This is a genomic window from Streptomyces sp. NPDC004721, assembly GCF_053601495.1.
This window is the reverse complement of sequence record NZ_JBSGBZ010000005.1, coordinates 1-113886: the sequence shown is the minus strand read 5'-3', so window position 1 is coordinate 113886 and position 113886 is coordinate 1. Positions and strand designations below refer to the sequence as shown.

Sequence of the window (113886 nt, the reverse complement as noted above, 5' to 3'; positions counted from 1 at the left end):
AGGAGGCGGGGGTGGCGGCGCTGTCGTCGGCGTGCTGCTGCCGGTCCTGCCCGGCGTCGGGGGCGGGCCGCTGGGCGGGTACGGAGGCGCGGGAGCCACCGCCCTGCTGATGGCCGCCGCCCTGCGCGTGGTCGCCCCCGCCCTGGGCGTGGTCGCCGGTCTTGGCGTAGTCGTGGATCTGCTGCCGCACCTGCTCGGAGACGCCCGGCGCGCCGTCGGGCATCTCGACGAGTTCGCCGCCGTGCGCGTCCGCGGGCATCTCCATGATCCAGCCGGGCCGGATGAGGCTGGCCTCGGACAGCCGGGAGCCGTCGGGCTGGACCCGGTCCTTGTTGAGTTGGTGGATCTCCTTGTACCGGCGCCCGTCGCCGAGGTGCCGCTGGGCGATCTCCCAGAGCGAGTCGTGGTGGCGCCCCTCGGGCGGCTGGATCCGGTAGTACTTCGTGTCGCCCTGCTTGGCCTCCGCCTTCGCGGCAGCGGTCGCGGCCTGCTCGGCGACGGCCGCCGCGGTGTTCGCGGCCTGCTCCCGCTGCTGTCCGAACAGCCCGCCCGGCGTCTGCTGCGCGGCGGCGACGGTCCCCTTCTGGTTCCCCTCCAGGCCGTGCCCGAGCTGCGACAGCCCCGGCGTGAAGCTGGCGGCCGTGGCCCCGACGAGCAGCAGCGCGGCGACGAGTTGCCGCGCGAGCAGCTGGCTGGGGCCGGCTCCGGGCACCCGCCCCGGCACCCCGACGCCAGAAAGCGCGGCCTTCATCTCCACGAGCACACAGGCGGTGAACTGCGCCCAGGCGAGCCAGACGACGACCGTCAGGATGCTCAGGAAGGTCTGGACGGTGATCTCCTGCTGGAGCCAGTCCAGGCTCGGCACGCCGTGCGGCAGCGGCCATCCGATCTGCGTGGCCAGCGCCAGCGGCACGCCGACGAGCAGGACGAGCAGGGCCAGGAAGGCGAGGAACGCCTTCACGAAGTCCCCGGCCGTACGCCGCCGCACCCGCACCGGCTGCGGCGTCCGGTTCCTCGGGGCCGTCGAGCCTCCCGTCGGGCTTCCCGTCGAGCTTGAACTACGGCGTCGCGGCATGGCGGGTGTCCTGATGGTGTGTGAAGTGGGTGCGGTAAATGGGGCGTACTGAGCCTACAGAGATCCTATTGACGGGGGCGACACAGCTTCCGCCCGTCAACTTCGGACGCCCCCACGCCGTTCACAACAGCCACGCCATACCTCTCGACTTCCCCCACAATCCCCCGCCGAGCACCCAAATCCCCTCCTGTCGCCCCTGATAGCTTCGTTGTCCGCTGCACACGTCGTCGTCCTCCGGGGGAGATCCACCGTGGCCCGCCGCGCCCTACCCGCAACCGCCACCGCACTTACCGCACTCACCGCCATCGCGACCCTCACGCTGACCGCGTGCGGCGGGGGCGGGGGCGCCAAGTCCGATGACATCAAGGGGGCGGACACGGGGACGGCTACGCCTACGGTTTCGGCGTCCGCCGGTTCCGGCCAACCCGACCTGAGCCTGCCGAGCGATTTGCAGGTCCAGTTCGACGTCACGCGGTTGTCCGACACCCGTCATGCGGCAGCCCTCGACAGCGCGAAGAACTACATCCTGGCCCTGAACCACGGCATCACGGCCCAGGACCCCGAAGATCCGGCTTATCAGTTCTACTCGCTCGGCATCGCCACCAAGTACGCCCGAAACCAGATCCAGGCATGGGTGAAGGACGAGTGGACTGCCACTGGGACTGACAGCTACTACAAGGCCAGGACCGACGACGTCGGCACGTCCCGTGGCGTGCTCGTCACGATGTGCCGGGACCAGAGCAAGTTCTATGGCAAGAACGTCAAGACGCAGAAGATCAGATACACGAAGGAGAGCCTCAACTCCTATCAGGAGTTCCGTCTCTTCATGAAGCCCCCGCAGGGGTCCGAGAAGGTCTGGAAGGTTCTGCAGATCGAAGTGCAGGGCCGTGTCAAGGAGTGTCAGCGATGACGCTCCTCGTACGTGCTCTGCGCTGGTCCGCCGTTCTGGCAACCGCAGCCGTACTCGGGTCCGGGAGCAACGCGTACGCTGACGGCCCCGAGGGCAACACCACCGTACCGTCGGCCGATCAGCCGAGCGGCAGCACTGATGGCAAGGGAGGCCTTAAGGCCTCCGTCTCCCATATCCGGATCACTTACGTGAGTGGCGGAAACGGCGGGGGCAAGCGGGGCAACCTCGGTACGGTCGACCCCAACTGGAAGCCGCCAGCCTGCTGGTACGAGCCGGCCTTCACCCCGGCCGGGCTCAAGAAGTTCGTGGACTCGGACGGTGGCGGAGACGTCGGCATCCACGAGTCCTGGTTCGGCAAGGAACTGTGGACGGACCACTACCGCGACGGCAAACCTGCCGACAACTTCGATGCGCACAAACCCATCAACAGTTCCGCCGAAGGCTACAAGAACTACAACCTCGGCCAGAGCGGCTACTTCTGGCGCGGCGTCGCCCCCAACGCCGCCGACCCGAATTCCTGGGACTGCGGTCGCATCATGTTCTGGGTCGACGCGGGCAACCTCCCGAACGACCCGAACTCCCCCACCCCCAAAACCCTTGCCGAGTACGCCTACGACAAGATCAAGGTCCCCGACACCGAGATCAAGGTGAAGCCCGACGCCAAGTCCACCGTCAACCTCCCGACCTGGATCTGGCTGGACAAGGGCAGGTTCAAGGAGGTCAAGGTCCGCGCCGAACTGCCCAACACGGGCCTCTGGGCCGAGACCACGGCCAAGCCGGTAGCCCTCCACCTGACCCCGGGAACCGAGGACGCCGAGACCTACCCAGCCTCCGGCAACTGCACCATCAACGGCGACGGCTCGATCGGCACCCCGTACGAGAAGGGCAACGCGGACAAGACCCCGCCGTGCGGCATCAGGTACCTCCGTGCCACGAACGGGCAGCCGTACCGCCTCAAGGCATCCATCACCTGGCAGATCACCTGGCAAGGCACCGGCGGCGCCAAGGGCGACCTTCCCGACGGCACCTTCGAGACGACCCAGGACATGAACGTCCAGGAAATCCAGTCGATCAACCGCTGAGATGTGCCGGCGCCCCAGAAGAGAAACCCCTAGCAATGATCCTACGGAAGTACTTCGAGGAGCTGATGAGGGACGGCTCTCAGAACGTGCAGTTGCACACCTTGATCAACCCTTGGCCCAGCAAGTACCAGTTGGCGGCCTACGCCTACGTTGCCGAACAGTACGGCTACCGCCACATGGGGCTGGTCCCCTACTCCTCATCCGGGAGAAGCTTCCCCATCTTTGGTTTCCGCCGCCTGCCCGACGCCGAGGAACGTGCTGCACGTACTCAAGCCCAGTACCCAAGCCCCCTTCGAACGGGCCGTTCCCGGGGATGCTGCAAGGGGGCGACGGCCTCACACCTCGCGCCGAGGTCCGGCCGGAAGTGGACCTTTTGCACGCGCGCATCCAAGTAGATCTCCTCGGCGGAATCGGCAAGAAGCGGCTCTGGCGAGTGGCTCTCGCTGTCCCCCTCGGGCTCCTCCTGGCCTTGCTCATCAGAGGGATCACTCCTACCTCGGCGCTGGTTGCCGCTGGCATATCGGCTGCTTACGCCCTCTGCTTGTGCGTGGTACGCATTGCCATGCGTCACAAACTGGCCAGGTATCAGGGGATACTTCAGGCGGCGGGTATCGACTGGCCTCCTCCCAACATCTGATCTCGAAGGGGTGCGTAGAAGCGGCGTCACTCGTGCCCACACGTTCGCGTGACTTCATCCACAGACTGGCGAAGGAGCTGTGAGGCACACCATGACCACGCCCGCACCTGGCAGAAGTCGTCGTTCTCCGGCGGGGGTGACGGCAACACCTGCGTGGAGATAGCGGACCTGCACACCCGCATAGCTGTCCGCGACTCGTACCTTGCCGAGCAGTACGGCTACCGCTACGACGGCCTGGATCCGGACCTGCGAGCATCCGGCACGCCCTTCTTCGTCTTCCGGCGCCTGCCGGACGAGCCTGAGCGGGCCGCGCGTACAAGGGAACGGTTTCCCGATGCCACCGACGGCGGTCGGCTGCCCGGGATGCGTTCCTGGCCTGTGCCGGTGCTGACGCTGCCGGAGGCGCGGCGCGAGGTGAAACTGCTGCACGCCAGGATCGCCGTCGACTACTACGGTGCGATACGGCGGCAGCCCTTGCGGCCGTGGCTCATCGGCATCCCGCTCGTGGTTCTTCTCGTTCTGCTGGTGAACGGTGAGCTGCACGCCGCGGGACTGCGTGTCGCGGCCGGTACGGTCGCGGCTCTGCTGCTCGCGCTCGGAGCCTCCAGGGTCTTCATGCGTCGGCGTATCGGGGCGTACCGGCGGTTGCTGTCAGAGTGAGAGCGTCTTCGCGATGTTGTCGGCCATCTGCTCGGCCGGCTCGTCCAGGATCGGTTCCGTCCAGGAGACCAGCATCGTGAGGGCCGTCTCCATGCCGTCCGGGCGGACGCCGTAGAACACGGTGTGGACCACCGGGCGTGGGCCGAAGAAGCCCTTCTTCTCGCCGATGAGGTTCTGGCGGATGCGGACGGCGTCGCCGAGGGGCAGCCGTACTTGGCGGACGTCCGGTTCGCCGAAGTCGTGGCCGGTCATGTGCTCCGCCAGCAGGTCGAGGGTGACCTCGGGGAACGTCTCGTCGGGGTGGATGGCGTCGAGTTCCATGATGGCCGCCACCGTCTCGTGGCCGCTCACGTACCAGCCGAAGGAGGCCAGTGTGTCGCGGGTGTAGCAGTCGGCGACCGTGCGCTTGAGATCCCGGGCCAGGCGGCGGGCGTCGCCCTGGGCACCGTCCTGCGCGTATCGCTCGGCGAGTTCCGCGCCCTGTTGCTTGGCCCAGGAGTCCAGGTCCACGCTCCCGGCGGCGGGGAAGGGCACCCAGTCCTCCGAGAACTCCAGCCCGAGGTTCGAGAGGTCGTCGGTCATGGTGTCGGTCACTCCGTCCAGGTCAGCGAGTCGGCGATCGCGCCGAAGAGTTCGGCCATCGCGTCCGCGATCGCCTCGAGCGGTGTGGAGAAGGTCAGCAGCAGGAACGCGGTGGTGCCGGGGATCGGGAGGTGGTACTCCACCGTGAGCGAGTTGTGCGGGGGCTCGGTGCCCTCCTCGTCACTGCTCTGCGGCATCAGCCTGCGGACCCGGACGGCGGGGCCCGAGCGCAGTTCCTCGATGGTCACCGAGCCCTCGCCATCGTCGGCGAACCGCTGCGCCAGGGCTTCGAGCGGCAGCGGCTCGGGATGCCGCAGTGGTGCCAGGGTGACCAGCAGCGATGCGGGAATGGTGAAGGGACCGACCTCCTGGAGGCTGAGGTACAGCTCGATGCCACCGCTACGGTGCGCCTTGGCCCCGCGGCGCCGCAGGTCCCTGCGGAGTTCCTCCTTCAGGTGCGGCGCGTTGTCGATGCCGTGGAACTGGCGCTCCACGAGCGCGTCGATCGCCTTGTCCCGCTGCTCGGGCTCCAGGAGGATCCGGAACCACCCGTCGGGAAGCAGCAGCCGGTAGTCGCCCGGAGGAGCGGTCTCCTCGGTCTCACCGGTCTCCTCGGTCTGGTTCATGCGGGTTGCTCCGTGGGTGTCTGATTCGGTGCCGGTCGTTCCAGCCAGAGCCGACTGCGTAGCTGGTGTGCGGCGTAGGGCACCGCCTGAAGGACGAGGCCTACTGCACCTGCGAGGATCGCCGCCAATGCCGCCTGGGGGTGTACGTCCTCGATCCACAGGCCCTGGCCGATGGAGAAGTACGATCCGAACGCCATGAGGGCCGTGGACGACAGGCCGACGATGGTGCTGGGAAAGCGGGACAGCTTGCGTGCCGTCCCTGCGGAGTCGGGCAGCAGGTCGGTGCCGAGCGCCCCCAGCGCCTTGGGCCATGGGGCCTTCCCGGCCAGCTTGCGCTCCGAGGCGGTCAGCCCGGCGGTCCGACGCAGCCTGGACCAGCCGTCGGCGCCACCCCTACCACCGAACCAGAGCCGCCACAGAAGTACGGCTCGAACCTGGTCGTGCGGGCCGCGCAGTTCGACGCCGAGCGGCTGCCCCGTCCGGTCGCGCACGAGCACCAGGGAGGTCAGGGCGTGCGGACCGGTGAGCGGAAGCCAGTATTCCCGCCCGCCGAGAACGCGCAGGACGAGATCGCGGTCCTGCACTCGCAACTCCGTGTCCCGGCAGAACCTGACGGTCGTTCCCATCCCCTCCACGGGCGCCGGCCGGATCCGTTCCCGTACGACAGGGACGCACTCCCGCAGACGCAGCCGGGTCCACGCCCGCACGACAAGCCGCGCCACCGGGCCGACGAGGGCGGTGGCGGCGAGCAGCAGGACGACCCAGGGTTCTGTCGTCTCGAAGAACAGGATCAACGTGAACAGGGCGAACCAGACGACGAAGGCGACGGCCCGAAGGCTCCAGTACCACCGGGGGAACTCACCCCCCGGAGAAAGGGACTTGGCTCCGCGCGGCCGTGACCCGGACGCCAGCAGCGGGTCGTTTCGATCAGTCACCACGTGCACGGGGATGCCCGCGGCCTTGAACAGGGCGGCCACCCCCGTACGGTCGAGCAGTTGCTCGCCCTTCACCCATCGCTTCGGGATCGCGGGCGACTCCGGCAACCAGTCCTCCGTGTTGAAGGAGCCGATCAGCGCACCGTCGTGGTCCTGTAGCTGGACCTCCCCCCACGAGCCCTCGATCGTAGGCCCCATACGTTCCTTGTCGTCACCGGGGACGTCGAGGAAAACCGCGCGTGTGATCCCGCCGTCTCCGGTCGGAAAGCGCCGTGTGCGCGTGCGGATCCGCAGTACGAGGTCGCCGTCGTCCAGGTAGAGCCGTGACCGGTGGCACAGTTCGAGGCCTGGGCCACGCGAGGCAGCGGGCCTGAGCGCGGGCTCGGGGATCATCGGGTGACCTTGTCGTAGAGGTCCGTCACCGTTCCGTACGCCCCCTCGGCTCCCGCGACCACTCCGGTGGCGGTCGCGCCCGCCCAGACGTTGGTCTGTCCGGAGAAGTTGCTCAGCGCATGGCCGACGTCCGGCATCTTCAGGGCGTTCGGTGCGATGCCCTTGAGACCGGCCGCGGCCTTGGCGAGGTCGGGGTCCAATGTGCCCAGTGAACGGGGTCCGGCCAGACCGCGGGCCCCGTCACGCCAGGCCTGCTTGGAGAACGCGCCGCCGATCGCTTTCACACCGTCGACGGTATCCCGGTACATGGAGACCGGACTGAACCCCTCCCTGAGGTTGCTCCACGACGGCAGCTTCCCCTTCGGCATGCCCGCCAGGGCCTTGGCCGCGGCCTTTCCGCGGATCGCTCCCTGGGCGCCGCGGTTGGCCAGGTTCCACGCCCTGTTCGACTTCAAGCCCGAGGCGATGGCGTTCTTGAACAGGTTGCTGCGCGCCAGGGCCTTGGTCCCGGCGGCCGCTCCCCTGGCGCCCGCCATCGCCGCCCGTCCGATGCCGAAGGTCGCCAGGCCCACGGCGTCGAGGAACACCGACTTCCAGCTTCCCTCGCCGCCCAGCGCGAGCACCAAGTCGGTGGCGAGCGCGACGACGCTGGCCAGCAGGGCCACCGCGTTGGCCACCGCGGCGATGACCTGTCCGATGACGGGGATCCATCCGAGGGCGAGCGCCGCCACACCCGCCCACAGGGCGATGCGCCCCGCCCATTTCGAGACTTCCGTGAGCCAGCCGGCGTTCTCGTGGACCCAGTTCTTGAACTTGTCCTTCCAGCCGTCCTTCAGCCCGTCGCCCTCGATGACGTCGTATATCGCCTCGGCGGCCGCCTTCGCGGCGTTGTCGCGGATCCCCTTCGCGGTCTGGAGGGCTTCCTTCGCCGCCTTCAGGCTGGAAGAGGCGTGCTCCTTCTGTCGGTTGTACTTCTTGGTGTCCGGATCGTCCTTCGGAGTGTCGTCCGGCTGCCCGTCGAGGGAGCGCTCCGCCGAGGAGAGGTCGCCGTGGGCCTGCTCCGCGTCACCCAGGGCCTGGTCGGCCATCTGCTGGGCGCGATGCAGTTCGGAGGCGTACTCCTTGCTGCACACGTTCTCGCGCACCTGGGTGCCGAGGGCGGTGGCTGCCTCGTCGTAGCGCTTGAAGGCCTTGCGCAGCTTGTCGCCCGCGCCTTTCGCCGAATCCTGGAACTCGGTGGCGGCCTTGCCCTTCCAGTTCTCGACGGAGGCCAGCGCCTTGATCTCGCGGGCCTCCTTCTCGATGGCCTCGGCGGTCTTACGCAACTGCCGGCCGAGCCTCGCGACCTCGTAGGGGTCACCGGGTATCGGGTCGGACGTCTCGTCCAGCACCGACCAGCGGTGAGCGGCGGGCCGACCTGTCACTTCTTCGCCCCTTTCTGCCCGTCCTTGTCCGAGTTCCGCAATGCTTCGGCGAGTTCGTGGTCGATCTGCTCGTACGACTCCGCCGCGGTCTTGGTGATGGCGTGCAACGACTCCAGCTCCTCGGCGAGCTTTCGCCGGTGGATCTTCCAGTTGCTGTCGAACTTCGAGAAGGCGTCGAGGATCCGCTGCGAGCCGATCTCCCCGACGCCGAACCCCTCAGCCGGGTTGCCCCGTTCGGCGAAGGTGTCACGGATGCGCTTCAGCGCCCTTGAGCATTCCTTGATCCGGTCTATGTCCGCTTGCTGATCGCTCATGTCGGCGTCACCCCACCTCGTTCTTGGCCACGGCCCGACCGTGGACGACCACGCTGCCGCCGTAGAACATGCCGGTGAAGACGGGCGAGTACGTCAGCTGGATCTCGACCTGTACCTGGTCGGCGTCGGCTGCCACACAGTGGCTCGCGGCGATGTCTGCGCCCGCCATGCTCATCTCCCGGGCGAAAGCCTTCACGCGGGCGTCGCAGTTCCCGTAGTTGATCGGCGCCGGGCCGCCCTCGTCGTTGTAGAGGGCCTCGCGGTCGATGTCCTGGGCGGCGTAGCGGGCCGCCTGTTCGGCTATGTCCGCGGCCCGTTCGCGCTTGGAGATGGACAGGCCGCCGTCGATGACGAAGGCGGACAGGGCGAGGAAGACCAGCGCGAAGATGATGACCGCGCCGGCGCCCGAGCCGCGGTCGGACATCCGGGAGCGACGGGCCTGCCACCAGGTCAGTCGGGCATGCCTCACGCCGACCTCCGGAAGGGATCGAGGGGAGAGCTAAAGCTCGCGGACAGCCTCGTCGGGATGTTCAGGCCCAGCGACGCCAGGCCGCGTACCTGGCAGCTGACCTCGACCGTGAACAGGGTGTCGGGGGCGAAGCCCGCGCTCGTCTGCACCACCGAGACCGGTCCCGAGCAGACATCCGCCAGGTCCGCCTCCGCCGCCTTGCGCGCCTCGGCCATGGCCGTCGCGTGGTCCTTCTGGATCGAGCCCGCGCGTGCCGCGTCACGTGCCGCACCGTCGACCGCGCCGCGGCCCTCGACGAGTTGGCCGAAGGCCACCAGCACCAGGATGAACAGGATCATCACCGGAGCGAGGATCACGACCTCCACGGTGGACAGGCCACTGTCGTCATGGGCGGACGAAACAGGCCTCCAGGAAGGGCGGTTCATCTAGTTCCCGCCCTCCCGCACGAACCTCTCCACCGGGCCGGACGACTGCGCGTGCACCGTCAGGTCCAGGCCCGGGAACACCGTCGGGATCCGCGCCGAGATCTCCACGCCCACGGTGTTCTGCTCCGGTTGCAGCATCTTCACGTCCGGCGACAGCACCAGTTGCGGGCCCAGTTGGCGGATGTAGGCGTCGACGACGTTCCGTGCCTCGCCCCGCCAGGCGCCGGGCTGCTCGTCGGCCGTGGCACGGGCCTTGCGGGCGCCGGCCTGGGCCGCCGCCTGGGCGACGTGGTCGGCGAAGAAGTACAGCGCGAACTGCACCGTAGCGAAGATCATGAAGAACAGTACGGGGGTGAGCAGCACGAACTCGATCGCGGTCATCCCGCGGTCGCCGCCGGTGGCCGCCGCCTCACGCGCGGCCCGCACCCTGCGGCGTACCACGCGTCGCACCCGTCCGCCCACGTCCGCCAGCATCCCCGTCCACCCCGTTGCGCTTCCTCGTCGTACGCGCGTCGTACGTGCGCACGTCCTACGTACGCCCGCCGCACGTGCACTTCGCCGCACGTGCACTCGCCGCACGCGCGATCGCCGTACGCGCGGTCAGCAGGTCTTGCCCGCGTCCGCGCCCTTGATGCAGTTGCCCACCTTGTTGGCGCCCTCGCTCAGCGCGGAGTTGATGATGGCGGCCACCACGCCGACGATCGCCACGACGACCGCGGAGATGATGACCCACTCGACCGCGGAGGCGCCACGGTCCAGTTCGCCGGAGCGGGCGCGCTGCACACGGCCGCCCAGAAAGGCGACCAGGAAGTCCACGGCCGGGATCCCGGTGTGGAAGTCTCGTCCGTTCATGACAGTCGTTTCCTCTCGAATTCAGGGCAGTTGGCAGGGGCGGCGGCTCATACCTGGAACACCCGCATGGCCGCCGGGAAGATCAGGAACACCAGGAAACCCGCGCACAGCAGCAGCTGGGCCACGAGCATCGACTGGGACTTCTCGCCCGCGCTGCCCTCGATCTCGGCCAGTTCGCGGTGGCGCATGGTCTCGGCGCGCGAGGCGAGCGACTCGCGCACCTTCGCGCCGTCGTCCGCGACCAGGGCCAGGGAGGCCGAAAGGTCCTTCAGCTCCTCCACGCCCAGTTCCTCGCCGAGCTGCCCGAGCGCCTGCCACTGGCTGATGCCGGTGATCCGGGCGTCGGCGAGGGCGTTGCGGATCCGCTGGTTCGCCCAGCCGTCGGACACCTCGGCCGCCGCCATCAGTGCCTCCGGCAGACCGCGGCCGCCGGCCAGGCTCATGGACACCAGGTCCAGATACGCGCCGATGACGCGGCGCAGGTCACGGCGCTTGTCGGCCGCGTCCCGCCGGATCTCCAGATCGGGCAGGAAGAAGAACAGCGCCGCGCACAGCAACGCCAGCCAGACCGGGATGACCGGGCTGCGGCCGAAGCCCAGCGTGTAGACCACGGCGAACAGCAGCGGACCGAAGAACAGTCCCGCGACCGACAGCAGCACCTTCGTCGCCAGGAACCTCTCCCAGCTGCGCTCCAGCACCGCGAGATCGGCGCGCAACGAGCGCTGCTCCCAGCCGTGCTGAAGGTAGAACTCGGCGACGCGCGCGCCGACCTGGGCGCGGAACGCGCCGAAGCGGCCCGTCTCCTCCCGGGCCTGGTGCCGCGTCTCGTACGCCGCGCCCCGCGCCCGCATCGCGTCGATCCGCGCGACCTGCGCGACCGCGCTGCGCCGGGACGGCATCAGGGCGCGTACGAGGGCGTAGACGCCGAGGCCGAGGACCGCTCCGACCACGACGGGCATCGTCAGGTTCACCGGCGTACCCCTTCCTCCTGCTGGGCGGGCGTGCGCGGACGTACGAACTGCACCGCCGCCTCGTCCCGCACCAGGAAGCGTTCGGGCGTCTCGATCGTGGACAGCTTGCGCAGCCACCAGAAGCCGAGCGCGAACAGACCGCAGACGACCGCGAGGACCAGCTGGCCGACCGGGGTGCCGTACGGCGACACGAAGTCGCGGTTGAAGACGGACAGTCCGAGCACGAAGGCGACGGAGACGGCGACGACGATCTGCACCGAGCGCCGGGTCGAGGCCCGCTGGGCCATCACGCGCTGGCGCATGTCGACCTCCTCGCGCGCCGACTTGGCCAGGGCACCGAGGACCTGGCGCAGACCGGGGCCGCGCAGCCTGGCGTTGAGGATGAGCGCGGCGACGATGATGTCGGCGGAGGCGTCGTCGATCTCGTCGGCGAGCAGTTGCAACGCGTCGGGCAGCGGAGTGCGGGCACGCAACCGGTCGACCAGGGCGTCCAGATGGGGGCGCAGGATCGGGGCGGCGGCGCGCGCCGAGGCCGGGATGGCCTGCTCCAGGCCGACCGCGCCGGCGATCGTGTCGCGCAGCGACTCCGTCCAGGAGGCCAGGGCCTCCACTCGGCGCATCGCGGCCCGCTCCTCCGCCGCACCGCCGAAGAGGCGGTCCCAGAAGAAGACGAGGACACCGGCCGCGATGCCGGCGACCGCCCACCGGGTGAGCAGCAGGACGGCGAGGCCGACGAGAGCGGCGACGGAGCCGCGCTGCCCGGCGAAGCGGATCAGTTCGCTCGCGCGCCGGCTCGCCCGCTGCTTCTCGTGCTCGGGCTTGGCGGGCAGTCCGCGTACGGCGACGACCAGCAGGGCGAGACCGCCACCGACGGCGACGCCGGAACCGATCGAGTACAGGACGGTGGTGGAGAACAGGCCCCCCATGGAGCCGAGCGGGGCCAGTGCGGCAGACGTCATGGTCACCCCCAGGTTCCGTGGGGCTGGTAACCGTGCGCCATGAGGTCCTCCAGGCAGGCTATGGGCGCGTGCGGCACGACTCGGCCGTCGGGCGTCTCGGCGAACACCTCGCTGGACAGCACGCGGCCGTCGACGCCGTTGACCTCGCGGACCGAGGTCACCATGCGCTGAAGCCGGCCGCCGGTCTGGAAGTTGTTGCGCCGCTGGATGAAGACGACGAAGTTCACCGCGCCCGCGATCAGCATCTGGCTGGCCTCGATGGGCAGCCGCTCCGTCGCCTGCAGCGCGTAGGTGGAGATGCGGTTGAAGACCTCGCTGGAACTGTTGGCGTGGATCGTGGACAGCGAGCCGTCGTTGCCCTGGGACATCGCGTTCAGCATGGTCACGATCTCGTCGCCGAGCACCTCGCCGACGATGACGCGGGAGGGGTTCATACGGAGGGATCGGCGCACCAGCTCGGCCATGGAAATGGTGCCCTGCCCCTCGGAGTTGGGCAGTCGTTCCTCGAACGCCACCGCGTTGGGGTGCAGTTCGGGGAAGGTGTCGAGGCCGAGCTCCAGCGCCCGCTCGACCGTGATGAGCCGCTCGTGCGGCGGGATCTCGTTGGCGAGGGCGCGCAGCAGCGTCGTCTTTCCGGCGTTCGTCGCGCCCGCGATCATGATGTTCTTGCGGGCGCGGACCGCGCAGGCCAGGAAGTGCCCGAGCTCCGGTGCGAGCGTGCCGTTGCCGACCAGGTCGGAGATGAACACCTTGCCCATCCGGGCCCGGCGGATGGACAGCGCGGGACGGCGGGTCACGTCCATGACGGCCGACAGACGCGAACCGTCCGGCAGCCGCAGGTCGAGCTGCGGGTTGGCGGAGTCGAAGGGGCGGGACGACAGACCCGAGTAGGCGCCGAGCACCTGGATGAGCTCGATCAGCTCCTCGTCGGTCTCGGCGACCGGCTCGCCCTTGACCTCGCGCCCGTCGGCATACCCGACGAACACCTGGTCGCAGCCGTTGATGTCGATGTTCTCGACCTGCGGGTCGTCGAGCAGCGGCTGGAGCCGGCCGACACCGAACAGCGCCGCGTGCACGGCGGCGGCGTACTGCTCCTCGGTCTCGGCGTCCAGCGGCGTACGGCCCGCGTTGATCTCGGCGCGGGCGTACTCCTCCAGGATCTGGGCTATGACCGCCCGGGCATACTGCCGCTCGTCCTCGCTGGACATCGGCGTGACGCCGTTGACCTGGTCGAGGCGGCGCTGCTCGGCGATACGGTCACCGGCGTCCTGCCGGAACCGCTTGACCAGCTGGTGGTCGACAGCGGTCATCGCCCGGCCCCCGCCTGACCGTTCGTCCGGCCCTGGTGGGGCTGATGGGACTGGGGCTGGTGGGGCTGATGGTTCTGAGGAGCGTGCTGACCTTGGTACGCCTGCTGAGCTTGGTGCGCTTGCTGGCCCTGGGGGGCCTGCTGACCCTGGTTGACCTGCTGAGCCTGATGGGCCTGCTGCGCCTGGTGGGCCTGCTGCGCCTGTGCGGATACGGCCCAGGCGGCACCGTACTGCTGGTACAGGTCGGCCGTGACCTTGCGGGCCGAGCGGATCAGCAAGGACTTGTCCAGGCGTCCGCGCCTGCGCCCGGCCAACTGGTCGGCGCCCGCCGGGTCGTCGGCGATGGTGCCGACGACGCGGGCACCGGTCTGTGCATGCACCAGCATGTCGTTGACCTGGCCGGAGACCTTGCCCGCGGTGTTCGGGTCGGCGACCAGGACGACACCGACCACCGGGGTCGCCAGACTCGCGGCACCGCGCGGGCCACCGTGCAGCTTCGTGGACAGCGCGGCGGCGCGGTCACGGACGCGGGCGATGGCCTCCGGCTCGGTGCGTGAGATCAGCAGGACGAGGGAGGCGTGCGGGAACAGTTCCACGGCGGGGGTGTCCCCGCTGATCCGGCCGCAGTCGGCGATGACGTCGGCGGGCGCGTTCGGGGAGTCGGCGAGCGAGGCGAAGGCGTGGCCCAGGGTGGGCCACAGCCCGGCGAGACCGGCGGCCTGCTCGGCGATGCCGAGCCCGACGAGAACCTCCAGGCCGCCGCTCAACGGCTGCACGTGATCCCAGAGTTGGTCGGGCACGAGTCCGCGGCGCGCGGTCGCTGCGATGGACAGCATGCCGACGTTCGGGTTGAGCGGCCCGCCGTGCGCGGCGGCGCTGCGGTAGACGAGGTCGCCGCCGGCCGGGTCCGTCTCGGCGAGCAGCACGCGCCGCGGCCAGACGGCGGCCAGCGCGACGGCGGCGGTGGTGACGCCGGGCGAACCCTTGTCGGCGGCCAGTGCGATGAGGGCCATGGGTGCGCTGCCGCCCTCAGTTGCCGGGAACGACGACGACGGCGACGGAGCCCGCGGACGCGGCCTGGGCCACGGCGGCGGCGTCGGACTGGTCGACGAGGAGCGTCAGCGACAGGTTGCCGGTGCTCACGGCGGCGTCGCTGTTGTCACTCCTGGAGTTGACGCGCGCCTTGTCGACGATGAGGTTGCCGCCGGCGGACGAGCCCGTGGAGCCGCTGCTCCCACTGGAACCGGAGCTGGAGGAGTTGTCGCCGACGCGGTAGACGGCGACGATGTCGCCGCTCTTGATGCCCGACGGGTACTGCCCCTCCTTGAGGGCGACACCGACGGAGGCCTTGCCGGCCGGCAGGCTGCTCTTCGCGCCGAACATCTGACCCACCACGACCGTGCCCGCGTAGATGGTGGACTTGGCCTTGAGGGTCTTGAGGGCGCCCAGCTGCGACCACTGGACGTAGTCGATGGAGCCGTCGGCGGCCACCATCACCGAGGTCACGTCATCGGAGGTGACGGACTCTCCGGCCTGGATGTCCTTCGTCACCTTGACGACCTCGATCCGGTCCCCGGCCTGGAGCACGAGCATCGTGGCGCCCAGCGCGCCCACCAGGATGAGCAGCACCGCCAGGGCCGCGAGGGCCGGTTTGCGCTCGCGAGGCGCCGTGGGAAGCCGGTCACCGACCGACGGCTGAGCCGGAGCCGCGGAACGTCCCGCGCCCGCCCCCGTACGCTCCTGGATCTTCACGCAACCGCTCCCCGTACACCCAAGATGTCGTCTGCCACGTTCTGACAAGCTCTTTGCATAGGCTGCAAACCCGGACACTTCACCAGCGATCCGGGCGCTGTCGCGACTATCCGGCGCGGGGGCGAGTGTCAAGCCATCGCACGGTATCAGCCGCACATAAGCCCCTCAAGGCGAGTCAGGCCCCATGGGACACAGCCGACTTGCCGTTACCGGTCTGCAACGCCCAGGCGGAACTGTCCGGTTGGACATGGGCGAATCATCCCCTCCCGTGTGCGCGGCAGCAAATCTCTCACCGCCCCGGCAGTGGGCACTCCGAAGGCCGCCGACCCCTCGGCCATCAGGCGCCCACGACCCCTGCACGAATTGCTCACGAAGCCGCAGATCGGCCATGCCGCGCTCGCGGCAACGGGTCACCGGGAGCGTCACGGCAGCACGGCGGTCAGCGGTCCCCGAGGAGCGCGAACGCGAAGGCGAGCCGACGGTCGACCCAACCGTCCCGCACCGTCACCTTGTCACTGCCCTCCGAGACCATGACGACCTTGTTCTCGGCACGCCACTCGAGGGACCGCGGCCTGGAAGGCCGGTCGCCGCCCTCCACTCCCCCGGAGAGGACACTGTCGACGACCTCTTCGAAGACCTTTCCGGCAAATCGCCCCGCGATCTCCTTGGCGTCGCCGCTCGCCCACTCGTTGCGGCCCACGATCTCCGGGCGCCCCGGCTGCTCGATGCGCCAGGTGTGCTTGAACGGCCGGCGCTTGCGAGGAACGCGGACGACGGTTCCGATGCACTCACCCCGGCCGTCCCGTACGTCGTGCCGTAGCTCCCCGGCACTGTCCACCGCCGGTTCCACGTAGCACAGCAGACCCCGCGATCCGGCCTCGTACAGGGTGTGGTCGGGCCGGGAGGGCAGGCCCGGCTGCTGCGTATCGGCGGTTCCGAGAAACGCGCACGGGGCGAGGATCCGGAGGTCCCGCGCTCCCCTGGCCACGCGTACCGCGGGCTTCCCCCACACGGCACGCTTGCGCTTGACGGTTGCCGGGCGCTCCACGGAGGACACGACGAACGTCTGGACATCGACCCAGCCCACGGTCTCCATCGGCGGTTCCTCCACCCGCCGTCTGCCGAACGCCACTTGCGCCTCCCACCCCGGGCTTGGAAAACCGACCGCTCGACCCTACCCGCGTGCGAGAACGGCCGGTGGGGTCGGCGGTGGGCCGTGGGTCGGCGTTGGGCCGTGGCAAGCGCGTCCGGCCGTGTGCGAGAGCGTCCGACCGCGCGTCAGCGGTCACGCACGAGCGCGTACGCGAAGACCAGCCTCCGGTCGAGCCAGGACGCCCGGACCAGGAACCGGTCGCACCCGTCGGACGCCAGCACCGGCTCGCCGTCGGACGTCCACTGAAGGACGCGGGACGCCTCGCCCGCCTGATCGCCGCCGTCCGCACCCGAGGTCGGCGGCTCCCTGGAAGATGCCCTGCACCAACTTGCCGGCGCCCCGCTGGAGCATCTCCTTCGGCCCGCCCTTCGCCCACTCCCCGCTACTGACGATCTCCACGTGTCCTGGCTGGTCGATGCGCCAGACCGGCGTCAGGGCGTGCTTGAGCGGAGCGATGCGCCGGATGGTGCCGATGACCTGCCCCTGACCGTCACGCACGGCGTAGTGGCGTTCGCCTCCCGCCTTCACGGGTTGGTCGACGGAGCAGAGAAGCGTACGGCCGTCCGTGTCCTCGTACAGACACAGTTCAGGGCTCGCCGGCGACGACGACTGCGGGGGAAGGAAGGCACAGGGCGCGTTGACGCACTGCTCGCCCCGGCGCTGCGGGACCCGGAAGGCGCGTGGCCCGAGCACGGGACGCCTTCGCCGCCCGGCTGCCGGCCGCTCCACGTCACCGACGACGAACTCCCAGGCATCGGCCCACGGCACGGGGGCGGCAGGTTCGTCGACGTCCCTGTTCTTTCCGAACACCCGCTTCTCCAAGTTCGATTCGGTACTGGCTCGTCGGAGCGGATGCCGATGTTACGGGCGAGAGCCCCCTCGCCCGTACTCCCACTCCACCCTTCGCATACCGTTACGGCCCATGTGGCCAGGAGAGCAGCCGCCAGGGCGCGGGCAGAATCCGCAACAGCCGTTGCCCGTCGAGCAGTCGAACCCGTATCAGCAGCCCGGCTACCACCAGCCGATCCCTTACCAGCAGCAGCCGCAGCCGTGGAACGCGCCGACCCTGCCGTCCGGCGCGGCGACACCGCGTCCTCCGGGCGGCGGCCACAACCGCACCAAGCTCATCGCCGTCATGGCGGCGGGGGCCATAGTGATCACCGCGGGTGTGACCGGCTACGCCCTGCTGGGCGGCGACAAGGACGACACGGTTGCGCCCGACCCGACCACTTCCCCGTCTGCCCACGGCGACGCCGCCACCGTCAACGGCTGGAAGGTCGTGGTGAACCCGGCCGCGGGAATCAAGTTCGACGTTCCGCCGGACTGGTCACTCCAGTCCACCGGCTGGATCACCTACGTGGCCGACGACAACGACCCGGACGACGAGCCTCTGGTCGCGATGCGCGCCCCCGCCTTCCTGAAGGAGCGGTGGTGCTCCTCGGACGACGACAAGGACGGCACACTGGAGCACACGCCGCTGGCGGCGGCCGGCTCCCGGGGCAACAACGGCGCCAAGAGCACCGAGGAGATAGCCGGCGCCGACCCGAAGTCCTGGGTGTACGGGCAGTACACCCAGCCCGACAGGACCAAGGTGACGTCAGGCACCGTCGAGCCGTTCACCACGACCTCGGGCCTCAAGGGCAGCCTGGGCACCGCCTGATCCGCAGGCGTGGAGAAATCGAAGAAGTGCACCACGGACGGCAAGGCATGGACCTTCGCCTTCAAGAACGCCCAGGGAGACCTGGCCTCCTGGTCGTTCTTCGGCGCGAAGGGCGTATCGGACGAGGTCCCCGACGCGACGATACGGAAAATCGCGGCTACGGTACGGACCTACGAGCCTCCGTCCACGTGATGACCGCAGTCATCCTTCTCCAACATGGACACGCTCGAGTCAACGAAACGGGACCGGCTCGTCCCAATGGAGCGGCAATCAATTATCCCCATGAGGCTGGCTCAACCTGTCAGAGTCGCAGGCGTTGGACCATCGACTTCCCGCGCATTAGTGCTGCCCGGGAGACCCGCTGTACGGACCATTAAAGGGCCCTGCCGAAGGTCCGGGGTACTGCCCTGGATAAGGCGGCGTGGGGTGCGGCGGTGGGGCGGCGACGTCGCGCCGTCGACCTCCTGCCCTGAACGCACACGTCACAGCCGCAAGGAGGATGCCGGCTTCGACCCCGGAAGCGACATATGCACCGGAGACGCTGGGGGCAGACAACTCCGGCCGGACTTCGCCCTCTGGGTCCTCGAAGACTCTCAGAGTGTCTCCCAAAGAGAGGTGCGCGCAGTCGTCCAGAGCCCTGGGGACTCTTGTGCCGTCCTTCGTGTGCTGCAACTGGCAGAGGGTTTGGCGCCTGGGCCGCTCGACGACCTCTGCCACCCTCACCTCACTCCATCGCCCACGTATTTGCAGCACATCGGCGGGGTGGCCCCACCACCAGCCCGTGGCCGTGAGCATGACCGCCGACGCGGCGTACAGCAGCGTGAGGTACCAAGCCCTGCCGAAGTAGTTGACCTCCGTGAGCAGGATCAAAAGGCTCAGCGTCACGATGCCAAGCAGGACGTACGCGGGCCAACTGTCCGAGCGTACGAACAGCAGCCCCAGCCGCAGCGCGAACACGAGGGCACAGGCGAGCAATCCGAGGACAAGGCCGGTCCACGTCAGCGCAGTTCGTGACGCCCTGAGCTCGAAATTGGCCAGCCCCTTGCTCAAGGCGTGCACTACGAAGGGAGTGCCGCTGTGCATAGTCACTCCGCCTGCCTCACGTCCTGGGCATCCAACCCAGACGGCCCCTGATCACTTTCGGCAAAGAAGGAGTTGCCTGCGATCACCGCTACTACGCCAGCAAGCGGCACGACCTGCTCAGCATCCAGACAATTTCCCACGACCAGTAGGGCGCGCTCACCCCCGGGTGGACACGAGAGGGATATGGCCAGCCCAATGCGGCCCGCCGCTGACGTTTCAGCGGCCGTTTCCTGTTCCTGTGTGGGGAAGAGGGTGAGCTCTCCATCCGGAGACATCACCGGCTGCGAGATGACGCCCAGCCCCAGTCCCATCCGTGTGGGATATGACTCGGTGTAGATCTGCCGCCCTTCCAACTCCTCCCCGAGTAGACGGACCATGATTTCGCTCAGATTGATATCTGTTCTAACCCTGGGCACTTCAACCACCGAGGCCAAGATCTGCCATACAGCTGGGCCTCCATCCTCTTCGGGGACGCACACCAGACCGTAGGTGATCAGCCCTCGTTCCCGCAGAATCCGTCGCCACTCCATGAGAGCGACCGTCAAATCGGCGCGCAGTGACGGCTCATGTTCAGGGTAGCTGCGATTAATGAGATCCGCGCAGCGCTCTCGTGCAGACGCTTCGTCGGCGTCGGCTACGAGGTCGAACCAGTCTGTGGGGGCATACAGCTCGACAGCACCCGAGATCTGCCGCCTGGTGGTCGGTGAGTCGCTTGCGAGCATGGCGATCAGAAGCTCCCGTTCGGCAGGACGAGGGGACCGGTCGGGGTCGGAAAAGTACCTGGTGTGAAGTTGGGGAGTTTAGGCATTGTGAAAATGTCGGGCGCCTTACCTTGACCGATTTGCTGCAGTGCGTCCGCTCCGCCGCCGGGAACCAGCCCCATGAAATTACCTGCGACAGTAGTAGTGAACTGGGTGAATTGATAGGCAAACTCGGGTGTGCGCATGCCTCCCGGCCCCATCTGGCTGGCGAATCGGAAGTAGCCGGGCACATCGGGCCCCGCCTTTCCGAGCTTCATCGTCTGCGCTGCGAGCTTTGGGTAGCTTCCAGCGGCGCCGGCCATCTTGCTCAACTTCAGCCCCGCTCCAAAAGCGGCGACGCCACACGCCAGTGTGACAGCATCAGTAATGACCGTCGGATCGGTAAGGGCCGAGAGAAAGCTGCCGGTCGTTCCCACGGCAGAGAGGTAGTGACTGGCAAGTCCGATGCCACCGAGGATCAATGCAGGGAGCGCGAGGAACTGGAGCCCGGGAATCAGAGACAGCAGCCCCAGCACGGTGCTGGCGAATCCAGCGATATCTCCGATGAACTGCAGCAGGGGCGCCAGTTCCTTGAGCGCTTCCTTGACCTCTTTGAGGATCGCGTCTTGCAACTCGGAGATTTTTTCCGCCAAGTCGACAATCGCCTGGGCAATCTTGTCCCAAACACCCGGCTCATTGGGTGCGATGTCCATCGCGTGCTTGAGCCGGTCAGCGACGGTCTCGCCTTCCTCAACGTATCGCTCCCGCAGACGCTCTGCCCGCCCACGTACCGCCTCTAGATCAGCGTTGGCGGTGTGCAGTAGCTTCTCTTTGCCACTACGCCTCGCCTCCTGTCGCTCCTGCTCCTCCTTTTCCCCGGACGTCTTCCCTGGCGAGACATCCAGGAAGCCAGGTTTGGGTGGCATTCGGTCCAGTGCTCGCTGTAACCCGGCCGCCCTGTCCTTGGCGTCCTGGGCCTCGCCCTCGAGTTGCTCCGCGTAACGCTGATGGTCACGCATGTACCGAGCCCAGTTCTCCAACGCCTCGGCGGCATCGGAGAACGAGTCGCGTGCGTCATTAACCTTGGGTCGGAAGTCGTCATGGAATTGCTCGCGGAACGTCTCGGCGGTCTTACCCTTCCATGCGCCGCGGCCAGTGCCGTTGAGGACGTCGGCGATGTCGTGCAACGCGCGCGCCGTTCGGCGGACGATGTCTGCCACATGCGTGGCGTCCATCTGGTTCCCCGGGCAAGGACAGAACCCGATCGCAGGGAAGCGGGCATCGGCGACCGGGTCGGTGCGCAGCCAGACTGGCTGGGCGTAATCGGTCACTTCTTTTCGCCCTTCGCGGACTTGACTTTCTCCAGTTCATGAGCGAACTGCTCGTCCAGTTCCTCAAAGCTCTTCTTGATGTGACCCAACGCCTTCGCTGCGGACTTAGAGAATTTCGATAGTTGCTTGATTCCGTAGGACCATTCGTCACCGAAGTCGTCCATACGTCTGGCAAGTTTCGACACACCCATCGAGGCACCGTCGACGTCCCCCATCTCCCGGCACGGCGCTGTCATGAGCTCATGGATGTGCCGGATATCCTTTTGCGTCTTCACCAACATTTCGAAGTCGATGTACAGATCGCTCACGGTTCCCCGGTTCCTCTTCGATCATTTTCTTCTCGCTGGCGCCATGTGATGCCGAGACGCACAGGACGTTAGCGGTTGACGACCTGGATCTCCTGCACTGCCATGTCCTGAGTCGTCTCAAACGTGCCGTCTGGCAGTTCGCCCTTCGCCCCGCCCGATCCCTGCCACGAGATCTGCCAGGCGATCGATGCCCTCATCCGGTACGGCCGACCGTCGTTGACGCGGAGGGGTGAGACTCCAAGCGACACCGATGTGACGCCAGCCGTGGATGCCCGATTACGGTCGCGCCGATCCGCCAGCGGGCCACCCAAGGGGACTGGGCATATGAAGTTTCGACAACGCCGGCTCCGCGTCGGAGCCTTCGACCACCGTGACGGTCTGACCGACGTCGAACTGGCCAGTGTCGCTCTAAAGGAGGATTGCGCAACCTGGGGTCCACGGACGGCCTCTGCGCTGAAACCACGGGGTGCGGTGGGGGCAAGACTCCCACCCCACCGCACCCCCGGTAACCCAAGCAGCCGCTAACCCTTCTGGCTCCGCGCCAGTTCCTCGTCCAGGTTTTCGTAGGCCTGCTTGGCCTTCTTCAGGAACTCGGAGAGGCCGTGGAGGCCTTGGATGGTCTTCACGGCGCCCTTGGCGAAGTCCTTCATGGAGTCCTCGTAGGCGCCGGAGGCCTTCTGAGTGGAGAAGCCGTTCTCCACCAACTGCTTGACCCGCTTCTCGACGGACTTGATCTGGTCCTCGAGGTGGTGCATGTCCTTGAGAAGATCGCCTGCGGTCTTCTCCATCTCGGCATAAGTGAGGTCTGTGTCCTTGCCGCTCTTGCCCATGACGGCTCCCTCCCGTTTTGTTCGCCGCAGGGACTGCCCCCGTGGCTCTGTGGCGCGGATGTATCGGCCGCGTCGACCGCATCGACCGCATCGGCCGGCAGCCCTCGTCCGGCCGTCCGCATGAGCAAAGATCTTACGGGTGGGGCCCGTGGGGATACAGGGACGCCAGTTGGAGGAAACGTGAACCGGTGCACATCCCGTGCACCGGGGAACCACCCGACGGTTAAGGTCACTTCGACTGTGTTCTGCGCTCCGGGGGTGGCCCGAGCACTGCGAGGAGGACGAGTGTGCGCCTGAGTCTGACCGTCGTCGACCCGCTCGGCGGCACCAGTGCCGACGTCGTACTCGACGCCGATCCGGAGTCGTCGGTCGGCGATGTCACCCGGGAACTGGCCGAGCACCTCGGGCTCGGCGGCGGTGCGCAGATCATCTCTCTCGCGGGACACCAGCAGGGGGCCGGGCACGGACCCGGCGGGGCTCCGCAGGCGTACGTCGACGGCTATCCCCTCGATCCCGGCGCCACCGTCGTCGGTTCGCCGCTGCGCGAGGGAGCCGTCGTCAGCCTGCACGATCCCGCGGGCTGCCTGCTCGGAGAGCCCACCGGCGTCGTCGAGTTCAGGGTGGCCGGCGGGCCCGGGGCCGGGGCCGTGCACCGGCTCGGTGTGGGACGGTACGACATCGGCAGCGGGACCACCGCGCACCTGCGCATCGACGACCCCGAACTCGACGACCGTGCCGCCACGTTGTCCATCGCCATCGACGGCACCTGCGAGGTCGCCCTGCACGGCGAGCGCGGCGGAAAAGTCGAAAAGGTCAACAAGGGCGACAAGAAGGAGAGCCGTCGTTCCGGTGTCCGGCTCGACGGCGAGGACTTCGACGGTGGCGACTGGCCACTCGGAGCCCAACTCGCGCTCGGCAACAGCCTGCTGGAGATCACCCGTTACAACCCGCCGAACGCGGCCCTGAAGTGGTCGGACGACGGTGCCGGCCTCGACTACAACCGGCCTCCCCGGCTGCGCCCGGCCGAACGCAAGACGCACTTCCGGCTGCCCAATCCGCCCGGGGAGTACGAGGCACGCCCGCTGCCGTGGCTGATGGCGCTGATGCCGCTGGTGGGCGCCGTGGTCTCGGTCATGATCTTCGGCCGCTGGTACTACATGATCATGGCCCTGATGAGCCCGCTGATGCTCATCGCCAACTACTTCATGGACAAGAAGCAGGGCCGCAAGTCCCATGCGAAGCAGGTCAAGGAGTACAAGGAGCACAAGGAGCGGATCGAGGAGGAGGCCCTTGAGGCGCTGCGCACGGAGCGGCTCGACCGGCGGGACGCCATCCCCGACCCGGCCGCCGTCCTCGCCTTCGCCACCGGCCCCCGCACCCGTCTGTGGGAGCGCCGGCGCGCCGACGCCGACCACCTGCTGATCCGCGTCGGCACCGGCCGGGTGCGCTCCGAGGTCGTGCTCGACGACCCCGAGCAGGACGAGCACAAGCGTGAGGTCACCTGGCGCATCGAGGACTCACCGGTGGCGCTGCCGCTGAAGGACCTCGGTGTCGTCGGCATCGCCGGACCCGGTGACTCCGCGCAGGCGCTGGGCAGATGGGCCGTCGCGCAGACGGCGGTGCTGCACAGCCCCATGGACGTGCAGTTCTACGTCCTCACCGAGAACGACGCGCACTCCCGCTGGGACTGGGTGCGCTGGCTGCCGCACGCCCGCCCCTCGGGCGGTCAGGACGTCAACGTACTGATAGGGACCGACTCCGAGACCGTCGGCGCCCGCGTCGGCGAGCTGACCCAGTTGCTGGACGCCCGGCAGAAGGCACTGAAGGAGAAGGGCAACCGGACTGACGGGCCGGCCTTCTCCGACCCCGACATCGTCGTGGTCTGGGACGGATCCCGCCGGCTGCGCTCGCTGCCCGGGGTGGTGCGGCTGCTGCGCGAGGGCCCGGCCGTCTCCCTGTACGCGATCTGCCTCGACGAGGAGGAGCGGTTCCTGCCGGGCGAGTGCCAGGCGGTCGTGCTCGCCGAGCCGCGTCGTACCGACGACAGCGCCGCCGTCCCGGAATCCGCTCCGCAGGCGGCCGTCGGTGGCTTCCCCTCCTTCCAGGCCTGGCACCAGACGGCGCAGCAGGGCGAACAGGCCACCGAGAAGGCCCTCGAACTGCGGCTGCGCGTGGAGCAGACCGATGCCCGGCGACGGCGGGACGTACGGCCCGACTTCGTCTCCGCGGCCTGGTGCGCACGGGTGTCCCGCTCCCTGTCGTCGCTGCGCGACATCAGCGGCGAGACCGAGGACTCCGCCCTGCCGGCCGCCAGCCGGCTGCTCGACGTGCTGCACCTCGAGCCGCCCACGCGGGACGCGATCGCCGCGCGCTGGCGGACGGGCGGGCAGTCGACGATGGCGGTCATCGGCGAGTCGTACGACGGCCCGTTCGGCATCGACCTGCGGCGCGACGGCCCGCACGGTCTGATCGCCGGTACGACCGGTTCCGGAAAGTCGGAGCTGCTCCAGACCATCGTGGCGGCGCTCGCGGTGGCGAACACGCCCGAGAACATGACGTTCGTGCTCGTCGACTACAAGGGCGGCTCGGCGTTCAAGGACTGTGTGAAGCTGCCGCACACCGTCGGCATGGTCACCGACCTCGACGCGCACCTCGTCGAGCGTGCCCTGGAGTCGCTGGGGGCCGAGCTGAAGCGGCGCGAGCACATCCTCGCCGCCGCCGACGCCAAGGACATCGAGGACTACCAGGATCTGGTGCGCCGGGATCCGTCGCACGCGTCCGTGCCCCGACTGCTCATCGTCATCGACGAGTTCGCGTCCATGGTGCGAGACCTGCCGGACTTCGTCACCGGCCTGGTCAACATCGCCCAGCGCGGCCGGTCCCTGGGCATCCACCTGCTGCTGGCCACGCAGCGGCCCAGCGGCGTGGTCTCCCCCGAGATCCGCGCCAACACCAACCTGCGCATCGCACTGCGCGTGACCGACGCCGGCGAGTCCACGGACGTCATCGACGCGCCCGAGGCCGGGCACATCTCCAAGAGCACACCGGGCCGTGCGTACGTCCGCCTGGGGCACGCGTCCCTGATCCCCTTCCAGTCCGGCCGCGTCGGCGGACGGCGGCCCGGCGCGGCCGACCCGCAGGCACTGGCCCCCTGGGCAGGCCCGCTGAGCTGGGAGGACCTGGGGCGCGCGGCACTGCGCAAGCCCAAGTCCGAGGCGCGCGAGGACGACGAGATCACGGACCTGAAGGTTCTGGTCGACGCCGTGCGGGAGGCCAACCGGACGCTCGCCATCCCCGCCCAGCACTCCCCCTGGCTGCCCGCCCTGGAGGAGACCCTGCTCCTCGACGACATTCCGGCGGTACAGGCCCAGGGCGCGCTGCCCGCCGCCCCGTACGGCGTGGAGGACCTGCCCTCCGACCAGGCCCGGCGCCCGGTGGCCGTGGACTTCGCCACCTTCGGGCATCTGCTCGTCGGCGGCGCGCCGCGCACCGGCCGCTCGCAGTTGCTGCGTACCATCGCCGGCTCGCTGGGCCGGACGCACTCCTGCGCCGACGTCCACCTGTACGGCATCGACTGCGGCAACGGCGCCCTGAACGCGCTGACCCGGCTGCCGCACTGCGGCGCGGTCGTGGGGCGCAACCAACTGGAGCGTGTCGTCCGGCTCTTCACCCGGCTGACCGGCGAACTCAACCGGCGCCAGGACCTGCTGGCCGAGAAGGGCTTCGCCGACATCGGCGAGCAGCGGGCCGCGGTCGCCGAGGACGAGCGGCTGCCGCACATCGTGCTGCTGCTCGACCGCTGGGAGGGCTGGCTGCCCACGCTGGGCGAGTACGACCACGGGGACCTGACCGACCAGCTCTTCGCGATGATGCGGGAGGGCGCGAGCGTGGGCCTGCACGTGGTGCTCACCGGTGACCGGCAGGTGCTGTCGGGACGGATCTCCTCCCTCACGGAGGACAAGTACGGTCTGCGGCTCGCGGACCGAGGCGACTTCTCGATGCTGGACATCAACGCCCGCAAGGTTCCCGAGGAGATCCCCCCGGGCCGGGCCTTCCGCGCCGAGACCGCCGCGGAGACGCAGTTCGCGCTGCTCTGCGAGGACACCACCGGTCAGGGCCAGGCGGCCGCGCTCATGGCCATCGGCGACGCGGCGGCGGCCCGGGACGCGGACGTGCCGCGATCCCGGCGGCCGTTCCGGGTGGACGTGCTGCCCAGCCGGATCTCCTTCGCGGACGCCTGGGCGATGCGCGACCCGGCGACGTCCTCGCCGCTGTGGGCTCTGGTGGGTGTCGGCGGTGACGAACTCACCGCGTTCGGGCCCGATCTGGCCGAGGGCGTACCGGCGTTCGTGATCGGCGGCCCGGCCAAGTCGGGCCGCAGCACGACGCTGATGAACGTCGCACGGTCCTATCTGGCCCAGGGCGTACGGCTCGTCGTCGCGGCGCCGCGACAGTCGCCGTTGCGCGAACTGGAGGGCCAGGAGGGCGTGTTGCGGGTGTTCACGGGCCGCGACATCGACGAGGACGAGTTGGAGGAGGCCATCAAGCCCGCCACGCCCGAGCAGCCGATCGCCGTCCTGGTGGACGACGCCGAAGTCCTGGACGACTGCGACGCGGAGGACGTCTTCAAGCGCATCATCGAGCGCGGCGCCGAGGAGGGTCTCGCCGTCGTCATCGCCGGTGACGAGGAGGAGATCTGCGACGGCTTCTCCGGCTGGCAGGTCGACGCGAAGAAGGCCCGCCGCGGCATCCTGCTCTCCCCGCAGGACAGTTCCGCGGGCGAGCTGATCGGCATCCGCACGACCCGCAGCATGGTCGGCGGCCCGGTCACTCCCGGCAAGGGGATGCTCCACCTGGGCAGCGGCGAGCACATGACCGTGACGACACCGAACTAGCGTCCGGTGCCGGACACTTCCGTCAGTCGGCCTTCGACAGCCGCGCCACCGGGTTCCCCTCCGCGGAGCTGTCCGACGTGTACTTGAGGTCGTCGCCGACCGGGGTGAGGCGGACCGTGTGCGGGGCGGGGTTGCAGCCCGAGTGGTTGGTCCTGGCACCCCGGGAGACGGCGACCAGCTGGGTGTTCGTCACCTGCTTCAGGGTGAGTACGTCGTCGCAGACGCCGCCGAGCTGGTCCGTCTGGTGGAGGGTGCCCAGTTCCCGGCCCACGGCGGCCTGGTGGACGGTCAGCCGGAAGTCGCCGAGGGGCAGGGTGCCGTCGAGGGCGGTGCCCTGGCCCTCCCAGGTGCCGAGGTAGCGGGCGGGTACGGGCGAGGCGGTGGTGGTCGGTCCGGTGGAGCGGTGGTCGCCGCCCGCGGTGGCGGCCGGTGTCGGTGTCCCGCCGGGGCCGGCGCCCGCGCTGTCGGCGCGGTCGTCCCGGAACGGGAACAGCCACAGCGAACCGACGGTCACCGCCGCCAGCGCGCCCGCGACCGCGAGGACCACGGTGCAGCTCAGGCGGCGGCCCCGGCCGTCGGCGCCGGGCGCGGCCTTGCCGGCCACGGTGACGGAAAACCTGCCGGGACCGGCCGGCGCGGTGGTCCCCAGCGGCGGCGCGTCCTGCGGGCTGGAGTGGGTAGGGGGCGTCGCGGCTCCCATGGCCGCGACGTCCATGGCCGCGGCGCCCATGAGGGGTGGCGGGCCGAATCCGCCGCCGGGTACGGCTGGCGCGGGCTGCGGGGGCTCACCGGTGGCGACCGGGGCGGGGCCCGGCACCGAGACTCGGCTGAACCCCAGCGGACCGGACGCTGACAGGGGTGGCGGTTCCGCCGCCGTCGCCTCCAGGTTGAGCAGCGACACGGCGCTGCGGCTGACCTGTTCGACCAGGCGGGACGGAAGCCAGCCGGCCACGACCAGGCGGGAGGCGCCCTCGGGGGCGAGGCGGCGGGCCACCTCGCCGGGACCGGGGCGGGCGCCGGGGTCCTTGGCCAGGCAGGCCGCCGCCAGGTCCCGCAAGTCTCCCGACAGGGAGCCCAGTTCGGGTTCCTCGTGGACCACCTTGTAGAGGAGCGCCGCCGAGGAGTCGCCCGGGAACGGGGGCTCGCCCGTCGCGGCGTGCACCAGCACCGCGCCCAGGGAGAAGACGTCGGCCGCGCCTGTGACGCCCTTGCCGAGGATCTGCTCGGGCGACATGTAGCCGGGCGAGCCGACCGAGACGCCGGTCGAGGTCAGGGACGCGGTGCCGTCGGTGGCGCGGGCGATGCCGAAGTCGATCAGCAGCGGGCCGTCGAGGGTGAGCAGCACGTTGGACGGCTTCACGTCCCTGTGCACCAGGCCCAGTTCGTGCACCGCCGCAAGCGCCTCGGCCAGGCCCGCCCCCAGCACCCGTACGGAGTGCCCGGGCAGCGGGCCGGCCTCCGCGATCGCCGCGGCGAGGGAGGGGCCGGCCGCGTAGGCGGTGGCCACCCACGGCACCGGCGCCTCGGGGTCGGCGTCCAGGACCGGTGCGGTCCAGGCGCCGCCCACCCGGCGCGCGGCCTCGACCTCGCGGCGGAACCGGGCGCGGAACTCCTCGTCGAGCGCGAAGTGCGGGTGCACGATCTTCACCGCGACGGTGCGGCCGCCCCCGCTGCGGCCCAGGTAGACACGGCCCATGCCGCCGGAGCCCAGCCGGCCGAGCAGCCGGTAGGGACCCACGGTGGCGGGCTCGTCTGCTTCGAGCGGCTGCATGGCGTCCTCCCCCTCCCCCGTACGCCTCACAGCAGGGTAGTGCGCTACGGCCGCAGCAGCTCCACCTTCACGTCTGCCGGGAAGCCGGTCGTCGGGCCGACGCGCCGCGCGAACTCGGCCACCGCGGCGAGCTGCGGGTCGCCGAAGCTGAAGTCGAGGGTGGTGAAGTACCGCTCCAGGACCTCCTGGTCGAAGGCCTCCCAGCGGGCCGCCTGTTCGGCGACCTTGGCGACCTCCTCCAGGGACAGGTTGCGGGAGGCCAGGAAGGCCTCGTGCACCTTGCCGGTGATGTCCGGCTCGCGCTCGAGGTAGTCGCGCCGCGCCGCCCAGATCGCGAAGACGAACGGCAGTCCCGTCCACTCCTTCCACAGCTGCCCGAGGTCGTGCACCTCGAGTCCGTAGCGCGGGCCGTCGTGGAGGTTGGCGCGCAGGGCGGCGTCGCCGATGAGCACCGCCGCCTCCGCCTCCTGCATCATCAGGCTGAGGTCGGGCGGGCAGGTGTAGTAGTCGGGGGCCACCCCGTACCGCTCGGCCAGCAGCAGCTGGGCGAGGCGGACGGAGGTCCGGGAGGTCGACCCGAGGGCGACCCGGGCGCCGTCGAGCCGGTCCAGCGGGACCTGCGAGACGATCACGCACGACATCACCGGGCCGTCGCAGCCGACGGCGATGTCGGGGAAGGCGACCAGGTCGTCCGCGTGCTTGAGGAACTCGACGAGAGTGATCGGCCCGATGTCGAGTTCTCCCCGCACGAGCCGCTCGCTGAGCTTCTCCGGGGTGTCCTTCGTCAGCTCGAAGTCGAGGAGCGTGCCGGTTCTCGCGAGCCCCCAGTACAGGGGCAGGCAGTTGAGGAACTGGATGTGGCCGACGCGCGGCCGGGTGCGAGAATTGTCCACATCGTGAGGCTAGACCCTGCGCGGCGCCGTCCCCCGGCCGCCCCTGCCGCCGCCCCCGGGGACCCCGATTGGCGGAGTCCCCGCCATGCTTCTGTGAGGCCCCGTCGATCTCGCTGCGTCAACCTCTCACCCGAACCTTCAAACATCCGGGTGAAGTGATCTTGACCTCTATTGCATTCGGCTGCCCACATGCTAGGCTCGCCAGCAAGTTGCAGTTTGGTTTCCCTTGCAGTACAGAGCCTGCGGAGCATGTGACCGCGGGCTCTGGTCGTTTTCAGACGTATGCAGTTGTGCGGCGATTTCGTTATCACACTTGCAGGTTCTGGAGCAGGGCGACCCTTTGAGCCCAAGGAGGGCTTATGGCTACCGGAACCGTGAAGTGGTTCAACGCCGAAAAGGGCTTTGGTTTCATCGCCCAGGAAGGCGGCGGCCCCGACGTCTTCGTCCACTACTCCGCAATCAACGCGACCGGTTTCCGCTCCCTCGAAGAGAACCAGCAGGTGAGCTTCGACGTCACCCAGGGTCCGAAGGGCCCGCAGGCGGAGAACGTCACCCCGGTCTGAGCGTTCGCGCGCAGTAATCCGATTTAAGTGCAGTACCCAAGGAGCCCCGCGCCGTCCGGCGACGGGGCTCCTGCCTTTCCCTGGCCGGGGCGGCCGGACCCCGGACATACCGCCCGGTGAATTCCCGGCGAACTCTTTCCGAGGCATCACCGGCCTTCCCGGAAATGAATGCCGCACCGCCCCGGAGATGACCGGAATGAGGCAAAAGCCGCGGCCGCGAGGGGGCGCCGCGGCGATTCGCACCATTGCGGACGCTACGCGTACAGCCCCTCCACCTCTTGTGCGAAGTCGCGCAGGATCGCCTCCCGGCGGAGCTTCATCGTCGGGGTCAGGTGGCCCGCCGGTTCCGTGAAGTCCACCGGGAGGACGGCGAAGCGGCGGATGGACTCCGGGCGGGAGACCAGTTTGTTCGCCTCGTTCACGGCGCGTTGCAGCACCGCCGCCAACTCGGGATCGTCGACGAGGAGTTTGGCGGGCACGGGGTGCTTGCCGTTCATCTGCCGCCAGTGGGTGATGCCTTCGGGATCCAGGGTGATCAGGGCGGAGACGTAGGGGCGGCGGTCACCCAGCACCATGCACTGGGAGATCAGCGGGTGGGCACGGAGCCAGTTCTCCAGGGGAGCCGGGGCGACGTTCTTGCCGCCCGCGGTGATCAGGATCTCCTTCTTCCGGCCCGTGATCGTCAGGTAGCCGTCGTCGTCCAGGCGGCCGATGTCGCCCGTCGAGAACCAGCCGTCGTGCGTCGCCGGCACCACCCCGCCCGCGTGCGGGTTCCAGTAGCCGCGCAGGACCTGGCGCCCGGCCAGCAGCACCTCGCCGTCCGCCGCGATACGCACCCGCGTGCCCGGCAGCGGCCAGCCGACCGTGCCCAGGCGGGGTTTCTGCGGGGGCGTCACCGTGGCCGCGCCCGTCGACTCGGTCAGGCCGTAGCCCTCGTAGACCTCGACGCCGGCACCCTCGTAGAACGCGGCCAGGCGGCGGCCCAGCGGGGAGCCGCCGCAGATGAGATAGCGCAGGCGGCCGCCGAGGGCGGCCCGGATGCGGCGGTAGAGGAGGGCGTCGTAGAAGGCGCGGGCCGTCCTCAGGGCGCGGCTGGGGCCGGGGCCCGTACCGTGCCGGCGGACCTCGGCCGCCTCGCCGTAGCGGCGGGCCACGTCGGCCGCGCGGTCGAAGGACGACGCCCGGCCGCCGCGCTCGGCGGTGGCGCGCGCGTTGTTGTAGACCTTCTCCAGCATGTACGGGATGGCCAGCAGGAACGTCGGCCGGAAGCTCGCCAGGTCCGCCAGCAGGTCCTCCGACTTCAGGCTCGGCGCGTGGCCCAGCCGGACGCCCGCACGGACGCAGGCGACCGCGACCATGCGGCCGAAGACGTGGGAGAGGGGCAGGAAGAGCAGCGTCGCGGCCTCCTCCGACGTCCTCGCCTTGAAGGCCGGGTAGAGGACCTCGATGGCGTTGTCGACCTCCGCGAGGAAGTTGCCGTGGCTCAGCGCGCAACCCTTGGGGTGGCCGGTCGTGCCCGAGGTGTAGACCAGGGTGGCGAGCGTGTCGGGCCCGAGGACGCCCCGGCGCACGGCGACCTCCTGGTCCGGGACGTCCGCGCCGCTCTCCGCCAGCCGGTCGAGGTGGCCCTTCTCCATGACCCACACATGGCGCAGGTCCATCAGGCGCTCGCGTTCCGGGCCGAGGGCCGCCGCCTGCCGGGCCTTCTCCGTCACCAGGGCGACCGCGCCGGAGTCCTGGAGGATCCAGCGGGTCTGGAAGACGGAGGACGTGGGGTAGACGGGGACCGTGACCAGACCGGCGGCCCAGGCGGCGAAGTCCAGGAGGGTCCACTCGTACCTCGTGCGCGCCATGACCGCGATCCGGTCGCCCGGCGCCAGGCCCTCCGCGATCAGGCCCTTGGCCATCGCCAGTACCTGGTCGGCGAACTGCGCGGCGGTCAGATGCGTCCAGCCGCCGTCGGCGTCCCGGCGGCTGACGACCTGGCGGCCGGGGTCGGCGGCCGCGTTCTCGAACGGCAGGTCGGCCAGCGAGCCGTGCGTCACCGGCGGCACCAGCGGGGGGACGTACGCCTCGCGCACCTCGCCGTCCAGCCGGCGGGTCTGCGGCGGCACGAACGCCGGGACCGCGTCGGGGTCGTAGTCGAACCCCGACGCGGGCGAAGGGGCCGGGCCGTGGGACGACGGGGACGAGTACGAGAGAGGCATGGCGGCTCCTGGGGCTTGCGGCTGCGCGCTGCTCTGCTGCACCTCGTACGCGCCGCGCTTACCGAGTCGTTCACCGGTGGTGCGCGCTCTTGGGGTGTTACCGCCGGTTGCAAACGCGATCGTACGGGGCCGGGATGGGGAGTTCGTGCGGGTTCGGGAAGGGTCCGGAGACGGTCCGGGGCAGGGGTGCGTACTCCCCCACCCCCGGATGCCCGCGCCCCGGCACATACTTACCTCCGGTAACCTGACTTTCGGATGAGTGAGGTGAGCCTGTGGGGAGAGGGGACTTGGCCGACCGCTTCACGGGCTTCGCCCGCACCGCGTCCGCGCCGGACCTCCATCTGGCGACGGCTCTGGCCCGCGGCGCCCTGCGCTCCCCCTTCAAACGGCCCCGCCCCGACGCCCCCTTCCCCCGCACCCGGCTCGTACTGCCCTCCGTCCGCGTCGACCTCGCGCGACTGGCCGCCTACGAGCGGGTGTGCGGCTTCGCGACCGGCGACGACGCGCTGCCGATCACCTATCCGCACGTACTCGGCTTCCCGGCGGCCATGAGCCTGATGAGCGGCGGGGACTTCCCGCTGCCGCTGCTCGGACTGGTGCACACCTCGGTCGACATCACCCGGCACACCACCCTGCCCGCCACGGGCGTGTACGAAGTGGCCGTGCACATCGCCGGGTTGGCACCGCACAGGCGCGGCACCGAGGCCGCCGTCGCCACCGTGCTGAGGGCAGCGGGCGGCGACGTCGTATGGGAGTCGACGAGCACGTACCTGGCCCGCCACCGCACCGACGGGCCCGCGCCCGAGCCCGCGCGGCGGGAACACGAACCCCTGCCCGCCGTCGCCGAGTGGCGCCTCGGACCGGACGTGGGGCGGCGCTACGCGGCCGCCTCCGGGGACCGCAACCCGATCCACCTCCACCCGCTCACCGCCCGCCTGTTCGGCTTCCCGCGGGCGATCGCACACGGCATGTGGACCGTCGCCCGCTGCCTCGCCGCCCACGGCACCCCCGAAGCCGCCCTGGTCCGGGCGGAGTTCAGATCCCCGGTGCTGCTGCCCGGCACGGTCGTCCACACCGCCGACGGCATCGGCCGCTTCGGGCTGCGCGATCCCGCCGGACAGCGGGTCCATCTGAGGGGCGAGGTGCTTCCGCCACTCACGTGAGTGCGGTCGGCGCGGTGAGCTCGTCGGCGGGCGGGGTCCACGGCCGGTCCTCCATGAGGTCACCCAGGCCCGCCCACGCGAAGTTCATCAGGGTCGCCGCCGACTGGCGGGCCGAGACGCCCGGGGTGGCGTTGGCCCAGTCGGCGAGGGACTCGGCGGCGCCGGCCAGGGCCTCGGCGAGCCCGGCGACCTCGCGCTCCGGCAGACCGGGGTCGCGGTGGGCCTCACGGGCGGCGACGAGGATCAACTGGGTGACGAACTCCACGATCTCCGCGCGCATCGCGGCGATCTCGGCCGCGAACGGCTCCCCGTACGTACGGGCCTGCAAGTGGAGCACCGCCCAGCCCTCCGGGTGCCGCGCGGTGTGCGTGAAGAACGCCCGCAGCCCTTCCCAGAGTTGACGGTCGGCGGGCAGCCCCGGGCGGACTCCGGCGCGGACCGCCTCGGTCAGGGCGGCGGCCTCGCGGCGGATGCAGGCGGTGAAGAGGTCTTCCTTGGAGTTCAGGTACAGATAGACCAACGGCTTGGAGACGCCCGCCAGTTCGGCTATCTCGTCCATCGACGCGGCGGTGTAGCCGCGCCGCCCGAAGATCTGGACTGCGGCGTCGAGCATCTGCTGCTCACGCACCGCTCTCGGCATCCGCCTGGTCCTCACGGCACCCATGGGGGCAAGCCTACGGTTCAGGCACCGGCCCCACGGCCGCGCGGACGCCGCACCGACCGGATCAGGACGTCAGGACGCCTGCCCCTGAGCCTGCTCCCGGGGCTGCGCCTGGGCCCGCGCCCGGTCGTCGGCGAGGTCCTCCTGGCCCGCGTTGGCCTCGAAGCCCGCCTTCATGCGGTCCACCCGCGCGGACACCTGCACCGACGCCCGGTCCCGCTCCTTGCGTAGGACGACGAAGCTGATCGGGGCCGAGATCACCAGGGCGAGGGTGACGATCCACAGCCCGTTGGAGTTGCCGAGACCGCGCGGGGCGATACCGGAGTAGACGAGGCCCCAGACGACCACGAGGCAGCCCACGAAGATCCCGAGGCGCATCAGTGTGTAGCGGAGCATCTCAATCCACTCTTCCGTTCCGAAGGTTCCCAAAGGGGCACCGTCCAGTGAAGCACGCCGGGCGCCGAACCACGCAGGGGGGTGCCAAGGACCGGTAAAGCCTCAGGTCAGCGGCAGGAGCATGATCACGTCGTCCCGGTCGTCGCCCGGCTCCACCCGGATGGCGCCGGGCACCCGCCCGACCTCCTTGTAGCCGCAGGAGGCGTAGAACCGCTCCAGGCCGAGCCCGCCCCGGCAGGTGAGCCGGATCGCGTCGATGCCCGGGACGCCGCGGGCCGCGTCCGCGGCGGCCGCCAGCAGGTCCCGTCCGTAGCCCCGGCCCTGGTGGCGCGGGTGCACCATCACCGTGTAGAGCCAGAGCCAGTGCGTCATCAGCGGGTGGGTGTTGAAGGTCAGGAAGGCGGTGGCGGCGACCCGCCCCTCCTCGTCGTGGCCGACCAGGAGCCGGGAGCGGCCCTCCGCCAGCGCCACGAAATGCCGCACCACCTCCGGGCGTATCTCCTCCCGCCTCGCGGGCGGCACGAAGCCGACCGCTCCGCCGGCGTTCGTGACATCGGCCCACAGGTCGAGGATGCCGTCGCGCAGGGCGGCATCGATGGCGGGATCAAGAGTGAAAGTAAGGGGCATTGGGCGATGGTATCTATTACACGAGAGTGCGCGCAGCCACTTTCAGGTCGGAGACCAGCCCCCGGTACGCAGCCTCCCGGTCGTCCGCGCGCAGCACCGACGAGGGGTGCACGGTCGGCACCAGACGCTCCCGGCGCCCGTGGATCTCCGCCTCCAGCACCGTCCCGCGCACTTCGGTCACCCGGAACGACGAGCCCAGCAGCGCCTTGCCGGCCGTCGCGCCCAGGACCACGATCAGCTCGGGCTCCACGAGCCCGAGCTCGGCCGCCAGCCAGGGCCCGCACGCCGCCGTCTCGCGCAGGCTCGGCGCCTTGTGGATACGGCGCTTGCCGGGCCCGGACCGGGTGAACTTGAAGTGCTTGACCGCGTTGGTGACATACGTCTCGCCCGGGTCGATGCCCGCCTCGGCCAGCGCCCGGTCCAGCAGCTTCCCGGCGGGCCCGACGAACGGCCGGCCCCGCCGGTCCTCCTGGTCCCCGGGCTGCTCGCCGACGAGCATGACCCGGGCGCCGGTGTCCCCGGCGCCGAACACGGTCTGCGTGGCGTCCCGGTGCAGCGGGCAGCCCCGGCAGCCCGCGGCCGCCTCGCGGAGGGCGGCCAGATCGGCGTGCTCGGGGACGAAGGGCGCGGCGGTGTAGGCGTCCTCGGGCGCCTTCGTGGTGGCCATGCCGGACGGGTACCCGCCCGGCCGGCGGCGTCACGGGGTGCGCGGAACGCGCGGGCTCACACCCGCATCGGCTGCGGCGACTCGCGGCGCGCCGGGTCCGGGCCCTCGTACTCCCGGATGATCTCGTAGCGCGTGTTGCGCTCCACCGGGCGGAAGCCTGCGTCGCGGATCAGCTCCAGCAGGTCCTCGCGGGTCAGCTTGTTCGGGGTGCCGAAGTTGTCCGCGTCGTGCGTGATCTTGTACTCGACCACCGAGCCGTCTATGTCGTCCGCGCCGTGCTGGAGGGCGAGCTGCGCGGTCTGCACGCCGTGCATCACCCAGAACACCTTGACGTGCGGGACGTTGTCGAAGAGCAGCCGCGAGACGGCGAAGGTCTTCAGCGCCTCCGCGCCCGTCGCCATGGTGGTACGGGCCTGGAGGCGGTTGCGGACCTTGCCGTCCTGCATGTCGACGAAGTCGTGCTGGTAGCGCAGCGGGATGAAGACCTGGAACCCGCCGGTCTCGTCCTGGAGTTCACGCAGCCGCAGCACGTGGTCCACGCGGTGGCGGGGCTCCTCGATGTGCCCGTAGAGCATGGTGCTCGGGGTCTTCAGGCCCTTCTCGTGCGCCAGCCGGTGGATGCGCGACCAGTCCTCCCAGTGGGTGCGGTGGTCGACGATGTGCTGCCGGACCTCCCAGTCGAAGATCTCCGCGCCGCCGCCGGTCAGGGACTCCAGACCGGCGTCGATCAACTCGTCGAGGATCTCGGAGGCGGACAGCCCGGAGATCGTCTCGAAGTGGTGGATCTCGGTGGCCGTGAACGCCTTCAGCGACACGTCCGGCAGCGCGGCCTTCAACTCGCGCAGGGAACGCGGGTAGTAGCGCCACGGCAGGTTCGGGTGCAGGCCGTTGACGATGTGCAGCTCGGTGAGGTTCTCCGACTCCATCGCCTTGGCCAGCTTCACGGCCTCCTCGATGCGCATCGTGTACGCGTCCTTCTCGCCCGGCTTGCGCTGGAAGGAGCAGTACGCGCAGGACGCGGTGCACACGTTCGTCATGTTGAGGTGCCGGTTGACGTTGAAGTGCACCACGTCGCCGTTCTTGCGGGTGCGCACCTCGTGGGCGAGGCCGCCGAGCCACGCCAGGTCGTCCGACTCGTACAGCGCGATGCCGTCCTCACGGGTCAGGCGGACGCCCGCCCTGACCTTCTCCTCCAGCTCGCGCTTGAGCCCGACGTCCATGCCTCTACCTCTTTCCTGAAGACTGCGACCACCGTACGCCTGAAGGATCAGACCTCCTCGGGCAGCTCACCCACCCGGTTCTCCCACTTCGTGGACAGCACGATGGTGGTACGGGTCCGGGAGACGCCCTTGGTCCCGGACAGCCGCCGGATGATGCTCTCCAGTCCGTCGACGTCCGAGGCGCGCACCTTGAGCATGAAGGAGTCGTCGCCGGCGATGAACCAGCAGTCCTCGATCTCGGAGAGGTCCTTCAGCCGCTGTGCCACGTCCTCGTGGTCGGCGGCGTCGGAGAGCGAGATGCCGATCAGGGCGGTGACGCCGAGACCGAGCGAGGCGGCGTCCACGGTGGCGCGGTAGCCGGTGATGACACCGGCCGCTTCCAGCCGGTTGATGCGGTCGGTGACGCTCGGTCCCGACAGGCCGACGAGGCGCCCCAGCTCCGCGTAAGAGGCCCGGCCGTTCTCCCTCAGGGCCTGGATGAGCTGCCTGTCCACCGCGTCCATGCGATCGAAGCCTTCCACTGAAGAGATCCGACGAGAGATCTGAAGAAAGTTCCTGAAGTGTCGAGTGGTACTGGTACTGCTTGAGCGCCGGCTGACGCTACGCGGGCCGGGAGCCGCCCAGTTCGCCCTCCCAGCGACGGTAGAGGCGGTGGGGCACGCCCACCGCGTCCAGGGCCCGGCCGGCGACGAAGTCCACGAGGTGCTGGATGTGCGTCGCCCCGGCGTAGAAGGCGGGCGAGGCGGGCAGGACGGTGGCGCCCGCGTCGTCCAGTGCCACCAGATGCCGCAGCGTCTGGCCGTTCAGCGGGGTCTCCCGTACGGCCACGACCAGCGGCCTGCCCTCCTTGAGGGTCACGCTCGCCGCCCGTTGCAGCAGATCCTTCGACAGCCCGAGGGCGACGCCCGCCACACAGGCCGTCGAGGCGGGCACGATCAGCATCCCCTGCGCCGGGTACGACCCCGAGGACGGACCGGCCGCCAGGTCACCGGCGCTCCAGTGCCGCACCCGGGTGATGTCCACGTCGAACGTGCCGGGCTTGCCGTCGGCGCCGAGAGACAGCCATTCCCGCAGGTCGTCCCGCCAGTGGGCGTCGCGGAAGGAGATGCCGGTCTCGTCGAGCAGGGTGAGCCGCGAGGCCCGGCTGACCACCAGGTCGACGCTCTGTCCGGCGTCGAGCAGCGCACGCAGCACAGCGGCCGCATACGGCGTGCCGGACGCTCCGGACACCCCCACGATCCAAGGCGCGCGCCGCGTTTCTCCTGGCTTCATGTGTCGAGCCTATCCGTCGGTGCTCGTGATCCAAACCGCGAGGGATCAGACCGTGAGACCGCGCACCAGCAGATCGAGCAGCGCGCACACGAAAAGGGCGATACCGATGAACCCGTTGACGCTGAAGAACGCCCGGTTGAGGCGGGACAGGTCGTGCGGGCGGACGATCGTGTGCTCGTAGACGAAGGCGCCCGCGACGACGACCAGGCCCAGCCAGAAGAAGGCGCCGGCGCCGGTGGCGACCGCGTACCAGACGAACAGCGCGGTGGTCACGAAGTGGCAGGCCCGCGCTCCCCAGATGGCGGCGGGGATGCCGAAGCGGGCCGGCACCGACTTCACGCCGATCTCGCGGTCGGTCTCCACGTCCTGGCAGGCGTAGATGAGGTCGAAGCCGCCGATCCAGATGCCGACGGCCAGGCCCAGGATCACCGCCTCCCAGGACCAGCTGCCGGAGATCGCCAGCCAGCCGCCGATCGGGCCCATCGCCTGGGCCAGGCCCAGGATGGCCTGCGGGAAGTTCGTGAACCGCTTGCCGTAGGGGTAGACCACCATCGGGACCACCGCGAGGGGCGCGAGGGCCAGGCAGAGCGGGTTGAGCAGGGCCGCGGCCGCCAGGAACACGACGAGCGCGATGAGCGCGCCCGTCCAGGCGTGCCGCACCGACATCGCGCCGGTCACCAGCTCGCGCCGCGCGGTGCGCGGGTTACGGGCGTCGATCTCCCGGTCGATGATCCGGTTGACCGCCATCGCGAACGTGCGCAGCCCCACCATCGCCACGGTGACGAGCAGCAGCCTGCCCCAGTGGATCGTCCTGTCCCACTCGTACATCGCGGTCAGGGAGGCGATGTAGGCGAAGGGCAGCGCGAAGATCGAGTGCTCGATCATCACCAGGCGCAGGAAGGCCCTGGTGCGTCCCGGCTGCGGGATCGCGGCAGACGCCGAGCTCACAGGCCGTACTCCTTCCAACGGCGGTCCACCAGGGCGGCCGTATCGGGGTCCGAGAGGACCATCTCCGGCCACCCGCCGTCCCGCGTGTAGCCCTCCTCGGGCAGCTTCTTCGTCGCGTCGATGCCTGCCTTGCCGCCCCAGAACTGCTGGTAGGAGGCGTGGTCGAGGTGGTCGACGGGGCCTTCCACGACCGTGAGGTCGCGGGCGTAGTCCGTGTTGCCCAGGGCCCGCCAGGCGACCTCGTGCAGATCGTGCACGTCGCAGTCGGCGTCCACGACCACGATCAGCTTGGTCAGCGACATCATGTGTGCCCCCCAGATGGCGTGCATCACCTTCTGGGCGTGCTTGGGGTACTTCTTGTCGATCGAGACGATCGCGCAGTTGTGGAATCCGCCCGCCTCGGGCAGGTGGTAGTCCACGATGTCCGGGACGATGATCTTCAGCAGGGGCAGGAAGAAGCGCTCGGTGGCACGGCCGAGCGGCCCGTCCTCCGTCGGGGGGCGGCCCACGACGATCGACTGGAGCAGGGGCCGCTTGCGCATCGTCACGCAGTCGATGGTCAGCGCCGGGAAGGGCTCCTGCGGGGTGTAGAAGCCGGTGTGGTCGCCGAACGGCCCCTCGGGCAGCATCTCGCCGGGTTCCAGCCAGCCCTCCAGGACGACCTCGGCGTTCGCCGGGACCTGGAGGGGGACGGTCTTGCAGTCGACCATCTCGATCCGCCTGCCCGCGATGAACCCGGCGAACAGGTACTCGTCGATGTCGCCGGGGAGCGGGGCGGTCGAGGCGTACGTCACGGCCGGGGGGCAGCCGAAGGCGATCGCCACCGGCAGCCGCTCCCCGCGCCGGGCGGCGACCTGGTAGTGGTTGCGGCTGTCCTTGTGGATCTGCCAGTGCATGCCGATGGTGCGCTTGTCGTGGCGCTGGAGGCGGTACAGGCCGAGATTGCGGACGCCGCTCTCCGGGTCCTTGGTGTGGGTGAGTCCCAGGTTGAAGAAGGAGCCGCCGTCCTGGGGCCAGGTGAAGAGGGCCGGCAGGGCGTCGAGGTCGACGTCGTCGCCGTGCAGGACGACCTCCTGCACGGGCGCGCTGTCGGACTTCACCTTCTTCGGCGGTACGTGCGTCATCGCGCCGAGCTTGCCGAACGCCTCGCGCACGCCCACGAAGCCGTGCGGCAGCTCGGGCCGCAGCAGCCCGCCGATCTTGTCGGAGATCTCGCCGTACGACTTCAGGCCGAGGGCCTTCAGCAGCCGCCGGTCGGTCCCGAAGACGTTCATGGCCAGGGGCATGGCGGAGCCGCGGACGTTCTCGAAGAGCAGCGCGGGGCCGCCCGACTTCTGCACCCGGTCGACGATCTCACCGACTTCCAGATACGGGTCGACCTCGGCCTTGATGCGCTTGAGGTCGCCCTCGCGCTCCAGCGCCCTGAGCAGGGAACGAAGATCGTCGTACGCCATGGGGTCCAGTATCCCCGAGCGGCTACCCTGGCCCCGTCACGGGGCCGGTGCAGGGCCCCTCCACCGCTTTCCAGGGGGCTTCTCGACATGCTCAGGGTGCTGCTGTACTACATCGTGCCGCTGGCACTGATGATCTACGCGTTCATCGACTGCCTGAACACGCCCGAGGACGAGGCCAAACACCTTCCCAAGGTCGCCTGGGTCTTCATCATCCTGCTCTTCCCGATCGTCGGCTCGATCGTCTGGCTCGCCGCGGGCAGGGACCGGCGCCCCCCGGCGAACGGCCGCACGCCCTCGGAGTGGCACCGCAACCAGCGGCTCGAGTACGTCGCCCCGGACGACAACCCGGCGTTCCTGAAGTCCCTCGCCGAGGAGAACAAGAAGGACGAGGACCTGCTGAAGAACTGGGAGGCCGATCTGCGCCGCCGCGAGGAGGAGCTGCGCCGCAAGGAGAACGGCGAGGAGCCGAAGAGCAACTGAGGCGCCGCCGGGGCGACGGGCCACCCCTGTTCGCCAACTCTCCACTGCACTGATGGGCCCGGCGACCGGGTCCGGCGGCGGCGCGGCCGGACCCGGGCCCGGCGTCTCGACCGCCGCGTCCGGCACGGACGCCCCGCCGCCCGGCGACCCCGGCGGCACGTCGCCGCCCGCCTTCTCCGCACCGGCGGACACACCGTCGCCCACCTCGCACGCCCCTCGCCCGACCCGCCGGAGGAGCCGCGTCCGTCGTCGGCGCCGCCGCCCGCGCCCCGGGTCCGCCGGCACGGCACGCTCGTGCTCGACGGCGACGCGATGCCCGGCGGGCTGGTGGCTGGACCAGAACCGGCCGGGGCCCTCGGTGGCCGGTGACGTGTTCACCGAGAGCTCGGGCACCCTGTCCAGCGACGGGGCGCTCGTCGCCTGGCGGGACCCGGGCCCGCCGTCGTACAGCCGGTGCGCCGCGCTCCTCAACGGCGAACGCGGTCGGCACTCACTGGACGTCCGGGTGGGCGACCGGGCGTGCGTCGGGACCTGGCAGCACCGCGTCGGCTGCGTCGAGGTGACCGCGATACCGGACGGGCGGCGCGTCGAGGTCGCGGCGACGGTGTGGGAGCAGCAAGGAACGGGGCGCCCACGAGCGGGCGCACGACGGCGGTACGGGCGCGGCTCTCCAGTGCTGCGACCGGAACGGTTCACCGGCTCGCGACGCTCGGCACGGCACTCCCCCAGCACCGGACGCCGCGAGCTTCCGGCAAACCTTTCAGGTCACAGCACTAGCGCAGCCGGGACGACGACAGGATCGACAGCAGGTGGGCCGGGACCATCACCCAGGTGATGGCGGCGAGGGCGACCAGCGCCCAGCGGGTGACGTCGGTACCGCCGGTGACGGTGTCGCCGATGGCCGCGGCGAGCAGGACCAGGGACGCCTCGACGCCGTTCGTCAGCCGGTGGATCTTGAACGCCGCGGCCAGCCGGCGCACCGTGGCCACGCCCTGCGAGCGCGGCCGGGTCGACTCGTCGTCGGCGACGGCCAGCCCGCGCCGGGCCCGGGCCACGTCGACCAGGTCGGTGGAGGCCTTCAGCAGGACCACGCCGAGGGCGGTCGCCAGGCCCAGCGACACCCAGCCGCCGAAGCCGGACCGGGCCGCGTGGAAGCCGGCGCCCACCATCAGGGCGGCGTCCGCGAGGTAGGCGCCGAGCCGGTCGACGTAGATGCCGGCCGCGCTGTTCTGGCCCTTCCAGCGGGCGACCTCGCCGTCCACGCAGTCGAAGAGGAGGAACAGCTGCATCAGCACGACGGCCAGGACGGCTCCGGTCAGGCCCGGGATCAGCAGCGCGGCGCCGGAGGCGATCCCGCACACCACCATGGTCCAGGTCAGCTGGTCCGGGGTGACCGGGGTGCGCACCAGGTGCCGGGTGAACCGCAGCGAGATCCTCCGCATGTACAGGCGGCCCGCCCAGTGCTCGCCGTTGCGGCTCGCCAGTTTCGCCTGCGGCTGGCAGACCTCCCGCAGCTCCTCCAGAACCGGAGCAGCGACCATGACCGTTCCCTCCCACCCACCGGGGCCAACTGCCGCGCGTGCGGCGATGATCGAGTCAGGGTACAGAGTGCGGCGCACGCGGTCTGCGGGGGCGGGCACCGGCCGTTGCCGTGCGGCGCACGCGTCAGCAAAGTGAGGGCATGGATCAGGAACAGGCACGCTCATGGCTCGCCACCGCCCTCGCCGAGGCCCGCGCCGGGCTGGCGGAAGGGGGCATCCCCATCGGAGCCGCGCTCTACGGAGCCGACGGCCACCTGCTCGGCCGCGGCCGCAACCGCCGTGTCCAGGACGGCGATCCCTCGACGCACGCGGAGACGGCCGCGTTCCGCGCCGCGGGACGGCAGCGCTCGTACCGCGGCACGACGATGGTGACGACCCTCTCGCCCTGCTGGTACTGCAGCGGCCTGGTCCGTCAGTTCGGCATCTCGCGGGTGGTGATCGGTGAGGCGGCCACGTTCCGGGGCGGGCACGACTGGCTCGCGGAGCACGGTGTGGAGATCGTGGTCCTGGACGACGCGGAGTGCGTCGCGCTGATGCGGGACTTCACCGGGAAGCATCCGGATCTGTGGAACGAGGACATTGGCGAGTAACCACTTCGATCAGGCGTTCGAAGCGGGCTCTCCAGCGCGGCTCCGACTCCGTCTCGCCCCGGAACTCGTGGGTGAAGCGGAGCACGGAGCCGTCCGCGCCGTCGCGCTCCAGGTGGAAGCGGATGCGGCCGCCGCCCTCCACGGTGTACTCGGCGACCCGGTCCACGTCCCACGCGGTGATCCGCCCGCTGCCGAGGCCGCGCAGGCTCACCGCGCCGCCGAGCCGGGGTTCCAGCTCGTCGGCATCGGTGAACCAGCGCGCGAGGCCCTCCGGTGTGGTCAGCTCCGGCCAGACCTGCTCCATGGGCCTGGGGAGCCGCACCAGGAAGGTGAGGAGGTGTGTGTTCCCGTGGATCCGGCTGGTGCCCTGTTCGATGGAACCGGTCATGACACCAGTGTCACCGAGGGGCCGGTCAGACGCCCGAGTACGAGTGCTTGCCGCTGACGAAGATGTTCACGCCGTAGTAGTTGAAGAGCCAGCAGCCGAACGCGATCAGCGCGATGTAGGCGGCCTTGCGGCCCTTCCAGCCGGCCGTGGAGCGGGCGTGCAGGTAGCAGGCGTAGGCGACCCAGGTGATGAAGGACCAGGTCTCCTTGGGGTCCCAGCCCCAGTAGCGGCCCCAGGCGGACTCGGCCCAGATGGCACCCGCGATGATCGTGAACGTCCACAGCGGGAAGACGGCGGCGTTGATGCGGTAGGAGAACTTGTCCAGGGACGCCGAGGCCGGCAGCCGCTCCAGGACCGAGGTCGCGAAGCGGCCGGGCTTCCCGCCGGAGGCGAGCTTGTTCTCGTAGGAGTCCTTGAACAGGTACAGCAGGGTGCCGACCGCGCCGACGTAGAAGACCGCGCCGCAGAAGATCGCGGTGGAGACGTGGATGTACAGCCAGTACGAGTGCAGGGCCGGGACCAGCTGGTCGCTCGCCGTGTAGAGCACGGTGACCGCGAGGCCGAGGTCGAGCAGGACGGTGGTGGTCAGGAACAGGCCGAGCCAGCGCACGTTCTTCTTCAGCGCGAGCAGCAGCAGGTAGACGCCGACCGCGACCGTGGAGAAGGTGATGTTGAACTCGTACATGTTGCCCCACGGCGCCCGCTGCACGGAGGCCGCGCGGGCGATCACGCCACCCAGGGCGAGGAGGAAGCCGAGGACGCTGAGGGACACCGCGATCCGACCGTACAGGTCGCCCTTCTCGTCGCCGCCGTGCGCGCCGGGCCCGTCGGGCACGTCGCGGGCGCCGGCGGCGGACCGCACGACGACCTTGGGGCGCTCCAGTACGGCGGTGCCCCCGGCGGACTTCACCGTCACGGCCGGCCCCTGCGCCTTGGCCGCGCCGTCCTTGGCGGTCAGCGCGGCGGCCGTGCGGGCCACCTTGCTGCGGCTGCCGAAGAGCCATTCGGTGATGTACGCGAAGAAGGCCAGGGTGTAGACGGCCATCGCGGAGTAGATCAGCGTGTTGCTGATGTTGGCCAGGTTCTCGTTGGACGCCGTGGCTAGCTCGGTCGCGGCGGCGAGAGTCATTTCTCCTCAGCCCCTTCGGCGGGTACGGGGGTGCCGGCGTCCGGCTCCCGGTCGGGGTCGGCGTCGGTCTGTGCGGGCGCCTTGTCGTGGACGAGGGCGGCCAGGTCGCCGAGCTCCTCGGGGAGTTTCGCGGACTCGCTGCGGCCCAGGCCCGCCATCTCGACGACGGTCACGCCGTCGGCGCCCCGTACGGCGCGCACCCAGACGCGGCGGCGCTGGATGAACAGGGAGCCGGCCAGTCCGGCGATGGCGGTGAGCGCGCCGGCGAGCGCCCAGCCGGTGCCGGGCTGCTGCACGATCTGGAAGCCGGCCCACTCCTTGATGTCCTTGTCGAAGGTGATGGAGCCGGCGCCGTTCGGCAGCGTCATGGTCTCGCCGGGCAGCAGCCGGGCGGCGACGATCTTGCCGTTGGCGTCCTTGAACTGCTTGAGGTTCGGGTTCTTGGTGTCGAGCTGGTAGACGTTCTGCGGGACGCCCGCGTCGACGCCCAGGTCGCCGTGGTAGCCGGTCAGCGCGAGGACGGGGAAGTCCAGCGCCGGGAACTGGGAGAACATCGTGCCCTTGCCGGCCCCGGCGAAGGTCGGCACGAAGAACGCGGAGAAGCCGAGCTGCTCGGACTTGCCCTGGGCGTTCTTGTAGCCGTCGAGCACCTTGATCGCGCCCTGCGAGGTGACGTTGGCGTCGACCGGCAGCAGCGGCACGGCCTGGTGGTAGACCACCTCGCCCTTGCCGTTCCGGACGGTGACGGTGGGGGCGTAGCCGTGGCTGACGAGGTAGACCCGGGCGTCGTCGACGCTCAGCGGGTGGTTGGGCGAGACGCTGGCCTTCTGCTCCTTGCCGTGGGCGCCCACGCTGTAGGTGATGTCCGCCCGGTACACGCGTGGCGTGCCCTTCTGCGGGCCGGTGCGCTCGTAGGTGCCGGTGAACTTCTTCAGGTTGAAGCTGAAGGGCACCAGGTCGTCGTCGTTGAAGAGGTTGCCGGACTTGAAGTCGTCGTACTGGGTGAGGGTGTTGGCGAAGCCGTCGCCCTCGACGATCAGCTTGTTGCCCTCGGTCTTGAACAACTGGCCGCAGGCGAAGGCGATCAGCATCACGATCAGCGCGATGTGGAAGACGAGGTTGCCCGCCTCGCGCAGGTAGCCCTTCTCGGCGGCGACGGCGTCACCCTCGGCCAGGGCGCGGAAGCGGCGCTGCTTGAGGATCTTCAGCGCGGTCTCGCGGACCTCCTCGGGGGCGGCGGCGGTGCGCCAGGTGGCGTACGCGGGCAGCCGGTCCAGCCGCTTGGGGGCGCCCGGCGGCCGACCGCGCAACTGGCCCACGAACTGCCAGGTGCGCGGCACGATGCAGCCGATGAGGGAGATGAACAGCAGGATGTAGATCGCGGAGAACCACACCGAGCTGTAGACGTGGAACAGGCCGAGCTTGTCGTAGAGGGGCGCGAGCGCCGTGTGCGCCTGCCTGAAGGCCTCGACCTTCAACGCGTCGGTGCCGCTCTGCGGGATCAGCGAGCCGGGGACGGCGCCGAGGGAGAGCAGGAACAGCAGCATCAGCGCGACGCGCATGGAGGTGAGCTGCCGCCAGAACCAGCGGGCCCAGCCGACGGTCTCCCGCCAGGTCCAGGCGAGCCGGCCGGCCAGTCCGGGCGCCCGGTTGCCGCCGAAGGAGCCGGGGACGGACGTCTCGGTGGGGGCGGTGGACAGCTGGGACCCGGCGGCGCCGAGGTCCTCGTCGCCGGGCGGCACCACCACCGGGGTCTCGTCGTCCGTCGTACTGGTTGGCGTCTTGCTCATGGATCAGATCCCCACAGTGAAGCCGGTGGACCACGTCTGCATCTCCTGCACCAGCCGGTCCCAGGCGCCGGTCAGCAGCAGCACGCCGGTCACGATCATCATCGTGCCGCCGACACGCATCACCCAGACATAGTGGCGCTTGACCCAGCCGAAGGCTCCCAGCGCCTTGCGGAAGGCGATCGCGGTGAGCACGAACGGGATGCCGAGGCCGGCGCAGTAGGCGACGGTCAGCAGGGCGCCGCGCCCGGCGCTGGCCTGGGTGGAGGAGAGCGCCACCACGGAGGCGAGGGTCGGGCCGATGCACGGGGTCCAGCCGACTCCGAACAGGGCCCCGAGGACGGGTGCGCCCACCAGGCCGGTGCTGGGGCGCGTGTGGAAGCGGAACTCACGCTGGGTCAGCCAGGGCATCAGGCCCATGAAGAAGACGCCCATGAGGATCATGAGCACGCCCAGCACCTTGGACAGGGTGCCCTTGTAGTCCTGGAGGGTCTGCCCGAAGAACCCGAACAGTGCCCCGCCGGAGACGAAGACCACGGTGAAGCCGAGGACGAAGAGGGCGGCGCCGGCGGTCATCCGTCCGCGCCGGGCCTCGGCCAGGTCCGTTCCGGTGACCCCGGTCACATAGGAGAGGTAGCCGGGGACGAGCGGCAGGACGCAGGGGGAGAAGAACGAGACGAGCCCGCCGAGTACGGCGATGGGCAGCGCGAGCAGCAGGGCTCCGCTGAACACCGTCTGATTGGGATCAGTGGCTGCGGCCAGTAGCACGACGGCTCACTTCTCCGCGACGACCGGGTCGAGCATCTTGCGCAGCTTGTTCTCGCTGAGCGCCTGGAGAGCGCGCGCGGCGATCTTCCCGTCCCGGTCGACGATGATCGTGGTGGGGATCATCTGCGGGTTCAGGGTGCCCTTCTGGAAGCGGAGCATGAGCTTGCCGGTCGGGTCGTACAGGCTCGGGTACGACACGTCGAACTGCTTCTCGAACGCGAGGGCCGGCTGGGTGCTGGTGTCGCGTGTGTTGATGCCGACGAACTGCACGCCCTTGCCGGCGGTGTCCTTGGCCACCTTCGCCAGGTTCGGCGCCTCGGCGCGGCACGGCGAGCACCAGGAGCCCCAGACGTTCAGGACGACGACCTTGCCCTTGTAGGAGCTCATGTCGAGCTGCTTGCCCTCGAGAGTCTTGCCGGACAGGTCGGGAGCGGGCATGCGGTCGCCCTTCGGCACGGTCGCGATGCCGTCGGCGCCGGTGATGAAGTTGGTGTTGCCCGAGCCGCCGGAGGTGCCGCCGGAGCCGCAGGCGGACAGGGCGAGTGCCAGAGCGGCGCCCCCGGCGGCGAGCAGGGCGGCGCGGCCACGGACACGGCTCGAACGCGTGCGGTGCGGACGGGGCGTGCGGTTCGCCCGGTTCGAGCACTGGGGGGCACGACTGACGGCACTCATGTGAAAAGTTTCGCATGCCCCTTCCGGGGATCTTGCACACCCCCCTCACGGCCGGAAAAGTGCATTTCAGGCTGCCTTCGACGGGCCCTCCGCGTTCGGCGTGCCGGCGCTGCCGGAATCTCCGAGGAACCCCTTCCAGCCACCGGCCGGCCGCTGCCCGACGTCGAGGGTGCGCAGCTTGGCCAGCACCTCCGGCTTCTGCACGTCCATCCAGTCGACGAACTGCCGGAAGGAGACCATGCGCACGTCGGCGCCCTTCTCCTTCTCCCGCGCGATGTGCTTGAAGGCCTCCTCGACGGAGTCCATGTAGATGCCGCCGTTCCACTGTTCGAAGTGGTTGCCTATGAAGTACGGCGCCCGGTTTGTCTCGTATGCCCGCCTGAAGCCCTGGATGTAGGCCTGCGCGGACTGCCTGCGCCAGCCCGGGTGGTTGTGGGCGGGAGCGTTGGTGGAGTTGACGGACTGGTTCGCGAGCATGTTGTAGTCCATCGAGAGGACCTCGAACCCGCGGCCGGGGAAGGGTATCTGCTGCAACGGCAGGTCCCAGATGCCCAGCCGCTTGTCCGGCCACACCTGGCGGCCGCCGGGCGAGGAGGCGTCGTAGCGCCAGCCGAGCTCGCCGGCGGTGGGCAGCAGTTGGTTCTGGCCGAGCAGGCAGGGGGTGCGGCCGCCGACGAGTTCCTTGTCGTAGTCGAAGGGCAGGGCGGGCAGATCGGTCCAGCCGGTGTTGGTCCGCCACTCCTTCACGAACGCCTTGGCCTGGTCGATCTCACTGCGCCACTGCTTGGGCGTCCAGCCCCCGACCGAGCCGTGGCCGGAGCAGAAGTGGCCATTGAAGTGGGTGCCGATCTCGTGGCCCTCGAGCCAGGCGCGGCGGACGTTGGTGAGCGTGGCCTTGACGTGGTCGTCGGTCAGATAGCCGATGTCCGAGGCGCCGCGCGGGTTGTTCGGCGGGTCGTACAGGCGCTTCTTCGACTCCGGCAGCAGGTAGAGCCCGGAGAGGAAGAAGGTCATGTGCGCCTCGTGCTGCCTGGCCAGGTCCAGGAAGCGCGGGAACAGTCCGTTGCCGACCTCGCCGGCCCCGTCCCAGGAGAAGACGACGAACTGCGGCGGGGTCTCGCCCGGCTCCAGCGGGACCGGCGCGGCCGGCTGGTGCGGTTGCTTGCCGGTGAACGAGGTCGAGCCGTCGCCGATGAGGCGGGCGGGAGGTGCCGTACGCGCACGCGCGCTGGGCGTGGTCGCGCTGGGGGAAGCGCCGGTGCGGCCCGGGTCCGAGGACTTGACGCTGCCGCAGCCCGTGAGCCCGACAGCGGCCGCGGCCCCCGCGCCGAGGCCGAGTAGTCCCCTTCGGGAGAAGGTGCGCATGAGATCCCCGATTCGTCACTGCCGCTGGTGGTCACTCACTCAGAGGCGGCGACGAACGCGGGGGTTCCGCGAGCCGATATGAATCTCACAACAAACGCAAAGGAAGAGTGCGGCACGGGCGAGACCTCGCGGTTCCGCCCGTGCCTTTCCCGTCCTTACGCGTCGTTCTCTACGCGCCGAAGGCCTTGCCCTGTCCCTTCACCGGCTTGGCGCCCGCGAGGAGATGAGCCGGCACCAGGTCGCGGGCCGGCTCGGTGTAGCCGACGGAGACGATGCGGTCGCCCCGGTAGGTGAACGTCGTCAGCGAGGCGAGCGTGCACTGCCGCTTGCGCGGGTCGTGCCACAGCCGCCGCCGCTCGACGTAGGAGCGCACGATCCAGATCGGCAGCTGGTGGCTGACGAGCACCGCCTCATGTCCGCGCGCCGTGTCCTTCGCCGCGTTCAGCGCGCCCATCATGCGCACCACCTGGTCGATGTACGGCTCGCCCCAGGACGGCTTGAACGGGTTGACCACGTGCTTCCAGTTGGCGGGCCGGCGCAGCGCGCCGTCGCCCACGCCGAAGGTCTTGCCCTGGAAGATGTTGGCCGCCTCGATCAGCCGCTCGTCGGTGGCGAGGTCGAGTCCGTGCGCCTTCGCTATCGGCGTCGCCGTCTCTTGCGCCCGCTCCAGCGGGGAGGCGACGACGTAGGTGATGTCGCGGGGGGCGAGGTGCTCGGCGACCCGCTCGGCCATCTTCCGCCCGAGCTCGGACAGGTGGTAGCCGGGCAGCCGTCCGTACAGGATCCCGTCCGGGTTCTCGACCTCGCCGTGCCGCATGAGGTGGACGACGGTGATGTCGTCCCGGCCGTTCTTCTCGGGGGCGTCGCTCATGCCGTCGCCTCCGCCGCCGCACGGGCCGCCGCCGGAAGGGCGTCGGCGATCCGCTGGAGTGCCGTCTCGTCGTGCGCGGTGGAGACGAACCAGGACTCGAAGGACGAGGGCGGCAGGTAGACGCCGTTCGCCAGCATCGCGTGGAAGAACGCGGTGAAGCGGTACGACTCCTGCGCCTTGGCGTCCTCGTAGTCGCGCACCGGACGGTCCGTGAAGAACACGGAGAACATGTTGGAGGCGTTCTGCAGGGTGTGCGCCACGCCCTCCTTGGTCAGCGCCTCGGAGACCATGGCCTGGATCTGCTGCGAGACGGAGTCGACCTTGGTGTACGCCGCGTCGTCGAGCAGGCGCAGCTGGGCGAGCCCGGCGGCGGTGGCGACGGGGTTCCCGGAGAGGGTGCCGGCCTGGTAGACGGGCCCGGCGGGGGCGAGGTGCGCCATGACGTCGGCGCGCCCGCCGAACGCGGCGGCCGGGAATCCGCCGCCCATCACCTTCCCGAAGGTCATCAGGTCGGGCTCGACCCCGTCGACGCCGTACCACCCGGCCCGGCTGGTGCGGAAGCCCGTCATGACCTCGTCGGAGATGTACAGGGCGCCGTTCTCGCCGCAGAGGTCCTTGAGTCCCTGGTTGAACCCGGGCAGCGGCGGCACCACGCCCATGTTGCCCGGTGATGCCTCGGTGATCACACAGGCGATCTCGCCCGGGTGCGCGGCGAAGGCGGCGCGCACGGCGTCGAGGTCGTTGTACGGCAGCACGATCGTGTCGCCGGCCTGGGCGCCGGTGACGCCGGGGGTGTCGGGCAGGGCGAAGGTGGCGACCCCCGACCCGGCCGCGGCGAGGAGGGAGTCGACGTGCCCGTGGTAGCACCCGGCGAACTTGACCACCTTGGACCGCCTGGTGAACCCGCGGGCGAGCCGGATCGCGGACATGGTGGCCTCGGTCCCGCTGGACACCAGCCGCACCCGCTCCAGCGGGCCGACCCGGTTCACCATCTCCTCGGCGAGCGCGACCTCGCCCTCACCGGGCGTCCCGAAGGACGTGCCGTACGCGACCGCCTCCTGCACGGCGGCGATCACCTCGGGGTGCGCGTGCCCGAGGATCATCGGCCCCCAGGAGCACACGAGGTCGACGTACTCCCGCCCGTCGGCGTCCTTCAGGTACGGACCGCTGCCGGAGACCATGAACCGGGGCGTGCCGCCCACGGCGCGGAAGGCGCGCACCGGCGAGTTCACGCCACCGGGCGTGACGGCCGCCGCACGGTCGAACAGCGCCTGCGAGACAGGGGCTTCGTAGGGATATGGCAGTTCGCTCATGACCTGCGACTTCTCCGACTTCTCGGGGGTTCTCCGAATACGGTGGGCAGTGACCTGTTCAGGGTAGGCCAGCGACGGCGGCGGACCGGGGGCGGAGCGGCCCGGTCAGGCCGGATTCGGGCGCGACGAGCGGCGGATTCGAGGATTCGGAGCGGTCCATCTGCGAAACTGGGCTCCGCGTACGTATGGACAGGCGAAGGGTCGTGTCGGGGACCGCCCAGATCCCGCGGGCAGAAGTTTCGGCGCACGTTTCGGCGGGCGGCCGCGGGGGAGGTCACTGAGACGATGATCGGGTTGCGCGGCGGGGGCCACGCGTCCTAGAAAAGCAGTCGGGTGGAGATATGCATCGCGGTGGCGGACTGGGCGAGGGGACTGACGGTCTGGGTCCTCGACGTGCCCGGCGGGGAAGGCACCGGCGCGACGCTGAGGAAGCGAGCGAAGCACGCCAGGCACGGGATGTACCGAGTGAGTCCGAGCGGCCCGACCGGCGAGGCGACGGCCGGGCCGAGCTGCTGGGAGCAGGGAGCAGGAATGGTGGTCGGGTGGGGGTGACGTACAAGTATTTCGGCGCGCCCGACGGCGCGACGGCGGCCCGCGTCCCGATCTCGATGCGCCCCGAGGAACTCGGCGGCGACGAGCTCGGCATGGGCGGCATGTTCACCAAGATCAAGCCGGAGACGATGGCCGCCATGGTGCTGACCGGCATCGAGGGCGTGCCCCTGCACAAGGTGCCGCCGCTCGAGCTGGTCGTCCTGCACCCCGACTACGCGGTCGTGAAACTCCCGACGACCGCGGTCGACCCCCTGCGCGACATCGGCGAGGAAGCGGTCGGCGCGGCCGCGTTCATCTGGTCCACGGTCCCGGACCGCGGCGGCCCGCGGGATGCGTTCAACGTGTACCAGCTGCTGCACGAGTGGCAGGACTTCTCTCACCGGCTGCACGAGGCGGGGCATCAGCCGTATTGCCTGGTGTGGCCCTGAGCTGGGATTTCGTAGGGTTGAGCGGTTCTTCCGGGCCCCGCCCGCTGCGACACCGGCAGGGAAGAGGCCGCCAGGGCACATCGAGGGCACACTGGTTGAGGAGCTGCGCGTCCGGCTGAACGCCTGGCACCAGCGCAACCGGCCCGCCCTGCGGACCTCCGGCCCTGAGCACAGGCCGAAGGCGCGGCGGCCGTCTCACCCCCTCCCCGAGCCGCATCCCGTGGCAACGTCGTCGCACAGGGCGGACAGTGGGATCAGGGGCATCAGGGAAACGAGTTGATCATGGATCGTTACCCGCCCATTGCCGACCACGGCCTCGTCGGCGACCTTCAAACCGCTGCTCTGGTCTCGTCCCAGGGGGTCGTCGACTGGTTCGCGGCTCCCAGGTTCGACTCGCCCACTGTCTTCGCTGCCCTGCTCGACCACGACCGCGGCGGCTACTTCCTGTTCGCACCGGAGAGCCGGAACACCACGTGCAAGCAGCTCTACTACCCCGACACCGCAGTCCTGGTCACGCGGTTCATGTCGCCGGACGGGGTCGGCGAAGTTTTCGACTGCATGCCACCGGATCGCACCGGCACCCCCACTGACCGGCATGTGCTGATGCGCGGCGTACGGGCGGTGCGCGGAACGGTGCACTTCACTTTGGAGTGCCGTCCGCGCTTCGACTACGGCCGGGCCACCCACGAGCTCGACGTGCAGGACCATACCGCCACGTTCCGGCCACCGAACGCCACCGCCTATCTGCAAAGCACCTTCCCCCTGAAACAGGACGGCACGGACGTGCGGGGTGCGGTGACCTTGAGGTCGGGTGAGGTGGCCGCGGCGGTGTTCACCGTCGGCAGCCCGGATGGCGACCCCCCGCCGCCGGTCACCCCGGACCGGGCGATGGAGCGGTTCTGGGACGTGGTGGATTTCTGGCAGGACTGGGTGCGCTCCTCCCGGTACCGCGGCCGGTGGCCGGGCGTGGTGCACCGCTCGGCCATCACGCTCAAGTTGCTCACCTACGCACCCACAGGTGCTCCCGTCGCCGCCGCCACCATGGGCCTGCCCGAGCAGATCGGGGGTGAACGCAACTGGGACTACCGCTACACCTGGGTCCGCGACGGCTCCCTGTCCGTACGTGCCCTGCTCGACCTGGGGTTCGCCGAGGAGGCGGCCCAGTTCACGCACTGGATGGGCGACCGCCTCCAGGCCCGGGAGGGCGTCGATGGCGAGCCGCTGCAAATCATGTACCGAGTCGACGGAGACCCCGAACTGCCGGAAGAGGTTCTCTCGCACTTCGAGGGCTATCGGGGTTCGTATCCCGTGCGGGTGGGGAACGCAGCGGCCGATCAGCTGCAGCTGGACATCTACGGGGAGGCGCTCTATGCCTTGTCGGAGGGGCATGAGGTCACCATGGGAGGCAGCTACCACGGCTGGAAGAACCTCGCGCGGACGCTGGACTGGCTGGCCGATTCCTGGGATCGCCCCGACGAGGGCGTCTGGGAGACCCGTGGCGGGCGCCAGGACTTCACCTTCAGCCGCGTGATGGCGTGGGTGGCCTTCGACCGGGGGCTGCGCCTGGCGAGAGAGTCCAGCCGTCCCGCCGACGCTCCTCGTTGGACCGCGGCTCGCGACGCGATCCTCGAACAGGTGATGGAGCGGGGCTGGAACGAGAAGGAGCAGGCCCTCGTCCAGCACTACGGAAGCGATGTCCTCGACGCTTCGCTGCTGCTGGTTCCGCGCGTGGGGTTCCTGGCTCCCAGGACGGTGAGCTGGCTGTCGACCCTGGACGCGATGGAGCGCAGGCTGGTGTCGGACAGCCTCGTCTACCGCTACGACCCTGCGGCCTCCCCGGACGGTCTGCGGGGCTCCGAGGGCACGTTCAGTCTCTGCACCTTCCTCTATGTGGACGCTCTGGCTCGTGCCGGGCGGATTCGTCCGGCGCGCTATGCCTTCGAGAAGATGCAGACCTATGCCAACCACGTCGGCCTGTTCGCTGAGGAGATCGGCCCCAGTGGCGAGCAACTGGGCAACTTCCCGCAGGCTTTCACGCATCTGTCGCTGATCATGGCCGCCACCACGCTGGACGACGCCCTCGACCAGCAGCGCGGCTGAGGCCGCGCAGCGGTTCAGCCGCCGGTGGCGAAGCCTGGGAAGAGGGTCATGCCGCCGTCCACGTAGAGAGTGGTGCCCACCACGTAGTCCATGAGGTCCGAGGCAAGCCCGACGACCGCGTGCGCGATGTCCTCCGGATCACCGACGCGCCCGTAAGGAATCAGCTCCAACAGGTCCTTCTCGGCATCGGGAGTGTCCCAGGCGCTGCGATTGATGGGAGTCCTGATGGCTCCTGGAGCAACTGCGTTGACCCGGATCCTGCAGGGCGCGAGCTCCTGGGCGAGCGTCGCCATCATCATCTGCACGCCGCCCTTGGAGGCCGCGTAGTTGACGTGGCCGGCCCAAGGGATGAGCTGGTGCACCGAGCTCATGCAGATGATCTTTCCGGCGGCTCGCGACACCTCGGGGACGACCCCCCTTCTCAAAAACTCCTTCGTCGCCTCCCGAGCGCACAGGAACTGGCCGGTGAGGTTGACGTCCAGCACCTTCTGCCACTGGGCCGTCGTCATCTCGGTGAACGAAGCGTCGCGCTGCAGCCCGGCGTTGGCCACAAGGATGTCGATGGTTCCGAACTCCTGAACCATCCGTTCGATCATCGCGACGACCTGGTCCTCCTGGGACACATCGGCCTCGTACGCCATCGCGCGCACTCTGAACCCGGAGATCTCCTCGACCACCTGCTCGGCCTCCTCGCGCCCGGCGACGTAGTTCACCACCACGTCGGCTCCGGCGCGCCCCAGGGCGATGGCCGTCGCCTTTCCGATGCCCGAGTTCGCGCCGGTGACGAGTGCCTTCTGCCCTTTCAGCAGATGCGCGGGAATGACACCCTGAGGGGCTCCCTGAGACACGCTCACGCCGGATCTCCTCCTCGACTGGCTGGACTCACGACCTCGGGTGGCTCGACTCCTGTCGACACCGAACCACCCGAAAGCCGAGGCCACACACGGGGCGCGGGCAGATTGCAGTCAGAGCTGGACGGGCAGGTGGCGCGGACCGCGAAGCATGGCGCTCTGCCGGTAGGGAGGCGGGTCCTGGACCAGGCGCGCCGTGCCCAGGTGGGGGATCAGCGCGCCGAGCGCGGTCTGGGCCTCCAGACGGGCCAGGGGGCCGCCGTAGCAAAGGTGAATACCGCCGCCGAAGCCGAGGTGCTCGTTGTCCGGGCGTGTGGGGTCGAACCGGTCGGGGTCGGGGAACCGCTTGGGGTCGCGGTTGCCCGAGGCCAGCGCAAGGACGACGGACGTGCCCTCGGGGAGCACGGTGCCCGCGACGTCGATCTCGGCGCGGGGGATGCGCTCGCGCATGTGGACCGGTGGTTCGTAACGCAGTAGTTCCTCCACCGCTCGCGGCAGCAGGTCGGGGTCGCGGCGCAGGTGGTCCAGATGCTCGGTGTGGCGCAGAAGGGTGAGCACCCCGTTGGTGATCAGGTTGACCGTGGTCTCGTGTCCCGCGATGAGCAGCAGTACGGCGGTTTCCGCGAGTTCCTCCTGGGTGAGCCGCAGGGCCGGATCCGGCTCGTTGGCGAAGGCGGAGAGCATGTCGTCGCCCGGGCGGCCACGGCGCTGCTCGGCGAGGTTCACCAGGTACCCGCCCATCTCGACCCGCGCCTGGTCACCCGCCTTGTCCGTCTCGGTGGTGTCCTCCTCGGGCCTGACGTCGGCGGCTGTGACCAGAGCGTCGGACCAGGCCCGGAACAGCGGCTCGTCCTCGCGCGGCACGCCCAGCAGGTGGCAGATCACCGCGACAGGCAGTGGGTAGGCGAAATCGTCGACGATGTCGATCTGCCGGCCGGCCTCGAAGGGCTCCGTCAGTTCCTTGGTGATCCGATCGATCTCACCGCGCATGGCGTCGACCCGGCCCGGGCTGTGCGGCGGTCCGAACGGCCGCATGGCCAGGGTGCGCAGCCTGTGGTGCTCCGGGTCGTCGAGCCGCAGGAAGGGCGGCTTGTGTGTCACCTCGCCACGGATGCGGGGGTCGACACTCATCCGCGGGTCGTGGAGCAGAGCGGCGATCTCGTGGTAGGTGCCGACCAGGTAGCTGCCGTCCGCCTGCCGCACCACGGGTCCGGCCTCGCGGAGTTCCGCGTACAGCGGGTAGGGGTTGGGGCGGCTGGCGTAGTCGGTGATCCGTGCCAGCAAGGTCTCGGAGTCCATGATGGCTCCTCGTCGTTGGACGGGACGTGCGTCAGCCCGTGGCTACACCACGGTCAGTCGGCGGTCGGGAAGGTGACCGGTGAGGGCCACGGTGGGGCCGTGGGAGAGCCCCTTCGGATCCGGCACGTCGGACGGAATCGGGACATCGGCCGCGATCGCACGGTCCGCCGCACCGGGCGGGGGCGGGAAGGGAGCAGCCGTCTCGATCAGGCGCCGGTAGTAGTCGAGCGACTTGGCCATGTCGACGGTGACCGCGGCGGTGACCCGGCCCTGGTAGCCGTAGACCATCGCCAGACGGCGCGCCTCCAGAGAGCCCTGGGCGATGACGACGTAGTCGGAGTAGGTCGGTACGCCCACCGACTTGATGTTGAGCCCGAACTGGGTCGACCAGAATGTCGGGACGGCCAGGTGCGGGCGCCGCAGAGGCCCGGGATTGATCATGTTGTGGGCCGCCACCTCGGCCTGCTCGACCGCATTTCCCCAGTGCTCCAGGGAGAGCATCTGGTAGCCGAACAGAGGGTGGGGGAAGCGGGAGACGTCGCCGGCCACGAAGATGTCGTCGGTGACGATTCCGTACATGTTGAAGGCGCGGCATCCGGCGTCGCAGGCGATCCCGCGCGGGCCCGCCGCCAGTCCGGACTCCGCCAGCCACTCGACGTTGCGGACCGCCCCCAGCGCCACGACGCACACATCCGCGTCGACACGCGTGCCGTCGGACAGGTCCGCACCGGTGAAGCTGCCGTTCCCGCGCAGGGCGGTGACCGTCACCCCGGTGCGTAGGTCCACGCCGTGGTTGCGATGCATGACGGCCGCGAGTTTCGACAGCGTGCCGCCCAGGGCGCCCACCAGGGGTGCGGGGCCGCGTTCGGCGACCGTGACGTCCAGTCCTCGCTCCCGGCAGGCCGAGGCGATCTCCGAGCCGGTGAAGCCGGCGCCGATCACCAGCACCCGCCCCGGCCCGGCGGCCAGCCGCTCGGACAGTCCTGCGGCGTCCTCACGCGTGCGCAGGGTGCACACCCCGTCCAGGGCGCCCTCTGCCGGATTGGGCCAGGGCCGCGCCCGGGTCCCGGTGGCGATCAGCAGCCGGTCGTACGGCAACGACTTCCCGTCGGCCAGCAGTACCCGCTTCTCCAAAGGGTCCAGACCGGTAGCGGCTACTCCCAGCCGCCACTCGGCGTCCGGGTCCCGGCGCATCGGCAGCTCGGTGGTGTCCGGCGTCGCCTGGCCGAGCAGTACCTGCTTCGACAGCGGTGGCCGGTCGTAGGGCGGATGGGGCTCGTCCCCGACCACGGTGAGTGAGCCGGTGAAGCCCTCCTCGCGCAGCGTCTCCGCGGCCCTCAGCCCGGCCAGCGACGCACCGACGATGACGATGCGGCCGTCCCGGAGATCACCGGCGGCCATCGGGGTTCACCTCCTCGCCGACGAGGATGGCCTGGACCGGGCAAGCCGCCGCAGCCTGGCGCACGCGCTCGGCCTGGTCATCGGGGACGGCCGTGGCGTACAGCAATCCTTCCTCGCCGTGCAACTCGAACACCTTGGGTGCGAGGAACACGCACTGTGCATAGCCCTGACAGCGCGTGAGGTCCACAACGATTCGCATCCCACCACTCCCTCTGTCGCCACACCCCTCCCCTCAGCATGAGCCGGGCATCGCAGGCTCGCACGGTGACCGCTCGCTCAGTGGCATCCACCTGTGCTTCGGCGGCCCACCGGCCCGAAGGGAAACCCAGATCGCACATCTGCTGTGGTACGGGGAGCCCGGCAGAGCTGATCGAGGCGCCCGCGGCAATGGTCAGGGGCGCGTTCTTGAGATTGGCCGCCGAAAGCAGCAGCCCCAGGCCGAGGACCTCGACGGGGTGAAGCGGTCGATCGCTGCCATCGACCGCTTGAAGCCGGCATCCGTGTCCCTGGTAGGGGCGCAGCCCTCTTCGCCATCGTGGCGGTCTCCGGGCCCGACAGCCATCGGGCAGCGGTGAACGGGTGACCTGACCACCGGCCGCGGAGACCCTGTGGAGTGATCCACGGATCCCCCGTCGGCCCGCACAGCGGTGATCCGGAGACAACTCTGAGCTGACCTGGGGTTTCACAGGGCGCGGGTAGGCGCGTCCGGAGGGCGTGTATGCGGTCGGCGTGGCGCAGCCGCGACCGGTCACTCGGTCCGGACGCGGCTGCGAAGGTCGCCGCCCCTGATGCCGTACTAGGTACTAGGTGCTGGGTACTAGGTGGCGGAGCCTCGGCGGTCGGAGCCGCGTCCGCCGGTGGCGGAGGAGCCGCGGCCGCCCGCGCCGGAAGAGCCACGGCCGCCACCGCCGGAGGAGCCGCGTGTGGCTCCGCCAGTCCCCGGGCGGCGGCCCGAGACGCGGGCTGAGTTGCCGGAGGCGGAGCCGGTCCCGGCCCGGCGGTCGGAACCGCGGCCGCTCGTGCCGGCGGCACCGGCCCCGCCGGATCCCGACCGGCGGGCGGAACCGCGGCCGCCGGATGCCGAGGTGCCGGCGGCCGTACCGGCCGCTGCCGCCGCGGCCGGGGTACGGCGGTTGCGGGTGCCCTGGTCGGTGGTGGCGCCGGTCGCAGGGCCGCTTCCGCCGCCGTTGCGGCGTCGGCGGCTGGAGCGCCGGCCGGGCTCGGTGCCGGTCTTTCGGGCCGGGCGGGACGCCGTCGGCGGCGTGGGCTGGGGGACCTCGATGACGACGGCCACGCCGGAGGGCTCGCGGGCGCCGGTGAGGGTGGCCAGTTCCTCGTCGCTCGACTTGATGCTCGCCGTCCGGGGGCGGATGCCCGCGTCCGACATGAGCCGGGTGATGTCCCGCTTCTGCTCGGGCAGGACCAGCGTGACCACGCTGCCGGAGCCGCCGGCGCGCGCCGTGCGGCCGCCCCGGTGGAGGTAGTCCTTGTGGTCGGTGGGGGGATCGACGTTCACCACGAGGTCGAGGTCGTCGATGTGTATGCCCCGGGCCGCGACGTTCGTCGCCACCAACGCGGTGACCTGGCCGTTCTTGAACTGTTCCAGGGTGCGGTTGCGCTGCGGCTGGGAGCGGCCCCCGTGCAGTGCCGCCGCGCGGACACCGACGGCGAGGAGGCGCTTGGCGAGCCGGTCGGCGGACCTCTTGGTGTCGAGGAAGAGGATGACGCGGCCGTCACGGGCCGCGATGCGCGTGGTGACCGCCTTCTTGTCGGTCTCGTCCTGGACGTGGAGCACGTGGTGCTCCATGGTGGTCACCGCTCCCGCGGACGGGTCCACGGAGTGCACCACCGGGTCGGTCAGGAACCGCTGCACCAGGCGGTCGATGTTGCGGTCCAGGGTGGCCGAGAAGAGCATGCGCTGTCCGTCGGGCCGCACTTGCTGGATCAGCTTGGTGATCTGCGGCAGGAAGCCCATGTCGGTCATCTGGTCGGCTTCGTCCAGCACCGTGATGCGTACGCCGTCGAGCACGCAGTCCCCGCGTTCCACGAGGTCGTTGAGCCTGCCGGGGGTCGCCACGAGTACCTCGGCGCCGCGCCGGAGCGCACCGGCCTGCTTGGTGATGGACAGCCCGCCGACCACGGTGGCCAGCCGGAGGTTCACCGCCGTCGCATACGGGGTCAGCGCGTCCGCCACCTGCTGGGCGAGTTCACGGGTGGGCACCAGCACGAGGGCGAGGGGCGCCTTGGGCTCCGCGCGCAGTCCGGCCGTGCGGGCCAGGAGCGCAAGCCCGAACGCGAGGGTCTTGCCGGAGCCGGTACGCCCCCGTCCCAGCAGGTCACGGCCGGCGAGGGAGTTGGGGAGCGTGGCGGCCTGGATGGGGAAGGGCGCGGTCACGCCCTGCGCGGTGAGGGTGTTCAGCAGCGCCGCGGGCATGTCCAGACCGGCGAAGTCCTCGACGGGGGGAAGAGCGGGTGTCGTACTTTCCGGCAGCCGGAATTCCCTCGGCGCCGACGGCGACGAGGACGACGACGGACGGGACGAGGCACGCCGGTTGTTCGGCTTCTGGGATCTGCGGGACATGCGGTGGGTGGTCTGCCTTCCTGGAAACAGCACAAACCGGGGTCCGCACCATGTCGGTGCCGACCCCGGTGAGCCGATACGCGCCCGGCGATCAGGCGGGGACGATGTTCTCCGCCTGCGGGCCCTTCTGGCCCTGCGTGACGTCGAAGGTGACCCGCTGGCCCTCCTGGAGCTCACGGAAGCCCTGGGTCGCGATGTTCGAGTAGTGGGCGAAGACGTCGGGGCCGCCGCCGTCCTGCTGGATGAAGCCGAAACCCTTTTCGGCGTTGAACCACTTCACGGTTCCCTGTGCCATGACTCTCTCCTTCTGTAGGCAGAGGCCCCATCCGGAGATGCCGGAAAACAAATAATGCGCCTGCAGGAGGAACATTCCCGTCAGGCGCACATAGGTTCATGGGTACCACAACTGCAACGCCGAAACCGTAGCACAGTCCGGCGGACCCGTGCCGGGTCGGCGAGCGCGCCTGGGGGTGCCGGGGTGTGGTGCGGGCAGGAGAGGGGTGAGGGATCCGGGTGTGCGCCCCCTTGTGTCGCCGCGCGCCCGCCCGCGAACCGATGATTCGCCCAAGGCACAACCGGTAAAGCTCCGGGATACGCATGACCCGTGTACCGGGCGCATGCGCTTCGTACGCTGGTTCGCAGGTGGGTGCCGTCCGGTACGACGGCCGCACCGCGGGGGAAGGGACGTGGCAGTGGTCAACGGGGAGATGACGGGCGCGTCGTCGTTAGGGCGGGTACGCGTTCTGTCGGCGCGCGGGTCCGTGCACGGGGCCGGGGTTCTGGTACGGCCGGGCACCGTGCTGACCTGCGCGCACGTGGTGACGTCGGCCCTCGGGACGGCCGGCGGGCAAGCCGGGGGCGTGCCTCGCGGGGCCGTCGTCGTGGACGTTCCGGGGCGGCCGGACGTCGAGGCCGGTGAGGCCGCCGTCGTGCCGGACGGCTGGTTTCCCGGTCCCCTGGCCGGCGGGTCGGACGGGGATCTCGCCGTCCTGAGCACGGACTGGTCGCCGCCCGCCGACGTGCTTCCGGCACGGCTCGGCCCGTGCGGGGAACCCGACCGGCGCGAGGTCGGCGTGTACGGCCATCCGGCCGGGGCGCCCGACGGTCTGTGGTCCTCCGCCCGCCTGACCGGGCGTGGCGGGCCGCACCGGGACTGGGTCCAGCTGGAGGGACTCGGCACGACGGGGGTCCCGGTGGAACGCGGGTTCAGCGGAGCCGGCGTATGGGATCCGGCGGCGCGACGGGTCGTCGGCCTGGTCACCGCCGCCTACACCGACCGGCAGGCCAAGGTGGCCTGGATGCTCCCGCTGGAGTCGGCGGCCCGCCTGTGGCCGGCGCTCGCCCCGGCCCTCGTGCCGCCCCGGCCGCCCGCACCGCGGAGGTCCCCCGAACCGCCGTCCGACAAGAGCCAGTTCGCCCTGGCCGACGCCCTGCTGAACGTGCCTCAGGTCGAGGACGACGACGCGGCGGCGCTGCGGCGCCTGCTGCCGGCCCCCATCCGCCGCGCCGTCCGCACCAGCCCCCGCCCCCGGCTCCAGCTCTTCTACGTCGTCCAGGCCTGCGCCGACCACCGCGACGGCAGGCAGGCCCTGATCGACGCCCTGCGGCTGCTGGACGACGACTCGCAGCCCGCGGGTGCCGTGCTGCAACTCATCGACGAACTGTGGCCCACCTGCGCGGGGGGCGAGGCTCCGTGACACTCGCCCAGGGGGCCTGGGGGCCGCCCAAAGTGCTGCTCGACGCGCTGGACGCCGTCCCGTGCTTCGAGGAGTCAGGACTGCTGCAGGAGTGCGCCCGCCAGGTGGGCCGCGCGCTGGGGGTCGTGATCGCCCTGCCCGACAGCAGCCGGCGGCGTTTCTCGCTGCTGATCCTGCTCAGGGAGGTGATGCCGTATCCGGACGGCATCCAGGTGCTGGGCAGCGTGGTCTCGACGCTGGAGGGCGAGACCCGGCACATGGCCCGGGTGCGCACCGCCATCGCGCTCGCGGAGGTGCCGCTCTTCCCGCCGCAGAGCTGGGAACGGCTGATGTCCCTGCTCGGCGGCCTGGAGGTGCTGGACGTCCCGGGCATCTTCCGGGAGGCGCTGGGGCGCCCGGACCCGCTGCCGGTCCACTGCGCGGAGCCGTGGTCGGCGGTGCTGCACGCGGCGACGTTCAACGCCCGCCCCGGCGAACCGCTGCCCTGCGTCCTGCTGGTCGAGCACCTCGCGCACTACGCCAAGGGCCAGCAGCAGCAGGACCTGTTCGAGTGGGTGGAGGAGCACCTGATCCGGCCCGACATGTATCCCGGCGCGCCTGCCGCGCACCCGGTCGGGGCCACCGCGCGGACCACGGCCGCCGCCACGGCCAGGGCGAGCGCCGCGGTGCCCGTCGCCGCCCGGGCCGGCGGCGATCTGCCGGCCTCCGGAGCAGGCAGCGCCCCCGTGGCCACGGACGTGACCACCCGCCCCGCCGGCGTGCCGGCCGCCGCCTCCGTCCCGCTCCCGGAGGACGACGCCGCGGACGCCGTCTGGGCGCCCGGGGCCTGCCTGCTGGTCCGGCTGCGCCCCCTGCCCGACCCCGACCACAGCGGGGAGCGGCTCCTGTCGTACTGGTGGCAGATCGACGGCCCTGAGCCGTACCCGGTGCGCGGCGGGGACGTGCGCGTCGATCTGGCCGATCTGCCCGAGCGGGTGAAGACGCTGGTGGAGGAGGCGGAGACGGGTTGGGCCTACTTCTGGAAGGAGGACCTGACCCTGGAGTTCCTGCTGCCCAGGGACCTGCTGGACCTGCCGGTCGAGAGATGGGCGAAACAGGGCTTCCACGGCGCGGACGGCGCCCTCGGGGAGGACCACCCGGTGGTACTGCGCAGCCTCGAAAGGATGGAACGCGCGGACACACATGGACGCTGGGCCAAACGCTGGGATGCCCTGGTGACCGCCTGCGGAGGACCCGTCCACTGGTTCCCCGACGAGGGCCGCGTCCGTCTGCTCACCGAGCCGCAGCCGGTGATGGTGGTCCTCAGCGATCCGCCCGGGGGCGGCGGCGACGGGAGCCCCGGGGTCGATGAGCTGGGTGAGTCCCTGCGGGCGGGTGTGCCGATCGTCGTCTGGGACCGGCGCGGGGGAGTCGATCCAGCCTTTCGTGACGAATTGCAGGAACTCACCTCGCGCAAGGGAATTCATCGACTGCCGGACGCTCTCAGGTCGTTGCGCATAGAGGCCGGGGGCGAGGATCCTGCTGGGGGCGGCTCCTCTACGCTCGGTCGCCACGCAGCTTTGCTCTGGGACGACCCGTACCGCCTACCGGGCGGTCGGTCAGACGCGGCGGATTCATCCGCGCAGGGGGGAGGGTAGGACGAGATGCTTCCCGAGGACGGCGCATCCGGGGGGACGCGTCCGAACGGCGACCGGGTGGCGGGGGGTCCACCGCGGCCGCACGCGAACGGCACCGCGGGCCCCGTACCCGACGGTGCGGTGCGGGGCGCCTCCGACCAGCGGTGGTGGATCTACCGCGGTACGGGGCAGCCCCTGTACGACACCAGCCTCGACGAGCTCCTGCCGCCCCCGCCGCCCTGGCGCCGGTTCACCGGCGGTCCCGTGGTCGACCCGCCCCCGGCGGACGACGAGGAGATCGAGCGCCGGCTGGGCCGCGTCTCGGCGTTATCCACGGGTTCCGACCAGCTCAGGCGTGAGGCCGACATGGTCAACGCGGCCCTGCTGCTGCGCCGGCCGCTGCTCGTCACCGGCCGCCCCGGGACGGGGAAGTCGTCCCTCGCCTACCGCATCAGCCGGGAGCTGAAGCTGGGCCGCGTGCTGCGCTGGCACATCACCAGCCGCACCACGCTGCGCTCCGGGCTCTACGAGTACGACGCGATCGGCCGGGTCCAGGACTCGGCGGCGTTACGCGCCGCGCACCGGCCGTACGACACGGACGGCGCGACCGCCACGGACGGCGCGGGCGACGGCGCTCCGCAGGGCGGCACACCGCGTGAGGAGGGCCTTCCCGGGATCGGCGACTACCTCCAACTCGGCCCGCTCGGCACCGCGTTGCTGCCCTACGAGCTGCCCCGGGTGCTCTTGATCGACGAGTTGGACAAGAGCGACCAGGACCTGGCCAACGACCTGCTCGGCGTCTTCGAGGAAGGCCAGTACCCCGTCACCGAACTGGTCCGGGCCCGGCGTCTGCACCCCAGGGTGACGGTGATGACCGACGATCCGCACCGCAGCGCCGAGATCGCCGACGGTGTCGTCAAGTGCCGGGCGTTCCCGATCGTGGTGATCACCTCCAACGGCGAGCGCGAGTTCCCGCCGGCCTTCCTCCGCCGCTGTCTGCGGCTCCGGATGCCGGACCCGGACCGTTCGCAGCTGGTCGACATGATCACGGCCCATCTGAGGGAGGCGGCGCAGGGGTCGGCGAACTCCGCCCGGGCGGACGAGCTGGTCGAGCGGTTCCTGCGCAACAGCCGGGAGCGGGGCGGCCTCGCCGTGGACCAGCTGCTCAACGCCGTGTTCCTGGCCACCTCCGGCCGTTTCCCCGGCGAGGACGAGGAGTCGCTGGAGCACCTCGTGGACGCGCTGTGGCACCGGCTCGACGGAGCGGGGGCGGAAACGAGGGCCGGATGACGGCGTCCCCCGGAGCCCCCGCCTCACCCGACCGGCCGGAGGGGGGAACCCGGGCTGCCCTGGACCGGGAGCTGCCGACCTGGACGGAACTGGCCGACGCGCTGTACCTGGCGGCCTGCCAGGACGCCGCCGTGCCGCTGTTCGACGTGCCCGGCCGCGAGGCCCGGGAGCGCGGCGAGCGGTCCCGCCGGGAGAACCGTCCCGGGGAGCGGCCGGAGCCGCGAGACCGCCACGGCTCCCCCGGGCCCGGCGAGTCCCGGCCGCCCGGGGAGCCCGGCGGCGACCCGGCCGACGGGTCCGGCATGCCCCGGGAACGGGAGGGCGCGCCCGAGGACCGGGATGGCACACCCCCGGACCCCGAGGACGGCACGGGCGACCGTCACCCGGCCGGCGAGACCCCGGCTCCGGGCGGCTCGCGCACACCCGACGACGACTCCCGAGCCCCCGACGACGGCTCCCGGACACCCGGCGACGACTTCCAGACACCCGGTGGCGACTCCCGGACCTCCGAGGCGCAGGACGACGGCCACGACCTCGGATCCGGCGACGAACTTGACGAACTGCTCCTGCTGGAAGAGGGGCTGACCACCCTGGCGGACGCGGCCCGCCCGCTCTTCGCCGCGCTCCCCGCGGCGAGGCCGGCCGGTCTGCGGACCCGCCCCGCCCCGCACGCGGACGCGTGGCCCACCGAGCAGGCCGCCTGGCCCGCGTCCCCCCGGCTGGCCGACTCCCTGGCCCTGGGCAGATCGCTGCGCCCGCTGCGCCTGTTCCTCGCCTCGCCCCACGAGCTGGAGCTGGACGAGGAGGCGACCGCCGAGCAGGCGGCGCTGGCCGGGGTGTGGACACCGGTGTGCCGGGCGGTCCCGGAGCGGCGACTGGACCTGCTGCTGCTGGTGGACGACAGTCCCTCGATGGCCCTGTGGTCGCACACGGCACGGCAGATCGCCGAGCTGATGGAGCAGACGGCGGCCTTCCGCACCGTACGGCGGATCCGTTGGGACCCGGACGGCGGCGACGCGGCGACGGCGGGCCTCGCGGCGGCCGAACTACACTCCGGAGACCGACAGTTGGTGCTGGCGGTCACCGACGGCGGCCACAGCGCCTGGCGCACTGGCCGGGCGGCGGCGCTGCTGCACCGGCTGGGCCGGCACTCCCCCGTCGCCGTACTGAGCCTGCTGCCCCAGCACCTGTGGGACCTGACGCTGCCCACGGTCGCCCGGACCCGGCTGCGGGCGCCCGCCCCTGCCGCGCCCAACCGCTCCTACGACGCCGAGTGGAAGCACCCGCACGCGGACCCGCTGGGCTCCGAGCCGGAGTTCGCGCCGCACCCCGGGCTGGGGACCGCGATCCCGGTGCCGGTCGTCGAGCTGCGGCCGACGTCACTGGCCCGCTGGGCCCGGCTGGTGGCCGCGGCGGGCAGCGGCGAATGGCACGGGCTGGCCGCGCTGTGGACCGCGCCGGACCGGGACCTGCGCTCGGCGGTGATCGGCCCGGTCCCCGAGCGGCTCGCCAGCATCGTGGCGGAGCCGCCGCACCCCGAACCGCAGCGGACAGTGCCACGGCCCGCGGAACCACGGCGCACGGACCCGTCCCGGCCCACGGAACCGCGGCGGGCCGGCGCCGGCGCGGACGAGTCGCCCGCGGTCCGGCGGGCCAGGCGGGCCGCCACCGTGGTGCGCCAGTTCCGCGCCACCGCCTCCCCGGCCGCGTACGCCCTCGCCCAGCGCCTGGCCGCGGCCCCCCTCAACCTCCCTGTGATGCGGCTGCTCCAACAGGCCCAGCCGGGCGCGAGATTCTGGAACCTGGCCGAAATCGTGCTGCTGGGCCTGGTGCGCCGCACCGACGACACCGCGGATGTCGAGGACCCCCACCGGGTGTCCTTCGACTTCGGGGACGGCGTGCGGGAGGAACTGCTCGCCCTCGGCAGCCGGGTCGAGACGATCCGGGCGCTGGACGAGGTCCGGCGTCATCTCGGACCGGTGCTGGAGGAGGTGTGGGGGGAGGGCGCGAGCGCGCTGGTCGCCCCGGAGGGGGATCCGTCGGACCCCCCGATGACGGAGCACACCCGCCCGTTCGTCAACCACCTGTACACGGCGCTGTGCGCGGTGTCCGGACCCTACCTCGCTCGCGCCAACCACCTGGGCCGGCTGCTGCAGCGCACTGCCGTCCCCCACCAGGCCGGAAAGGTCGCCACCGGCACGGCGCCCACACCAGGGCACAAGCGGCCATCAGGGTATTCATCCGTAGAAATGCGATCAGAATTGAACATTGCGCCCACGGACGCGCTAGATTACGGGCCGCGAACGCCTGAAACCCCACAACCGGCGAACGCCCCGCAAACGGCGGGGAATTCACCCACGGAACCGTCGTCCGCCCCCGTTCCGCCCACCCAGCCCAGCTCCTCCCCCACCCCTTCCCCCGCGCCCGCGTCCGCGCCCGCGCGTCCACGACAAGGAGGCATCGCCGTGACTGCCGGTCTGCCCGTTGCCACGGGCCCGCGAAGCCCGCACGACCCGCCCCGCATCTGGGGGAACGTCCCGCAGCGGAACCGGAACTTCACAGGGCGCGAATTGCTGCTCGAACGGCTCCAGGAACGGCTGAGCAGCGGTGTCACCGCGGTCCTGCCGGAAGCCCTGCACGGCATGGGCGGCGTCGGCAAGTCGCAGATCGCCATCGAGTACGTCTACCGGCACAGCCGGGACTACCGGCTCATCTGGTGGATCCCGTCCGAGCAGGAGAACCAGATCGTCCAGTCGCTGATCGAACTGGGCGAGCAGATGGGCCTCCAGGCGGGTTCCGAGATGAGCGCGGTGCCCGCGGTGCTCGACGCCCTGCGCCGGGGCGAGCCGTACCGCGACTGGCTGCTGGTGTTCGACAACGCGGAGAACCCCAAGGAGGTGCGCAAGTACTTCCCCAACGACGGGCCCGGACGCATCGTCGTGACCTCCCGGAACTTCCAGTGGTCCACCGACGCCAGCTCTCTGGAGGTCGACGTGTTCGCACGCGACGAGAGCGTCGCCCTGCTGCGCCGTCGCAGCCCCCAGCTGCCCGACGACGCCGTCGATCACCTCGCCGCCGCCCTCGGCGACCTGCCGCTCGCGGTGGAACAGGCCGCGGTGTGGCTCGCCGAGACCGGGATGCCGGTGCAGCAGTACCTCGAGGTGTACGAGCGCAACTTCACCGAGCTGATGCAGTCGGAGCCGCCCGGCGACTACCCGCTGTCGGTGGCGGCCGCCTGGAACGTCTCCCTCGGCCGGCTGCGCGAGACCCGCCCCGACGCCCTCCAGCTCCTCCAGGTCTGCGCCTTCTTCGCTCCCGAGCCCATCGAGTGGGACCTGTTCTCCGCGGTGCGCGGCATCTCCGTCCCGCAGGAACTCCAGTCCGCGCTCGACGACCCGGTCAAGCTGGGCCGGGCGGTCCGCGAGATCGGCCGGTACGCGCTGGCGCGGATCGACCACCGGCAGAACACCGTCCAGCTGCACCGACTGGTCCAGCGCGTGCTCGTCGAGCAGATGAACACGCAGGAGCGGGCGACGATGCGGCACGCGGCCCACCAGCTGCTGGCGCACGCCGATCCCAGGAACCCGCAGCGCGCGAGCTACTGGCCGCGCTACTCCGCTCTCCTCACCCACGTGCGGGCGTCCAACGCCGTGGAGTGCGAGGAGCCGTGGACCCGCCGCCTGGTCCTGAACGAGGTGTGGTTCCTGCGCGCCCGCGGCGACCACTCGGCGGCCGTCGAACTGGGTGAGCGGGCCGCGCGGATCTGGCGCGGGACCCTGGGCGAGGACCACGAGGAGGTCCTCGCCATCGACCAGCAGATCGCCGAGGCGCTGCGGGAGCAGGGCACCCACCTGCGGCGGGCGTACGAACTCCAGGCCGGGCTTCTGGAGCGCTTCCGCAGGGTGCTGGGCGAGTCCCACGAGGACACGCTCCTGGCACAGAGCTTCATGGCCATCCACCAGCGCAACCGCGGCAACTTCAACGAGGCGCGCGAGCTGGACCAGCGCGTCTACGAGACCAGTCTGCGGGAGTTCGGCGCGGACGACCCGGCCACGCTCCTCGCCGCCCACAACTACGCGGTGAGCCTGCGCCTGGCCGGTGCCTCGGAGACGGCCCGGCAGCACGACTACGACTCCTGGCAGCGCGTCACCGAAACCCTGGGCGAGGACCACATCCGCACGCTGTCCACCCGGGAGGCCTATCTGCTCGACCTCCAGGAAGTCGGCCGCTACGAGGAGTCCCTGGACGGGTACGAACGTCTGGCGGAGGAGGTCACCGAGAAACTGGGCGAGCGGCACCCCTTCACGGCGCTGGTCAACCGCAACCGGTGCGTCATCCTCCGCAAGATGGGCGACCACGAGGGCGCGTACGCGCTGTCCCGCCGCTACATCGAGCTGATCGCCGAGATGCTCGGCACCGACAGCCGCCAATACCTGCTGATCGCCGTCAGCCACGCCAACGACCTGCGTCAGGTCGGCAAGCTCCAGGAGTCGCGCGCGCTGAGCCAGCAGGTGCTGGAACGGCACCGCGAACGGTACGGCCGGGAGCACCCGCACAGTCACGCGATCGCCATGAACCTCGCGGTGACGCTCAGGTTGCTCGGGCAGCCCGAGGCCGCGCTGGAACTGGACCTGGAGACGGTCGAGGGCCTGACCCGCGTGCTCGGCGCGGGCCACCCCCGGACCCTGCTCGCCCGCATGAACCTGGCCAGCGACCACTTCGCCCTCGGCCACCCCCAGGAGGCGTACGCCATCGACGAGGCCGTGGCCGAGGAGTCGGCACGACTGCGCGAACACCACCCGGCGAACGTGGCCATGCAGCTCAATCTGAGCTACGACCTCAAGGCGCTGCGCCGCACGGAGGAGAGCCAACGGCTGTACGCCGCGGCCCTGGAGCGCTACCGCAACGAACTGGGTCCCTCCCACCCCGCCACGCTCGACGCCGAGAAGGGCCTGCGGGCCAACGCCGACATCGACCTGCTGACGCTCTAGTGCTGTGACCGGAAAGGTTTGCCGGGAAGCTCGCGGCGTCCGGTGCGGTGCATCGCAAGGCGGAGCATCGCCCGCGTACTGGATGTACTCGGGTGATGCGACAACGCGGCGAGGTGCCGTGCCGGGCGTCGCGAGCCAGTGAACCTTGCCGGTCGCAGCACTAGGCGCCGTTCGCGGCAGGGCCGTCGACCGCCGCGCCGAGCCAGACGGCGAGGTCGAGGGGGGCGGGGAACCCGCCTCCTGCGACGGCGACGGCCCGGCGGACGCCGGCCACCGCCTCGGGCCGGTCCAGCAGCAGCGCGGCGCCCGGACCGCCGGCGGGCTCGGGAAGCGCCAGCGCCGCGCCGATCCACGCCTCCACGTCGTGCGGATCGAGTTCGGTCCACTCGGCGTAGCAGAGCGCGGCCTCGTCGGCGTCGCCCGCGACCGCGGCGAACTCCGCTCGCCGTGCCGGGTCCCCGCTCTTGTCCTCCTCCCTGCGCCGGCGGGCGAAGCCGCCGGGTGCGGACAGGCGGTGCCGCGCGAGCGGTCCGAAGGTGTCGGGGCGGATCAGGTCGGGACGAGGGCGCAGGGTCGGGAGTGGCAGCTCCGGCGCCGCCTGCCCGGCCACCCACGCGGCGGCCATCCGCTCCGCCGCCGGCCGGGCGATCTCCAGGTGCCGCGCCCGCCACACGGCACGCCGCAGCGCGCAGTAGTGACGGGCCAGCGCGCGCGGCCCGGACGGCACGTCGTCCTGGTGCCACCCTCCGACGAGCGCGGCTACCTCGTCGACGAAGAACCGGCCGGCCTCGGTCAGCGCCGCGTCGGCCGCGAGCGTGGTGACGGCCTCCTGCACCTGCTCCCTGAGCACAGCGAACTCGAAGTCCGCGCGTTCCGCCTCCGGCCCGTTCACATGCGCGCGGTGGGTGCGCCAGAACCCCGCGACCCCGGCGAACGCGAACACCCCGTGGAGCAGGCCGAGCACCGGCCTGGGGTCGCTGCGCCACGGCGCGTAGTGGAGCCGGTCCGCCTCGGTCCCACCGCGCCCGTCCCCGCCGGGCTCCACCAGCCGCACCATGCTCTGCAGCGCGTTGAGCTGCTGATGGCGGGTCTCGTGCACCAGGACCGCCGCCGTCTGCGTCGTGTCGTACGGCAGTGACAAGGTGACCACGCCGAAGGCGTCCAGCGAGGACGCGCTGGCCACCAGGCCGCCCCGCGCCGTACGGAACGGCCGCGGCACGAACGTCCGTACGAGCGCCCGCAGTGCGGCGGCGTCCGCCGGTGACTCCTCGTCGAGCAGGGCGTACGCACCGGCGAGCCGGTCCTGCCAGAGCCGTAACCGCCGCTCGCCGGCCCGGCCGGGGGAGCTGGGGTACCGGGTGAAGTCGCGGTACGGCGTCACCGTGTCGAGCCACGGTCCCGCCGCGGCCGGGCCGGCGGCAGGCGTATCGCCGTGCACCAGCCGCAGCGGCTGCCAGCCCTTCGCCCGTTCCGTCGGGGCGCCGGGCAGCCGCACCTCGGCGAGCTCCCCGCACACGAGGGTGCCGCCCCGCTCCACCCGTACCTCCGCCTCGCTCCAGCGGCGCCGGGCCACCGGGCCCGCCACGCCCGCGCCGGGCACCCAGACCATGCCTCGGTGCACGGGCACCCGCAGCACGGCGGGGACCTGCGCGCGTACGGCCGCAGCGGCGGCCAGCGACTGGAACTGACCAAGGTCGGCCCACAGCGGGGCGGCAGGCGGCTGCGGTCCGGCGGCTCCGCCGAGGCGCCGCAGCAGGCGCAAGGCCCAGGCCATGACCGTGGGGTCGCCGAGTACGGTCTCGACCGCCTCGGGGGCGTCCTGTTGGATCGCGCACAGCAGGTGCCAGGCCTCCTGGGCCGCGGCCGCACCTCCCAAGTGCCGGCTGTGGCGTCCCGCTTCGCCCACACGGTCCAGCAACGCCCGGAGGATCAACAGGAGTTGACTTCGCTGAGCGGAACGCAGCAGGTGCAGGTCAGCGTCGGTCGTGTCACCCGCCGCCATGGCCCTGAGCGACTCCCGGGGAACGCGGTGAACGTCCAGCGGCACAGCGGTCACGATCGCCACTGACCCGCCTGACGCCCTGGCAGGCAGCTCATCTCCTCGCTCTGGCTGTCTCCCGCGAGGGTCCCGTGGGCCAGGCTCGCCCTGTGATCCGCCCGGCTCAACGCGCGTCGCAGTGTCGGATCGTCGCAGGAATGCAGCTCCGCCAAAGAGATCCCGGATAGATCGACGAGGTCGGAACAGAAGTCCTTCGCAGACTCTGCCATACCGTGGTTCCCCCTGACGTGGTGGTTTGGCGGCTCGGGGTGCGCTTCCATGGTGGCTGCAATGGCCCGCCAGTGGAAGACGGCCGCAGGTCATACAGCGTGGGGCCGGGGCGGGACCCGAAGAGGCATCAGGAGGGGGCGGACATGACGCGGTTGCTGCGTTTCCCGGCGCAGGACGGTGACGGTTTCCTGGTCGTGGAGGTGGCGGAGGACGAACCGGGCGTGGTCGAGGTCTCCCGCGCGGGCGACGCGGTGGCCGACGCCACGGCGTCGTTCGAGGAGGGCGTCGACCGGATCCGGAACGCGGCCGCGGCCGCGCTGCGACGGCTGCGGGACATGCCGAGCCCGCCCAGCGAGGTCGGCCTGGAGTTCGGGGTGCGGTTCAACGCCGAACTGGGCGCGGTCATCGCCAAGTCGGAGGCGGAGGCGCATCTGAAGGTGACGATGACGTGGCGGTCGGACACGGCGGGTGACTGAACCGGTTTCCCTCCGGCAGCAGCCCTACGTACTGTAGGGGGTCGGCTCGCCATTCAACCACCGACGGGGGACCCATGCAGGAAGCACGCGGTACGGGGCGGCCCGGTGCTTCGCCCGGGGAGGACGCGCAGGGCGGGCTCGGGCCGACCGTCGTCCTGCTCGTCGTCAGCCTCACCGTCGCCGCTGTCGGGGTCTACCTGCTGTGCGGCTTCGGGCTGCACAGCCTCAACCCGCGGCCGCGGCTGTTCCGGGCCGGTTTCGCCACGGCCGGGGTGATCGTCGCCACGGTGGCGGCCGGCGCGGCGGTGGGCAACCTGGCCTGGCTGCTGACGGCGTCCCGCAGACGCACGTCCGCTCCCGCCGACGGCCGGCGCGCGCCCGCCTCGCTTCCCACCGACTAGGAGCCGGGCCCGCCCCGTCCCGCCCCGCGCCTTCGTTCCTTTTCCTTACCTTTTCCAGACGCTCAGCGGACCAGGGTCCGACGCATCCCCGTTACCCTACAGAGCGTAGGGTCGGCGCCATCGCCATTGGACGTACGACCGCTCACCCTCCGGCTGCCCCCTTTGTCCACGCCGGTTCCGTCCCCGCCGGCTTGCCCGGCCCGCTCCGAGGTGACGTGTCACCCATGCCCGCACAGCAGTCGCTCCTCGTCCCCGCTCAGCGTGACGCCGGTGCCTCCCCGTCTCCCCCGCCGGGCCTCCGGCTACGGACGCGGGCCGCGGCGGCCACCGTCTGGTACCTGCGGCTGCTCGCGGTGCTCAACATCGTCGCGGTGCTCTCCCTGCCGTTCCGCGAGGAGGTCCACGAGCACAACGGCGGTGAGTTCTTCACGCCGTACCTGGCCACCGCCGGCCTGGTCTCGGCGGTGCTCGCGCTGTTCCTGGCCGTGGTGATGCGGCGCCGCAAACGCGCCGCCTGGGCGTTCAACCTGCTGCTCGCCGGGCCCCTGTTCGTCCTCTACGTCCTCGCGCTGACCCAGGACCGGTTCCACGACCACGTCTTCAACTGGGTCTCCGCCGCGCTCACCGGCCTCTTCGTGACCGCGCTGCTGATCGGCCGGCGCGAGTTCCACGCCGTCGGCGACCGCTCCAACCCGAGGCTCGCCCTCGCCGTCGGCGCCGGCGGCGTCCTGGTCAGCGCGGGCCTCGGCACCTGGCTGGTGGATGCCACCAACCGGGCGCACGGCGGCGCCTCCCTGACCGAGCGGATCGGCTACGTCCTGCTGCGCGGCGTCAGCGTCGGACCGCTCGCCGACCGCGTTCCGGCCGTGCACGTGCCCCACTGGGTCGACATCACCATCAACATCTCGATGGCGGCGACCTTCCTCCTCGTCCTGTACGCCTGCTTCCGCTCCCCCCGCGGCCGCGCCCTGCTCGGCGAGGAGGACGAGAAGCGGCTGCGCGAACTGCTTGGCGGACACGGCGAGCGGGACTCCCTCGGCTACTTCGCGCTCCGCCGCGACAAGGCCGCGATCTTCTCCCCCACCGGCAAGGCCGCCGTCACCTACCGCGTCGTCGGCGGGGTCAGCCTCGCCTCCGGCGACCCCATCGGCGACCCGGAGGCGTGGCCCGGCGCCATCGACGCCTGGCTGGCCGAGGCCCGCCGGCACGCCTGGACGCCCGCCGTGATGGGCGCGAGCGAGGAGGCAGGCACGATCTACGCCCGGCATGGTCTCGACGCCCTCGAACTGGGCGACGAGGCCATCGTCGACGTCGCCGACTTCAGCCTTGAGGGGCGCGCCATGCGCGTCGTACGGCAGGCCCACAACCGGGTCCGCCGGGCCGGCTACACCGTGTGCGTCCGCCGGCACGAGGACATCCCCGACGAGGAGATGGCGCTGCTCGTCGAGCGCGCCGACCGCTGGCGCGACGGCGCCACCGAGCGCGGCTTCTCCATGGCGCTGGGACGGCTGGGCGATCCGGCCGACGGCCGCTGCGTGATGCTGGAGTGCCGGGACGCCGACGGGGTGCCGCGGGCGCTGCTGAGCTTCGTCCCGTGGGGCGAGCACGGGCTGTCGCTTGACCTGATGCGCCGCGACCGCGACGGCGAGAACGGCCTGATGGAGTTCATCGTGGTCGAACTTCTGCTGCGCGCGGAGGAGTTCGGGGTGCGGCGAGTGTCACTGAACTTCGCCATGTTCCGCTCGGTCTTCGAACGCGGAGCGCGGCTCGGCGCCGGGCCGGTGCTGCGGCTGTGGCGCTCGGTGCTCACCTTCTTCTCCCGCTGGTGGCAGATCGAGTCGCTGTACCGCGCCAACGCCAAGTACCGGCCGGTCTGGGAGCCCCGCTTCCTGCTGTTCGCCAAGAGCAGCGACATCCCGCGCATCGGGATCGCCAGCGCCCGCGCCGAGGGCTTCCTCACCCCGCCCGCCCTGCCGTCCCTCGCCCGCCGCAAGGAGTCCCGGCCGGACGGGAAGTACGCCGACACCTCTTCCTAGAGGGCGGATCCCGTCGGCGTCCCGGTTCCCCGGGCGGCGTCCCGTCTCAGGTGCCGCGGCCCGGGTCCCGGCCCGGACCGCGGGATCCGGTCGCCGTTCCGCCCGTGTCGTGGTGGCCCCGTTCCGCGCCCGCCGTGAACCCGATCACCGATCCGCCGCCCTCGCGGCGGAAGGCGAACGGCGCGCCGCCGTGGGCCAGGGCCACCTCGCGGACGATGGACAGGCCGAGGCCGGAACCGGGCAGGGAGCGGGCGTCGGCGGCGCGGTAGAAACGGTCGAAGACGCGTATCAGGTCGCCCGCGGCGATACCGGGCCCGCGGTCGAGGACCTCGACGCGGACCATGCCCGGGCGGGCGGGTCCGGCGACGGCGATCTCGATGGGCGCCTTGCCGCCGCGGTCGAACTTGGTGGCGTTCTCCACGAGGTTGGAGATGGCCCGCTGGAGCATGCCCGGCCGGCCCTGGATCGTGGTGTCGCCGCTGGAGCGGACCACGATGTCGCGACCGCTGCGCCGGCGCGCCAGTCCCGCGACGTCCTCGGCGATGTCGGCGACGTCGACCCGCTGCACGGGCTCGGAGTCGGACTGCCCGGCCGCGAGGTCGACCAGTTCGTTGACCAGGTCGGTCAGCTCGCGTGCCTCCTGGGTCAGGTCGGCGACCAGTTCCTCGCGGGTGGCGGGCGGCAGTTCGTCGATGCGCCGCAGCAGGGAGATGTTCGTGCGCAGGGAGGTCAGCGGCGTACGCAGTTCGTGGCCCGCGTCCTGGACCAGGCGGCGCTGGTCCTCCTCGGACTGGGCGAGCCGGCCCAGCATGCGGTCGAAGGAGCGGCCGAGGCGGCCCACCTCGTCGTAGCCGGTGACGGGCACCGCGACGCCGAGCCGCCGGGTGCGGGCGACGCCCTCGGCGGCGGAGGTGAGGATCACCAGCCGGCGCGTGATGCGGCGGGCCAGCCACCAGCCGCACAGGCCGGCGGCGATCACCACGGCCCCCATCAGGATCAGCGTGCGCTGCTGGAGCGCGCGCAGCAGGTCCTCGGTATCGCTGAACTCCTGGGCGACCTGCACGGCGCCGTGGCCCTTGCCGAGGGCGACGGTCGCGATCCGGTACACCTCGCCCTTGACATGCACGTCCTTGTACTCGACGGCCTTGCCTGCCTTCGCGGCGGCGGCGACGGCCTTGTCCTCGGCGGTCACGGGCAGCGGCGGTGTGCCGTGGTCGACGATCTCGCCGTGGGCGCCGAGCACCTGCACGTTGGTGCGGTTGGGCCGGACCAGTTCGTGCCCGGGACGGGAGGAGGTGAAGTCCGCGGGCGTCAGCTGGTAGCGCCGGACCTCGTCCCGTACGTCCTGCACGACTTGGGTGAACACCGACTGCTGGTCCACCCGCACCAGCCGGGCGGCGGAGTTGTACGACAGGATGCCGACGAGGACGGTGACAGCGGCGGTCACCACGGCGAACGACACCGCGAACGTGGTCCGCAGCGACGACAGCCGGGGCCGCGGTCTGTCCAGCAGCCGCGCGAGGCGGCCCACTCAGTCCTCCCGGAGCACGTAGCCCACGCCTCGGACGGTGTGGATCAGCTGCGGCGCGTTCGGCTCGTCGAGCTTGCGGCGCAGGTAGCCGACGTAGACGGCGAGGTTCTTGGAGCCGGGGCCGAAGTCGTAGCCCCAGATCCGGTCGTAGATGGTGGAGTGGTCCAGCACGATCCCCGCGTTGCGAACGAGCAGCTCGAGGAGTTCGAACTCGGTGCGGGTCAGCTCCAGCTCGCGTGTGCCCCGCCACACCCGGCGGGCCTGGAGGTCCATGCGGATCCCGGCCGCCTCGACCTGCCGCTCGGGCACCTGCGGCTCCTTCACCGGTACGTCCCCCGCGCCGCCCACGCCGACGCCGACCGGGCTGGTGCGGCGCAGCAGGGCGCGCAGCCGGGCGAAGACCTCCTCCACGTCGAACGGCTTGACGACGTAGTCGTCGGCACCGGCGTCCAGGCCGGCGATCCGGTCGGCGGTCTCCACCAGGGCGGTGAGCATGAGGATCGGGGTGCGGTCGCCCTCGGCGCGCAGCACCCGGCAGACCTGGAGCCCGTCGATGCCCGGCATCATCACATCGAGGACGAGGACGTCCGGCGGGCTCTTGTGGGCCTGGGCGAGTGCCTCGACGCCGTCGGCGACCGCCGTCACGTCGTAGCCCTCCAGCGTCAGGGCACGCTCCAGGGCGTGACGGATGGCACGGTCGTCTTCGGCGAGGAGCAGAGTCTGAGGCACCCGTCCAGTCTGCCAAGGCCGCAGGCCCGCGACCGAGACGAATGGGCCTACGATCACCCTTTTTACCCGCCTCTCACCGACTCGGAGGCAACGCGCCGGGCCGCCTACCGTCCTCTCACCATCGGCGGCGGCCCCCGCCCGCCCGCGGCCCTCCCCAGCGGCGGATACGCGTCACCTCCGCAGCGCCGCCAGTTGCTCCTCGAACGGCACCACCGTGAACCCGCCGGCCTCCGCGGGCGCGGCCTGCTCCGGCACGGCGGGCCGCTCCGGCCGCCGCCCCGCCGACAGCCCCGTCATCAGCGCCGCCAGTTCCCGTGCGGCCCTCGCGATCCGCTCGGGCAGACCCTCGGCGCCCCAGTCCTCCGAGGCGGCGTAGACGCCGGTGGGGACGACGACGGCCTTCAGGTACGCGAAGAGCGGGCGCAGCGCGTGGTCGAGGACCAGGGAGTGGCGGGCGGTGCCGCCGGTCGCGGCGATCAGCACCGGCTTGCCGGCCAGCGCGCCCTCGTCCCGTACCCCGAGCACGTCGAAGAAGGACTTGAACAGTCCGCTGTAGGAGGCGGAGAACACCGGCGTGACGACGATCAACCCGTCCGCCTCCGCGACCGCGTCCAGCGCGTCCGCCAGGGCCGGGCCGGGGAAGCCGCCCGTGAAGTTGTGCGCGATCTCCACGGCCAGGTCCCGCAGTTCGATCACGCGCGCGTCCACCGCCCCGGCGTGCTCGGCGGTCGCGGCCGCCAGCCGGTCGGCCAGCAGCCGCGTGGAGGACGGGACGCTCAGCCCCGCCGAGACGACGACGAGCTTCATACGGTGCTCACCTCTTCCTCGTTCCCGGACCGGCTCGCGGCCAGCAGGGAGCCATGGTTCGGCGCGTCCGGCACGTCCGCCGGGCGGCCCTTGGCGAACTCCTCGCGCAGCACCGGCACGACCTCCTCGCCCAGCATGTCGATCTGCTCCAGCACGGTCTTCAGGGGCAGGCCCGCGTGGTCCATCAGGAACAGCTGGCGCTGGTAGTCGCCGGCGTACTCGCGGAAGGACAGCGTCTTCTCGATGACCTGCTGCGGGGAGCCGACGGTCAGCGGGGTCTGGGCAGTGAAGTCCTCCAGGGAGGGCCCGTGGCCGTAGACCGGCGCGTTGTCGAAGTAGGGGCGGAACTCGCGCACCGCGTCCTGGGAGTTCTTCCGCATGAACACCTGGCCGCCGAGCCCGACGATCGCCTGCTCGGGCGTGCCGTGCCCGTAGTGGGCGTACCGGGCCCGGTACAGCTCGACCATCCGCTTGGTGTGGTCGGCCGGCCAGAAGATGTTGTTGTGGAAGAAGCCGTCGCCGTAGTAGGCGGCCTGCTCGGCGATCTCCGGGGAGCGGATGGAGCCGTGCCAGACGAAGGGCGGTACACCGTCCAGCGGGCGGGGCGTGGAGGTGAAGCCCTGCAACGGCGTGCGGAACTTGCCCTCCCAGTCGACGACGTTCTCGCGCCACAGGCGGTGCAGCAGGGCGTAGTTCTCGACGGCGAGGTTGATGCCCTGCCGGATGTCCTGCCCGAACCAGGGGTAGACCGGCCCGGTGTTGCCGCGCCCCATCATCACGTCCACCCGCCCGTCGGCCAGGTGCTGGAGCATCGCGAAGTCCTCGGCGATCTTCACCGGGTCGTTGGTGGTGATCAGGGTGGTGGAGGTGGACAGGATCAGCCGCTCCGTCCGCGCGGCGATGTAGCCGAGCATCGTGGTCGGGGACGACGGCACGAACGGCGGGTTGTGGTGCTCACCGGTCGCGAAGACGTCCAGGCCGGCCTCCTCGGCCTTCAGCGCGATGGCGACCATGGCCTTGATCCGCTCGCGCTCGCTCGGCGTACGCCCCGTGGTGGGGTCCGGCGTGACGTCGCCGACGCTGAAGATCCCGAACTGCATGGCCACTCACCCTCCAAGTTGTTGACGGTTCAACTATACCTGCCCAACCGTCCCCGTCCCGGAAGTATTCCGCTCCGCCCGGTACGACGACTCGGCAGGCCCCCAGGAGGGAGGGCGGCGACCGGAAAGCGGCCGGCCGGACCGCCCTCTGCCCGGCGGAGGCTCCGTGCGAGGCTGCCCTCATGCTGATCCTGCGTTCCGCCGCCCTCTTCGTCGTCGCCGCGCTGTTCGAGATCGGCGGCGCCTGGCTGGTCTGGCAGGGCGTGCGCGAGCACCGCGGCTGGATGTGGGCCGCCGGCGGCGTCCTCGCGCTCGGCGCGTACGGCTTCGTCGCCACCTTCCAGCCCGACGCCCACTTCGGCCGCGTCCTCGCCGCCTACGGCGGGATCTTCGTCGCCGGTTCGATCCTGTGGGGCATGGTCGCCGACGGCTACCGGCCCGACCGCTGGGACGTGACCGGCGTGCTGGTCTGCCTGGCGGGCATGGCCGTGATCATGTGGGCGCCACGGAACGGCGGCTGACGTTCACCTAGTGCCGCGGCAGGCAACGTTTGCCCGTGAAGGAGCGGCGTCCGGTGCGTGCTCTGGGGGTACCCCCTGCTCGAAGAGCTTGGGGGAGTGCCGGCCGGAAGTCCTCGTACTGGACGTACTTGGGCTTTCGGCCGGTGCGGCGAGAGGGCGTGCCGGGCGTCGCGACGGGGCGAACGCTGTCTGTCGGGGCACTAGTGCCGCGACCGGAAAGGTTCACCGGCTCACGACGCCCGGCAAACCTTTCCGGTCACAGCACTAGGCTGGGCGGAGCGAACGCACCACATCTCCGCCCCGAGGAGCAGCCCATGGCCACCGCCGCCCCGTCCGCCGCCTCCCGCATCGCCGTCGTGACCGGTGCGAGCAGCGGCATCGGCGCCGCCACGGCCCGGCAGCTCGCCGCCGCCGGCTACCGGGTCGTCCTGACCGCCCGCCGCAAGGACCGCATCGAGGCGCTGGCCGAGGAGATCGGCGCGGCCGGCCACTCCGCCACCGCCTACCAGCTGGACGTCACCGACCGCGCGGCGGTGGACGAGTTCGCCACGGCCTTCAAGGCCGTCGGCGTCCTGGTCAACAACGCGGGCGGGGCACTGGGCGCCGACCCCGTCGCCACCGGCGACCCGGCCGACTGGCGCACGATGTACGAGACGAACGTCATCGGCACCCTCAACCTCACCCAGGCCCTCCTGCCCAAGCTGGAGGCCAGTGGCGACGGCACGGTGGTCGTGGTCTCCTCCACCGCCGGTCACGGCACCTACGAGGGCGGCGGTGGCTACGTCGCCGCCAAGCACGGCGCCCACGTCCTCGCCGAGACCCTCCGCCTGGAGATCGTCGGCAGGCCGGTCCGGGTCATCGAGATCGCCCCCGGCATGGTCAGGACCGAGGAGTTCGCCCTCACCCGCTTCGGCGGCGACCGGGAGAAGGCCGCCAAGGTCTACGACGGCGTGGCCGAGCCCCTGACGGCCGACGACGTGGCCGACACCATCACCTGGGCGGTCACCCGCCCCAGCCACGTCAACATCGACCTCCTGGTCGTCCGTCCCCGCGCCCAGGCGTCGAACACCAAGGTCCACCGGGAGCCGCGATGACCGACGACCGCGACCGGGATACGGAGCGGGAACGCCTCGCCCTGGAGAAGAAGCGCGAACGGTATGTCTGGTACTACCTCGGCTACTTCCTCTTCGGCATCCACGTCGTCGCCTTCGTGATGATCTACGCGGTCCGCCACGCCAAGTAGCCGTAGGGCCCGGGCGTACGGCCGCGCCCGCGGGCCTCAGCCCTTCACGCAGACGACCTGTCGCAGCTTCGCCACGACCTCCACGAGATCCCGCTGCTGGTCGATGACCTGCTCGATCGGCTTGTAGGCGCCCGGGATCTCGTCGACGACGCCCGAGTCCTTGCGGCACTCCACGCCCCGTGTCTGCTCCTCCAGGTCCTTGGTGGAGAAGCGGCGCTTGGCGGCGTTGCGGCTCATGCGCCGGCCGGCGCCGTGCGACGCGGAGTTGAAGGACTCCTCGTTCCCGAGGCCCTTGACGATGTACGAGCCGGTGCCCATGGAGCCCGGGATGATGCCGTACTCCCCCGCCCGGGCGCTGATCGCTCCCTTGCGGGTGACGAGGAGGTCCATGCCCTCGTAGCGCTCGCGGCTCACGTAGTTGTGATGGCAGCTCACCTCGGGCTCGAAGGTCACCCTGGCCTTCTTGAACTCCCGGCGGATCACGTCCTTCAGGAGCGCCATCATGATCGCGCGGTTGTACCTCGCGTACTCCTGGGCCCAGTACAGGTCGTGCTCGTACGCCGCCATCTGCGGTGTGTCCGCCACGAAGACGGCGAGGTCACGGTCGACCAGCCCCTGGTTGTACGCAAGCTTCTGCGCGACGCCGATGTGGTGCTCGGCGAGTTCCTTGCCGATGTTGCGGGAGCCGGAGTGCAGCATGAGCCACACCGACTGGGACTCGTCGACGCAGACCTCCACGAAGTGGTTTCCGCTGCCCAGCGTTCCCATCTGCTTCGTGGCGCGCTCCTGACGGAATCTGACCGCCTCCGCCACCCCGTCGAAACGCCCCCAGAACCCGTCCCACCCCGCGGTGGCCAGGCCGTGGAACCGTCCCGGATCGACGGGATGGTCGTGCATTCCCCGCCCCACCGGAATCGCCTGCTCGATCTTCGAGCGGAGGCGGGACAGGTCGCCGGGGAGATCGCCGGCCCTCAGCGAGGTCTTCACGGCCGACATTCCGCAGCCGATGTCCACGCCCACCGCCGCCGGGCAGACCGCGCCCCGCATCGCGATGACCGAGCCGACCGTCGCGCCCTTGCCGTAGTGCACGTCCGGCATGACGGCGAGGCCCTTGATCCAGGGGAGGGTCGCGACGTTACGGAGCTGCTGCATCGCCACGTCCTCGACCGTCGCCGGGTCGGCCCACATGCGGATCGGGACCTTCGCACCCGGCACTTCCACATACGACATATCGCCCTCATTCCCCCGGAAACAAAACAGAAGCATGGAAACGCAATACCAGCGCCAAGGTCGGTGAAACAGGACAACGGACCGGCGTCCACGGCAGTGCGTGCGATACACATTGTCTCCAGGGAGCGCCCCCGCCCGGCAAGCGAATAACCAGCGGGGCCAGTGAAAGCGAGAGGAGCCTGACCGTGCTGCGGAAGGCGTACGTACCCGGCGCGGCCGCGCTCCTCGCGGCGCTGCTGCTGAGCGGCTGCACCGGTGGTTCGTCGAGTGACGGCCGGGCGGACAACGCCAACCCCGGCGGCTCCGACCCGACGACGGCGGCGGCCCAGCCGGGCAAGTACCGGACGCTTCCGGAGGCCTGCCGCGCGGTCGGCCACAACACCCTCGACTCGCTGCTGCCCGGCATCAAGCAGATCATGGACGTGGACCAGCGCGACAAGGCCTACGAGGGCCAGGCGACGCTCACGTACGACACCGACCGCAAGGTCGGATGCCGCTGGAAGGTGGAGTCCTCGGACGCCACCGACCACCTCTCCGTCGACTTCGAGCGGGTCGTCTCCTACGACAACACGGTCAGCGACGACAGTCAGGCGCAGTCGGTCTTCGCCGCCAAACGGGCCGCCGCGCACCTTCCCGAGCCGACCGCCACCGAGACCTCGGCCTCCACGACCGAGTCCAAGGCCGCCTCCGGCGCGGGTTCCGCATCACCTTCCGGTTCCGCTTCCGGTTCCGGCAGCACCCCGCCGTCGTCCCCGCCGTCCCCGCCGTCCCCGCCGTCCTCGCTGTCCTCTTCGTCCCAGTCGTCCTCGTCGTCCCCCGGCTCCCCTGCCTCCTCCTCGTCCGCCTCCGGCGACGCCTCTTCGACCGACCTCCAGCCCCGGCTCCTGAGCGATCTCGGCGACGAGGCGTTCCTCGACGACGCGCTCAACAGCTCCGGTTCGACTGCCCGCCAGCGCACCGTAACTGTGGCATTCCGCACGTCCAACGTCGTCGTGACCATCGTGTACGAGGAGCAGCCGGCGGCCGTCGGCATCGTCCCGGACAGCAAGGAAATGCAGGACAAGGCAAGGAAACTGGCCGCTCGGCTGGCCGATTCACTGGGTGGTTGACGACTCTCGCGTGGCACCCGGTGCCGCCGCGCTCAGTACGACAAGTGGGACCGCGCGACGGTCTCACCGCGTACGGTGGCCCCTCGGACCCGATCCGACCGCAGGAACCACGAGCGTCATGAGCGAAGGAACCATGCAGCGAGCAGCCCAGCGAGAAGAGCGAGCCCAGCGAGCCCAGGAGGCCCCGCGAGCGAAGCGTCCGAACCGCGCCCTTGTCTGCGCGATCGCCGTCCCCGTGATGCTGCTCGCCGCGGCCTGCTCCTCCTCGGACTCCGGCTCCGGCGGCGGTGCCAAGCAGACCACGGCAGGCGACGTGAAGGGCTCCGCGAGCCCGTCGCCGACGGTGCAGGCGGCGGCGTACGCGAAGCTGCCCCAGGCGTGCAAGGTGCTGTCGGACAAGACGCTCGGCGAACTGGTCCCGAAGGGCGCGAAGTCGGGCAAGGAGAGCGCCTCCAGCGACCTCTCCACGCGTACCGGCTGCTCCTGGAACAGCCTGGACAACAACGGCGTGAAGGGCTCTCAGTTCCGCTGGCTCAACGTGTCGCTGCTGCGTTTCGAGTCCGATGTCACCCGCGGCACCGGCGAGAAGCAGGCGCACGAGTTCTACCAGCGGCAGGTGCAGGACGTCCGGAACGTGGCGAGCGCGCAGAACGCGAAGTCGGAGCCGGTGTCCGGGACCGGCGACGAGGCCACGGTGGTGCGCTACGACCTGAAGAAGAAGGAAGGCGCCTTCAAGCAGCAGACGGTCGTGGCGCGGGTGGAGAACGTGGTCGTCACCCTCGACTACAACGGTGCCGGTCTGGCCGGTGACTCGACCCCGGACGCCAGCGACCTGACGAAGGCCGCGGAGAAGGCCGCCAAGGAAGCGGTGTCCGCGGTGACGACGGCGAACGGCGCGTCCGGCGGCGGTGCGCCGAGCACCTCCTCTTCCTCCTCGGCGTCCAAGTCCCCCGCGAAGTCGGCCTCACCGTCGAAGTCCGCGTCCAACGGCTGATCCACGGACGGGCCCATAAAAGCGGAGCATCCGGACCGGTCCCACGCCCCTCGCACAGATGTGCCACCCTGTTGCGCGCAACCAACACGCAAGGGGAGGGAGTTACGGGTGGCCACGCCACAGCTGACCCGGATGCACCGCGTTCTCATCGGCGTGGTCGTCACGGGTGCCGTGATCATCGCCGGTATCGGCTTCGCGGGTTCGTACGCGGCCGTCCGTGAACTCGCCGTCAAGAAGGGTTTCGGGAACTTCAGTTATGTGTTCCCGATCGGCATCGACGCGGGCATCTGTGTGCTGCTCGCTCTGGATCTGCTCCTGACCTGGATCCGGATCCCCTTCCCGCTGCTGCGCCAGACCGCGTGGGTGCTGACGCTGGCCACGATCGCCTTCAATGGCGCCGCCGCCTGGCCGGACCCGCTGGGTGTGGGCATGCACGCGGTGATCCCGGTGCTGTTCGTGGTCGCCGTGGAGGCGGCCCGGCACGCGATCGGCCGGATCGCGGACATCACGGCGGACAAGCACATGGAGGGCGTCCGCCTGACCCGCTGGCTGCTCTCCCCCTTGCCCACCTTCCTGCTGTGGCGGCGCATGAAGCTGTGGGAGCTGCGCTCCTACGACCAGGTCATCAAGCTGGAACAGGAACGTCTCGTCTACCAGGCCCGGTTGCGCTCCCGCTTCGGTCGGGCCTGGCGCCGCAAGGCCCCGGTGGAGTCCCTGATGCCACTGCGCCTCGCCCGGTACGGCGTCCCCCTGGGGGAGACGGCCCCGGCCGGCCTGGCGGCCGCGGGCATAGAACCGGCCCTGATCCCGCCGCGCCCGCAGGTCGAGACGGCCACGGACGCTCGCGCCGCCGAGGCGGCACGGATGGGCGGCGAGGGAGCCTCCCAGCCCGTTCCGGCCCTGGCGGAGGCACCGCCCGGCGGGCAGCGCCCCGAGCTGGCCGGCCCACACAACGGCGGGCAGCCGGTCCAGGAACAGCAGGCCCCGGACGAAGCGAGTCCCTGGTTCTCGGCCGCCCAGCAGGTCGACTACCACGGCGGCTACGACCCGGCGTACGAGCCGGCGTACGAGCCGGAGCCTCCGTACGAGGAACCCCCGTACGAGGAGTGGTACGAGGAACACCAGGGGCACCAGGAGCACCAGAATCACCAGGGCGAAGCCCCGCAGCCGCAGCAGCCCTCCCCGGAGGACACCGGCAGCTTCCCGATCCCGGCCGGCCCGAACCGCACCCGCCAGCTCGGCGAGGGCGGCGGCACCCCGCCCACGGAGCCGGACGAGGAGGCCTACTACCAGGTCTTCCGTCAGTCGATCAACGGCAGCCTGCCCACCCCCCGCGAGTTCGCCGACGGGGTGGAGGCCACGTACGGCATCTCGCTGCCCGACAACGAGGCCAAGCACTTGGTGAGCCGTTTCTCCAACCGCTTCAACGCGGAGCTGGAGGAAGACCACATCGCCTGAACCACGAGCCGAGACCTGAACCACGAACGAGGGGCCCTCGCATGAGGGCCCCTCGTCGTATCAACGCGTAGCGTTTCGCCACATCCGCTACTCCCCGAGCAGGGCCCGCACCCGCTCCTGCCCCACCGCGAGCAGCAGCGTGGGCAGTCGCGGCCCGGTGTCGCGGCCGACGAGCAGGTGGTAGAGCAGCGCGAAGAAGGACCGCTGGGCGGTCTTGATCTCCGGCGGCAGCTCCTTGGGCGTGGCGTTGGCGGAGAACCCGGCCTGGACCTTGGGCACGCCGTAGACGAGGTGGGTGAGCCCGTCGAGCGACCAGTGGTCCTGCAGGCCGTCGAGCAGCAGCCGGATCGACTGCTGGGAGGGCTCGTCGAGGGACTTCAACAGGTCGGTGTCGGGCTCCTCGCGGACGATGGTGCGCTGGTCGGCGGGGACGTGGTTGTTGATCCACGCCTCGGCCCTGTCGTACCGCGGGCGGGCCTCGTCGAGCGAGCCCAGCGGGTCGGCCGGGTCGAGTTCGGACAGGATGCGCAGCGCCTGGTCCTGGTGACCGGCGGTGATGTCGGCGACGGACGCGAGCGTGCGGTACGGCAGCGGGCGCCGCGTCTTCGGCAGCTCGCCGGCGGCGGTGCCCACCGCGCGCGTGTACGCGGCGACGTCACCGGGCAGCGCCGAGCCGTCGGCGACCTTGGCGACGAGCTTGTCCCACTCGTCGTACAGGCGCTGGATCTCCTGGTCGAAGGCGATCTTGAAGGACTGGTTCGGCCTGCGCCGGGCGTACAGCCACCGCAGGAGCTGCGGCTCCATGATCTTCAGCGCGTCGGCCGGGGTGGGGACGCCGCCGCGCGAGGACGACATCTTCGCCATGCCGGAGATGCCCACGAAGGCGTACATCGGGCCGATCGGCTGCTTGCCGCCGAAGATCCCGACGATCTGCCCACCGACCTGGAACGAGGACCCCGGCGAGGAGTGGTCGACACCGCTCGGCTCGAAGATCACGCCCTCGTACGCCCACCGCATCGGCCAGTCGACCTTCCAGACCAGCTTGCCGCGGTTGAACTCGCTGAGCCGGACCGTCTCCGAGAAACCGCACGCGGTGCAGGCGTAGGTCAGCTCGGTGGAGGCGTCGTCGTAGGCGGTGACGGTGGTGAGGTCCTTCTCGCAGTTGCCGCAGAACGGCTTGTACGGGAAGTAGCCGGCGGAGCCGGAGCTGCCGTCGTCCTCGGACGCGGCGCCCGAGCCCTCCTCGGCCTCCAGCTCGGCCTCGTCCAGGGGCTTCTGCTGCTTCTTGGCCGCCTTGGGCTTGGTGCGGTACTGGGCGAGGATCGCGTCGATGTCGCCCCGGTGCTTCATCGCGTGCAGGATCTGCTCGCGGTACGCGCCGGAGGTGTACTGCTCCGTCTGGCTGATGCCGTCGAACTCCACGCCCAGTTCGGCGAGCGAGGCGACCATGGCGGCCTTGAAGTGCTCGGCCCAGTTGGGGTGCTTCGAGCCCTTCGGGGCCGGGACGGAGGTCAGCGGCTTGCCGATGTGCTCGGCCCACGACTCGTCGACACCGGCGATCCCGGCCGGGACCTTGCGGTACCGGTCGTAGTCGTCCCAGGAGATCAGGTGCCGTACCTGGTACCCGCGGCGGCGGATCTCGTCGGCGACCAGGTGCGGGGTCATGACCTCGCGCAGGTTGCCCAGGTGGATGGGGCCGGACGGCGACAGCCCGGACGCGACGACGACCGGTTTGCCCGGGGCCCGACGCTCCGACTCCTCGATGACGTCGTCCGCGAAACGGGAGACCCAGTCGGCGGTCTCGGTGCTCTGAGCCACGATCGGCACGTCCTCTTTCCCTGAAGGTTCTCCGTGGGCAGCCGCTACGGTCGCACGGCTGACCGCTCCATTGTCCCAGGCGGGTCGGCATCCGCGAAAACACCTTTTCAACGCGTTGGACGAGTGCGGGCGGCCCGGCGTTCGCCCGTCGGCCGGAAAATTCGCTTTACCCCGCATGGGATACTGGGCCTGTCTATCCATCCGCACGAGGAGAACGGCACCCTTTCCTATGGCCTCGGTCACGTCCCTCACCGCTTCCGTCCACCAGCGCCTCGCGTCCGCCCTCTCGGCCACCCTGCCGGAGACCGCCGCCGCGGACCCGCTGCTGCGACGCAGCGACCGGGCGGACTTCCAGGCCAACGGCATCCTGGCGCTGGCCAAGCAGGCGAAGTCGAACCCGCGGGAGCTGGCGGCGCAGGTCGTCGGGCACGTGGTCACCGGTGATCTGATCAAGGACGTCGAGGTCTCCGGACCCGGATTCCTCAACATCACGGTCACCGACCGGGCGATCACGGAGAACCTCGCGGCGCGGGCGGCCGACTCCGAGGGCCGGCTGGGTGTGCCGTACGCGGAGCAGCCGGGCACGACGGTGATCGACTACGCCCAGCCGAACGTGGCGAAGGAGATGCACGTCGGCCACCTGCGGTCCGCGGTGATCGGCGACTCCGTCGTCCAGCTCCTGGAGTTCACCGGCGAGAACGTGGTCCGCCGGCACCACATCGGCGACTGGGGCACCCAGTTCGGCATGCTCATCCAGTATCTGGACGAGCACCCGCACGAGCTGGACCACAAGGCGTCCGAGGTGACCGGCGCGGAGGCGATGTCGAACCTCGACCGCCTCTACAAGGCCGCGCGCAAGCTCTTCGACTCCGACGAGGAGTTCAAGACGCGGGCCCGGCGCCGGGTGGTGGACCTCCAGGCCGGCGACGCGCACACGGTGGCCATGTGGCAGAAGTTCGTGGACGAGTCGAAGATCTACTTCTTCTCCGTCTTCGAGAAGCTGGACATGGATGTCCGGGACCCGGACATCGTCGGCGAGTCCGGCTACAACGACATGCTCGCCGAGACCTGCCGCCTGCTGGAGGAGTCCGGCGTGGCGGTCCGCTCGGAGGGCGCCCTGTGCGTCTTCTTCGACGACGTCAAGGGCCCGGACGGCAACCCGGTCCCGCTGATCGTCCAGAAGTCCGACGGCGGCTACGGCTACGCGGCCACCGACCTGTCGGCGATCAGGGACAGGGTCTTCAACCTCAAGGCGAACACCCTGCTGTACGTCGTGGACGCCCGGCAGTCCCTGCACTTCAAGATGGTCTTCGAGACCGCGCGGCGGGCCGGCTGGCTGAACGACGACGTGACGGCGTACCAGTTGGCGTTCGGCACGGTGCTCGGCAAGGACGGCAAGCCGTTCAAGACCCGTGAGGGCGAGACGGTCCGCCTGGTCGACCTGCTCGACGAGGCGATCGAGCGTGCCTCGGCGGTCGTCCGGGAGAAGGCGCAGGACCTCTCGGACGAGGAGATCGCCGAGCGGGGTGCCCAAGTGGGCATCGGCGCGGTGAAGTACGCGGACCTGTCGACCTCGGCGAGCCGGGACTACAAGTTCGACCTGGACCAGATGGTCTCGCTGAACGGCGACACGTCGGTCTACCTCCAGTACGCCTACGCCCGGATCCAGTCGATCCTCCGCAAGGCCGGAGAGGTACGGCCCTGCGCGCACCCGGAGCTGGAACTGACGCAGGCGGAGCGGGCGTTGGGCCTGCACGCCGACGCCTTCGCGGAGATGGTGCGGGAGGCGGCCGCCGAGTACGCCCCGCACAAGCTGACCGCGTACCTGTACCAGCTCGCGTCCCTGTACACGACCTTCTACGACAAGTGCCCGGTGCTGAAGGCGGAGACGCCGGAGCAGGTGGAGAACCGCCTGTTCCTGTGCGACGTCACCGCGCGCACCCTGCACCAGGGCATGGCCCTGCTGGGCATCCGGACGCCCGAGCGCCTCTGACGGATCCGCCGGTCCGTCCGCCGCAGGCCCCGCCCCGTACTCGACGGGTCGGGGCCTGCGCGCGTTGCGGCGGACGTCCGGGCATGTCCCCCACCTCCTGCGGCCCGTACGCGCCGCCGGGAGCCCCTTCCTCGCGCACAAGATCGAAGTGCGGCGGGCACCGGAGGCCCCGACGATGACGAAGGAGCGGAGCGCGGAACTTCCCACAGTTCGGGCACTCCGCTGCGTCATGCGTCTGCGTCTTGCTTCACAGAAGGAGGAATCCATGACGGCAACGACGGAGAGCCCCACTCGGGAGAAGGCAGGCGTCGGCCAGGAGGAAGAGGAGTCCGCCATCGGACCGCTTCTGCTGGCCGCGCTGCTCTCCCGGCGTGAGGAACACGGGGAGGACCCGATCATCGGCCACCCTCTCCTCCTCGCCGCGCTCATGCGCCGCCGGGAGGAGGGCGGGGAGTCGATGATCCAGCACCCCCTGCTGCTCGCCGCCCTGATGCGCCGCCGGGAGGAACGGGAGGACCCCATCATCGAGAACCCCCTCCTCCTCGCCATGCTCATGCGCCGCCGCGAGGAGCGCGGGGAGTCGATGATCCAGCACCCCCTGCTGCTCGCCGCCCTGATGCGCCGCCGGGAGGAACGGGAGGACCCCATCATCGAGAACCCCCTCCTCCTCGCCATGCTCATGCGCCGCCGCGAGGAGCGCGGGGGCTCGACGATCCAGCACCCCCTGCTGCTCGCCGCGCTGGCCGCCCGGCGCTAGGAGCTGGCGACACCCCGCCCTCCGACGGCCGCGCTCACCGGCGTCGGGGGGCGGGTCCCGTACGGCAATCGAACTTGAGGAACCACAAATGGCAGCTGAGTCCGGCGGAGAGACGGAACGGGATCCCCTGGAGACCTTCATCGACGAGGTCTTCGAGGAAATGGTGCGCGAGTCCGGGATTCCGCACACCGGTACCGGTATGAGGCATGGGAAGGACCCGCTGGCGGCGGCTCTGCTGGAAGCCGCCGCGACGTCCCTTTCCCGGCCGGCGCACTCCCGGTCCTCGGAACTGGAGAAGGCGCTGTTCGCGCAGGTCCTTGCGACCGCGTTGGCGGAATCCCTCGCGCCCGCCCTGGCGGAGTCCCTGGCCATGGAGATCATGAAGGTGCTGAACCAGCACGCCGCCTCGCACGGCGGCGCCGACGGCACCGCCCGGGCGTCGGCGGGCGGAGGTTCCCGCGGCCGGCGCGGCGAAGGCGAACGGGGCACGGGCTCCTGACCCTCCGCGGACCGCGCACCGGTCACGGCGCGGCGGGGCCGCCCGTGCGGAAACGGGCGGCCCGGCGGGGTGGCGGGGTCAGCGCAGCTTCTGCGCGACCTCGGTGGCCCAGTAGGTGAGGATGTTGCGCGCCCCGGCCCTCTTGATGCCGGTCAGGGACTCCAGGATGGCCCGGTCCCGGTCGACCCAGCCCTTCTCGGCGGCGGCCTCGATCATCGAGTACTCGCCGGAGATCTGGTAGGCGGCGACCGGCACGTCCACGGCGTCGGCGACCCGGGCGAGGACGTCGAGGTAGGGACCGGCCGGCTTGACCATCACCATGTCGGCGCCCTCCTCCAGGTCGAGGGCCAGCTCCCGCAGCGACTCCCTCAGGTTCGCCGGATCCTGCTGGTAGGTCTTGCGATCCCCCTGCAGCGAGGAGCCGACCGCCTCCCGGAAGGGCCCGTAGAACGCGGACGAGTACTTGGCGGTGTAGGCGAGGACGGCCACGTCCTCCCGGCCGATCTGGTCCAGCGCGTCCCGGATGACGCCGATCTGCCCGTCCATCATCCCGCTGGGGCCCACGACATGGGCGCCGGCGTCGGCCTGGACCTGGGCCATCTCGGCGTACCGCTCGAGCGTCGCGTCGTTGTCGACCCGGCCCTCGGCGTCGAGGACGCCGCAGTGACCGTGGTCGGTGAACTCGTCGAGGCACAGGTCGGACATGACGAGCAGCTCGTCCCCGACCTCGGCGCGCACATCGCGCAGCGCGACCTGGAGGATCCCGTCCGGGTCCGTCCCCGCCGTCCCGAGGCCGTCCTTCTTGCCCTCCTCCGGCACCCCGAACAGCATGATCCCGGAGATCCCGGCCTCCACCGCCTCGGCGGCCGCCTTCTTCAGGCTGTCGCGCGTGTGCTGCACCACCCCGGGCATCGCCGAGATCGGCACGGGCTCGCTCACGCCCTCACGGACGAACGCGGGGAGGATGAGGTCCGCCGGGTGCAGCCGGGTCTCGGCGACCATGCGCCGCATGGCGGGGGTGGTGCGCAGCCGGCGAGGACGCGTACCGGGAAACGATCCGTACTTCGTCATGCCCTCTACGCTACGCCCGCAGCCCCGATGCCTTTGCCGACGGGGAGTCGGCCGGGGCGGCGACGGCCGTGCTGGCCGGTCTCGGGCTTCTGCTCGGGCTGAACGGCAACGCCGCCGCGGCCCTGATCGCGTTCGGCTCCGGCGGTTTCCACTTCTTCTTCCTCACCCGTCGCGGTCGTGGCGCTCGCCACCCGGTTGAGCGCATCGTCGCCGTCGGCCTCTCCCCAGAACGCCTCGCCGTGGCCGAGCGGTTCGGCGCCACCCACACACTCGACGGCGCCGGTACCGACGTCGCGGCCTGGTGCCAGGAGGAGCTCGGCGGGGTGGACTACGCCTTCGAGGCGATCGGGAGCCCCAAGGTCGTCGAAACCCTCCCGGCCATGCTCGCCTCGGGCGGCGCGGCGGTCCTGGTCGGGATGGCACCGACCGGCGCGGCCGGTTCGTTCGACCTGTTCGACCTCGCCGACCAGGGCAAACGTATCCTCGGTTGCAACTACGGCTCCAGCGTCGGGGAGATCGACATCCCCAAACTGGCCCGCCTCTACCTGGCGGGCCGGCTGCCGCTGGACGACCTGATCGGCAGGACCCGGCCGCTGCGGGAGACGGCGGAGGCGTTCGACGATCTCAGGTCGAACACCGGGGTCAGGACGATCCTGACCCCGTGAGCCGCCCCGTGCCCGACAGCCGCCCCGTACCCGACCACTTTCCGGAGGCCTGATGTACGCCGTGACCGACCCCACCACCGGGGAAGTCGCCGAGACCTACCCGACCGCCACCGACGCCGAGATCGCGGATGCCGTCTCCGCCGCCCACGCGGCCACCTCCTGGGGCCGTACCAGCTCCGTGGCCGAGCGCTCCGCGCTGCTGCGCCGGCTCGGCGACCTGCACACGGAGCACCAGGCCGAACTGGCCGCGAGCATCGTGCGCGAGATGGGCAAGCCGCTCGCCGAAGCCGAGGGCGAGGTCGGCTTCTGCGCCGACATCTACCACTACTACGCCGACCACGCCGAGGCGTTCCTCGCCGACGAGCCGCTCGACGTCACCTCCGGTCCGGGCAGCGCCGTCGTCCGGCGCAGCCCGGTGGGCGTCCTGCTCGGCATCATGCCGTGGAACTTCCCGGCCTACCAGGTGGCCCGGTTCGCCGCCCCGAACCTCGCGCTCGGCAACACCATCGTCCTCAAGCACGCCCCCCAGTGCCCGGCCACCGCCGCGCTGCTGGAGAAGCTGTTCGCCAAGGCGGGCTTCCCGGCCGGCGCGTACGTCAACGTGTACGCCACCAACGAGCAGATCGCCGAGGTGATCGCCGACCCGCGGGTCCAGGGCGTCTCGCTGACCGGCTCGGAGCGGGCCGGGGCCGCCGTCGCCGAGATCGCCGGGCGGCACCTGAAGCGCGTCGTTCTCGAACTCGGCGGCTCCGACCCGTTCATCGTGCTGTCCACCGACGACCTCGACGCGGTCGTCGAGGCCGCCGTCGCGGCCCGGCTCGACAACACCGGCCAGGCCTGCAACGCCGCCAAGCGGTTCGTCGTCGTCGAGGACCTCTACGACGCGTTCGTCGAGAAGTTCACTGCCCGGCTGCTCGCCGGCGAGACCGGTGCCCCGCTGTCGTCGGCCGCCGCCGCCGCGAACCTCGCCCGGCAGGTGGACGAGGCGGTCGCCCAGGGCGCCACGCTCCACAGCGAGGGCGAACGGCACGGGGCCTACTTCCCGGCCGGAGTACTCACCGGGCTCACCACCGAACACACCGCCGCCCGCCAGGAGCTCTTCGGACCGGTCGCAATGGTCTTCCCGGCGGCCGACGAGGACGACGCCCTGCGCATCGCCAACGACACCCCCTACGGCCTCGGGTCCTACGTCTTCACCACCGACCCCGCGCAGGCCGAACGCGTCGCCGACCGCATCGAGGCCGGCATGGTCTTCGTCAACGGCGTCGGCGCCGAGGGCGCGGAACTGCCCTTCGGCGGCATCAAGCGCTCCGGCTTCGGCCGCGAACTCGGCCGCCCCGGAATCGAGGAGTTCGTCAACAAGAAGCTCATCCGAACCGTGGCGTGACAACTCAGGGCACGTGAACGGGTCCGGGCCTCCGACGGGGGCCCGGACCACCGCACCGGCAGGTGCGGCTCGGCTGATGGCAGGATGCCGCGCATGGCCGATGTGTGGAACGTGACCTGCCGTCCCCGCTGGAGACGCGTCCTGTGGCCCTTCGTCCGGGTGAGCGCCGACGCCCGCGGTCCGCACTCCCGGACGCTGCTGCGCCGCCGCAGCGTGCCGTGGGGCGACATCGCCGAACTGCGCGTGCACCGAAAACCGCGCGAACCCCCTGGGCCCACAATCCCCGTCGCGTCAGCCTGGTACTGCACGACGGACGCGAGCGGCTCCTGCCCCTGCCGCGCAGCCGGCCGTCCGACGACCCGGACTTCGACGCCGAGGTGGAAGCGCTCCGCGCGCTGACCTTCTGGCGCGGCCGGGTGATGAAGGTCGTCGGAAAGCGCTACGTGTGGCACGTCAACGTCCCCACCGCCGGAGGAACGGCCGTCTTCGCGGCCGTGTTCGCTCTCGCCGCGTGCTACCCCGCGGCCCACTCGCTGCTGAGCCTGCTCGGGCGCCGACTGCGTGACGACGGGGAGCTCCCGCCGGCCCTCCCGTTCGGGGGCGCGCTCGTCGCCACCGCGCTGTGGCTCCTGCCGCTCTGCTACCTCCACCCCACGACCCTGTTCTCCTCGCCCGTGGCGATCACGTGGCTGGCCGTGGGCTCGCTGCTCACGCTGGGGCTGTTCGCCGGGGCCTGGCACACCACCTGTGCGCCGGGAACAGCGGCCGGAACGACCGAGAAGTCCGCCGCCGAAGAGGACGAGGAGGAATTCCTGGCCGCCCGCTTCCTGGAGGACACCGACTACAACCCGCGCGGCTTCGGCACCCACATCGCCCTGGGCGGCGGCCCTCCCGCGGTGGCGCCCGGTCCGGACCGGTTCGCGGCGAAACCGATACCGGTGGAGCGCCTCACCCTCAAGAACGTACGGCGCGCCCGAGTACCGACCCCGTGGACAGACGCTGGGACGTCGCCGAATTCGACGACGCCGGCACACCGGTCCGCCTCGCGGCCGAACCCGCCGACCTGGCTCGCGTCCTCCGCGGACTGGACCTCGCGAAAACCTCCGTGAACACCGCGAACCCCGGGCAGTGAAAGACCGGCCCACGACGGCGCCGGGGTTCACGTAAACGAGCTGGTGGCGGAACGCGCCCGGACGGCACGCTCCGCCACCAGCTCACTCAGCACTCACATCGCACTCACGTCGACGAGCGGCGTCTCCGCGCCCCCGGGCGGCGTTCGCTCGGGCGGGTCACCGGGTCGCCCGCTTCCAGGGCCGCCAGGCGGCGCCTCGCGCCGAAGTCGGCCAGGGCCTCGGCCAGCTTGTGGACGGACGGCTCGGGAGCCATCACGTCCACCCGCAGGCCGTGCTCCTCGGCGGTCTTCGCCGTGGCCGGGCCGATGCAGGCGATCACCGTCACGTTGTGCGGCTTGCCCGCGATGCCGACCAGGTTCCGCACCGTGGACGACGACGTGAACATCACCGCGTCGAAGCCGCCGCCCTTGATGGCCTCGCGGGTCTCCGCCGGGGGCGGAGAGGCGCGGACCGTGCGGTAGGCCGTGACGTCGTCGACCTCCCAGCCCAGTTCGATCAGACCCGCCACGAGGGTCTCCGTGGCGATGTCCGCGCGGGGCAGGAAGACACGGTCGATCGGGTCGAAGACCGGGTCGTACGGCGGCCAGTCCTCCAGCAGGCCCGCGGCCGACTGCTCGCCGCTCGGCACCAGGTCCGGCTTCACACCGAAGGCGATCAGCGCCTTCGCGGTCTGGTCGCCGACCGCGGCCACCTTTATGCCGGCGAACGCACGGGCGTCGAGGCCGTACTCCTCGAACTTCTCCCGCACCGCCTTCACCGCGTTGACCGAGGTGAACGCGATCCACTCGTAGCGGCCCGTCACCAGGCCCTTCACCGCGCGCTCCATCTGCTGGGGCGTGCGCGGCGGCTCGACGGCGATCGTCGGGACCTCGTGCGGCACGGCTCCGTAGGACCGCAGCTGGTCGGAGAGCGAGGCCGCCTGCTCCTTGGTGCGCGGCACGAGGACCTTCCACCCGAACAGCGGCTTGGACTCGAACCACGAGAGCTGGTCGCGCTGCGCGGTCGCGCTGCGCTCGCCGACCACGGCTATCACCGGGCGCCCGCCGTCCGGGGACGGCAGGACCTTGGCCTGCTTCAGGGTCTGCGCGATCGTGCCGAGCGTCGCCGCCCAGGTGCGCTGGCGGGTGGTCGTACCGGCGACCGTCACCGTCATCGGGGTGTCGGGCTTGCGGCCCGCCGAGACCAGTTCGCCGGCCGCCGCGGCGACCGAGTCGAGCGTGGTCGACACGACGACCGTGCCGTCCGAGGCGCCGACCTCGGTCCAGCAGCGGTCGGAGGCCGTACGGGCGTCGACGAACCGCACGTCGGTGCCCTGGGCGTCGCGCAGCGGCACCCCGGCGTACGCGGGCACGCCGACGGCGGCCGCGATGCCGGGGACGACCTCGAAGGGAACGCCCGCGGCGGCGCAGGCGAGCATCTCCTCCGCGGCGTACGTGTCGAGTCCCGGGTCCCCGGACACCGCACGGACGACCCGCCTGCCGCCCCGCGCGGCCTCCATGACAAGATGTGCGGCATCCCGCACCGCGGGGATCCCAGCGGTTGTTGACGTGCCGTCAACAACCGTGAGCTGGGGTGTGCCCGTGCCCGGATGCGAGTCCGCCGAAGGACCCGGGTCCGTGTGCACGACGGCGACGCCCTGCCTGGCGTGCGTGCGCACGACGTCGAGCACCTCGTGCTCGGCGACGAGGACGTCCGCGTTGGCCAGCGCCTCCACGGCGCGCAGTGTGAGCAGTCCCGGATCTCCGGGTCCGGCACCGAGGAAGGTGACGTGCCCGTGTTCGGGACAGGCGGGAAGGGTGGTGGGGCTCACTGTGCTCGCTCCCCCATCAGACCGGCCGCGCCCTGGGCGAGCATCTCGGTGGCGAGTTCGCGACCGAGTGCCATCGCCTGCTCGTGCGTCTGGGGCACGGGACCAGTGGTGGACAGCTGCACCAGTGCGGAGCCGTCGGGCCTGCCGACGACGCCCCGCAGGCGCATTTCCTTGACAATCTGCCCGTCGCCCAACAGGTCGGCCAGCGCGCCCACGGGGGCGCTGCAACCGGCCTCCAGGGCGGCGAGCAGTGACCTCTCGGCGGTCACGGCGGCCCGCGTGTGCGGGTCGTCGAGCTCGGCGAGTTCGGCGGCGAGGGCAGCGTCTTGGGCGGTGTGCCCCGCCCTGCACTCGACCGCCAGGGCCCCCTGGCCGGGGGCGGGCAGAATCGTGTCGACCGACAGGAAGTCGGTCGCCTCCTCGCTCCGGCCGACCCGGTTCAGTCCGGCGGCGGCGAGCACCACCGCGTCGAGTTCGCCGTTCTTGACGAAGCCGATGCGGGTGTCGACGTTGCCCCGGATCGGGACCGTCTCGATGTCCAGGCCGTGGGCGCGGGCGTACGCGTTCAGCTGGGCCATGCGGCGCGGCGAGCCCGTACCGATGCGCGCCCCGCGGGGCAGGTCGGTGAACTTCAGCGCGTCCCGGGCGACGAGCACGTCGCGCGGGTCCTCGCGCTCGGGTACGGCGGCCAGGACCAGGTCCTCGGGCTGCGTGGTGGGCAGGTCCTTGAGCGAATGAACCGCGAAGTCCACCTCGCCCCGCTGCAACGCCTCGCGCAGCGCGGCCACGAACACACCCGTGCCGCCGATCTGTGCGAGGTGCTCGCGGGAGATGTCGCCGTAGGTGGTGACCGGGACGAGTTCGACAGGCCGTCCGGTCACCTGGCTCACGGCGTCCGCCACCAACCCGGACTGGGCCATGGCGAGCTTGCTGCGCCTGGTCCCGAGCCTCAGTGCCTTCTCAGTCATGCTGGCCCTCGGTTCTTGCTGTGCTTCTCGGAGTCGTCGTGCTTCTCGGAGTCTTCGGAATCGCGGTCGGCCCGGGAGACGGAGGCGACCGTCTCGGGGTCCAGGTCGAACAGGGTGCGCAGCGCGTCCGCGTATCCGACGCCGCCCGGCTCGGCCGCGAGCTGCTTGACCCTGACCGTCGGCGCGTGCAGCAGCTTGTCCACGACCCGCCGGACGGTCTGGGTGATCTCCGCCCGGTGCTTGTCGTCGAGGCTGGGCAGCCGCCCCTCCAGACGGGCGATCTCGCTGCTCACGACGTCGGCGGCCATGGTGCGCAGCGCGACGACGGTGGGTGTGATGTGCGCCGCCCGCAGGGCAGCCCCGAAGGCCGCGACCTCGTCGGAGACGATACGGCGGACCTGGTCGACGTCGGCGGCCATCGGAGCGTCGGCAGAGGCCTCGGCGAGCGACTCGATGTCCACCAGGCGCGCCCCGGCGAGCCGGTGCACGGCCGCTTCGACGTCGCGCGGCATGGCGAGGTCCAGCACGAACAGGGCCGGCTCGGGGCGCGGTGCGGCGGCGACCGGCTCGGGCCTGCGGTACTCGGGGATCCGGCCTGCGCCGGCCACGGTCGCGGCGAGCGCGGTGATCAGCTCGGCGTCGGCCTCCGGGTCGGCCTCGGCACGGGCGGACTCGTGGCGGTCGACGGTGCCTCCCCCGAGCTCTCGGCTCCGCTCGAGCAGGGCGGTACCCCCATCGACCCAGGTCCCGTGCTGCTCCAGGGTGGCCGCGTCCAGGCCGGCCACGGCGGACTCGCCCATCAGGGAGAAGCCGGGCTCGGCGGCGGCGAGGTCCAGCGGGCAGTTCTCGTCGGCACCGGCGGCGTTCACGGGCGGCAGGGGGGTCTCGCGGACGTCCGTCCGCACCGCCGTACGGCCACTGCCGTGCTCTTCCCCGGCGGCCCGCGCCACGGTGACGGGCGACCCGGTACGGCCCTCGACCGCGGCGGCGACCGTCTCGGCGGTCAGGACGAGTCCCGTCGCGCCGGTGCAGGAGACGGCGACATCTGCACGTGTCAGCTCGACCGGCACCGCGTCCATCGGTACCGCGCGGGCCAACACGTCCGTGCCGTCGTCCTCGGTGAGGATCTGGACGAGGCGCTCGGCCCGGTCCTGCGTACGGTTGGCGATCACTATCTCGCCGACGCCGACCCGGGCGAGCGTGGCGGCGGCCAGCGACGACATCGATCCGGCGCCGATGACCAGGGCCTTCTTGCCGCGCGCCCAGGCCTGCACGTCCGCGCCCGCGGACAGCTGCTCCAGGCCGAAGGTGACCAGGGACTGCCCGGCGCGGTCGATGCCGGTCTCGGAGTGGGCGCGCTTGCCGACCCGCAGGGCCTGCTGGAACAGGTCGTTCAGCAGGCGCCCGGCGGTGTGCAGGTCCTGGGCGCGGGCCAGGGAGTTCTTGATCTGGCCGAGGATCTGGCCCTCGCCGACGACCATCGAGTCCAGGCCGCAGGCCACCGAGAACAGGTGGTGGACGGCCCGGTCCTCGTAGTGCACGTAGAGGTACGGGGTGAGCTCCTCCAGACCGACCCCGCTGTGCTGGGCGAGCAGCGTGGACAGTTCGGCGACACCGGCGTGGAACTTGTCCACGTCGGCGTACAGCTCGATGCGGTTGCAGGTGGCGAGGACGGCGGCCTCGGTGGCCGGCTCGGCGGCGACCGTGTCCTGGAGCAGCTTGTCCTGGCCGTCCGCGCTCAGCGAGGCGCGCTCCAGGAGGCTGACCGGGGCGCTGCGGTGGCTCAGTCCGACGACGAGGAGACTCATGCCGGCATCACGGCGGGGACATCCCCGTCCGGGCCCTGGTCGGTGGACTCGTCGCGGACCGCGGCGGCGGGCGGGACGGCGCGCTCGGCGACGGCCTCCTCACCGGCTTTGCGCTGCTCGTGGAAGGCGAGGATCTGAAGCTCGATGGAGAGGTCGACCTTGCGCACGTCGACGCCGTCCGGGACGGACAGCACGGTCGGCGCGAAGTTCAGGATGGAGGTGACACCGGCGGCCACCAGCCGGTCGCAGACCTGCTGGGCGGCGCCCGCGGGGGTCGAGATCACGCCGATCGAGACGCCGTTGTCCCGGATGATCTTCTCCAGCTCGTCGGCGTGCTGGACCGGGATGCCGGCGACGGGCCGGCCGGCCATCGCGGGGTCGGCGTCGATGAGCGCGGCGACGCGGAAGCCGCGGGAGGCGAAGCCGCCGTAGTTGGCGAGGGCGGCGCCGAGGTTGCCGATACCGACGATCACAACCGGCCAGTCCTGGGTGAGCCCCAGTTCGCGGGAGATCTGGTACACGAGATACTCGACGTCGTAGCCGACCCCGCGGGTCCCGTAGGAGCCGAGGTAGGAGAAGTCCTTGCGCAGCTTGGCGGAGTTGACCCCCGCCGCGGCCGCGAGCTCCTCGGAGGAGACCGTGGGCACCGAGCGCTCCGACAGTGCGGTCAGGGCTCGGAGGTACAGCGGAAGCCTGGCGACGGTGGCCTCGGGAATCCCTCGGCTACGGGTCGCCGGTCGGTGAGTTCGGCCAGTTGCCACGGTGCTCCTGCGGGTAGAGCGGGGCTGCGGGCGGTCATACGTCCCCAGACCGCCCCGTCGACAGCAGGCTATGTCTTTGTGAACGTGTGCACAAAGATGGTGTCCGATTTGCCCGGCCAACGTGACCGGGGTCACGCACCCCCGGCGCGGATGTTTGGAACCGCCACATCCGCACCACTGTGCCTTTGTTGTTGGGGGCAAAACCGCACACTCTCCTCTACGATCCCCACCCCCGAGACCAAGACGCCATCGATCCTAGGCGACTTCCGGCCAGTTTGGACTCCTCGGTCAGTCTCGATCAGCCCGCGAGCTCCTTGCGCAGCCGCCCCTCGTTCACCCGCCAGAAGGTGTGTTGTTCACCGTCGACGAGTACAACCGGAATCTGCTCCCAGTACCGGTCGTACAGCTCCGGATCCTGGGTGATGTCCTTCTGCTCCCAGGCGACACCCAGGTCGGCGCAGACCTTCTCCACGACGGCCTGCGCGTCGTCGCACAGGTGGCAGCCCGGCTTGCGGACGAGGGTGACGAGCCGCCCCTGGGGCCCGGGGGACTTGCGGCGGAAGATGGGACTCATGTCGGCCATTGTCGCTCCGGCACGGGCCCGCGGAACCCCGCCGGCGCGGACCGCCGCAACGACCCCGTCGCAAAGAGTTCACGGGCCGCGAAACCTCTCGACTCCGGAACCACCCTGCCAACTGGCTATGCTCACGCCATGGCCGCTCTCGGATGGCTCACTTCCCGTAGGCGCTCCGCCACGGCGCGAAGCGTGTTGGCAGGCGAGGCCTCTGCGGAGGCAGCGCGCAAATCCTCGCAGGAAGCGGGCGTCCCGCCGGCCCCGCAGGAGGCGTCGGAGTTCCCGGTGCACGGGGACGAGCGGGCCGCCGCCTTCTTCGACCTCGACAACACCGTCATGCAGGGCGCCGCGTTGTTCCACTTCGGCCGGGGCCTGTACAAGCGGAAGTTCTTCGACACGCGCGACCTCGCCAAGTTCGCCTGGCAGCAGGCGTGGTTCCGGCTGGCCGGGGTGGAGGACCCCGAGCACATGCAGGACGCCCGCGACTCGGCGCTGTCGATCGTGAAGGGCCACCGGGTCGCCGAGCTGAAGTCCATCGGCGAGGAGATCTACGACGAGTACATGGCCGAGCGGATCTGGCCGGGCACGCGCGCACTCGCCGAGGCCCACCTGGACGCCGGTCAGAAGGTGTGGTTGGTCACAGCCGCGCCGGTGGAGATCGCCCAGGTCATCGCCCGCCGCCTGGGCCTGACCGGCGCGCTCGGCACGGTGGCGGAGTCCGTCGACGGCGTCTACACCGGCCGGCTGGTCGGCGAGCCGCTGCACGGCCCGGCGAAGGCCGAGGCGGTACGCGCCCTGGCCGCGGCGGAGGCCCTGGACCTGACCCGCTGCGCCGCCTACAGCGACTCCCACAACGACATCCCCATGCTGTCCCTGGTCGGCCACCCCTACGCCATCAACCCCGACGCCAAACTCCGTCGCCACGCCCGCGCGATGGACTGGCGCCTGCGCGACTACCGCACCGGCCGCAAGGCGGCCAAGGTCGGCATCCCCGCGGCGGCCGGCGTCGGCGCCGTCGCCGGCGGCACCGCGGCGGCCATCGCCCTGCACCGCCGCCGCCGCTGACACCGGCGTACCGCACCGCCACCACTCCCCCACTCGTCACCGGCCGCTCACCACCCGCGCCGCCGTCCATACCGCCCCGCAGCCCGTGCCGCCCAGTGGCGGTACGGGCCTTCGCCGGTCGTTTTCGTGCGGCGCACCCGGATCCGCGGGCAATTGACCGAACGTACGCCCATGCCGTTCTGGCCATTCGACTTGGCGGTGCATTGCCAGCATGCGCCCCAGACATATACCGAAGACGGAACAGATCGGTCAGCAAACGGTCACTCTCCGACGTGCGAACGCACGCCAATCGGTTACGGAAGCGACGGAATCGATGATTTGAGCAACTCGGTGTAGCAGCGCCTGTACGAAGCGTTATTCTCCTCAGACGCAAACCGGTACCCCATCGTCGCTACGACGGGTGAACGGTTCCGCACTGCACGTGATGGAAGCTCTGCCTCTGGGAGTCCCGTGTACCCACACGTCGGGGTTGACGCCTCGGGCCTGGCTACGCTCCGCGCAACGGTCCTGGACCTGCTGCGCGGTCTCGTCCCCACCGCGTACGCCGGCCCCGTATTCGCCACCGCCGCGCCGGTAGGTCCGGCCTACGCGCTGGCCGACGGCATGGAGCAGGTGCCGACTCGCAGCGCCGTGGTCGAGGGGCGACGAGCCGGCGACGGGCGGGCGGCCGGCAGGCGAGGACGCCCGGCCGCGGCGGCCACCGTCCGGCGCCCCGCCGCGGACAGCGACAGCGCCCGGATGATGGAGCTCGTCGAACGCGCCCAGGCCGGCGAGGCCGACGCCTTCGGACGGCTCTACGACCAGTACAGCGACACCGTGTACCGGTACATCTACTACCGCGTCGGCGGCAAGGCGACGGCCGAGGACCTCACCAGCGAGACCTTTCTGCGCGCCCTGCGCCGCATCGGCACCTTCACCTGGCAGGGCCGCGACTTCGGCGCCTGGCTGGTCACCATCGCCCGCAACCTCGTCGCCGACCACTTCAAGTCCAGCCGGTTCCGGCTCGAGGTCACCACCGGCGAGATGCTCGACGCCAACGAGGTCGAGCGCTCCCCCGAGGACTCCGTCCTCGAGTCCCTGTCCAACGCCGCCCTCCTGGACGCCGTACGACGGCTCAATCCGCAGCAGCAGGAGTGCGTCACGCTCCGCTTCCTCCAGGGCCTGTCCGTCGCGGAGACCGCCCGGGTGATGGGCAAGAACGAGGGTGCCATCAAGACCCTTCAGTACCGGGCCGTACGCACCCTGGCCCGGCTTCTCCCCGACGACGCACGCTGAGCGGCGCACACGCTCCGCGACTCTCAACTCACGCTCCGTCGAGGTGTGTTGACTTCTCGATCCGATCAGCCCGGGTCCGTAACCCAAGTGCCGCGCCGCTCGTTGTGCGGGATAGAGGCTCCCTGTGGTCACGCCTTGGCCAATCCTGATCGACCGATCGGAAGAAGCGGCTGTGGACGTGCACCCTCAGGACCCCCGGGGAGTCGACCGTCATGACGAGAGGAGGTGCCGCCAGTGATCGCGAACGTATCGGCGCACCGGCGGGCGAACGCCTTCGCCCAGTCCCTGGAAGAACTGTCCGACCGGGGCACGGCGGCCGAACAGGCCGAAGGACCGGCACGGACCCCGGCTGCCGCGGAACAGACCGAGCAGGGCCGCATGCTGGCCCTCGCCACCGGTCTGGACGCGCTGCCGCGGCCGGAGCTGGACCCCGAGGTCAAGGTCGTCCAGCGGGCCCGCCTGGTGGCCGCGATGGAGGCCATGCTCCAGGAGAGCACCGCGGCGGGCGAGGCGAGTGACCCACCGGTGCCCAGGCAACGGGCGCGCGGCGCACACCGGGCGAGCGGCCTGGGGAAACTGCGGCCGCGCACGCGGCTGAGCAAGTCGCTGGCCGCCGGCGGACTCAGCGTGGGTGTGGCCGCGGGAGCCTTCGGCGGAGTGGCCGCCGCCAGCTCCAGCGCCCTCCCCGGTGACTCGCTGTACGGCCTCAAACGCGGCATCGAGGACTTCAAGCTCACCTACCTGACCGACGGCGCCGACGAGCAGGGCCAGGCCTACCTCGACCTCGCCTCGACCCGGTTGAGCGAGGCCCGCAGGCTGATGGAGCGCGGCCGCGGCGGCGGGCTCGACCACGAGTCGCTCGGCGAGATCCGCCGCACCCTGTCCGGGGTGCAGCACGACGCCACCGAGGGCCACCGCCTGCTGCACGAGGCGTACGAGCGCGACCCCGACTCCCTGCGTCCCATCCAGGCCCTCTCCACCTTCTCGCGGTCCCACCGCGAGGCCTGGGGCGCGCTCCGCGACCGCCTCCCCGTGCAGCTCGGCGACGTCAGTCAGCAGGTGTCGTCGGTGTTCGACGCCATAGACGACGAGGTCGCCCCGCTCCAGTCGATGCTCCCGCAGCACCCCTCCCCGGGCGGCGACGGCAAGCAGCACGGCCCCCGGCCGACGCCGTCCGCCGGTTCGCCCGGCGCCGCGCACTCGGCCCAGCCCAGCGCCGGCGGCGACACAGCCTCCGGCAGCCCCCAAACCGGCAGCGACAGCCCCAGCGCGTCGGCCGGCTCCGGCAGCCAGGACGAGGGGCTGCTCGGCGGCTCCACCGGCGGTCTGCTCGACCCGCCGAAGCCCAGCAGCAGCGCCTCGCCGTCCGCGACCAAGTCGCCCCCCAGCGGCCCCGACGTGACGATCCCGCCGCTCCTCCCGGGCCTGCTGCCCGGCCTCGGCATCAACGCGGAGGACGCGAAGTAGGCGGTGCCGAGCACAGCCCCACGAAGGCGGGGGCACCCCTCACCGGGGGTGCCCCCGCCTTCGTGGCACCGTCAGAAGAACACCGACCTGCGCTGCACCAGCAGCTTGTAGAGGGTGTGCTGGATCTGTTCGCGGACCTGGTCGGTCAGGTTGAACATCAGCATCGGATCCTCCGCCGCCTCCGGCGGATACCCGTCCGTCGGGATGGGCTCGCCGAACTGGATCGTCCACTTCGTCGGCAGCGGGATCGCGCCCAGCGGCCCCAGCCACGGGAAGGTGGGCGTCAGCGGGAAGTACGGGATGCCCAGCAGCCGCGCGACGGTCTTGGCGTTGCCGATCATCGGATAGATCTCCTCGGCCCCGACGATCGAGCACGGGATGATCGGCACGCCCTGGCGCAGCGCGGTCGACACGAAGCCGCCGCGGCCGAACCGCTGCAGCTTGTAGCGCTCGCTGAACGGCTTGCCGATGCCCTTGAAGCCCTCCGGCATCACCCCGACCAGCTCGCCCTGCCCGAGCAGCCGCTCGGCGTCCTCGGTGCAGGCAAGGGTGTGGCCGAGCTTGCGGGCGAGTTCGTTGACCACCGGCAGCACGAACACCAGGTCGGCGGCGAGCAGCCGCAGATTCCGGTCCGCGGGATGCCGGTCGTGGACGGCGACCTGCATCATCAGCCCGTCCAGCGGCAGCGTGCCGGAGTGGTTGGCGACGATCAGGGCGCCGCCCTCGGCGGGAATGTTCTCGATCCCCTTCACATCGACCCGGAAGTACTTCTCGTACAACGGCCGCAGCAGGGACATCAGGAGCTGGTCGGTGAGTTCGGCGTCGTAGCCGAAGTCGTCGACGTCGTAGTCCCCGGTGAGGCGGCGGCGCAGGAACGCCAGACCGCTCGCGATGCGCCGCTCCAGACCGCCGTCCTGCGACGGCCGGCTCGGCGGCTCTTCCTCACTGGTCACGGAGGCATCATCCGGCGCGGCACCCCTGGTGGGCAGGGGCTGCACCTCGCCGACCGCCGCCGACTCGGCGCCGGTGCGGCGGCTCCCCGTGCTCCGGCGCCGCGACGGCCGCTGTCCGGCGCTTCCACGGGACCGGTCGTCGTCGAACGGAATGACCTTGGCGTCCGCCATGGTGCTGCGCTCCTCAGTAGGCGCTCTGCGTCGGGTGGCCACTGCCCGGGTGGGACAGGGCGGCGATCCGGTCGACGGCCCCCGCGAGGACCTCCGGCGGCAGCAGCCCGGGGCCGCGGCTGCGGGCGAATTCTGCGAAGGTCTCCGCGGTCGTGTACTTGGGTGCGAAGCCGAGTGTTTCGCGCATCTGGTCCGTCGCCACGACCCGGCCGTGGGTCAGAAGGCGGATCTGCTCGGGTGAGAAGTCCGTCATTCCCAGCGTACGCACCAGCGAGCCCGCCCACGTCACGGCGGGAAGCAGCAGCGGGACCGTGGGGCGTCCCAGCCGCCGGGAGCACTGCGAGAGCAGCAGCACACCGTCGCCGGCGATGTTGAACGTGCCGCTGTTGAGGGTGGCGCGACGCGGCTCGTGCGAGGCGATCCGCAGGACCTCGATCACGTCGTCCTCGTGGACGAACTGCAACCGCGGGTCGTAGCCGAACACCGTCGGCAGCACCGGCAGCGAGAAGTACGAGGCGAGCGGGGTGTCCGCCGTCGGACCGAGGATGTTGGCGAACCTGAGCACGCACACGGCGACGTCCGGCCGCCGCCTGGCGAAGCCCCGCACATACCCCTCGACCTCGACCGTGTCCTTCGCGAAGCCGCCACTCGGCAGGGACTTGGGCGGGGTGGTCTCGGTGAACACCGCCGGGTCCCGGGGCGCGGAGCCGTAGACGTTGGTGCTGGACTTGACCACCAGCCGCTTGACGGACGGGGACTTCTGGCAGGCGCCCAGCAACTGCATGGTGCCGATGACGTTGGTCTCCTTGACCAGGGCCCGGCTTCCGCTGCCCAGCGCGGTGCCGGTCACGTCCATGTGCACCACCGTGTCGGCGGACGTCTCGGCGAGCACCCGCGCGATCGTGGGCTGCCGGATGTCCGCCTGGACGAAGTCGGCGCCGCCCAGATGGTGCTCGGGCGGGACCGCGTCCACGGCGACCACCCGGTCGACCTCCGGGTCACGCTGGATGCGCCGTACGAACCGGCCCGCGAGCTGACGGGCCACTCCGGTCACGAGCACGACCTGTCCCAAGATCAGCGCCTTCCTTCCCGCCCGGATCACCGCCGGGTTCCCCGTGTGCGGCCAACCTATCGGGTCGAGGTTGCGCTGCGGCGACCTCTCGATGCGCGACGTGACGGCAGGTACGTGCGTGCGAACGGGATCGAGCCACCCGGCGGCCGGCCGGCCCCGGACGCACGCGACCCCCCACCGGATGCGGTGGGGGGTCACAGACACGCTTTCGCGTTGGCGCGTACCTCGCGCGACCGGCGTCTACTTCTTGTTGCGACGCTGGACGCGGGTGCGCTTGAGCAGCTTGCGGTGCTTCTTCTTGGCCATCCGCTTGCGCCGCTTCTTGATAACAGAGCCCACGACTACCCTCGCTCACTTCTCATCACTCGGTGTTTGGGCGCCATGGGCCCACACGACCTACGAGGGGCTAGCCTACCCGCCCGAGCGCTGAGGTCGTAATCGAGGTGTCCGGAGGGATCCGGAAGTGTTCCCTAGTGTCCTTCACGGACCCCTCCTGATCGCCGTCAGGCGGTTTCCACCCCCACGTAGCTCTCGCGGAGGTACTCGTGAACCGCTTGCTCCGGGACGCGGAAGGACCGCCCCACCCGGATCGCGGGCAGATGACCGCTGTGCACCAGGCGGTACACGGTCATCTTCGACACTCGCATGACCGAGGCGACTTCCGCCACGGTAAGGAACTGAACCTCGTTCAGAGGCCTTTCGCCAGCTGCAGCCATGACACACCTGAACCTTCCGCACTCGACGGCCACCGGCTTCCCCTTCCGGTGACTCTTCGTCGCTGCGTGCTCACTCCCCAGACTAGGGGCGGGTGATGCGAGTGGGGAAGAGGTGGACCATCGGCGGCCTACTGTGACAGACACGCGCGATTGAGTACGTAGCGGGCCAGCGGGCGGTAGTAGGCGGGCCGTACGCCGTCATCAAGTGGAACGACGACGGACACCCGCCCCTCCGCCTGCCCGACGAAGAGCGCGGGGTCGTTCGTGTCGGCCGGCCCCATGGCGTCGAACCCCAGCTGACCTGCACCGCAGACCCAGCCGTGATCCCCGATCACCAGTTCCGGCAGCGGGCCGCCGGCGTCGGCCGCCGCCGCGAGCGCCAGCCGAACCGGGAGCGGTGAATGCGTGTGCGCGCCGGGCTCACAACCGGAGCGTTCGGTGCCGGAAGGCCGGACCAGGGCGACTCCTCGTACGTACTCGAGGCGGCACGTACGTAGACCGAACCGGGTCGTTATGTCGACACAGCGACCCTGCGCGGGGGTGAGGACGGTACACCCCGCCGCCGACAGGGCGTCCGCCAGCGCGGCGTAGAAACCGAGCAGCCGGTGCGGGTGCCCGGTGCCGAGGAGCACGGGGGCGCCGCGCCGCGCCGCCGCACCGAGCCGGTCCGCGAAGGCGTCCAGCGCGGCCAGCGTCAGATCCGGGTCGATGGCATCGGGGCCGAAAGTGTGCCGCGGATCGGCCGAAACACCACACCTGAGCGCCATCAGGTCGATCAAGTCCCGCTGCTGCCAAGGCCCTTCGGGGTCGATCCCGATCAGCACCCGGGGGTCCCTGGCCGCGAACAGCCGATAGCTGCGCAGGCCGGCCTCCCGCGTCGTGGTCACCATCCCGGCGAGACGGGCCCTCACCAGATGGGCGCGCAGCGCCGCGATGCTCAACACCCGAGCGATGCTGACGCACGCCCCCCGCGGTCGTCCCGAGAACCCGGGAACACCGCACAGTCGGCCTAACCGGACGGTCCGTTCACCGGCGACCGGCGCTACGGCAGCAGGCCCCGCAGCGGGAACACCGCCCGCCGGGTCGCCAGGATCGCCTGGTCCAGCCGGTCCGCCGGGTCGTACCCCGCCTCCCAGTCCGCCCAGGACACCGGCCACCGCCCGTCGGTCATCCGCATCGGGCCCAACTGCCGTGTCCGCGCGTACACCGCCTGCCGCCAGCTCTCGGGGATCACCGTCTCCGGCTCCACCGGCCGCCCCGCCGCGATCCCCACCAGATGCGTCCACGACCGGGGTACGACGTCCACCACCGCGTACCCGCCTCCGCCCAGCGCGACCCACCGCCCCTCGGCGTGCTCATGGGCCAGCTCGTGGCACGCCATCTGCACCGCCCGCTGCGCGTCCAGCGACACCGCCAGATGCGCCAGCGGATCCTCGAAGTGCGTGTCCGCCCCGTGCTGGGTGACCAGCACCTGCGGCCGGAAGTCGGCGACCAGTTCCGGCACCACCGCGTGGAACGCCCGCAGCCACCCGGCGTCCCCGGTACCCGCCGGCAGCGCCACGTTCACGGCCGATCCCTCGGCGGACGGGGCCCCGGTCTCCTGCGGCCATCCCGTCTGCGGGAACAGGGTCCGGGGATGCTCGTGCACCGAGATCGTCAGCACCCTCGGGTCCTCCCAGAACGCGGTCTGCACCCCGTCCCCGTGGTGCACGTCGGTGTCGACGTACACGACCCGTTCGGCACCCAGCTCCAGCAGCCGAGCGATCGCCAGCGCGGCGTCGTTGTAGACGCAGAAGCCCGACGCGGCACCCGGCATCGCGTGGTGCAGCCCGCCCGCGAAGTTCACCGCGTGCAGCGCGTCCCCGCGCCACACGGCCTCCGCCGCCGCCACCGACTGCCCCGCGATCAGCGCGGACACCTCGTGCATCCCGGCGAACGCCGGATCGTCCAACGTCCCCAGCCCGTACGTCCCGTCGGCCGATCCCGGGTCCGCCGACGCGGCCTTCACCGCGGCGATGTAGTCCTCCCGGTGGACCAGCCGCAGCGTCGAGTCGCCGGCCGGCCTGGCCGCCACCAGCCGCGTCTCCCGGTCGAGTCCGAGCGCGCCGACCAGTTTCCGGGTCAGGACGAGGCGGACCGGGTCCATCGGGTGGTCCCGACCGAAGTCATAGCCCGTTACTGCCTCGTCCCACATCAGCTGTGCGCGGCCGCTCATGACCGTCACCGTATCGGTCCGGTCGCGGCGCGAACGACCCGGCGCACACCGACGTCACCAGCACCAACACCATGGGCACCAGCATCGCCCCGCGGTAGCTCCACGCGTCGCCCAGCGCCCCCACCAGCGGGGAGCCGACCAGGAAACCCACGTAGTTGAAGATGTTGAGCCGTGCGACGGCCTTGTCCGAGGCGCCCGGGAACAGGCGCCCGGCCGCGGCGAAGGTCTGCGGCACCAGCACGCACAGGCCCAGTCCCAGCAGCGTGAACCCGAGCATGCCCACCCAGGGACCTGGCGCCCCGGCGACCACCGCGAACCCCAAGGCCGCCACCAGCGCGCCCAGCCGTACGACGGCCACGGCACCGAACCGCCGCACCCCGGTGTCCCCGATGGCCCGCCCCAGCAGCGTGGTGACCATGTAGACGTTGTACGGCACCGTCGCCAACTGCTCGGAGCTGCCCAGCGTGTCCTGGAGGTACTTCGCGCTCCAGTTGGAGACGGTCGAGTCCCCGATGTACGCGAACGTCATCACCAGACACAGCGGCAGCAGCAGCCGGAACACGACGGTCCCTCCGCCTTCCCCGGCCTCCCCGCCGGCCTCGTCCGACGCGGCGGCGGAGTCGGCGTCGACGTACCACCGGCTGCCCACGAGGACCGCCGGCAGCAGCACCGCCACCACCGGCAGGTACGACACCCACAGCGCCAGGTGCCAGTGCGCCCCGGCCCAGGCCAGCGAGGCACCCACGATCCCGCCGAGGCTGTAGACGGCATGGAAACCGAGCATGATGCTGCTGCCGTACGCCCGTTGCAGGCTCACCCCGAGCATGTTCATCGAGGCGTCCAGCATCCCCACGGCCAGCCCGAACGCGGCCAGCGCCACGCCCAGTTCGGCGACCCGGCCGCCCGCCCCGACCCCGAGCAGGGACAGGAGGACGACGGGCTGGGACCAGCGCAGCAGCCGGCTGGGCCGGACGCGTTTCACCAGTTGTTCGGTGGTCGTGCTGCCGATACCGGCGAGGATCGGCACGGCGGCCAGGAAGACCGGCAGCAACGCGTCGGAGACCTCGTACCGGCCCTGGATGGCCGGGATGCGCGTCACGAGGAGAGCGAAGGCGACGCCCTGCGCGAAGAAGCTGAACGCCAGCGAGGCCCTACCGCGCCGCAGCACATCTGTCATGGCGGCGAGCGTAGGGCCCTGGGCTACCTGTGGGTAGGTCCGGCGAAAGATGAATTCTGCTCAGCTTCGGGCCAGGGTGAGCCCCTTCGGGGACTTCTGGGCCATGGCGGGCTCCTGGGCGTCGGCGGGCTCCTGGACCTGCGTGGCTTCGGCGTTCGTCTCGGCTTTCAGCTCGGCCATCAGCATGTAGGCCATAGGCCCGGCGGCGAGAGCACCGCTCAGGAGGAACCCGAGCACCATCGTGACCGCCATGATCACGGTGCCCAGCCACACCATGGTGTCCACCGGCACCGTGTAGGCACCCACGACCCGCACCACGCACTCCGCGAGCAGCACCACGCCCCACACCAGCGAGAACACCTTCTCCGTCCGCCGGAAGTCCGCGGATTCGGCGGCCAGTCGCGCCCAGGCGGCCTCCCGCCTCGCGTCGCCCTTCACCAGCCAGGGCTTCATGGCGGCGGTCATCATCGGCCTGCCCAGCGCCACGGACACCAGGATGCCGATGCCGATCGCGCTGCTGACGCCGCTGTCCTTGGCGAGCATCAGCCGCGGGTCACCGGCGACGAAACTGAGCAGCAGCCCGACCACGTTGACGAACAGGATGAGCGCGGCGAGCCCGTTGACCCTGCGCTCCCTGACCGCGGCCCACCCGGTCCGCAGGGCGGGGACCACGCTGCTCCACCCCAGGGCAGCCAGCGTGCTCATCCCGAATCCGTTCTTGAGCAGGTAGTACCCGCCGACCGGCACCGCCACATCCACGAGCAGAGGGGCGAGGTTCGCGCGCTTCGTGTTCGTCGTCATGCTCAGAGCTTCGCGGGCGAGGGGGGTCCGCCAGTAGAAACGATCGTCCGGAGCTCCGCATGACAATTGTCAGTGCCGCGGCGGTGGCCGGCGTCATGTCAGCAGGTCGGCCAACTCCTCCATGTGCGAGAAGAGTTGGGTGGCATCCGCGAGCTTCGCGGCCGGGGTCATCGCGGTGAACCCGTAGACGTCCATCCCGGCGGAGACGGCGGCCCGCACACCCAGCGGGGAGTCCTCGACGACGACGCACCGCTCGGGGGCCACGCCCATCCGGTCGGCCGCGTGGAGGAACAGGTCCGGCGCCGGCTTGCCCCGGCCCACGTCCTGCGAACTGAAGATCCGCTCCTCGTCGAACCACCGGTCAAGTCCGGTGGTCCGTTGTCCCACCCGGATCCGCTCATGACTCCCCGAGGACGCGACGCAGTACGGCGTCCCGTCCACCGTCAGCTTCTCCAGTACGTCGGCGGTACCGGCCACCGGCTTCAGCTCCCGCCGGAACGCGGCGAAGACACGGGCGTGGAAGACGTCGTCGAAGTCGTCCGGCAGCCGCTTTCCCGTCCGCTCCAGGACGAGGTCGTGGATCCGGTGCATCGCCGACCCCATGTAGTCGCGGATGGAGTCCTCGTACGAGGTGGGGTGCCCCAACTCGGTGAGGTAGGCGGCGAGGAGCCGGTTGGAGATGGGCTCACTGTCGACGAGGACGCCGTCGTTGTCGAAGATGACGAGGTCGTAGCGCATGAGTACGAGCCTAAGCGAGTGCCGGCCGACCGAGCGTAAACGCAGAAAACCCCCGTGCCGAATGACACGGGGGTTTTCTTCAAAATTTGTTCGGCGGCGTCCTACTCTCCCACAGGGTCCCCCCTGCAGTACCATCGGCGCTGTAAGGCTTAGCTTCCGG

The 113886-nt window shown here is 70.8% G+C and carries 102 protein-coding genes, 1 rRNA gene and 2 pseudogenes (1 of these 105 only partly in view); 34 read left to right on the top strand and 71 right to left on the bottom strand.

Annotated elements, in window-relative coordinates; genetic code table 11:
* Nucleotides 1-1075 carry the start of a BTAD domain-containing putative transcriptional regulator gene (locus ACWEK3_RS06050; RefSeq protein ID WP_450540639.1) on the bottom strand. Its footprint begins 1895 nt before the window's first position, so only the first 1075 of its 2970 coding nucleotides appear in the window; the start codon lies at nt 1073-1075; its stop codon lies off the left edge, out of view.
* Nucleotides 1076-1325: 250 nt separating this feature from the next.
* Between ACWEK3_RS06050 and ACWEK3_RS06045 the strand changes: the two genes are divergently transcribed.
* The 3 genes and pseudogenes from ACWEK3_RS06045 to ACWEK3_RS06035 all read left to right on the top strand — a co-directional run.
* Nucleotides 1326-1985: a hypothetical protein gene (locus ACWEK3_RS06045; protein ID WP_453249052.1), complete on the top strand. Its 660-nt coding sequence runs from the start codon at nt 1326-1328 to the stop codon at nt 1983-1985.
* The gene (locus ACWEK3_RS06040; protein WP_453249051.1) at nt 1982-3067 is read left to right on the top strand and encodes a hypothetical protein; all 1086 of its coding nucleotides are present in this window, start codon (nt 1982-1984) and stop codon (nt 3065-3067) included. Before ACWEK3_RS06045 ends, ACWEK3_RS06040 begins: the two co-directional genes overlap by 4 nt.
* A 745-nt stretch (nt 3068-3812) precedes the next feature.
* A pseudogene (locus ACWEK3_RS06035) lies at nt 3813-3902 on the top strand (DUF397 domain-containing protein); the annotation flags it as partial.
* Nucleotides 3903-4355: 453 nt separating this feature from the next.
* Here ACWEK3_RS06035 and ACWEK3_RS06030 read toward each other — a convergent pair.
* The 15 genes and pseudogenes from ACWEK3_RS06030 to ACWEK3_RS05960 all read right to left on the bottom strand — a co-directional run bounded on the left by ACWEK3_RS06030 (nt 4356) and on the right by ACWEK3_RS05960 (nt 16508).
* Nucleotides 4356-4946 carry a hypothetical protein gene (locus ACWEK3_RS06030; protein ID WP_453249050.1) on the bottom strand — a complete coding sequence of 197 codons (591 nt, stop codon included), beginning with the start codon at nt 4944-4946 and terminating at the stop codon, nt 4356-4358.
* 8 nt (nt 4947-4954) lie between these two features.
* The gene (locus tag ACWEK3_RS06025; RefSeq protein WP_450540632.1) at nt 4955-5572 is read right to left on the bottom strand and encodes a hypothetical protein; all 618 of its coding nucleotides are present in this window, start codon (nt 5570-5572) and stop codon (nt 4955-4957) included.
* The gene (locus ACWEK3_RS06020; protein WP_450540630.1) at nt 5569-6900 is read right to left on the bottom strand and encodes a hypothetical protein; all 1332 of its coding nucleotides are present in this window, start codon (nt 6898-6900) and stop codon (nt 5569-5571) included. Before ACWEK3_RS06020 ends, ACWEK3_RS06025 begins: the two co-directional genes overlap by 4 nt.
* Entirely contained in the window at nt 6897-8324 is a 1428-nt protein-coding gene (locus ACWEK3_RS06015; RefSeq protein ID WP_453249049.1) for a putative T7SS-secreted protein, read from the bottom strand. Before ACWEK3_RS06015 ends, ACWEK3_RS06020 begins: the two co-directional genes overlap by 4 nt.
* Nucleotides 8321-8638 (bottom strand): hypothetical protein, encoded by a 318-nt coding sequence (locus tag ACWEK3_RS06010; protein ID WP_361418201.1) that lies wholly within the window; start codon nt 8636-8638, stop codon nt 8321-8323. The genes ACWEK3_RS06015 and ACWEK3_RS06010 overlap by 4 nt, the downstream gene beginning before the upstream one ends.
* A 7-nt stretch (nt 8639-8645) precedes the next feature.
* Nucleotides 8646-9062, bottom strand: coding sequence for a pilus assembly protein TadG-related protein (locus ACWEK3_RS06005; RefSeq protein ID WP_453249080.1), 417 nt, complete (start codon nt 9060-9062; stop codon nt 8646-8648).
* Nucleotides 9063-9103: 41 nt separating this feature from the next.
* Nucleotides 9104-9532 carry a TadE/TadG family type IV pilus assembly protein gene (locus ACWEK3_RS06000; protein WP_450540625.1) on the bottom strand — a complete coding sequence of 143 codons (429 nt, stop codon included), beginning with the start codon at nt 9530-9532 and terminating at the stop codon, nt 9104-9106.
* Entirely contained in the window at nt 9533-10006 is a 474-nt protein-coding gene (locus tag ACWEK3_RS05995) for a TadE family protein (RefSeq protein ID WP_450540623.1), read from the bottom strand.
* Between the two features lie 126 nt (nt 10007-10132).
* Nucleotides 10133-10384, bottom strand: a complete 252-nt coding sequence (locus ACWEK3_RS05990; protein ID WP_453249048.1) for a hypothetical protein — start codon at nt 10382-10384, stop codon at nt 10133-10135.
* A gap of 47 nt (nt 10385-10431) precedes the next feature.
* A complete protein-coding gene (locus tag ACWEK3_RS05985) occupies nt 10432-11355 on the bottom strand; it encodes a type II secretion system F family protein (protein WP_361418210.1) in 924 nt (307 codons plus the stop codon).
* Nucleotides 11352-12281, bottom strand: coding sequence for a type II secretion system F family protein (locus tag ACWEK3_RS05980; RefSeq protein WP_376402253.1), 930 nt, complete (start codon nt 12279-12281; stop codon nt 11352-11354). Before ACWEK3_RS05980 ends, ACWEK3_RS05985 begins: the two co-directional genes overlap by 4 nt.
* Nucleotides 12282-12316: 35 nt before the next feature.
* Nucleotides 12317-13624, bottom strand: coding sequence for a CpaF family protein (locus ACWEK3_RS05975; RefSeq protein ID WP_365416584.1), 1308 nt, complete (start codon nt 13622-13624; stop codon nt 12317-12319).
* A 170-nt stretch (nt 13625-13794) separates the two neighbouring features.
* Nucleotides 13795-14637: pseudogene (locus tag ACWEK3_RS05970) on the bottom strand (hypothetical protein); the annotation flags it as partial.
* Between the two features lie 16 nt (nt 14638-14653).
* Entirely contained in the window at nt 14654-15376 is a 723-nt protein-coding gene (locus ACWEK3_RS05965) for an SAF domain-containing protein (protein WP_450540619.1), read from the bottom strand.
* A 439-nt stretch (nt 15377-15815) separates the two neighbouring features.
* Nucleotides 15816-16508 carry a hypothetical protein gene (locus ACWEK3_RS05960; protein ID WP_453249047.1) on the bottom strand — a complete coding sequence of 231 codons (693 nt, stop codon included), beginning with the start codon at nt 16506-16508 and terminating at the stop codon, nt 15816-15818.
* Between the two features lie 943 nt (nt 16509-17451).
* Between ACWEK3_RS05960 and ACWEK3_RS05955 the strand changes: the two genes are divergently transcribed.
* Both ACWEK3_RS05955 and ACWEK3_RS05950 read left to right on the top strand, forming a co-directional pair.
* Nucleotides 17452-18189: a hypothetical protein gene (locus ACWEK3_RS05955; RefSeq protein ID WP_453249046.1), complete on the top strand. Its 738-nt coding sequence runs from the start codon at nt 17452-17454 to the stop codon at nt 18187-18189.
* Nucleotides 18190-18198: 9 nt separating this feature from the next.
* Nucleotides 18199-18381, top strand: coding sequence for a hypothetical protein (locus ACWEK3_RS05950; RefSeq protein ID WP_453249045.1), 183 nt, complete (start codon nt 18199-18201; stop codon nt 18379-18381).
* A 147-nt stretch (nt 18382-18528) separates the two neighbouring features.
* Here ACWEK3_RS05950 and ACWEK3_RS05945 read toward each other — a convergent pair whose 3' ends face one another.
* From ACWEK3_RS05945 to ACWEK3_RS05925, 5 genes are all read right to left on the bottom strand, one after another.
* On the bottom strand, nt 18529-19272 hold the full coding sequence (locus tag ACWEK3_RS05945; RefSeq protein ID WP_450540611.1) for a hypothetical protein: 744 nt from the start codon (nt 19270-19272) through the stop codon (nt 18529-18531).
* Nucleotides 19273-19274: 2 nt separating this feature from the next.
* Complete coding sequence (locus ACWEK3_RS05940) at nt 19275-19994, bottom strand: hypothetical protein (protein ID WP_453249044.1); 720 nt, start codon at nt 19992-19994, stop codon at nt 19275-19277.
* Nucleotides 19995-19999: 5 nt separating this feature from the next.
* Nucleotides 20000-21343, bottom strand: a complete 1344-nt coding sequence (locus ACWEK3_RS05935) for a putative T7SS-secreted protein (protein WP_450540608.1) — start codon at nt 21341-21343, stop codon at nt 20000-20002.
* Entirely contained in the window at nt 21340-21651 is a 312-nt protein-coding gene (locus ACWEK3_RS05930) for a hypothetical protein (protein ID WP_453249043.1), read from the bottom strand. The genes ACWEK3_RS05935 and ACWEK3_RS05930 overlap by 4 nt, the downstream gene beginning before the upstream one ends.
* Before the next feature lie 521 nt (nt 21652-22172).
* Nucleotides 22173-22481 (bottom strand): WXG100 family type VII secretion target, encoded by a 309-nt coding sequence (locus tag ACWEK3_RS05925; protein WP_450540604.1) that lies wholly within the window; start codon nt 22479-22481, stop codon nt 22173-22175.
* 287 nt (nt 22482-22768) lie between these two features.
* Between ACWEK3_RS05925 and ACWEK3_RS05920 the strand changes: the two genes are divergently transcribed.
* Nucleotides 22769-27376: an FtsK/SpoIIIE domain-containing protein gene (locus tag ACWEK3_RS05920; protein WP_453249042.1), complete on the top strand. Its 4608-nt coding sequence runs from the start codon at nt 22769-22771 to the stop codon at nt 27374-27376.
* Nucleotides 27377-27398: 22 nt separating this feature from the next.
* Here ACWEK3_RS05920 and ACWEK3_RS05915 read toward each other — a convergent pair whose 3' ends face one another.
* Together ACWEK3_RS05915 and ACWEK3_RS05910 are read right to left on the bottom strand one after the other, a co-directional pair.
* Entirely contained in the window at nt 27399-29147 is a 1749-nt protein-coding gene (locus ACWEK3_RS05915; RefSeq protein WP_453249041.1) for a protein kinase domain-containing protein, read from the bottom strand.
* Nucleotides 29148-29191: 44 nt separating this feature from the next.
* The gene (locus ACWEK3_RS05910; protein WP_361418259.1) at nt 29192-30040 is read right to left on the bottom strand and encodes a menaquinone biosynthetic enzyme MqnA/MqnD family protein; all 849 of its coding nucleotides are present in this window, start codon (nt 30038-30040) and stop codon (nt 29192-29194) included.
* A gap of 359 nt (nt 30041-30399) precedes the next feature.
* Here ACWEK3_RS05910 and ACWEK3_RS05905 point away from each other — a divergent pair, with 359 nt between their 5' ends.
* Entirely contained in the window at nt 30400-30603 is a 204-nt protein-coding gene (locus ACWEK3_RS05905) for a cold-shock protein (RefSeq protein WP_004984723.1), read from the top strand.
* Nucleotides 30604-30857: 254 nt separating this feature from the next.
* Here ACWEK3_RS05905 and ACWEK3_RS05900 read toward each other — a convergent pair whose 3' ends face one another.
* The gene (locus ACWEK3_RS05900; RefSeq protein WP_450540599.1) at nt 30858-32810 is read right to left on the bottom strand and encodes an AMP-dependent synthetase/ligase; all 1953 of its coding nucleotides are present in this window, start codon (nt 32808-32810) and stop codon (nt 30858-30860) included.
* Between the two features lie 287 nt (nt 32811-33097).
* Here ACWEK3_RS05900 and ACWEK3_RS05895 point away from each other — a divergent pair, with 287 nt between their 5' ends.
* Nucleotides 33098-33973 carry a MaoC family dehydratase gene (locus ACWEK3_RS05895; RefSeq protein WP_450540597.1) on the top strand — a complete coding sequence of 292 codons (876 nt, stop codon included), beginning with the start codon at nt 33098-33100 and terminating at the stop codon, nt 33971-33973.
* On the opposite strand, the gene ACWEK3_RS05890 is transcribed toward ACWEK3_RS05895, so the two are convergent.
* The 9 genes from ACWEK3_RS05890 to ACWEK3_RS05850 all read right to left on the bottom strand — a co-directional run bounded on the left by ACWEK3_RS05890 (nt 33966) and on the right by ACWEK3_RS05850 (nt 41218).
* On the bottom strand, nt 33966-34637 hold the full coding sequence (locus ACWEK3_RS05890) for a TetR/AcrR family transcriptional regulator (protein WP_450540595.1): 672 nt from the start codon (nt 34635-34637) through the stop codon (nt 33966-33968). The two genes, ACWEK3_RS05895 and ACWEK3_RS05890, sit on opposite strands and share 8 nt — an antisense overlap.
* 69 nt (nt 34638-34706) lie before the next feature.
* Nucleotides 34707-35030 carry a DUF4229 domain-containing protein gene (locus ACWEK3_RS05885; RefSeq protein ID WP_450540593.1) on the bottom strand — a complete coding sequence of 108 codons (324 nt, stop codon included), beginning with the start codon at nt 35028-35030 and terminating at the stop codon, nt 34707-34709.
* 102 nt (nt 35031-35132) lie between these two features.
* Nucleotides 35133-35657, bottom strand: coding sequence for an N-acetyltransferase family protein (locus tag ACWEK3_RS05880; protein WP_450540591.1), 525 nt, complete (start codon nt 35655-35657; stop codon nt 35133-35135).
* A gap of 16 nt (nt 35658-35673) precedes the next feature.
* Nucleotides 35674-36324: a UdgX family uracil-DNA binding protein gene (locus tag ACWEK3_RS05875; protein ID WP_450540589.1), complete on the bottom strand. Its 651-nt coding sequence runs from the start codon at nt 36322-36324 to the stop codon at nt 35674-35676.
* 56 nt (nt 36325-36380) lie between these two features.
* Nucleotides 36381-37544, bottom strand: a complete 1164-nt coding sequence (gene mqnE, locus ACWEK3_RS05870) for an aminofutalosine synthase MqnE (protein ID WP_453249040.1) — start codon at nt 37542-37544, stop codon at nt 36381-36383.
* Nucleotides 37545-37591: 47 nt separating this feature from the next.
* Entirely contained in the window at nt 37592-38047 is a 456-nt protein-coding gene (locus ACWEK3_RS05865) for an Lrp/AsnC family transcriptional regulator (protein WP_141366372.1), read from the bottom strand.
* 97 nt (nt 38048-38144) lie between these two features.
* Nucleotides 38145-38816, bottom strand: a complete 672-nt coding sequence (locus ACWEK3_RS05860; protein WP_450540587.1) for a UbiX family flavin prenyltransferase — start codon at nt 38814-38816, stop codon at nt 38145-38147.
* Between the two features lie 45 nt (nt 38817-38861).
* On the bottom strand, nt 38862-39764 hold the full coding sequence (gene mqnP / locus ACWEK3_RS05855; RefSeq protein WP_453249039.1) for a menaquinone biosynthesis prenyltransferase MqnP: 903 nt from the start codon (nt 39762-39764) through the stop codon (nt 38862-38864).
* Nucleotides 39761-41218, bottom strand: a complete 1458-nt coding sequence (locus ACWEK3_RS05850) for a menaquinone biosynthesis decarboxylase (RefSeq protein WP_376651860.1) — start codon at nt 41216-41218, stop codon at nt 39761-39763. Before ACWEK3_RS05850 ends, mqnP begins: the two co-directional genes overlap by 4 nt.
* Nucleotides 41219-41305: 87 nt before the next feature.
* On the opposite strand from ACWEK3_RS05850, the gene ACWEK3_RS05845 reads away from it, so the two are divergent.
* Nucleotides 41306-41698 carry a PLD nuclease N-terminal domain-containing protein gene (locus ACWEK3_RS05845; RefSeq protein WP_365416537.1) on the top strand — a complete coding sequence of 131 codons (393 nt, stop codon included), beginning with the start codon at nt 41306-41308 and terminating at the stop codon, nt 41696-41698.
* A gap of 773 nt (nt 41699-42471) precedes the next feature.
* Here ACWEK3_RS05845 and ACWEK3_RS05840 read toward each other — a convergent pair.
* Nucleotides 42472-43239 (bottom strand): CDP-alcohol phosphatidyltransferase family protein, encoded by a 768-nt coding sequence (locus ACWEK3_RS05840; RefSeq protein ID WP_453249038.1) that lies wholly within the window; start codon nt 43237-43239, stop codon nt 42472-42474.
* Between the two features lie 140 nt (nt 43240-43379).
* Here ACWEK3_RS05840 and ACWEK3_RS05835 point away from each other — a divergent pair, with 140 nt between their 5' ends.
* Nucleotides 43380-43829 (top strand): nucleoside deaminase, encoded by a 450-nt coding sequence (locus ACWEK3_RS05835; RefSeq protein ID WP_450546121.1) that lies wholly within the window; start codon nt 43380-43382, stop codon nt 43827-43829.
* On the opposite strand, the gene ACWEK3_RS05830 is transcribed toward ACWEK3_RS05835, so the two are convergent.
* The 8 genes from ACWEK3_RS05830 to hemL all read right to left on the bottom strand — a co-directional run bounded on the left by ACWEK3_RS05830 (nt 43783) and on the right by hemL (nt 52122).
* Nucleotides 43783-44217, bottom strand: a complete 435-nt coding sequence (locus tag ACWEK3_RS05830) for an SRPBCC domain-containing protein (protein WP_453249037.1) — start codon at nt 44215-44217, stop codon at nt 43783-43785. The two genes, ACWEK3_RS05835 and ACWEK3_RS05830, sit on opposite strands and share 47 nt — an antisense overlap.
* Before the next feature lie 25 nt (nt 44218-44242).
* Complete coding sequence (gene ccsB / locus ACWEK3_RS05825) at nt 44243-45346, bottom strand: c-type cytochrome biogenesis protein CcsB (RefSeq protein WP_383057277.1); 1104 nt, start codon at nt 45344-45346, stop codon at nt 44243-44245.
* Nucleotides 45343-47136, bottom strand: a complete 1794-nt coding sequence (resB, locus tag ACWEK3_RS05820; protein ID WP_450546125.1) for a cytochrome c biogenesis protein ResB — start codon at nt 47134-47136, stop codon at nt 45343-45345. The genes ccsB and resB overlap by 4 nt, the downstream gene beginning before the upstream one ends.
* A 3-nt stretch (nt 47137-47139) precedes the next feature.
* Nucleotides 47140-47901 (bottom strand): cytochrome c biogenesis CcdA family protein, encoded by a 762-nt coding sequence (locus tag ACWEK3_RS05815; RefSeq protein WP_384428637.1) that lies wholly within the window; start codon nt 47899-47901, stop codon nt 47140-47142.
* 6 nt (nt 47902-47907) lie between these two features.
* Nucleotides 47908-48573, bottom strand: a complete 666-nt coding sequence (locus ACWEK3_RS05810) for a TlpA disulfide reductase family protein (RefSeq protein WP_450546127.1) — start codon at nt 48571-48573, stop codon at nt 47908-47910.
* 66 nt (nt 48574-48639) lie between these two features.
* Nucleotides 48640-49938, bottom strand: a complete 1299-nt coding sequence (locus ACWEK3_RS05805; RefSeq protein WP_450546129.1) for a hypothetical protein — start codon at nt 49936-49938, stop codon at nt 48640-48642.
* A 169-nt stretch (nt 49939-50107) separates the two neighbouring features.
* Nucleotides 50108-50809, bottom strand: a complete 702-nt coding sequence (locus tag ACWEK3_RS05800) for a histidine phosphatase family protein (RefSeq protein WP_384428631.1) — start codon at nt 50807-50809, stop codon at nt 50108-50110.
* Nucleotides 50806-52122, bottom strand: coding sequence for a glutamate-1-semialdehyde 2,1-aminomutase (gene hemL, locus ACWEK3_RS05795; RefSeq protein WP_361418321.1), 1317 nt, complete (start codon nt 52120-52122; stop codon nt 50806-50808). The genes ACWEK3_RS05800 and hemL overlap by 4 nt, the downstream gene beginning before the upstream one ends.
* A gap of 341 nt (nt 52123-52463) precedes the next feature.
* On the opposite strand from hemL, the gene ACWEK3_RS05790 reads away from it, so the two are divergent.
* Complete coding sequence (locus ACWEK3_RS05790) at nt 52464-53102, top strand: hypothetical protein (protein WP_361418324.1); 639 nt, start codon at nt 52464-52466, stop codon at nt 53100-53102.
* Between the two features lie 282 nt (nt 53103-53384).
* The gene (locus ACWEK3_RS05785; protein WP_450546132.1) at nt 53385-55202 is read left to right on the top strand and encodes a glycoside hydrolase family 15 protein; all 1818 of its coding nucleotides are present in this window, start codon (nt 53385-53387) and stop codon (nt 55200-55202) included.
* Between the two features lie 14 nt (nt 55203-55216).
* Here ACWEK3_RS05785 and ACWEK3_RS05780 read toward each other — a convergent pair whose 3' ends face one another.
* The 6 genes from ACWEK3_RS05780 to ACWEK3_RS05755 form a co-directional block, all read right to left on the bottom strand.
* Complete coding sequence (locus tag ACWEK3_RS05780; RefSeq protein ID WP_453249036.1) at nt 55217-56056, bottom strand: SDR family oxidoreductase; 840 nt, start codon at nt 56054-56056, stop codon at nt 55217-55219.
* Between the two features lie 111 nt (nt 56057-56167).
* A complete protein-coding gene (locus ACWEK3_RS05775) occupies nt 56168-57352 on the bottom strand; it encodes a cytochrome P450 (protein ID WP_450546135.1) in 1185 nt (394 codons plus the stop codon).
* 42 nt (nt 57353-57394) lie between these two features.
* Entirely contained in the window at nt 57395-58753 is a 1359-nt protein-coding gene (locus ACWEK3_RS05770) for an NAD(P)/FAD-dependent oxidoreductase (protein ID WP_453249035.1), read from the bottom strand.
* Nucleotides 58740-58952: a ferredoxin gene (locus ACWEK3_RS05765; protein WP_384428620.1), complete on the bottom strand. Its 213-nt coding sequence runs from the start codon at nt 58950-58952 to the stop codon at nt 58740-58742. The genes ACWEK3_RS05770 and ACWEK3_RS05765 overlap by 14 nt, the downstream gene beginning before the upstream one ends.
* Before the next feature lie 618 nt (nt 58953-59570).
* Nucleotides 59571-61334, bottom strand: a complete 1764-nt coding sequence (locus tag ACWEK3_RS05760; protein WP_453249034.1) for a DEAD/DEAH box helicase — start codon at nt 61332-61334, stop codon at nt 59571-59573.
* A gap of 91 nt (nt 61335-61425) precedes the next feature.
* The gene (locus ACWEK3_RS05755) at nt 61426-61629 is read right to left on the bottom strand and encodes a cold-shock protein (protein ID WP_252425628.1); all 204 of its coding nucleotides are present in this window, start codon (nt 61627-61629) and stop codon (nt 61426-61428) included.
* 391 nt (nt 61630-62020) lie between these two features.
* Between ACWEK3_RS05755 and ACWEK3_RS05750 the strand changes: the two genes are divergently transcribed.
* The 4 genes from ACWEK3_RS05750 to fxsT are packed head-to-tail and all read left to right on the top strand — an operon-like array spanning nt 62021 to nt 70928.
* Nucleotides 62021-63031 (top strand): effector-associated domain 2-containing protein, encoded by a 1011-nt coding sequence (locus ACWEK3_RS05750; RefSeq protein ID WP_450546142.1) that lies wholly within the window; start codon nt 62021-62023, stop codon nt 63029-63031.
* On the top strand, nt 63028-64668 hold the full coding sequence (locus tag ACWEK3_RS05745; RefSeq protein WP_453249033.1) for a VMAP-C domain-containing protein: 1641 nt from the start codon (nt 63028-63030) through the stop codon (nt 64666-64668). Before ACWEK3_RS05750 ends, ACWEK3_RS05745 begins: the two co-directional genes overlap by 4 nt.
* 6 nt (nt 64669-64674) lie before the next feature.
* Nucleotides 64675-65937, top strand: a complete 1263-nt coding sequence (locus tag ACWEK3_RS05740; protein ID WP_453249032.1) for an AAA family ATPase — start codon at nt 64675-64677, stop codon at nt 65935-65937.
* The gene (gene fxsT / locus ACWEK3_RS05735; RefSeq protein WP_453249031.1) at nt 65934-70928 is read left to right on the top strand and encodes an FxSxx-COOH system tetratricopeptide repeat protein; all 4995 of its coding nucleotides are present in this window, start codon (nt 65934-65936) and stop codon (nt 70926-70928) included. The genes ACWEK3_RS05740 and fxsT overlap by 4 nt, the downstream gene beginning before the upstream one ends.
* Nucleotides 70929-71088: 160 nt before the next feature.
* Here the strand turns inward: fxsT and ACWEK3_RS05730 are convergent, their stop codons facing one another.
* Nucleotides 71089-72984, bottom strand: a complete 1896-nt coding sequence (locus ACWEK3_RS05730; RefSeq protein ID WP_450547452.1) for an aKG-HExxH-type peptide beta-hydroxylase — start codon at nt 72982-72984, stop codon at nt 71089-71091.
* A 356-nt stretch (nt 72985-73340) separates the two neighbouring features.
* On the opposite strand from ACWEK3_RS05730, the gene ACWEK3_RS05725 reads away from it, so the two are divergent.
* The 3 genes from ACWEK3_RS05725 to ACWEK3_RS05715 all read left to right on the top strand — a co-directional run bounded on the left by ACWEK3_RS05725 (nt 73341) and on the right by ACWEK3_RS05715 (nt 76110).
* Nucleotides 73341-73673 (top strand): CU044_2847 family protein, encoded by a 333-nt coding sequence (locus ACWEK3_RS05725; RefSeq protein WP_361420930.1) that lies wholly within the window; start codon nt 73341-73343, stop codon nt 73671-73673.
* A 74-nt stretch (nt 73674-73747) separates the two neighbouring features.
* Nucleotides 73748-74074, top strand: a complete 327-nt coding sequence (locus ACWEK3_RS05720) for a hypothetical protein (RefSeq protein WP_390725247.1) — start codon at nt 73748-73750, stop codon at nt 74072-74074.
* 224 nt (nt 74075-74298) lie between these two features.
* The gene (locus tag ACWEK3_RS05715) at nt 74299-76110 is read left to right on the top strand and encodes a phosphatidylglycerol lysyltransferase domain-containing protein (RefSeq protein ID WP_453249030.1); all 1812 of its coding nucleotides are present in this window, start codon (nt 74299-74301) and stop codon (nt 76108-76110) included.
* Between the two features lie 46 nt (nt 76111-76156).
* On the opposite strand, the gene ACWEK3_RS05710 is transcribed toward ACWEK3_RS05715, so the two are convergent.
* From ACWEK3_RS05710 to ACWEK3_RS05695, 4 genes are all read right to left on the bottom strand, one after another.
* Complete coding sequence (locus tag ACWEK3_RS05710; RefSeq protein WP_453249029.1) at nt 76157-77641, bottom strand: HAMP domain-containing sensor histidine kinase; 1485 nt, start codon at nt 77639-77641, stop codon at nt 76157-76159.
* A complete protein-coding gene (locus ACWEK3_RS05705) occupies nt 77642-78358 on the bottom strand; it encodes a response regulator transcription factor (RefSeq protein WP_390725279.1) in 717 nt (238 codons plus the stop codon).
* 183 nt (nt 78359-78541) lie between these two features.
* Nucleotides 78542-79177 (bottom strand): CE1759 family FMN reductase, encoded by a 636-nt coding sequence (locus ACWEK3_RS05700; RefSeq protein WP_450547449.1) that lies wholly within the window; start codon nt 79175-79177, stop codon nt 78542-78544.
* Nucleotides 79174-80277 (bottom strand): LLM class flavin-dependent oxidoreductase, encoded by a 1104-nt coding sequence (locus tag ACWEK3_RS05695; protein ID WP_453249028.1) that lies wholly within the window; start codon nt 80275-80277, stop codon nt 79174-79176. Before ACWEK3_RS05695 ends, ACWEK3_RS05700 begins: the two co-directional genes overlap by 4 nt.
* Nucleotides 80278-80459: 182 nt before the next feature.
* Here ACWEK3_RS05695 and ACWEK3_RS05690 point away from each other — a divergent pair, with 182 nt between their 5' ends.
* From ACWEK3_RS05690 to ACWEK3_RS05680, 3 genes are all read left to right on the top strand, one after another.
* Nucleotides 80460-80798 (top strand): YnfA family protein, encoded by a 339-nt coding sequence (locus tag ACWEK3_RS05690; RefSeq protein WP_361420948.1) that lies wholly within the window; start codon nt 80460-80462, stop codon nt 80796-80798.
* Nucleotides 80799-81112: 314 nt separating this feature from the next.
* Nucleotides 81113-81892, top strand: coding sequence for an SDR family NAD(P)-dependent oxidoreductase (locus tag ACWEK3_RS05685; protein WP_390725251.1), 780 nt, complete (start codon nt 81113-81115; stop codon nt 81890-81892).
* Nucleotides 81889-82041: a hypothetical protein gene (locus ACWEK3_RS05680; RefSeq protein ID WP_361420954.1), complete on the top strand. Its 153-nt coding sequence runs from the start codon at nt 81889-81891 to the stop codon at nt 82039-82041. Before ACWEK3_RS05685 ends, ACWEK3_RS05680 begins: the two co-directional genes overlap by 4 nt.
* A 36-nt stretch (nt 82042-82077) precedes the next feature.
* Here the strand turns inward: ACWEK3_RS05680 and ACWEK3_RS05675 are convergent, their stop codons facing one another.
* Nucleotides 82078-83271 (bottom strand): RtcB family protein, encoded by a 1194-nt coding sequence (locus ACWEK3_RS05675; RefSeq protein WP_453249027.1) that lies wholly within the window; start codon nt 83269-83271, stop codon nt 82078-82080.
* 185 nt (nt 83272-83456) lie between these two features.
* Here ACWEK3_RS05675 and ACWEK3_RS05670 point away from each other — a divergent pair, with 185 nt between their 5' ends.
* The 3 genes from ACWEK3_RS05670 (at nt 83457) to ACWEK3_RS05660 (ending at nt 86832) form a co-directional block, all read left to right on the top strand.
* Nucleotides 83457-84380, top strand: a complete 924-nt coding sequence (locus ACWEK3_RS05670; protein WP_453249026.1) for a DUF3558 domain-containing protein — start codon at nt 83457-83459, stop codon at nt 84378-84380.
* Between the two features lie 118 nt (nt 84381-84498).
* Nucleotides 84499-85374: a DUF3558 family protein gene (locus ACWEK3_RS05665; RefSeq protein WP_450547427.1), complete on the top strand. Its 876-nt coding sequence runs from the start codon at nt 84499-84501 to the stop codon at nt 85372-85374.
* 132 nt (nt 85375-85506) lie between these two features.
* Nucleotides 85507-86832: a DUF2637 domain-containing protein gene (locus tag ACWEK3_RS05660; protein ID WP_450547430.1), complete on the top strand. Its 1326-nt coding sequence runs from the start codon at nt 85507-85509 to the stop codon at nt 86830-86832.
* A gap of 87 nt (nt 86833-86919) precedes the next feature.
* Here ACWEK3_RS05660 and lysS read toward each other — a convergent pair whose 3' ends face one another.
* Nucleotides 86920-88659, bottom strand: coding sequence for a lysine--tRNA ligase (gene lysS, locus ACWEK3_RS05655; RefSeq protein WP_453249025.1), 1740 nt, complete (start codon nt 88657-88659; stop codon nt 86920-86922).
* A gap of 220 nt (nt 88660-88879) precedes the next feature.
* Between lysS and argS the strand changes: the two genes are divergently transcribed.
* The 3 genes from argS to ACWEK3_RS05640 all read left to right on the top strand — a co-directional run bounded on the left by argS (nt 88880) and on the right by ACWEK3_RS05640 (nt 91899).
* Entirely contained in the window at nt 88880-90643 is a 1764-nt protein-coding gene (gene argS, locus ACWEK3_RS05650; RefSeq protein ID WP_384428592.1) for an arginine--tRNA ligase, read from the top strand.
* 265 nt (nt 90644-90908) lie between these two features.
* On the top strand, nt 90909-91400 hold the full coding sequence (locus ACWEK3_RS05645; protein WP_384079096.1) for a hypothetical protein: 492 nt from the start codon (nt 90909-90911) through the stop codon (nt 91398-91400).
* An 88-nt stretch (nt 91401-91488) separates the two neighbouring features.
* Entirely contained in the window at nt 91489-91899 is a 411-nt protein-coding gene (locus ACWEK3_RS05640; RefSeq protein ID WP_365432590.1) for a hypothetical protein, read from the top strand.
* Nucleotides 91900-91977: 78 nt separating this feature from the next.
* Here the strand turns inward: ACWEK3_RS05640 and hemB are convergent, their stop codons facing one another.
* Nucleotides 91978-92970, bottom strand: a complete 993-nt coding sequence (gene hemB, locus ACWEK3_RS05635) for a porphobilinogen synthase (protein ID WP_384428590.1) — start codon at nt 92968-92970, stop codon at nt 91978-91980.
* A gap of 68 nt (nt 92971-93038) precedes the next feature.
* On the opposite strand from hemB, the gene ACWEK3_RS05630 reads away from it, so the two are divergent.
* The 3 genes from ACWEK3_RS05630 (at nt 93039) to ACWEK3_RS05620 (ending at nt 96131) form a co-directional block, all read left to right on the top strand.
* Nucleotides 93039-93635 (top strand): zinc-binding dehydrogenase, encoded by a 597-nt coding sequence (locus ACWEK3_RS05630; RefSeq protein ID WP_450546641.1) that lies wholly within the window; start codon nt 93039-93041, stop codon nt 93633-93635.
* A 52-nt stretch (nt 93636-93687) separates the two neighbouring features.
* Nucleotides 93688-95022, top strand: coding sequence for an NAD-dependent succinate-semialdehyde dehydrogenase (locus ACWEK3_RS05625; protein WP_453249024.1), 1335 nt, complete (start codon nt 93688-93690; stop codon nt 95020-95022).
* 377 nt (nt 95023-95399) lie between these two features.
* Nucleotides 95400-96131, top strand: coding sequence for a hypothetical protein (locus ACWEK3_RS05620; RefSeq protein ID WP_453249023.1), 732 nt, complete (start codon nt 95400-95402; stop codon nt 96129-96131).
* A gap of 127 nt (nt 96132-96258) precedes the next feature.
* Here ACWEK3_RS05620 and ACWEK3_RS05615 read toward each other — a convergent pair whose 3' ends face one another.
* The 5 genes from ACWEK3_RS05615 to ACWEK3_RS05595 all read right to left on the bottom strand — a co-directional run bounded on the left by ACWEK3_RS05615 (nt 96259) and on the right by ACWEK3_RS05595 (nt 102085).
* Nucleotides 96259-97965 (bottom strand): bifunctional uroporphyrinogen-III C-methyltransferase/uroporphyrinogen-III synthase, encoded by a 1707-nt coding sequence (locus ACWEK3_RS05615; RefSeq protein ID WP_376547224.1) that lies wholly within the window; start codon nt 97963-97965, stop codon nt 96259-96261.
* Nucleotides 97962-98933, bottom strand: a complete 972-nt coding sequence (gene hemC, locus ACWEK3_RS05610; protein WP_361421000.1) for a hydroxymethylbilane synthase — start codon at nt 98931-98933, stop codon at nt 97962-97964. The genes ACWEK3_RS05615 and hemC overlap by 4 nt, the downstream gene beginning before the upstream one ends.
* Nucleotides 98930-100741 carry a glutamyl-tRNA reductase gene (locus ACWEK3_RS05605; RefSeq protein ID WP_453249022.1) on the bottom strand — a complete coding sequence of 604 codons (1812 nt, stop codon included), beginning with the start codon at nt 100739-100741 and terminating at the stop codon, nt 98930-98932. Before ACWEK3_RS05605 ends, hemC begins: the two co-directional genes overlap by 4 nt.
* The gene (locus tag ACWEK3_RS05600) at nt 100738-101502 is read right to left on the bottom strand and encodes a redox-sensing transcriptional repressor Rex (RefSeq protein ID WP_361421006.1); all 765 of its coding nucleotides are present in this window, start codon (nt 101500-101502) and stop codon (nt 100738-100740) included. The genes ACWEK3_RS05605 and ACWEK3_RS05600 overlap by 4 nt, the downstream gene beginning before the upstream one ends.
* A gap of 298 nt (nt 101503-101800) precedes the next feature.
* The gene (locus ACWEK3_RS05595) at nt 101801-102085 is read right to left on the bottom strand and encodes a glutaredoxin family protein (RefSeq protein ID WP_390725263.1); all 285 of its coding nucleotides are present in this window, start codon (nt 102083-102085) and stop codon (nt 101801-101803) included.
* Between the two features lie 129 nt (nt 102086-102214).
* On the opposite strand from ACWEK3_RS05595, the gene ACWEK3_RS05590 reads away from it, so the two are divergent.
* The 3 genes from ACWEK3_RS05590 to ACWEK3_RS05580 all read left to right on the top strand — a co-directional run bounded on the left by ACWEK3_RS05590 (nt 102215) and on the right by ACWEK3_RS05580 (nt 105883).
* Nucleotides 102215-103141 (top strand): HAD family hydrolase, encoded by a 927-nt coding sequence (locus tag ACWEK3_RS05590; protein WP_361421012.1) that lies wholly within the window; start codon nt 102215-102217, stop codon nt 103139-103141.
* A gap of 450 nt (nt 103142-103591) precedes the next feature.
* On the top strand, nt 103592-104416 hold the full coding sequence (locus ACWEK3_RS05585) for an ECF subfamily RNA polymerase sigma factor, BldN family (protein ID WP_450546645.1): 825 nt from the start codon (nt 103592-103594) through the stop codon (nt 104414-104416).
* Nucleotides 104417-104650: 234 nt separating this feature from the next.
* Nucleotides 104651-105883, top strand: coding sequence for a DUF5667 domain-containing protein (locus tag ACWEK3_RS05580; RefSeq protein WP_450546646.1), 1233 nt, complete (start codon nt 104651-104653; stop codon nt 105881-105883).
* 71 nt (nt 105884-105954) lie between these two features.
* Here the strand turns inward: ACWEK3_RS05580 and ACWEK3_RS05575 are convergent, their stop codons facing one another.
* From ACWEK3_RS05575 to rrf, 10 genes are all read right to left on the bottom strand, one after another.
* Nucleotides 105955-107007: a lysophospholipid acyltransferase family protein gene (locus tag ACWEK3_RS05575; RefSeq protein WP_450546647.1), complete on the bottom strand. Its 1053-nt coding sequence runs from the start codon at nt 107005-107007 to the stop codon at nt 105955-105957.
* Nucleotides 107008-107020: 13 nt separating this feature from the next.
* Nucleotides 107021-108079 (bottom strand): NAD-dependent epimerase/dehydratase family protein, encoded by a 1059-nt coding sequence (locus tag ACWEK3_RS05570; protein ID WP_376504697.1) that lies wholly within the window; start codon nt 108077-108079, stop codon nt 107021-107023.
* A 240-nt stretch (nt 108080-108319) separates the two neighbouring features.
* Complete coding sequence (locus ACWEK3_RS05565) at nt 108320-108418, bottom strand: 30S ribosomal protein bS22 (RefSeq protein WP_003948845.1); 99 nt, start codon at nt 108416-108418, stop codon at nt 108320-108322.
* A gap of 164 nt (nt 108419-108582) precedes the next feature.
* A complete protein-coding gene (locus tag ACWEK3_RS05560; RefSeq protein WP_004984898.1) occupies nt 108583-108795 on the bottom strand; it encodes a helix-turn-helix domain-containing protein in 213 nt (70 codons plus the stop codon).
* A gap of 128 nt (nt 108796-108923) precedes the next feature.
* Nucleotides 108924-109739: a phosphatase gene (locus ACWEK3_RS05555; RefSeq protein WP_450546648.1), complete on the bottom strand. Its 816-nt coding sequence runs from the start codon at nt 109737-109739 to the stop codon at nt 108924-108926.
* 98 nt (nt 109740-109837) lie between these two features.
* Nucleotides 109838-111010 (bottom strand): acetoin utilization protein AcuC, encoded by a 1173-nt coding sequence (locus ACWEK3_RS05550; protein ID WP_390725269.1) that lies wholly within the window; start codon nt 111008-111010, stop codon nt 109838-109840.
* Nucleotides 110961-112187 (bottom strand): MFS transporter, encoded by a 1227-nt coding sequence (locus ACWEK3_RS05545; protein WP_453249021.1) that lies wholly within the window; start codon nt 112185-112187, stop codon nt 110961-110963. Before ACWEK3_RS05545 ends, ACWEK3_RS05550 begins: the two co-directional genes overlap by 50 nt.
* A 60-nt stretch (nt 112188-112247) precedes the next feature.
* Complete coding sequence (locus ACWEK3_RS05540; protein ID WP_453249020.1) at nt 112248-112988, bottom strand: VC0807 family protein; 741 nt, start codon at nt 112986-112988, stop codon at nt 112248-112250.
* A 93-nt stretch (nt 112989-113081) separates the two neighbouring features.
* Nucleotides 113082-113726 (bottom strand): HAD family hydrolase, encoded by a 645-nt coding sequence (locus ACWEK3_RS05535; protein WP_453249019.1) that lies wholly within the window; start codon nt 113724-113726, stop codon nt 113082-113084.
* Nucleotides 113727-113814: 88 nt separating this feature from the next.
* Nucleotides 113815-113886, bottom strand: a 5S ribosomal RNA gene (rrf, locus tag ACWEK3_RS05530); the annotation flags it as partial.

What these genes read in the sequence shown, in the direction of transcription:
- ACWEK3_RS06040 (WP_453249051.1), top strand. Translation starts at nt 1,982, where the DNA reads ATGACGCTCCTCGTACGTGCTCTGCGCTGGTCCGCCGTTCTGGCAACC.
- ACWEK3_RS06030 (WP_453249050.1), bottom strand. Translation starts at nt 4,946, where the DNA reads ATGACCGACGACCTCTCGAACCTCGGGCTGGAGTTCTCGGAGGACTGG.
- ACWEK3_RS06025 (WP_450540632.1), bottom strand. Translation starts at nt 5,572, where the DNA reads ATGAACCAGACCGAGGAGACCGGTGAGACCGAGGAGACCGCTCCTCCG.
- ACWEK3_RS06020 (WP_450540630.1), bottom strand. Translation starts at nt 6,900, where the DNA reads ATGATCCCCGAGCCCGCGCTCAGGCCCGCTGCCTCGCGTGGCCCAGGC.
- ACWEK3_RS06010 (WP_361418201.1), bottom strand. Translation starts at nt 8,638, where the DNA reads ATGAGCGATCAGCAAGCGGACATAGACCGGATCAAGGAATGCTCAAGG.
- ACWEK3_RS06005 (WP_453249080.1), bottom strand. Translation starts at nt 9,062, where the DNA reads ATGTCCGACCGCGGCTCGGGCGCCGGCGCGGTCATCATCTTCGCGCTG.
- ACWEK3_RS06000 (WP_450540625.1), bottom strand. Translation starts at nt 9,532, where the DNA reads ATGAACCGCCCTTCCTGGAGGCCTGTTTCGTCCGCCCATGACGACAGT.
- ACWEK3_RS05995 (WP_450540623.1), bottom strand. Translation starts at nt 10,006, where the DNA reads ATGCTGGCGGACGTGGGCGGACGGGTGCGACGCGTGGTACGCCGCAGG.
- ACWEK3_RS05990 (WP_453249048.1), bottom strand. Translation starts at nt 10,384, where the DNA reads ATGAACGGACGAGACTTCCACACCGGGATCCCGGCCGTGGACTTCCTG.
- ACWEK3_RS05980 (WP_376402253.1), bottom strand. Translation starts at nt 12,281, where the DNA reads ATGGGGGGCCTGTTCTCCACCACCGTCCTGTACTCGATCGGTTCCGGC.
- ACWEK3_RS05975 (WP_365416584.1), bottom strand. Translation starts at nt 13,624, where the DNA reads ATGACCGCTGTCGACCACCAGCTGGTCAAGCGGTTCCGGCAGGACGCC.
- ACWEK3_RS05955 (WP_453249046.1), top strand. Translation starts at nt 17,452, where the DNA reads ATGTGGCCAGGAGAGCAGCCGCCAGGGCGCGGGCAGAATCCGCAACAG.
- ACWEK3_RS05945 (WP_450540611.1), bottom strand. Translation starts at nt 19,272, where the DNA reads ATGCACAGCGGCACTCCCTTCGTAGTGCACGCCTTGAGCAAGGGGCTG.
- ACWEK3_RS05940 (WP_453249044.1), bottom strand. Translation starts at nt 19,994, where the DNA reads ATGCTCGCAAGCGACTCACCGACCACCAGGCGGCAGATCTCGGGTGCT.
- ACWEK3_RS05925 (WP_450540604.1), bottom strand. Translation starts at nt 22,481, where the DNA reads ATGGGCAAGAGCGGCAAGGACACAGACCTCACTTATGCCGAGATGGAG.
- ACWEK3_RS05915 (WP_453249041.1), bottom strand. Translation starts at nt 29,147, where the DNA reads ATGCAGCCGCTCGAAGCAGACGAGCCCGCCACCGTGGGTCCCTACCGG.
- ACWEK3_RS05905 (WP_004984723.1), top strand. Translation starts at nt 30,400, where the DNA reads ATGGCTACCGGAACCGTGAAGTGGTTCAACGCCGAAAAGGGCTTTGGT.
- ACWEK3_RS05900 (WP_450540599.1), bottom strand. Translation starts at nt 32,810, where the DNA reads ATGCCTCTCTCGTACTCGTCCCCGTCGTCCCACGGCCCGGCCCCTTCG.
- ACWEK3_RS05890 (WP_450540595.1), bottom strand. Translation starts at nt 34,637, where the DNA reads ATGGGTGCCGTGAGGACCAGGCGGATGCCGAGAGCGGTGCGTGAGCAG.
- ACWEK3_RS05885 (WP_450540593.1), bottom strand. Translation starts at nt 35,030, where the DNA reads ATGCTCCGCTACACACTGATGCGCCTCGGGATCTTCGTGGGCTGCCTC.
- ACWEK3_RS05880 (WP_450540591.1), bottom strand. Translation starts at nt 35,657, where the DNA reads ATGCCCCTTACTTTCACTCTTGATCCCGCCATCGATGCCGCCCTGCGC.
- ACWEK3_RS05875 (WP_450540589.1), bottom strand. Translation starts at nt 36,324, where the DNA reads ATGGCCACCACGAAGGCGCCCGAGGACGCCTACACCGCCGCGCCCTTC.
- mqnE (WP_453249040.1), bottom strand. Translation starts at nt 37,544, where the DNA reads ATGGACGTCGGGCTCAAGCGCGAGCTGGAGGAGAAGGTCAGGGCGGGC.
- ACWEK3_RS05865 (WP_141366372.1), bottom strand. Translation starts at nt 38,047, where the DNA reads ATGGACGCGGTGGACAGGCAGCTCATCCAGGCCCTGAGGGAGAACGGC.
- ACWEK3_RS05860 (WP_450540587.1), bottom strand. Translation starts at nt 38,816, where the DNA reads ATGAAGCCAGGAGAAACGCGGCGCGCGCCTTGGATCGTGGGGGTGTCC.
- ACWEK3_RS05850 (WP_376651860.1), bottom strand. Translation starts at nt 41,218, where the DNA reads ATGGCGTACGACGATCTTCGTTCCCTGCTCAGGGCGCTGGAGCGCGAG.
- ACWEK3_RS05845 (WP_365416537.1), top strand. Translation starts at nt 41,306, where the DNA reads ATGCTCAGGGTGCTGCTGTACTACATCGTGCCGCTGGCACTGATGATC.
- ACWEK3_RS05840 (WP_453249038.1), bottom strand. Translation starts at nt 43,239, where the DNA reads ATGGTCGCTGCTCCGGTTCTGGAGGAGCTGCGGGAGGTCTGCCAGCCG.
- ACWEK3_RS05835 (WP_450546121.1), top strand. Translation starts at nt 43,380, where the DNA reads ATGGATCAGGAACAGGCACGCTCATGGCTCGCCACCGCCCTCGCCGAG.
- ACWEK3_RS05830 (WP_453249037.1), bottom strand. Translation starts at nt 44,217, where the DNA reads ATGACCGGTTCCATCGAACAGGGCACCAGCCGGATCCACGGGAACACA.
- ccsB (WP_383057277.1), bottom strand. Translation starts at nt 45,346, where the DNA reads ATGACTCTCGCCGCCGCGACCGAGCTAGCCACGGCGTCCAACGAGAAC.
- resB (WP_450546125.1), bottom strand. Translation starts at nt 47,136, where the DNA reads ATGAGCAAGACGCCAACCAGTACGACGGACGACGAGACCCCGGTGGTG.
- ACWEK3_RS05810 (WP_450546127.1), bottom strand. Translation starts at nt 48,573, where the DNA reads ATGAGTGCCGTCAGTCGTGCCCCCCAGTGCTCGAACCGGGCGAACCGC.
- ACWEK3_RS05805 (WP_450546129.1), bottom strand. Translation starts at nt 49,938, where the DNA reads ATGCGCACCTTCTCCCGAAGGGGACTACTCGGCCTCGGCGCGGGGGCC.
- ACWEK3_RS05800 (WP_384428631.1), bottom strand. Translation starts at nt 50,809, where the DNA reads ATGAGCGACGCCCCCGAGAAGAACGGCCGGGACGACATCACCGTCGTC.
- hemL (WP_361418321.1), bottom strand. Translation starts at nt 52,122, where the DNA reads ATGAGCGAACTGCCATATCCCTACGAAGCCCCTGTCTCGCAGGCGCTG.
- ACWEK3_RS05790 (WP_361418324.1), top strand. Translation starts at nt 52,464, where the DNA reads ATGCATCGCGGTGGCGGACTGGGCGAGGGGACTGACGGTCTGGGTCCT.
- ACWEK3_RS05785 (WP_450546132.1), top strand. Translation starts at nt 53,385, where the DNA reads ATGGATCGTTACCCGCCCATTGCCGACCACGGCCTCGTCGGCGACCTT.
- ACWEK3_RS05775 (WP_450546135.1), bottom strand. Translation starts at nt 57,352, where the DNA reads ATGGACTCCGAGACCTTGCTGGCACGGATCACCGACTACGCCAGCCGC.
- ACWEK3_RS05770 (WP_453249035.1), bottom strand. Translation starts at nt 58,753, where the DNA reads ATGGCCGCCGGTGATCTCCGGGACGGCCGCATCGTCATCGTCGGTGCG.
- ACWEK3_RS05765 (WP_384428620.1), bottom strand. Translation starts at nt 58,952, where the DNA reads ATGCGAATCGTTGTGGACCTCACGCGCTGTCAGGGCTATGCACAGTGC.
- ACWEK3_RS05760 (WP_453249034.1), bottom strand. Translation starts at nt 61,334, where the DNA reads ATGTCCCGCAGATCCCAGAAGCCGAACAACCGGCGTGCCTCGTCCCGT.
- ACWEK3_RS05755 (WP_252425628.1), bottom strand. Translation starts at nt 61,629, where the DNA reads ATGGCACAGGGAACCGTGAAGTGGTTCAACGCCGAAAAGGGTTTCGGC.
- ACWEK3_RS05740 (WP_453249032.1), top strand. Translation starts at nt 64,675, where the DNA reads ATGCTTCCCGAGGACGGCGCATCCGGGGGGACGCGTCCGAACGGCGAC.
- fxsT (WP_453249031.1), top strand. Translation starts at nt 65,934, where the DNA reads ATGACGGCGTCCCCCGGAGCCCCCGCCTCACCCGACCGGCCGGAGGGG.
- ACWEK3_RS05725 (WP_361420930.1), top strand. Translation starts at nt 73,341, where the DNA reads ATGACGCGGTTGCTGCGTTTCCCGGCGCAGGACGGTGACGGTTTCCTG.
- ACWEK3_RS05720 (WP_390725247.1), top strand. Translation starts at nt 73,748, where the DNA reads ATGCAGGAAGCACGCGGTACGGGGCGGCCCGGTGCTTCGCCCGGGGAG.
- ACWEK3_RS05715 (WP_453249030.1), top strand. Translation starts at nt 74,299, where the DNA reads ATGCCCGCACAGCAGTCGCTCCTCGTCCCCGCTCAGCGTGACGCCGGT.
- ACWEK3_RS05700 (WP_450547449.1), bottom strand. Translation starts at nt 79,177, where the DNA reads ATGAAGCTCGTCGTCGTCTCGGCGGGGCTGAGCGTCCCGTCCTCCACG.
- ACWEK3_RS05695 (WP_453249028.1), bottom strand. Translation starts at nt 80,277, where the DNA reads ATGCAGTTCGGGATCTTCAGCGTCGGCGACGTCACGCCGGACCCCACC.
- ACWEK3_RS05690 (WP_361420948.1), top strand. Translation starts at nt 80,460, where the DNA reads ATGCTGATCCTGCGTTCCGCCGCCCTCTTCGTCGTCGCCGCGCTGTTC.
- ACWEK3_RS05685 (WP_390725251.1), top strand. Translation starts at nt 81,113, where the DNA reads ATGGCCACCGCCGCCCCGTCCGCCGCCTCCCGCATCGCCGTCGTGACC.
- ACWEK3_RS05680 (WP_361420954.1), top strand. Translation starts at nt 81,889, where the DNA reads ATGACCGACGACCGCGACCGGGATACGGAGCGGGAACGCCTCGCCCTG.
- ACWEK3_RS05675 (WP_453249027.1), bottom strand. Translation starts at nt 83,271, where the DNA reads ATGTCGTATGTGGAAGTGCCGGGTGCGAAGGTCCCGATCCGCATGTGG.
- ACWEK3_RS05665 (WP_450547427.1), top strand. Translation starts at nt 84,499, where the DNA reads ATGAGCGAAGGAACCATGCAGCGAGCAGCCCAGCGAGAAGAGCGAGCC.
- ACWEK3_RS05660 (WP_450547430.1), top strand. Translation starts at nt 85,507, where the DNA reads ATGCACCGCGTTCTCATCGGCGTGGTCGTCACGGGTGCCGTGATCATC.
- argS (WP_384428592.1), top strand. Translation starts at nt 88,880, where the DNA reads ATGGCCTCGGTCACGTCCCTCACCGCTTCCGTCCACCAGCGCCTCGCG.
- ACWEK3_RS05645 (WP_384079096.1), top strand. Translation starts at nt 90,909, where the DNA reads ATGACGGCAACGACGGAGAGCCCCACTCGGGAGAAGGCAGGCGTCGGC.
- ACWEK3_RS05640 (WP_365432590.1), top strand. Translation starts at nt 91,489, where the DNA reads ATGGCAGCTGAGTCCGGCGGAGAGACGGAACGGGATCCCCTGGAGACC.
- hemB (WP_384428590.1), bottom strand. Translation starts at nt 92,970, where the DNA reads ATGACGAAGTACGGATCGTTTCCCGGTACGCGTCCTCGCCGGCTGCGC.
- ACWEK3_RS05625 (WP_453249024.1), top strand. Translation starts at nt 93,688, where the DNA reads ATGTACGCCGTGACCGACCCCACCACCGGGGAAGTCGCCGAGACCTAC.
- hemC (WP_361421000.1), bottom strand. Translation starts at nt 98,933, where the DNA reads ATGACTGAGAAGGCACTGAGGCTCGGGACCAGGCGCAGCAAGCTCGCC.
- ACWEK3_RS05605 (WP_453249022.1), bottom strand. Translation starts at nt 100,741, where the DNA reads ATGAGTCTCCTCGTCGTCGGACTGAGCCACCGCAGCGCCCCGGTCAGC.
- ACWEK3_RS05595 (WP_390725263.1), bottom strand. Translation starts at nt 102,085, where the DNA reads ATGGCCGACATGAGTCCCATCTTCCGCCGCAAGTCCCCCGGGCCCCAG.
- ACWEK3_RS05590 (WP_361421012.1), top strand. Translation starts at nt 102,215, where the DNA reads ATGGCCGCTCTCGGATGGCTCACTTCCCGTAGGCGCTCCGCCACGGCG.
- ACWEK3_RS05575 (WP_450546647.1), bottom strand. Translation starts at nt 107,007, where the DNA reads ATGGCGGACGCCAAGGTCATTCCGTTCGACGACGACCGGTCCCGTGGA.
- ACWEK3_RS05560 (WP_004984898.1), bottom strand. Translation starts at nt 108,795, where the DNA reads ATGGCTGCAGCTGGCGAAAGGCCTCTGAACGAGGTTCAGTTCCTTACC.
- ACWEK3_RS05550 (WP_390725269.1), bottom strand. Translation starts at nt 111,010, where the DNA reads ATGAGCGGCCGCGCACAGCTGATGTGGGACGAGGCAGTAACGGGCTAT.
- ACWEK3_RS05545 (WP_453249021.1), bottom strand. Translation starts at nt 112,187, where the DNA reads ATGACAGATGTGCTGCGGCGCGGTAGGGCCTCGCTGGCGTTCAGCTTC.
- ACWEK3_RS05540 (WP_453249020.1), bottom strand. Translation starts at nt 112,988, where the DNA reads ATGACGACGAACACGAAGCGCGCGAACCTCGCCCCTCTGCTCGTGGAT.
- ACWEK3_RS05535 (WP_453249019.1), bottom strand. Translation starts at nt 113,726, where the DNA reads ATGCGCTACGACCTCGTCATCTTCGACAACGACGGCGTCCTCGTCGAC.